The following is a 115343-nucleotide window of genomic DNA, read 5'->3' on the forward strand; positions in this document are numbered from 1 at the left end:
AACGTGCGGCTGGCCCGTCCCGATGCGGACGACGACGCCGTGCGCCGGGCGTTGCGGGACGCCGGCGCGTTGGAGTTCGTGGACGCGCTGCCCGAAGGTGCCGACACGGTCCTCGGGGAGGACGGGGCCGGTCTCTCCGCCGGTCAGCGGCAGCGGCTCGCGCTCGCGCGGGCTTTTGTCGCCGACCGGCCGGTGCTGTTGCTGGACGAGCCGACGGCCGCGCTGGACGGGGCGACGGAGGCTGACATCGTGGCGGCGGTACGGAGGCTGGCTGTGGGGCGCACGGTGCTGCTTGTGGTGCACCGGCCGGCTCTGCTGGAGGTTGCGGACCGGGTGGTGCGGCTGGAGGCCCCCAAAGGGCTTGGCCCCCTGGACCCCCGCCTTCGTCCGCCCACCACCCGACCCTGCTCACCGGAAAGTGGCCCGACAGGCGGTGCGGTGGGGAGCGGTGCGGCACTCGGCTCGGTGGGAAGCGGCTCGGCGGGCGGCTCCTCGGAGAGCGGGGCTGCCGTGCGGCGTCCGAGTGTGCTGGGGCGGGTGCGGGGCATGGCTGGGCCCCGGCGTGGGCGGCTTCTGCTGGCGCTGGTGCTGGGCAGCCTGGCGCTGGGGTGTGCTGTGGGGCTCATGGCCACCTCCGGGTGGCTCATCTCACGGGCCTCGCAACAGCCGCCAGTGCTGTACCTGATGCTGGCCGTGACGGCGACGCGGGCGTTCGGGATCGGGCGGGCCGTTTTCCGGTATGCCGAGCGGCTGGTGTCGCACGACGCCGTGCTGCGGATGCTGGCCGACACCCGGGTCGCCGTGTACCGGCGGCTGGAGCGGCTCGCGCCCGCCGGGCTGCGGACCACCCGCCGCGGGGACCTGCTCACCCGGCTGGTCGCCGACGTGGACGCACTCCAGGACTACTGGCTGCGCTGGCTGCTGCCCGCCGGAGTCGCCCTGGTCGTCTCCGCCGTCTCCGTCGGCTTCACGGCCTGGCTCCTGCCCGAGGCGGGGGCCGCGCTCGCGGCGGGCCTGCTGGCGGCCGGCGCCGGTGTACCGGTGCTCACCGCGAACGTGGCCCGACGGACCGAGCGGCGGCTCGCCCCCGCCCGCGGTGTGCTCGCGACCCGCGTGGCCGATCTGCTCACCGGCACCGCCGAGCTGACAGTCGCCGGTGCGCTGCCCGCCCGTACCGCAGCGGCACGGCAGGCCGACGGCACCCTCACCGGGATCGCCTCGCGTGCCGCCGCCGTCACCGCGCTCGGTGACGGTCTGACCGCGCTGATCTCCGGCCTGACCGTCACCGCAACCGCGCTGCTGGGCGCCCAGGCGGTGGTCGCGGGCCGGCTCGGCGGAGTGGCGATGGCCGTGGTGGTCCTGACCCCGCTGGCCGTTTTCGAGGCCGTACTCGGGCTGCCGCTCGCCGTACGCCAGCGGCAGCGGGTGCGCCGCAGCGCGGAGCGCGTGTACGAGGTCCTGGACTCCCCTGAGCCCGTACGCGAACCGGAGCGGCCCCGGCAGGCGCCTGCTGCGCCGTTCCCGGTCGTGCTCAAGGGGCTGACCGCACGGCACACCGGGCAGCACCGGGACGCGCTCGCCGGGATCGACCTCACCCTGGAGCAGGGCTGCCGGATCGCCGTGGTCGGGCCCTCCGGCTCCGGCAAGACGACCCTCGCCCAGGTCCTGCTGCGGTTCCTCGATCCGCAGAGGGGCTCGTACGTCCTCGGCGGCGTGGACGCGTACACCCTCGCCGGTGACGATGTACGGCGGCTCGTCGGTCTGTGCGCCCAGGACGCGCATCTGTTCGACAGCTCGGTGCGCGAGAACCTCCTGCTGGCCAGGAAGGACGCCGACGAGGCCGATCTGCGCCGGGCCCTGGCCCGGGCCCGGCTGCTGGACTGGGTGGACGGGCTGCCCGACGGCCTGGACACGCTCGTCGGCGAGCACGGGGCGCGGCTGTCGGGCGGCCAGCGGCAGCGGCTCGCGCTGGCCCGTGCGCTGCTCGCCGACTTCCCCGTCCTGGTCCTGGACGAGCCCGCTGAGCACCTGGACCTGCCGACCGCCGACGCGCTCACCGCCGATCTGCTGGCCGCCACCGAGGGCCGTACGACGGTTCTCATCACCCATCGGCTCGCGGGGCTCGACGCCGTGGACGAGGTGATCGTGCTCGACGAGGGCCGGGTGGTGCAGCGGGGGCCGTACGCGGAACTGGCCGCGGTGGACGGACCGCTGCGGACGATGGCACGGCGGGAGGCAGAGGCCGAGAAGACGGCGAAGGCCGAGGAGAGGGCGACGCCGGACGAGGTGGCGAAGGCCGAGGAGGTGGCGTCGGCGGCCGGTGCCGCGCGCTGAACGGGCGCGCCGCACCGGCTGGCCGGGTGTCAGGTACGTTCGGCGAGCATCCGCTCGATCACGACCGCCACGCCGTCCTCGTTGTTGGCGACGGTACGGCCCGACGCGGCGGCGATGACGTCCGGGTGCGCGTTGCCCATCGCGTAGGACTGCCCGGCCCAGGTCAGCATCTCGACGTCGTTGGGCATGTCGCCGAAGGCGACGACCTCCTCCTGCGAGATGCCGCGCTCGGCGCAGCACAGCGCGAGGGTGCTGGCCTTGGAGACGCCGGGGCCGCTGAGTTCCAGCAGGGCGCTGGGGCTGGAGCGGGTGACGTTGGCGCGGTCGCCGACGGCGACACGGGCCAGGGTGAGGAACGCGTCAGGGTCGAGATCGGGGTGGTAGGCGAGGATCTTGAGGACGGGCTGGTCGGCGCCCGGACCGTCGGCCGCGAGGAGTTCCTCGGCGGGCCGGAGGTTGTCGGGTGTCTCCATGTGCAGATGGGGATAGTCCGGTTCCTGATGGAAGCCGAAGGTCTGCTCGACCGCGAACACCGTGCCGGGCGCCGCCTCGCGCAGCAGCCGCGTGGCATGCAGCGCGTTCTCCCGGGCGAGTTCGCGCACCTTCACGAACCGGTGCGTGCCTGCGCCGCCGTGCAGGTCGACCACGGCGGCGCCGTTGCCGCAGATCGCCAGACCGTGGCCGTGGACGTGGTCGCTGACGACGTCCATCCAGCGGGCCGGGCGGCCGGTGACGAAGAAGACCTCGATGCCCGCCTCCTCGGCGGCGGCCAGCGCGGCGACCGTCCTCGGGGAGACCGACTTGTCGTCCCGCAGCAGAGTGCCGTCCAGATCAGTGGCGATCAGCCGTGGCGGCAGAGCCGCGGCCGGGGTCCAGGGCTGTCGAGTCGCTGAGGTCACCCGGTCATTCTCACGCATATGCCAGCACGTCCGTGCAGGACTTCGCACAGATGAGACACAGACGACAGGTGCGGCACGGGGCGGGTGACACACGGCTGGGGTTGCGGCGTGCGTCAGCCCAGCTGGGCGCGTGCCTCCGTGGCGATCCGCTCGAAGACCTTCTCGTCCGCGGCGAAGTCGGAGTCCGGAACGGGCCAGTGGATCACGATCTCGTTGAAGCCCAGATCCCGGTGGCGGCCGGCGAAGTCCACGAAGGCGTCGAGGGACTCGAGCGGTCGGCCGCGGTCCGGGGTGAAGCCGGTGAGCAGCACCTTGTCCAGTTCGGCCACGTCCCGTCCGGCTTCGGCACATGCCTCGGACAGCTTGCCGATCTGGGTGCGCAGGGCCGCCACGGACTGCTCCGGGGTGCCGTTCTCGTACAGCTTGGGGTCGCCGGTGGTCACCCACGCCTGGCCGTACCGCGCGGCGAGCTTGAGCCCGCGCGGGCCGGTGGCCGCCACAGCGAAGGGCAACCGGGGCCGCTGCACACAGCCCGGGATGTTCCGCGCCTCGTGCGCCGAGTAGAACCGGCCCTCGTGCGTCACCGCTTCCTCGGTGAGCAGCCGGTCCAGCAGCGGCACGAACTCGGCGAACCGGTCGGCGCGCTCACGCGGGGTCCATGGCTCCTGCCCCATCGCGGTGGCGTCGAAGCCGGTGCCGCCCGCGCCGATGCCGAGGGTGATCCGGCCGCCGGAGATGTCGTCGAGGGAGATCAGCTCCTTGGCGAGGGTCACCGGGTGCCGGAAGTTCGGCGAGGTGACCAGTGTGCCGAGGCGCAGCCGGCCGGTGCTGGCGGCGGCGGCGGTCAGCGTCGGTATGGCGCCGAACCACGGGCGGTCGCGGAAGCTCCGCCAGGACAGGTGGTCGTAGGTGTACGCGGCGTGGAAGCCGAGCTGCTCGGCTCGCACCCAGGCCGAACGGCTGCCCTCGCTCCAGCGGCGGTACGGCAGGATCACGGTGCTCAGACGCGGACTCATGCGTTCGAGAGTACGGGCCCCTGTGACCAAGGCCGGAAGTGGCCACCGCGGGCGGCTGTCCGGTCAAGAAGCGAATCGCAGGTAGCGGGGCGGCACCGCCTTGGTGAGCCACACCCCGTTCGCGCTGACGCGGAACACGTGGCCGTCCCGGTGCATGGCACCGGCGTCGACGGCGAGGACGACGGGGCGACCGCGCCTGGCACCGACCCGGGTGGCGGTGTCGCGGTCCGCAGAGAGGTGGACGTCGTGCCTGTTCATCGGTCTGAGGCCCTCGGCCCGGATGGCGTCCAGGTTGCGGGCGACGGTGCCGTGGTAGAGGTACGGCGGCGGGGTCGCCGGGGGAATCCCGAGGTCGACCTCGATGCTGTGGCCCTGGCTGGCTCGGATTCTCGTGCCCTCGACGGCGAAGCGCTGCTTGTCGTTGATGGCCACCACATGGTCGAGTTCCTCGCGCGTGAACGGGAAGCCGTGCGCGGCTGCCGCGGCGATCAACGTGTCGATCTCCACCCAGCCGCCCGGGTCCAGGGTGATCCCGAGGCGCTCCGGCTGGTGGCGGAGGTGTTTCGAGAGGTACTTCGACACCTTCACGGTGCGTCTTTCGTCCATGCCATCAGCGTGCGCGAGAGGCGCGGATTCCGCAGCTTTATTCTTCGAAGAATCGGTTTACGGCCAACTGTACTTGCGATCAAGGGAATTGGTGCAAGTGTGGGCAACTAGTACAGAACGAAAAACGGTTGCTCAAGTCCCAAAAGACTGAGTCTGCTTGAGGTCAAGCAATCCAAGCTCATTGTCTGGCACCACCGTTCTGCGGCATGGGTGATGAGCTCGGCAGCGCGATCTGGCCAATCAGTCGTTCCACGCCCCTGGATCGTCTCCGCGGGGCGTGTGACAGGGCGCGTCTCATCCCGGATTTTCGCGGTTCTGCGTGTTCGCCACCGGTGCAGGTGCCGCACTGCGAACACCTCGCTGGGAAAGGTAAGTTCTGCGTCCACGCGCTGCTGCCCGAGCGGTCGCATGCGTCGTACGAGCGAGCCTGCCGTCGTCGCGTTGGCGTCCGTGCGGAGGCCCGGTCCGTTCATACAGCAGGCGAAGACGTGCCAGGTGGTGAACTACAGCAAACGAGAGATTATTTGCTCGACCTGGTTCTTCAACTGCCCCACACCGACAGCAATCTGGACAGCAGAACGTCGGTAGCCCGTAAGTCGAAGACGGAAAACGTCCGTTGAGGAATCGGAGTGAGGCGCCCGGGCCGCTTCCTCGTCCGTCCAGGGTCTCCCCCCTCCGTGGCCAGCCCGAGGACCCCGCCCAGGTCGCGCCCTCTGTCGAAGGCTCCAGGAATTCCTTGTGCGAGGCCAAGTTGTGGCCGCGGGCGAGGAGATGGTCGATCTCACGCAGCCGGGTGGCGTGGACCTCCGAGGAGAGGTTGCCACGCCCCCCGGCGCTCCAGGCGCCCCGGGAGGGAAGCAGGCCGCGGTCCTGGTGGGCGCGGATGGTGCGCGCGGTCGCGTCGGCGCCGTGGGCGAGATCGCCGATGCGGTAGGTCCGTTCGACCGATCGGTCCGGACGGACGGGCGTCATGGAGGGTTCCTTGGGTGGTGAACAGGCCCGTTGCTCACGCGCTCATCTCAACACTGCTGCATCACAGCCTCGGTTCGACCTTCGCAAGCCGCCGCAGCGCCCCCGGCATGAACCGCGACAGCAGGTGCGCACCCCTCGCCTCCGGGGTCACCGGAACCACCGCCTTGTTCCGGACCACCGCGTCCAGGACGGCCTCCGCCACCTTCTCCGGCGGGTAGTTGCGCATTCCGTACAGACGGGCTGAGTTCTTCTGGCGGCGGCGCTCCTCGGCCGCGTCGACGCCGGCGAAGCGGGCCGTGGAGGTGATGTTCGTGTTGACGAATCCGGGGCAGATCGCGCTCACCCCGATGTCCTGGCCGGAGAGTTCGGCCCGCAGGCACTCGGACAGCATCAGCACGGCCGCCTTGGAGGTGCAGTAGGCGGGCAGGACGCGGGAGGGCTGGTAGGCCGCCGCGGAGGCGATGTTGACGATGTGGCCTCCCTGGCCGCGCTCGGCCATCTTCGCGCCGAAGAGCCGGCAGCCGTGGACGACACCCCACAGGTTCACGTCGAGGACCTTGCGCCAGTCGTCGGTCGTGGTGGCGAAGAAGGATCCCGACAGGCCGATGCCCGCGTTGTTGACCAGCACATCCAGCACGCCGTACTCGCGGTGGACCTTCTCGGCGAGCTTCTCCATGGCCTGCTCGTCGGCGACGTCGGCGGTCTCCGCCCAGGCCTCGGGGGCGCCCATCAGCTGGGCCAACTCGGCGGTGCGGGCGGCGCTCTGCGCGTCCCGGTCGACCGCTACCACGCGCGCGCCGGCCTCGGCGAACGCGAACGCCGTCGCCCGGCCGATACCGCTGCCCGCGCCGGTGATCAGCACCAACTGCCCGCCGAACCGCTGGACATGGCGGCCAGTGACCTTCGGCTCAGGTCGGCCTGCGTCGACGGAGGTGATGAACTCGTCGATCCAGGCAGTCAGTTGGTCAGGCCGGGTGCGCGGGACCCAGTGCTTGGCCGGAAGCGTGCGGCGGGTCAGCTGCGGCACCCACTGCCCCAGGTCGTCGTACAGGCGCTCCGAGAGGAACACGTCTCCCTGGGGCGTGATGAGCTGCACGGGCGCGTGCGCGTACGCGTCGGGACGCGGCCTGCGCAGCCGCGCCCGGACGTTGTCCCGGTACAGCCAGGCGCCGTGCGCCGCGTCGGAGGGCAGGGAAGCGGTCGGGTAGTCGTCGCCGGGGACCTTCTCCGCCCGCTGCAGGATCTTCGGCCAGCGCCTGCCGAGCGGGCCGCGCCAGGCCAGTTCCGGCAGGGCGGGGGTGTGCAGCAGGTAGACGTACCAGGACCTGGCGCCCTGGCCGAGGAGCTGGCCCACGCGACGGGGCGTGGGACGCTTCACGCGTGCGTTGATCCAGTGCCCGAAGTGGTCCAGACAGGGTCCCGAGACGGAGGTGAAGGAGGCGATACGGCCCTCGGTGCGGCCGACCGTGACGAACTCCCAGGACTGCACCGAGCCCCAGTCGTGCCCGACCAGGTGCACCGGCCGGTCCGGGCTGACCTCGTCCACGACGGCCATGAAGTCGTCGGTGAGCTTGGCCAGCGTGAAGCCGCCGCGCAGCGGCTGCGGTGCCGTGGAGCGGCCGTGGCCCCGGACGTCGTAGAGCACGACGTGGTAGCGGTCGGCCAGGCGGTTCGCCACCTCCGACCAGACCTCCTTGCTGTCCGGGTAGCCGTGCACCAGTACGACCGTCGGCTGCTCCGGGTCGCCCAGCTCGGCCACGCACAGCTCGACCCCGCCGGTCCTCACCCAGCGCTCGCGCGCATCCTTCAGTGTCACTTCGCCTCCGCCCAGCGCCGCACGTGCGGCAGATCGTCGTCCAGCCAGAACGCGCTCTCCTCGGGGTCCCGCGAGTCGGTGACCACCAGGATCTCCTCGAACTTCGCGCCCGTCCCCCGGAAGCCGAGGTGCGGTTCGACCGCCCACAGGCCCGGCCGCGGCGGGTGGTCCGAGAAACGGTACGGCGACCACAGCGGCGACCAGCCCTCGCGGTGGCCGTGCAGCGCATCGGCTGCCAGGCCCTTCAGGGACTGGGCACCGAACCCGAACAGGTGAGGCGAGAAGCGGCGCTGCCTCACCCGGTCCACTTTGTGGGCGATCACGCCGAACGGATACGCCCGGTGCCGGTTGGCGAAGCCCTGGCGGGCCATCAGGCGGTCCACGTCCTCGTAGATCTCGCGCAGTGAGCGCCGCTCGCGCACCTCGCGCAGGATCAGCTCGCGGTGCGCCTCCAGGTCGGCCATCAGCCGGTCCTGGACCGGGTTGCCGCCGAGCGAGCCCGAGTAGCCGATGTCCGCGGTGTATCCCTCGTAGACCGGGGCCATGTCCAGGATGAACGGCATCCCGGGCTCCAGTCTGCGGTCGGTGGGGAAGAACTGCAGCGGGATGCGGAAGTTCACGAACGCCGTGCGGTCCCCGAACCAGGCGAAGGGCAGGTGGAACCAGTCCTGCACCCCTCGCTCGCGCAGCCACTGCCGCTGCATCCGGGCCGCCTCGCGTTCGGTCACACCCGGTCCGAGGCGCGCGGCGACCGCCTCCGCGCACTCGTAGGCCAGGCGCTGTACGCGCCTGAATCCCCGCAGCTCCGCGGAGAGTTCACTGTTCACTGCCGTCGCCATGCCGCCCCGTCCCGTCGTGCCGCCGACTCCTTCGCCGACTGCGGTACGCGTCCGTAACTTGACAGAGGTGAATGTGGCAGTTGTTAGAGGTGGCGTCAATAGGCGAGCCCCGGGCTGTGGACAACCGCGGTCCAGGGCTGTGGACGACCCGTGGTCCACGGCGGTGGACGACACCCTGTCAGGGCAGACCCTTAAGGCCCCGTAATACCGGAGTCTGATGCCAACACGGCTCTGAGGTCTGATGACCGAAAGTGGCCCGGATCACTACCGTCGAACGCGTGACTGTGATCGCGACCGAAAGCCTGAGCAAGCGGTACCCCCGGGTGACCGCGCTCGACCGGCTGTCCGTGGACATCGGGCCCGGTGTGACCGGACTCGTCGGAGCCAACGGCGCCGGCAAGTCCACCCTGATCAAGATCCTGCTGGGTCTGTCCCCCGCCACGGAGGGCCGTGCCCGGGTGCTGAGCCTGGACGTCGCCACCGACGGCGCCGCCATCCGTGAACGCGTCGGGTACATGCCGGAGCACGACTGCCTGCCGCCTGACGTCTCGGCCACCGAGTTCGTCGTCCACATGGCGCGCATGTCCGGCCTCCCGCCCACCGCAGCCCGTGAGCGCACCGCGGACACCCTGCGTCATGTCGGCCTGTACGAGGAGCGCTACCGCCCCATCGGCGGCTACTCCACCGGCATGAAGCAGCGCGTGAAGCTCGCCCAGGCGTTGGTGCACGATCCGCAGCTGGTCTTCCTGGACGAGCCGACCAACGGCCTCGACCCGGTCGGACGCGACGAGATGCTCGGCCTGATCCGCCGCATCCACACCGACTTCGGCATCTCGGTCCTGGTCACCTCCCACCTGTTGGGCGAACTGGAACGCACCTGCGACCACGTCGTCGTCATCGACGGCGGCAAACTGCTGCGGTCCAGCTCCACCAGCGAGTTCACGCAGACCACGACCACCCTCGCGATCGAGGTCACCGACAGCGACACCCACCCCGACGGCACCCGCGCGGTCCGCGACGCACTGCACGCGCGCGGGGTCGACATCCAGGAGGAGGGCGGCGGGCTGCCCGGCGCCGGACACATCCTGCTGCTCGGCGCCACGGGCGAGGAGACGTACGACCTCGTCCGGGACGTGGTCGCCGACCTCGGCCTCGGACTGGTGCGCATGGAGCAGCGCCGGCACCACATCTCCGAGGTCTTCACCAGCGGCGACGAACACCGGAAGGAGGCCGTCGGCCATGGCGGTTGAGCATCCCCTGGCGACGCACAGTGGCGACCGTACCCGCATCCACGACATCGGCTACCGCGGCTACGACGGCCCCCGCCTCGGCCGCGCCTACGCCCGCCGCTCGCTGTACTCGCAGTCCCTGCGCGGCGCCTACGGCCTCGGCCGCTCGGTGAAGTCCAAGGTGCTGCCGATGCTGCTGTTCGCGGTGATGTGCGTGCCCGCCGCCATCATGGTGGCCGTCGCCGTCGCCACCAAGGCGCACGAACTGCCGGTGTCCTACACCCGCTACGCGATCGTCATGCAGGCCGTGATCAGCCTGTACGTCGCCTCTCAAGCCCCCCAGTCCGTCTCCCGCGACCTGCGCTTCAAGACCGTGCCGCTGTACTTCTCGCGGCCCATCGAGACCGCCGACTACGTACAGGCGAAGTTCGCGGCACTGGCCTCGGCGCTGTTCGTCCTCACCGGCGCTCCGCTGCTCGTCATGTATGCGGGCGCGCTGCTGTCCAAGATGGGCTTCGCCCACCAGACCAAGGAATTCGCCCAGGCACTGGTCTCCGTGGCCCTGCTCTCCCTGCTCTTCGCCGGCATCGGACTGGTCATCGCCGCCGTCACCCCGCGCCGCGGCTTCGGCATCGCCGCAGTGATCGCCGTGCTGACCATCAGCTCCGGCGCGGTCTCCACGCTCCAGGCCATCGCCGACACCCACGGCAACAGCAGTGCCGTCCCATGGTTCGGTCTGTTCTCGCCCATCACCCTGATCGGCGGCATCCAGTCCGCCTTCCTCGGCGCCGGATCCTCCTACCCGGGCGGGGTGGGCCCCTCCCATGCGCAGGGCGCCGTGTTCATCCTGGCCGCCCTGGCCGTGATCGCCGCGAGCTACGGCCTCCTGCTGCGCCGCTACAAGAAGGTGGGACTGTGACCACACCCACCCGTCTCCCACCATCACCGTTCTAAGGAATGGGCTGCGCCCATGAGCACCCTTTTCATCGACCATGTCTCCCGCTGGTTCGGCAACGTGGTCGCCGTCAACGACATCACCATGACCATCGGCCCCGGGGTCACCGGCCTGCTCGGTCCCAACGGCGCCGGCAAGTCCACGCTCATCGGCATGATGGGCGGTTTCCTCGCCCCCTCCACCGGCACGGTCACCCTCGACGGGCAGCCGGTGTGGCGCAACGAGGAGATCTACCGGCACATCGGCATCGTCCCCGAGCGGGAGGCGATGTACGACTTCCTCACCGGCCGCGAATTCGTCGTCGCCAACGCCGAGTTGCACGGCCTCGGTGCCAGGGCGGCCGGGCGGGCCCTCGCCACGGTCGAGATGGAGTACGCGCAGGACCGCAAGATCTCCACGTACTCCAAGGGCATGCGGCAGCGCGTGAAGATGGCCAGCGCGCTGGTCCACGACCCCTCGCTGCTGCTGCTCGACGAGCCGTTCAACGGCATGGACCCGCGCCAGCGCATGCAGCTCATGGAGCTGCTCAGACGGATGGGCGACGAGGGCCGCACGGTGTTGTTCTCCTCGCACATCCTCGAGGAGGTCGAGCAGCTCGCCCGGCACATCGAGGTCGTCGTCGCCGGCCGGCACGCGGCCAGCGGCGACTTCCGCAGGATCCGCCGCCTGATGACCGACCGCCCGCACCGCTACCTGGTGCGCTCCAGCGACGACCGGGCCCTCGCGGCGGCGCTGATCGCCGACCCGTCGACGTCCGGCATCGAGGTCGACCTCGCCGAGGGTGCGCTGCGCGTCCAGGCCGTCGACTTCGGCCGCTTCACCGCCCTGCTGCCGGCAGTCGCCCGGGACCACGGCATCCGTCTGTTCACGGTCTCGCCGTCCGACGAGTCGCTCGAGTCCGTCTTCTCGTACCTGGTCGCGGCGTAGGAGGCCGAAGATGTACGACCCCACCGTCGCCCGGCTCACCTACCGGGCCCTGCTCGGCCGCCGCCGGGCCCTCATCCTCGGCGCGCTGCCGCTGCTGCTGATCGTGATCTCCGTGGCCGTACGCGCCCTGGCCGGAGCCGACGACCAGACAGCGGCCGACCTGCTCGGCGGCCTGTCCCTCGCCACGATGGTGCCGATCATCGGCGTCATCGCGGGCACCGGCGCGATCGGCCCGGAGATCGACGACGGCTCCGTGGTGTACCTGCTGTCCAAGCCGATCAGACGGCCCGCGATCATCTTCACCAAGCTGATCGTGGCCGTCGCGGTGACCATGGTGTTCTCGGCGGTGCCGACCCTGATCGCAGGTATGGTCCTCAACGGCAACGGGCAGCAGGTCGCCGTCGCCTACACGGTCGCGGCGCTGGTCGCCTCCATCGCCTACGCGGCGCTGTTCCTGCTCATCGGCACGGTGTCGCGGCACGCGGTGGTCTTCGGGCTGGTCTACGCGCTCGTGTGGGAGGCGTTGTTCGGTTCCCTCGTCCCCGGCGCGCGCACGCTGAGCGTCCAGCAGTGGTCGCTGGCGGTCGCCCACAAGGTCACCGGCGGCGACCTGATCACCTCGGACGTCGGCCTCCCGACGGCCACCGTGCTGCTGGTGGCGGTCACCGCGCTGGCCACCTGGTACGCGGGCCGCAAGCTGCGGGCGCTGACGCTCGCGGGCGAGGAGTAGGCCCCGGCGGGCGGTAATTCGGTGGCGCCCGGGCGAGCTGCGGGGGAGAGTGGTCGTGCCCCTTCCGCCGGGAACGTCCCGGCGTGGTGAGCTGGGAGAGGAGTCGGGCGATGTCCATGCACGGCAGTACGTCCGGCTCCCGACAGGGCAGCCCGAGGCCGGCTCCGGAGTAGTCGCTACCCCTCCGTGGAGCCGTGGGAACTGCCCGGGGCGGCCGCGAGACGCCGCCGCTGTGGTCGAAGCCAGTGTGCAGGGCCGGGGTTGGTCATGTCGGCGCCCCTCGCTGCAGGCTGTGCCCGTCCGTTCCGCCTCGCGGAACGACTGACCACAGCGGTGGCCCGAGCGGTCGCCCTTGCCCGGCTCTCAGCCGAGCAACCGCTCCAGCACCACCGCGATGCCGTCCTCGTCGTTGGAGGCCGTCACCTCGTCGGCCACCGCCTTCAGTTCCTCGTGGGCGTTGGCCATCGCCACACCCCGCGACGCCCAGGCGAACATCGGGATGTCGTTCGGCATGTCGCCGAAGGCGATCGTGTCGGCCGCCTTCAGTCCCAGGCGGCGGGCCGCCAGGGACAGGCCCGTGGCCTTGGACAGGCCCAGGGGCAGCAGTTCGACGATGCCTGCTCCCGCGAGCGCGACGGTGACGAAACCGCCGGCCGCGTTGCGGGCGGCCTCGGCCAGTTCGTCGTCGTCCAGCGTCGGATGCTGGATGAAGATCTTGTTCAGCGGGGCGGTCCAGAGGTCGGACGCGTCCGTGAAGGGGATCGCCGGAAGGTCCACCGTGACCGTGTAGCCCGGCCCCACCAGCATGTCGCCGTCAAGGCCGTCACGGCCGGCCGCCAGGTACAGCGGGCCCACCTCGGCCTCTATCTTGGCGAGGGCCACGCCCGCCAGCTGCCGGTCCAGGGTCACGGAGGTGAGCAGACGGTGCGTCCCGGCGTCGTAGACCTGGGCGCCCTGGCCGCAGACGGCGAGGCCGGCGTAGCCGAGGTCGTCGAGGATGTGCCGGGTCCAGGGGGCCGAGCGGCCGGTGACGACGATGTGCGCCGCGCCCGCCTCGGTGGCCGCGGCGAGCGCCTCACGCGTGCGCTGCGCGACCGACTCGTCGGAACGCAGGAGCGTCCCGTCGAGGTCGGTCGCGATCAGCTGGTACGGGAACCTCCCAGAGGGAGAGGCGGGGCTCACTTCGCGACCGGCTCCAGGACCTCCCGGCCGCCCAGGTAGGGCCGCAGCACCTGGGGCACGCGGACCGAGCCGTCGGCCTGCTGGTGGTTCTCCAGGATCGCCACGATGGTGCGCGGTACGGCGCACAGCGTGCCGTTGAGCGTGGCCAGCGGGCGGACCTGCTTGCCGTCGCGGACGCGGATCGACAGCCGGCGGGACTGGAACTCGGTGCAGTCCGAGGTCGAGGTCAGCTCCCGGTACTTGCCCTGGGTCGGGATCCACGCCTCGCAGTCGTACTTACGGGAGGCCGAGGCCCCGAGGTCGGCGGAGGCGACGTCGATGACGCGGAACGGCAGCTCCAGCGAGGTCAGCCACTGCTTCTCCCACTCCAGCAGGCGCTTGTGCTCCTCCTGCGATTCCTCGGGAGTGACGTACGTGAACATCTCGACCTTGTCGAACTGGTGCACGCGGAAGATGCCCCGGGTGTCCTTGCCGTGCGAGCCTGCCTCGCGGCGGAAGCAGGGGGAGAAGCCCGCGTAGCGCAGCGGCAGCTTGTCCGCGTCGATGATCTCGTCCATGTGGTAGGCCGCCAGCGGCACCTCGGACGTGCCGACCAGGTACAGGTCGTCCTTGTCGAGGTGGTAGACGTCCTGGGCGGCCTGGCCGAGGAAGCCGGTGCCGGCCATGGACTGCGGGCGGACCAGCGCCGGGGTCAGCATCGGCGTGAAGCCGGCCGCGGTGGCCTGGGCGAGCGCCGCGTTCACCAGGGCCAGCTCCAGCAGGGCGCCGACGCCGGTGAGGAAGTAGAAGCGGGAGCCGGAGACCTTGGCGCCGCGCTCGACGTCGATCGCGCCGAGCAGCTGGCCCAGCTCCAGGTGGTCCTTGGGCTCGAAGCCCTCGGCGCCGAAGTCGCGGATCGTGCCGTGCGTCTCCAGCGTGACGAAGTCCTCCTCGCCGCCGACGGGCACGTCGGGGTGGACGAGGTTGCCGAGCCGGAGCACCAGCTCCTGGGTCTCGGCGTCGGCCGCGTCGCGCTCGGCTTCGGCGGCCTTGACGTCGGCCTTCAGCTGCTCGGCGCGCTTGAGCAGCTCGGCCTTCTCGTCGCCGGTGGCCTTGGGGATGAGCTTGCCGAGCGACTTCTGCTCGGCGCGCAGCTCGTCGAAGCGGACGCCGGACGACCTGCGCCGCTCGTCGGCAGACAGGAGGGAGTCGACGAGCGCGACGTCCTCTCCACGGGCGCGCTGGGAGGCGCGCACACGGTCGGGGTCCTCACGGAGCAGGCGAAGGTCAATCACGGGGCCAAGGCTACCGGTGCCGGGTTCCCGCTCACGAATCACTATTCCGGGGAGTCCTGATCCACGGCTTACGTTGCGCTATGCCGTAATTGCCGAGCGTGTCAAAGGCATGTGTCTCATTACCTGGGACGGAGCACGCCGGGAGTCGCCCGTTGACCGGATTCCCTTGCCGCGTGCGGGACTTGGCAGGTGCGGTTGTCCACAGGGATCCGCACGCCGGGAAGAGTTATCCACAGGCTGTGCGGAAAGTCTGTGGACTTCGGAATTGATCACTCCGGAAGGTGTGGCCGAGCCGAAGAATTCCCTGCGTGTACTGGCCTGACGCCTACTTTCGGGTGGAGAGGGGTCGCTCCAAAAGATGAACCAAAGGAAGCGAGTGGACGAAGGGTGATGTGCGGGATGGTGGCCACATCGAGGACTTCCGGGGCGATTTGTCGACCGGATCGCGGCACCGTGTCGACTTGTCCCCAGGTCGAGAAGCGGACCTGTGGATAACTTCTGTGGATAACGACTGCACAGGTCGGGCCTGCGTCAGAACCGGCCGTCCTGGCAGCGCGCCACCCAGTCCGCCGCCGTCACGAACTCCTCGTCCGACGTCCCCGGCAGCGTCGGCCGCTCCTCGCCCGGCTTGATGTCGGCACGTGGATAGGAACCGAGGAAGCGCACCTGGAGGCAGATCCGCTTGAGCCCCATCAGTGCCTCGGCCATCCGCCGGTCGGAGATGTGCCCTTCGGCGTCGATGCAGAAGCAGTAGTTGCCGATGCCGGCCCCGGTCGGCCGGGACTGCAGCAGCATGAGGTTGATGCCACGCGAGGCGAATTCGCCCAGCAGATCGCGCAGGCCGCCGGGGTGGTCGTCCCGCTGCCACAGCACGACCGAGGTCTTGTCGGCACCGGTCGGTGCGGCGGGCCGGGCCGGGCGGCCGACCAGCACGAACCGGGTCTGCGCGTTCTCCGCGTCGTGGATGCCGGTCTCCAGGGCCTTGAGGCCGTACCGGGCGGCGGCGAACTCGCCCGCGAAGGCAGCGTCGTACCGGCCCTCCTGGACGAGGCGGGCGGCGTCCGCATTGGAGGCGGCCGACTCCCAGGTGGCGTCGGGCAGGTTCTTCTTCAGCCAGTTGCGCACCTGTGGCTGGGCCGCCGGATGGGCGGAGACCGTCTTGATGTCGGACAGCCGGGTGTCCGGCCGGACCAGCAGCGCGAAGGTGATCGACAGCAGCACCTCGCGGTAGATCGTCAGCGGGGCGCCCGCGACCAGCTCGTCCAGGGTGGTGGTGATGCCGCCCTCGACGGAGTTCTCGATCGGTACGAAGGCGGCCTCGGCCTCGCCGGCGCGCACGGCGTCCAGCGCGGACTGGACCGACACGTACGGGATCAGCTCCCGGGTGGCCGCCTCCGGAAGCGTGCGCAGGGCGACTTCGGTGAAGGTGCCCTCGGGGCCGAGATACGCATAGCTCGCTGGCATAGCCTCACCCTAATGGCCGCAGGAAAGCGCGGCTCGCGCGTCTCACGAAAGCCACCCGAGTGGATGGTTTGGAACCACGAGAGGGTGATTTCCCGCCCGGAATCGGCCATAGCCATTCCGAGTCACCGAAGGCACCTGGAATCACGCTGAATCGCCCTGGACCACCGTGAATCACGCCTCCAACAACCGCTGCCCCACGTATTCGCCCTCGGCCGCTCCGCCAGGCACCGCAAACAGGCCGCTCGCCTCGTGCCGGACGAACGCCGACAGGGCGTCACCCCGGTCGAGCTTGCGCTGCACCGGCACGAAACCGCGCAGCGGGTCGGCCTGCCAGCAGACGAACAGCAGGCCGGCGTCCGGAGCACCGTCCGCGTCGAAGCCGTCGTGGTACGAGAACGGGCGCCGCAGCATGGCCGCGCCCCCGTTGCGGTCGGGCCTGCTGATCCGGGCGTGCGCGTTGAGCGGGACGACGTACTGCCCGCTCGCGTCGGTCTTCTCCAGATCCATCGCGGTGATCTCGTCACCCCCGGACAGGGGGGCCCCGTTGTCCTTGCGGCGCCCGATCACCGCCTCCTGTGCCGTGAGGGACAGCTTCTCCCAGTCGTCCAGGAGCATGCGGATCCGGCGTACGACGGCGTAGGAGCCGTTCGCCATCCACGCGGGCTCGCCCGAGGCGGGCACGAAGATGCGTCGGTCGAAGTCGGGGTCGGCCGGCTTCGGGTTGCGGGTGCCGTCGAGCTGGCCCATGAGATTGCGGGCCGTCATGGGCTGGGCGGTGGCACCCGGGGTGCGGTTGAAACCGTTCATCTGCCAGCGGACGCGGGCCGCGGCCCCCGCGTCCTTCTGGAGCGCGCGCAGGGCGTGGAAGGCGACCAGGGCGTCGTCGGCGCCGATCTGCACCCACAGGTCGCCGTCGCTGCGTGCCTTGTCGAGGTGGTCGGAGGAGAAGGCGGGCAGTGGGTCGAGGGCGCTCGGTCGCTGCTTCTCCAGGCCGGTCCTGCCGAAGAAGGAGTGCCCGAAGCCGAAGGTGACCGTCAGCGAGGACGGGCCCGCGTCCCGGGCCACCCCGGTGTCGCCGTGCGGGGCCGCCTCGCCCGACATCAGCCGCTCGGCCGTCGCCGACCAGCGGCGCAGCAGGGCCGCCGCCTCCTTGCGGCCCGCGCCCGCGGCCAGGTCGAAGGCGACGAGATGGCCGCACGCCTGAAGCCCCTCGGTGATGCCGGGCTGGTGTTTCCCGTGAAACATCGCCCGGCCGGAGCCCACCGAGGTGAGCGGGGTGGCCCGGTCGGGCGCGGCGGCGTAGCCGACGGCCCCGCCGGCCGCGCCGAGTACGAGGCCGGTGGCGCCCGCGGTGCCGAGCAGGGTCCGGCGTGAGAGACCCTCGGAAATGGTCTCCCTGGGGGCGGTCGTTCGGGGACGGGACTGGTCAGCCATGGTGTCGTTCAGCCGATCTGCGCGTGCTTGGAGACGGTCGCCTGGTCGATGTCGGAGGTCCGCACGGTGACGGCGATCTTCCAGTCGCCCGCCATGGGGATCTGCACTCCGGCCGCCGACCAGTGGGCGGTGGCGAGGTGGTCGGGGGTCACGGGAAGTGGCCCGATCTTCTTCGCCTCGAGGGTGAAGGAGACCTTCACCTCCGGGACGTCGAAGGCGCGGCCGTTGGGCCGCTCGACGTAGACGTGCAACAGGTTGCCGCCCACGCGTGCGGGGTCGAGGTCGACACGTACGACGCCCTTGCCGTCGGGGCCGCCGGTGTCGAAGGGCATGTCCAGGGTCAGCGCGCCGGAAGCGGACCTTGCGGCTGTGCCGGAAGGGGACGAGGCGGCGGCCTTGGCGTCCTGCTCGGTGCGGCCCGGCTCGGTCTGGGTCAGCAGGGTGGTGACGGCGAGCACGACGACCGCGACGCTCGCCTCGGCGAACACCGAGCGGCGCAGCCCGGAGCGGTGCGGATCGGCGTCCCGCAGCCGCTTGCGCCGGGCGGCGTCCATCGCGGCCCGCTGGCGGGCGAGCTGAGCTGCGCGCTGAGTGTCGGGGGTGTCAAGGGTGACGGTCGTGGCGGTGGTGTCGCTCGGACTGGTGCGGGGGCCGTCCGCGTCGTCGATGCCGGACCCGTCCGCGTCGTCGGTGGCCTCGCTGTGCCCTGTCGGCTCGCCGTCGCCGGTGGCCTCGCCGTCGCCGGTCGCCTCGCTGCCTCCTGTGGGCTCGCTGTCCCCGGCGGCTTCGCTGTCCAGGCCGTGTGTCCAGCGGCGCGACATGCGTGCGATGCCGAGCAGCAGCGCCACGAGCCCGATCTTGACCAGGAGCAGCTGCCCGTACCGGGTCTCGGTCAGCGCCGACCAGGAGCCGAGCTGGCGCCACGACTGGTAGGTGCCGGTGACGACCAGCGTGGCGACGGCGCCGAGGGCGAGGCGGGAGAAGCGGCGGGCGGCGGCGGCACCGACCGGGGTGTCGGCGGGCGCCCGGTACAGGGCGACCAGGAGTGCGGTGAGACCGCCCAGCCAGCCGGCGACGGCCAGCAGATGAACGATGTCGACGGGCATGGCGAGGCCCGGCTGGAGCCCGGTGGAGGCATGCTCGGCCATCGCCCAGCTCGCCGCCAGCCCGGCGGCGACGACCACCCCGCCGACCGCGAGGCCGAACGTCAGATCGCGCTTCTCCGCGCTTTCCTCCCGCCGGTTGTAGGCGCCGAACAGGACGGCGAGGAACAGCGCGGCCGTGGACAGCAGCAACAGCCGGGAGACCAGCGCGGCGCCGCTCTTGGTCTGCAGAACCTGGTCGAGCAGGCCGAGGTCGAAGACGTCGGCGAACTTCCCGGAGGTGGTGTACGAGCCACGCAGGAGCAGTAGCCACAGCGTGCCGGCGGTGAGCGCGAGCCATCCGCCGACGACCAGCCGTTGCAGGGGCCGCACGCCCGACCCGCGCGGCCAGCAGGCGAGTACGAAGGCGGCGCCGCCCACCAGCACGATGAAGCCGGCGTACGACACGTACCGCCCGAGTCCGTAGAGCACGCCGACGAAGCCGCCGCCCGCCGTCGGCCCGGCGCCGGAGACGACGGTGTGCGAGGGCGCCCCGATGGAGAAGGTGTAGGCGCCGGAGACGGGATGGCTGTCGGCCGACACGACCTGGTAGGTCACCGTGTAGGTGCCCTTGCTGAGGCCGCTCTTGAGGTGCACGGCGTACGTCGACCCGCTCACGGCGGCCGGCGGGCCCGTCTGGACCGGCTTGCCCCTGGGGTCGAGGACGCGCAGCGAGTCGTCGCTCAGCGCCACCTTCTCCGAGAAGGTGAGTGACACCTGGGCGGGCGCCTTGTCGACCACCACCCCCTGCGCGGGGGAGCTGCCGGTCAGCGCGGCGTGCGCGGAGGCCGGGCCGGCGCCTGCCAGCAGGGCGCCGGTCACGGCGAGGAGCAGCAGCACCAGGGTCCGCAGGCGGGGGGTGATGGTCCGCGTCAAGGTGGTCCCTTTCTCAGCGGCGTCAGTGGCCGGTCGACGGGTTGTACGTGGCGGACTTCACCGGCATCTCGACGGTGAGGGATCCCGACTTGGCGAACGTGAGCCTCACGGTGACCGTCGTACCCTGCTCCGGCTTCCGCTTCAGCCGCTCGAACATCAGGTGGTTGCCACCGCTGCGGAACACCAGTCGGCCGTGGGCGGGCACGGGGAAGGAGGACTTCTCCGTCATGGTCCCGCCGGCGGTGCTGTGCAGGGTGACCTCGCCGGCGACGTCGCTGGTGACCGAGGTCAGCTCGTCCTTCGCCCCGCCCTTGTTGACGATCGTCAGGAAACCGGCGGCCATGTCGGCGGTCACCGGTTGCGGCATGTAGGAGGAGCTGACCGACAGTTCGGCCCTGTCGGAGTCGGAGCCGGAGCCGGAGCAGCCGGCCAGGGCCAGGGCCCCAGCGAGCGCGGCTGCGGTCCGGACCGCACGCCTCACGGCTTGGCTCCTTCGACCAGCTTGGGCAGGTCCTTGGTGTAGTCGTCGACCGTGGCGTCCTCGCCGTAGAGGACGTAACCGGCGTCGGTCTTCGGCGAGAACGCGATGACCTGGGTGCCGTGCATCGAGACGAGCTTGCCGTTCTTGTCCTTCGTCGTCGGCTCGACGGCGATGCCGACGGTGCGGGCGCCGGCCTGGATGGCCTTGAAGTCGCCGGTGAGACCGATGAACCGCGGGTCGATGCCCTTGAGCCACTTGCCCAGCTCGGCGGGGGTGTCACGAGCCGGGTCGGTGGTGACGAACACGACCCTGAGCTCGTTCTGCTCGGCCTTGGGCAGCGCCTTCTTGGCTACGGCGATGTTGCTCATCGTCGCCGGGCAGACGTCGGGGCAGTGGGTGTAACCGAAGTAGATCAGGGTCGGGTGGCCCTTGGTCTCCTTGCGCAGGTCGTACCTCTTGCCGTGCGTGTCGGTGAGGATGAGGTCCGGCTTGTCGAACGGCTGGTCGAGGACGGTGGCGGCCTTGCCCGAGCCGGTCTCCTCGGAGACCGCGGCGACCGGCGTCTTGCCGTCGTCCTTGCTGCCGCAGGCGGAGAGGGTCAGGGCGGCGGCGGCGAGCAGCGTGGCCGCGGCGAACGTCTTCTTGCGCATGAACATGTCCCAGAGGTGAGGGTTCGGGCGTGTACCGGGGGTCGTGCGAAGCGTCGCACGTCCCCCGGTACGCGATCCGGAACGGTGGATCAGGAGGCGGTCCGGCGGCGGCCCGCGAGGACGCCGTAGGCCACGCCCGCGGCTCCGGCGACGATGCCGGCGACACCGAGCACGCGCGCGGTGGTGTCGCTGCCGTCGTGCGAGTCGGAGTTCTCGGCTGCGGCGGTGTTCCCTGCCGTGCCGGTGCTCTCGGCCTTGCCGGAGCCGTCGGAGTGTTCGGTGCCGTCGGCGGCCGACAGCTCCAGCACCGGTGCCGGCTTCTCGGGCTCGTCCTGGCCCTCCTGCGGCACCTCGATCCAGCGCACGACCTCCTTGTCGGAGTACGTCTGGATCGCCTTGAAGACGAGGCGGTCGGTGTTCTCCGGCAGCGCGCCGAGGGAGAGCGGGAAATTCTGGAAGTAGCCGGGCTCGATGCCCTTGCCGACCGCGGTCCAGGTGATCTTGGTGACGGCCTCGTCGATCTTCTTGCCGTGCATCGTGAGCGGCTTGTCGAGCTTGGCCTTGGTGACCTGGACGTTCCAGCCGGCCAGCGGCTCGGGCATGACCGAGGTCAGCGGGTGGTCCGCCGGGAAGTTCACCTCGAGCCTGGTGGTCGAGGCGTCGTCGCGCTCGTTGGGCACCTTGAAGTCGACCACCGCGTAACCGCCCTTCACCGCGGCGCCCTCGGGCTGCACGCCGACGTGCGCGAAGGCGGGCACGGAGAGGAAGAGGACGGACGCGCCGGCGACGGCAGCGGCGGCGGTGACACGAGAGGCGACACGAGAGGTGAAACGAGAAGCCTGCATGGCAGGGGCACTCCACTCTGAGTGAGGTCCGGAACGGGGATACGCGCACACGCGCGTGCCGCGCGACGGCGGCCCCCTCCGGTTGTCGTGGAGCGGTGGTCGCGTCGCGTCAGGCGGCGAGGAGGAAGACGGCGGCGGGCGGGCCGCGCCGGATCACCGTGTGCTGGAGTGCGGTGGTGTGCGGGGCGGGAGTCTCGTCGGTGGCGGTGCGGCGGCCACGCGGACCGTGCTCGGGCGCGGGCGGCAGCCCCGTGCACAGGGCGCGCACCAGCGCGAGCGCCGCGCGCAGCGACCGTACGAGCGCCCCTTCGGCAACTCCGTGCGCCGACAGCTCGATCAGCCGCAGCACGGCGAGATCGCCGCGGCGCAGCAGCCAGCCCGTGGCGACGGCCGCGAGGAGGTGGCCGAGCAGCATCGGAAGGGAGGGCAGCAGCGCGGCCGAGGCGCCGGCGGTGCCGGCCGCTTGGTGCACGGCTCCCATGGTTCCCGCGGCATCCGTCGCGGCGCCCGGCCGGGGGGAGGTGTGGAGGAGGTGGGCGTCGAGGAGGAGCCGGTAGGCGTGCCCGGGGGTCAGTGCCGAGGGGGTGGATCCGCACAGGAGCCGTGTGGCCCGTTCGACGAGCGCCGTGTCGTTCAACGGGGCGCTCAGCGACGCGTGCATCGAGCCCATCGAACCCATCGAGCCCGGGGACCCCATGGCGCCCGTCGGCAGGGCGCCGGAGCCCGTCGCCCCGTGCTGGCTCAGCCCGAACACGGTGTGCAGGACGGTCTGGCCGAGCGTGAGCAGCGCGGCGATGCCGGGCAGCGAGCGGGCCCGTCCCGCGAGCGGTGCCACGAGCAGCAGCGAACCGAGGAATCCCGCGCCGAGCGCCCACAGGGGCACACGCGCGCAGGAGGCCAGGACGTGCCCGGCCGCGGCCAGCACGACACAGACCGCGGCGAACACCGCGGCCCGCAGGATCCGGAGCGCGGCGCCGGGGCGCGCCGTGCGCGGGTGGGGGGCAGTCATGGCCCGCTCATCATCGCACTGGGCCCGTCCGCGCCGTACGGCAGGTCCACGCCTCATACACCGTTTTCTACCGGGGCGCATCGCCCGTATGGGCTGAGTCACGTCAAGGGGGTGCTTACGGGCAGGTACGGGCGGCAATACGTACCACGTACGGACGGCAGTTGGTGACGGTATGTCGAGCCGCGGCCAGGAGGCTGGAGCATGAGCATCTGGTGGTCACTCCATCTGCGGCGCGAGGCCGCGAGCGTGCCGCTCGCGCGGCGGCTGCTGATCGGCACCATGGAGACGGCGGGCGTCGATCCGGAGATCTCCTACGACTTGTCCGTCGCGCTCGGCGAGGCCTGCGCGAACGCGGTCGAGCACGGCGGGAGCGCGACGCCCGGCGGTTCCTCGGAGGCGTACCGGGTGACCGCCTACCTCGACGGTGACAAGTGCCGTATCGAGGTGACCGATTCCGGGCCAGGATTCGCTCCCGGCCTCGCCCGCATCCAGGACATCAGGCCGGCCCGCGCGGACGCCGAGCAGGGTCGCGGGCTGTGTCTGATCAGAGAACTCGCCGACCACGTGCACATCGGGGCCAGGCCGGGCCGGGGCGGGACGGTCGTGAGGTTCGACAAGATCCTCAAATGGAAGGAGGACCCGTCCCTGCTCACGGCGTGACGGCCCGTTGCGCAGGCCGGCCGGTCCGTGCGGCGGTCCGCCCGCAGATCGGCCGCGTTACAGTGCGCGCATGCTCTTCGAAGACGGCGGGCTCATGGGGAACGAGGAGATAGCGGCCGGTGTGACGTTGCGGCTCCTGTCCGCACAGGACGCGCAGGGACTCTGCCTCGCCTACCTCGTGAACCGGGCGCACCTCGAACCATGGGAGCCGGTCAGGCCCGCGTCCTTCTTCACCGTCGCGGGGCAGGCGGCGCGCATCGACGGGCTGATGCGGCAGTTCGCGGACGGTCTCGCGGTGCCATGGGTGCTCGAGGCGGCCGACGGGCGGATCGTCGGCAGGATCACCCTGACGGGTATCTCCCGGGGGCCTTTCTGCAGTTCGTATCTCGGCTACTGGGTGGCCGCCGACCAGCAGAACAAGGGGCTGGCCACCGCCGCCGTGAACACGGTCGCCCGGATCGCGCGGGACGCGCTCGACCTGCACCGGCTCGAGGCGTCCACGCTGCCGGAGAACACCGGATCGCAGCGTGTTCTGGAGAAGTGCGGATTCGTGCCGATCGGTCTGGCCGCGCAGTACCTGCACATCGACGGCGTATGGCGTGACTGCCGTCTCTTCCAGCGGATCCTGCACGACCACGACCCGCAGCTGTGAGCCTGCGCCGACGGTCCGTCCGTACCTGACGCGGTGTCCGTCTTCAGGCGTCGAGAACCTTCGCCAATGCCTCCAGCGCCTCGGGGTAGGACCGCTCCCTGGGCGTGCCGTAGCCGACGACCAGGCCCTGCGGGCGGTCCCTGCCGGGCGTGTGCCAGTACTTGCCGAGGGCGCCGAGCGCGAGTCCCTCCGCCTCGGCTCGGGCCAGTACCGCGGCCTCGTCGGGCACGTCGATCAGCGCGTGCAGCCCCGCCGCCACCCCGCGCACGGGCCTGCGGGCCCCGAGCCGCTCCAGCAGTTGGTCGCGGCGGCGCCGGTAGCGCAGCCGGCAGGCGCGCACGTGCCGGTCGTAGGCGTGGCTGTCGATCAGCTCGGCGAGCGCGAGCTGGCCGATGGTCTCGGTGTGGTGGTCGCTGTGCAGTTTGGCGTCGGCGACCGCGTCCGCCAGATGCGGCGGCAGCACCATCCAGCCGAGCCGCAGCGCGGGCCCGAGCGTCTTGGAGGCGGTGCCCAAGTAGACCACCTGCCCCGGCGCCATGCCCTGCACGGCACCCACCGGCTGCCGGTCGTAGCGGAACTCGCCGTCGTAGTCGTCCTCGACGAGGAGCCCGCCGCGCGTGCGTGCCCAGTCGGTGAGTGCCCGGCGCCGCTCGGGGTGCAGGGTGACACCGGTCGGGTACTGGTGGGCCGGGGTGACCACCACGGCGGCCACGTCGCCCAGCGCGTCGGGCCGGACCCCACGCGCGTCGACCGGCACCGGCAGCACGGTCCCGCCGTTGCGCCGCACCACCTCCCGGTGGAAGGGCAGCCCGGGGTCCTCCATGGCCAGGGTGGCGCCGTCCAGCACGCGCGTGAGGAGCGCGAGCCCCTGGACGTAGCCGGAGGTGATGACGATGCTCTCGGGCGGCGCGAGCACTCCGCGGGCCCGCCCCAGATAGCCGGACAGCGCGGTGCGCAGTTCGATCCGGCCGCGCGGATCGCCGTAGTCGTACGCCAGGGAGGGTGCCGTGGCGATGGCGCGGCGCAGGGCGCGCAGCCAGGCCGCCGCCGGAAAGGCGCCGACGTCCGGGCTGCCGGGGCGCAGGTCGAAACGCGGGGTACGTGTGCCTGCGTGCGTCTGCGGTGCCTCGGAGCTGGGGGAGGGCAGCGAGGCGACCCGGGTGCCCGAGCCCTGCCGGGCCACCAGGTATCCCTCGGCGACCAGTTGGTCGTACGCGGCCTTGGCCGTGCCGCGCGAGATGCCGAGTTCCGCGGCGAGCCGCCGGGTGGCCGGGAGCCGCGTCCCGGGGGCCAGCCGTCCGTCCCGTACGGCGTCCCGCAGCGCCTTCTCCAGGCCTGCGCGCCGCCCCGCCGACGCGTCGGGTTCCAGATGCAGGTCGACACCGATGCCGGACCAGAAGTCGTTCATGATCCCCCCACCATCATGATTCCCCACTGTCATGAACGCCCGCATGTGAAATGGCCGGGTACCCACCGGTACCCGGCCATTCCGTCCGGCGTCAGCCCTTCAGGGACGCCATCCATTCCTCGACCTCGTCCGAACGCCGGGGCAGCCCGGCACTCAGGTTCCGGTTGCCGTCCGCGGTGACGAGGATGTCGTCCTCGATACGGACGCCGATGCCGCGGTACTCCTCGGGGACCGTCAGGTCGTCGGCCTGGAAGTACAGGCCCGGCTCGACGGTGAGGACCATGCCGGGCTCCAGCGTGCCGTCCACGTACGTCTCGGTCCGGGCGGCGGCGCAGTCGTGGACGTCCATGCCGAGCATGTGGCCGGTGCCGTGCAGGGTCCAGCGGCGCTGCAGGCCGAGTTCCAGGACGCGCTCCACCGGGCCCTCGACCAGGCCCCACTCGACGATCTTCTCGGCGAGCACCCGCTGGGCGGCGTCGTGGAAGTCGCGGAACTTGGCGCCCGGCTTCACCGCCGCGATGCCGGCCTCCTGGGCCTCGTAGACGGCGTCGTAGATCTTCTTCTGGATCTCGCTGAACGTGCCGTTGACGGGCAGCGTGCGCGTGACGTCGGCGGTGTAGAGGGTGTGCGTCTCCACGCCCGCGTCCAGCAGGAGCAGGTCGCCGGAGCGGACCGGGCCGTCGTTGCGCACCCAGTGCAGCGTGCAGGCGTGCGGGCCGGCCGCGCAGATGGAGCCGTAGCCGACGTCGTTGCCCTCCACGCGCGCGCGGAGGAAGAACGTGCCCTCGATGTAGCGCTCGGAGGTCGCCTCGGCCTTGTCGAGGACCCTGACGACGTCCTCGAAGCCGCGGACCGTCGAGTCGACGGCCTTCTGCAGCTCGCCGATCTCGAACTCGTCCTTGACCAGCCGGGCCTCGGAGAGGAAGACGCGCAGTTCCTCGTCGCGCTCGGCGGTGACCTTGTCGGTCAGCGCGGCCTCGATGCCGGCGTCGTAGCCACGCACCACGCGCACCGGGCCGGTGGCCTCCTTCAGCTTCTCCGCCAGCTCGCGGACGTCGGCGGCCGGGATGCCGTAGAGCGCCTCGGACTCGGTGAGCGAGTGGCGGCGGCCGACCCACAGCTCGCCCTGGCCGGAGAGCCAGAACTCGCCGTTCTCGCGGTCGGAGCGGGGCAGCAGGTAGATCGTCGCCTCATGGCCGCCGGTGGTGGGCTCCAGCACCAGGACGCCGTCCTCGGTCTGGTTGCCGGTGAGGTAGGCGTACTCGACGGACGAGCGGAAGGGGTACTCGGTGTCGTTCGAGCGGGTCTTCAGGTTGCCCGCGGGCACGACCAGGCGCTCGCCCGGGAAGCGGGCGGAGAGCGCGGCGCGGCGGCGCGCGGTCTCGGCGGCCTGCTCGATCGGCTTCAGGTCACGCAGCTCGGTGTCGGCCCAGCCCGACTTCATGTTCTCGGCCAGCTCGTCGGAGACGCCCGGGTACAGGCCGTTCTTCCGCTGCTTGATGGGCTCCTCGGACTCGGTCTCCGGGCCCTCCGCGGTAGCGGAGTCGGGGACAGCCGGGTTGAGCTCGTCGGACACGTGATCCTCCTCGATACGCCATGTGATCTCCCCCGGGGCCCGCGACGCCCGTGCTTGTGGCCGAGCGGGGACCTCCATCATCGTACGGTCGTACTGGAGTGGGAGCGGGGGCGGATGACCTGTTATGCCCGGTCATTACAGCCTGGGCGGGGTACGCCCGCGCGCATCGGTCGCGTGGCCCGTCGCGCACCTGTCACGCCGGCCCGCCGCGCCCTCTTGTCGCATCTCTCGCGTGCGCCTGGCAGCCGGGCGGCGGCTGTCGCCGTCAGTCGAAGCGGACCGCCAGCAGGACCACGTCCTCCTCGCTGTCGGTGGTGTCCAGCCCGTCCGGCAGGAGGGTGCGCAGGACGTGGTCGGCGAGGGCTCCGGGGTCGCGGCGCACCGTGCGGGGCGTGTTCGCGGCTGCCGCGTGCAGCCGGGCGAAGGCCCGGTCCATGGAGTCACCGGTGCGGTGCAGCAGCCCGTCGGTGTAGAGCAGGACCGTCTCTCCCGCCTCGGCCTGGATCTCCACGTTGGGCGCCTCCCAGCAGGCGAGCATGCCGAGCGGTGCGGAGACGGACGTCTCGGCGAACTCGGTGCGCCGCTCGCCGATGAGCAGCGGCGGGCTGTGCCCTGCGCCGGCCAGCGTGACCTTGCGCAACGCCGGTTCGCAGTAGGCGAAGAGGGCGGTCGCCGAGCGGGCCGGCTCGGTCAGCCGGAGCAGCAGCTCCAGGTCGGACAGGACGGCGACCGGGTCTTCCCCCTCCATCACCGCGTAGGCCCTCAGAGAGGCGCGCAGCCGGCCCATGGCGGCGACCGCGCTCGGCCCGGAGCCGGTGACGGAGCCCACGGACAGGCCCAGGGCGGCATCCGGCAGCGGCAGTGCGTCGTACCAGTCGCCGCCGCCGCGCGGACCGGTGCGGTGCCGGGCGGCGAGCTGGACGCCGGCCACGCGCGGGAGCCGGGAGGGCAGCAGTTCCTCGGTGATGGTCGCCATGCACGCGCGCATGCGCTCCACTTCCACGAGCCGGGCGAGGTGCTCGGCGGCGTGGCGGATGTAGAGGCCGGCGAGGTGGCGTCGCCGTTCGTGGGGCTCGGCGGGTTCGTCGTAGAGCCAGACGGCGGCGCCCAGGGGGCCGGTGGAGCCGGCGGACAGGGGGAGGGCGTAGCTGGCGGCGTAACCGAGGCGGGTGGCCACCTCGCGGTGACGGGGGTCGAGGCCGTCCTCGGCGAGCAGGTCGGGGTGGAGGATCTCGGCGGACGCGACGGTGTCGTACGGCAGGCAGCCGTGCGGGACGGTCTCCAGGTGGCCGAGGTCGGCGCGGCCCAGGCCGAGGCCGAGGGTGGTGCGGGGGCCCTGCCCGTCGGCGGGTTCCAGGACGGCGAGACCGCGGCGGGCGCCGACGAGGGCGGCTCCGGCGCGCAGCAGCTCCTGGAGGGCGGGTTCCAGTGCGTCCGTGCGGGACAGGCGCTCGCTGAGTTCCTGGAGGGTCGTCAGGTCGGAGACCCAGCCGGCCAGCCGGTCCTGGAGGAGGGCGCCGGGGGCGGGGGCGTTCGGGGCCGGAACGGTGGAGGAGTGTGCGGTGGGGCAGGCGCCGGGGGCGGGGGGAGCGGCGGGCGCGACAGTGTGTGTGGGCGTGGGGACTGTGGGATCGATTCCAGCCACTTTCGGAGGGTGCGGGGCGTTCATGGCGTCCGGCTTTCAGACCGGTGCGTATTGCTCAGAAGCATCGCAAACCCCCATGTCATTCTGCGCCGCTAGCAGTGCCTCCACATGTACACGCACTCGTGAGGGGATGTCCAGCATTGTCCTGCGAGGATTCCTGGTGTCCGAAGGTCTCCCGCAGGTCTGTTCGGCGTTTCTTCCGAACCCCTTGCCTTACTGCCAAGTTGGCCTAAAACTTACTTAGGTATCGGTCCATTGCGATCGACTGGGCTTGCTCGACGGAGCGTCACAGCGGTCGTGATGGGTACGTACTCGGAGAAGGCCAGGGGTGGTTGGGGGCCACCCGGAACCTGGCGGCGGACCCGGGCGTCATAGCCACCGACGGCCGAGCCCCATCCTCCCGTGGCGGAGGCGGAGAGAAATACGCGCGACGGCAGAACGCCAGACTTCGCCACCCCACGCCGCAACCGTGCTTCTGATGGACGCACGATGGACGCGGACGCGGCCCATGCTCCACCCCTTGGGGTTCCCCTGTCGTGAGCGGGGGCGTGATGCGCCAACAGGTACGCACAGTGAAGTGATCGACACATGATGTGATGTGGTCCACGGTGTTGCCAGCGGTGCAACGGAAAGGAACGAGCGCTGATGCGCGAGATCCTCGGAAGGCGACGCAGGCTCCTGTCCAGGCGGAAAGACGGGAGGCCCGAGCTGATCAGCGCGGCCCTGACCTTCGCGACCCAATGGCAGTGGCCGGTACTTCCGGGCGTGGCCCCGGACCCACGCGGACGGGCCCGCTGCGGCTGCCCGGACCAGGAGTGCTCGGTGCCCGGTGCGCACCCGTTCGACCCGGGTCTGCTCGCCGCCACCACCGACGAGCGCATGGTGCGCTGGTGGTGGACCAACCGGCCGGGCGCGCCGGTCATCCTGGCCACGGGAGGCAAGGCGCCCTGTGCGGTCAGCCTGCCGGCACCCGCCGCGGCCCGCGCCCTCGACCTGCTCGACCGGCGGGGCATGCGCCTCGGCCCGGTGATCGCATCGCCGAGCCGCTGGGCGCTGCTCGTCCGGCCGTATTCCCTGGAGCAGTTGGGTGAACTGCTGTACGCCAAGGACACCGTGCCCGGCTCCCTGCGCTTCCACGGCGAGGGCGGTTATCTCGCTCTGCCCCCCTCCGAGACCGGCCAGGGCGCAGTCCGCTGGGAGCGCGCCCCGCTGCCCGGCTCGGCCTCGCCCTGGATGCCGGACGTGGAGGCGGTCGTGGACGCCGTGGTCGACGCCCTCACTCGTACGGGTGTGAGCGCGCCCGAGTTGTAGGCGTGCCGGGCGCGTGCGGGGCCGACGGGCCGCCCGGGCTCGTTATCTTCCGCCCATGCTGCGAAACGCCGGTGGTGGACACGGCACTCGACGGGCACCGCACGGTGGGTCCGATGCTCGCGGAGCCGGCGGGGAGGACGCCCGCGGACGCGGCGGGACCGGTGCTCGCCGACGCGGTGGGCCCGCCCCCCGGAGGCTGCGTCTGCTGGCCCTCGTGGGTGCCGTCGCGGCGGCTGTCGCCCTGCCGTTGGCCGTGGCGTCCGCCGGACAGGTGGGCGACGCGGGGCCGACGGCCGTAGGCCCGTTGCCGCGCGGCACCGATGCCGAGGCCCGCCCCGCCGCCGCCTCCGGCCGGCCCCCGCTGCTGCTCGGCGTGGGCCTGGCCACCTCCGTCCGCTGTGGTCCCGAACTCACCTCTCCGGGCGGGATGCAGGCGCAGACCTGCGTCATGACACACGGCGAGGAGACCTGGGCGCGCACCTACTACCGCAACGCCACCGGCGGTCCGGTGGACTCCGTGCTGAGCCTGATGGGCCCGGCCGGCCGTACCGTCCAGACACAGTGCGCCACGGGCGCCGACGACGAGCCCGCCACGTGCGAGACCCCCCGGGAGCACAGCCGGGGCGTGCTGGACGCCTACACGGCGGTCGCCGAGTTCGCCGCGCCCGCGGTGGACGGCCCGCTGCTGCTGCGCTCGGGCAGCAACGCGAGGAACTCCGAGGAATCTGACGGAAGTTCGCAGAAGAGCTCGCAGGACCGTTCGTAGGAGAGCCTGCGGGGGGGCGAGGCGGGAGTCCGGAGGGGGCCCCGGACAGGAGGATGCGCCAGGGGAGTTGACGCCTCGGGGCGCGCTGTACACCGCGCGCGGACATGGAAAGACCCGGTTGCTGGCGACGGGGGATGCACCAGCAACCGGGCTACTGGAACGGTAACAAGAGATCGGCGGTTCGCAAATTCGATCTCGGCTATTCGGGCACGGATTGCCCCCTTGAGAGGGGGAGTTGTGACATGAGTCACTTTCCCTGGCGGGGCTGCCTCACGGCTGGCCGACCGGCCGGCCGTGACGCGCGTGCGCCGGGTGTCAGCTGAGCGTGACCTGCCGGTTGGTCAGTCCGCCGCGCGCGCGGCGCTCGTCGGGCGTGAGTGGCTCGCGCACCGCGAGGGCGGCGGACAGACGCTCGGCGAACTCGGCGGCCGGCTTCTCGATGTCCTCGGCGGTGACTTCGCTCGGCAGGTCCCAGACCGGCACGGTGAGGCCGTGAGCACGGAAGGAGCCGACGAGCCGGGTGCCCTCGCCGAGGCTGGAGCGGCCCGCGGCGTGCAGTCGCGCGAGAGCGTCCAGAAGCTGCTCCTCCGGATGCGGCATGACCCAGCGCAGGTGGTTCTTCTCCGGGGTCCGGCACCAGTAGGCCGCGTCCACGCCGGTCAGTTTCACGGTCGGGATGGCGGCGGCGTTGGCCCGCTCCAGGGAGGCGGTCACCTCCGGGGTGGCGTTCTCCGCGTCCGGAACCCAGAACTCGAAGCCGCTGTGCACGACGGGCTCGAACGCACCCTCAAGGTCGAGGACATCCTGCAGCCTCGGAGCGTCGGCGGGGGCGCGACGGCCTTGCACCGGGGTGCCGGGCTCGGCCTCCAGGGCGCGCTGGAGGGTGTCGGCGAGGTCGCGGCTGATGTCGCCGGACGCCGTGTCGTTCTGGAGGCCCAGCATGATCGAGCCGTCGTCCCGGCGCAGCGCCGGCCAGGCCATCGGCAGCACGGTGGCGAGCGTGACCGAGGGGACGCCCTCGGGCAGGCCGTTCTTGAGGGTCAGCTCGACCGTGGCGGCCGGGACCAGCTCCCGCAGCGCCACCCAGTCGCACTCGCCCGGCAGCCCCTCGAACGGGCGGTGCACCAGCTCGGTCGCCGCGTGCGCGGCAGCCCGGCCGTGGCACGCCTTGTAGCGCCGGCCGCTGCCGCAGGGGCAGGGTTCACGGGCGCCGACAACCGGGATCTCTCCGTCCGTGATCTGCGGCTTGGCCTTCGTCTGGGGGCGCTTCTTGGCCATGGTTGGTCTCCCGGTTACGGATCGTCCTGTACGGCGGGAGCCTAGCCGTTCGAGCCATGGCCGACGGGAACCTGTGGACAACGGACATGTGGGTCCCGTAGGCGATCGAGGGGCCCGGCGGGTTTTCCGGCGCTGCCCGAAGGCTTCCGGCGGCGTCAGTCCAGGTCCTCGAACGCGTCCGCGAAGTCCAGTTCCGCCAGGCCCGCCACGGCGGAGGCCGTGACGCGCGTAGCGAAGTCACCGGAGCGGCACCCCGCGTCCGGATCATGAACGTCCGCGTGGACCACGACCCAGACCGTCACCTCACCCTGGGTGTCGTCGCGGACCCCCCAGTCGTCGGCGAGGGCGGTGATGATGTTCAGCCCCCGGCCGCCGTGTGCGGTCACCGACGGGGTGGCCGGAGCCGGGCGGGTCGGGCCACCGCCGTCCGTCACCTCGACGATGAGCCGCCCCCGCGGATCGACCCGCCACGCCGCGCGGACGTCGCCCTCCCCGGCCGTCCGGTCCCCCAGTGGCCGACCGTGTTTGCAGGCATTGCTCAACAGTTCGGAAAGAATCAGTACGGCGTCGTCGATGACCGATTCCGGCACACCACCGCTGCGCAGTTGCGCACGCATCCGGTGTCTCGCCTTCCCCACGCCCGCTGGGCCATGGGGTACGGCCATGCTCGACGACGTGGGCACCTCCTGTGCCACCACCAACGCCACCCCCGAGACCTCCTTTGCCCCACGCCACGGTGTGGATGCCCCATTGGCCTGTACCGGAAACCGGCCAATTCTCTTCCGGTGACGCATTCGCAACGATTGCTCACAGAGCGAACGCGCCGGTGCACTCCCGGTGACGGGAGGCTTGTCCTGTGGCTTGATTTCGTTGGTGTGGCCGAGAACGGAGGATCCAGGAGCCGCAGGCCCGGGTCAAGGGGTGCGGGCCTGTCATTACCTGACTCTTGGGGTCAGCGGCCGAGTTGGTGCAGCACCGCGCGGGGGCGGTTGGTGATGATGGCGTCGATGCCGAGTTCGACGCAGAGATCGACGTCCTCGGGCTCGTTCACGGTCCACACGTGGACAAGGTGACCGGCTCGTTTCAGCCGCTCGATGTAGGCGGGGTTGTTGCGCACGATGCGGATGGAGGGGCCTGCGATCCGCACGCCCGCGGGCAGGCGCCCGTCGCGCAGTCGTGGTGAGAGGAACTGCACCAGGTAGACCGTCGGCAGGGTCGGCGCGGCGGCCCGGATGCGGTGCAGGGAGCGGGCGGAGAAGCTCATGATCCGCACCGGCGACTCGGCGGCGCCGGCCGGTGCGTCCAGGCCGAACCGCTTCAGCAGCGTCAGCAGCCGCTCCTCGACCTGGCCCGCCCAGCGCGTGGGGTGCTTGGTCTCGATGGCCAGCTCCACCCGTCGGCCGGAGTCCGTGACCAGCTCCAGCAGCCGCTCCAGGGTGAGTACGGAGGTGTCACCGCGGTCCTCGGGCCGCTGTACCCAGTCGGGTTCCTCCCGGCCGCGCCAGGCCTCCCGGCTCTTCCAGGAGCCGAAGTCCAGGGTGGCGAGATCGGCCAGCTCCAGCGCGGAGACGGCCCCGCGGCCGTTGGAGGTGCGGTTCACCCGCCGGTCGTGGACACAGACCAGGTGGCCGTCGGCGGTCAGTCGTACATCGCACTCCAGGGCGTCCGCGCCGTCCTCGATCGCCTTCTTGTAGGCGGCCAGTGTGTGTTCGGGGGCGTCTTCGGAGGCTCCCCGGTGGGCGACGACCTGGATGGAGCGCTGTGGTGCGTGTGTCACGGCGTCATGGTGCCACCGCCGACGGGTACGCGGGGCGGCCTGGGCGCATCCGTGGAGTGAACGGCAGGGAGCACCCTGCTCGTTTACGCACCTTTTGCCTTGACTGTCCCATATAAAGGGTGGCCCGCGACGCACAGCCACGGCTTATGGTGCTCTGACGGCTCGTGGGAAAAGCTGACTGCATACGACAGCCGTGGATACGACAGCCTTGGATCGAGGAGAAGAGCTGTGAGCACCGAGAACGAGGGCAACGCGGTACCCCCGGCCCCGTCCGCACCTCCCGTGCCGGTGGCATCTCCCGCTGCTTCCCCGCAGGGCTCCGCGCCCGAGGGGAACGCACCGACGGCTCCACTCCCGCCGGTGCCTGCAGCGCAGGCCCAGGAAAACCCCGCCGAGGGCGCCCAGCCGCCCTCCCCCGCCCCTGCAGCCACCCCCGTCACCCCGGTCACCCCCGCCGCCCCCGCCGCCCCCGACGGCTCTTGGCCGTCCCCGCCGCCGGCCACTCCTGCGTACGGCGCCGGCGACGCGGGGGCCTACGGAGCTGCCGGTGCCGGTGCCGGTGCCGGTGCGGGTGGTGCCGGGGCCGGCTGGGGAGCGTCGTACCAGCAGCCCGCGTCCAAGCCCCGCAACGGGCGCGGCGGACTGGTCGCCGCGGTCCTGGTGGCGGCCCTGGTCGCGGGTGGCCTGGGCGGTGGCCTCGGCTACACGCTGGCCAAGGACAACGACAACAACGGCTCCACCACCGTCTCCGCCTCCGACAACGGAGTCGCGCAGGTCAGGCGCGCCCCCGGCACGATCGCCAACGTGGCCGCCAGGGCGCTGCCCAGCACCGTCACCATCGAGGCGGAGAGCAGCAGCGGCGAGGGCGGTACCGGCACGGGGTTCGTCTTCGACACCCAGGGCCACATCGTCACCAACAACCATGTGGTGGCCGACGCCGTGAACGGCGGCAAGCTCACGGCCACCTTCCCGGACGGCAAGAAGTACGACGCCGAGATCGTCGGTCACGCACAGGGCTACGACGTCGCCGTCATCAGGCTCAAGAACGCCCCCGGCGACCTGAAGCCGCTTGCCCTCGGCGACTCCGACAAGGTGGCCGTCGGCGACGAGACCATCGCCATCGGCGCGCCCTTCGGCCTGTCCAACACGGTCACGACCGGCATCATCAGCGCCAAGAACCGCCCGGTGGCCTCCAGCGACGGCAGCGCCAGCAGCAAGGCGTCCTACATGAGCGCCCTGCAGACCGACGCGTCCATCAACCCGGGCAACTCCGGCGGCCCGCTGCTGGACGCCTCCGGCGCGGTGATCGGCATCAACTCCGCGATCCAGTCGACCAACAGCGGCGGCTTCGGCTCCGGCCAGTCCGGCTCGATCGGCCTGGGCTTCGCCATCCCCATCAACCAGGCCAAGTACGTCGCCCAGCAGCTGATCAAGACCGGCAAGCCGGTGTACGCCAGGATCGGCGCGTCGGTGTCCCTGGAGGAGTCCACCGGCGGCGCGAAGATCACCGACCAGGGCGCGGGCGGCTCCGCCCCGGTCGAGGCGGGCGGCCCGGCCGACAAGGCGGGCCTCAAGCCGGGTGACGTCATCACCAAGCTGGACGGCATGGTGATCGACAGCGGCCCGACCCTGATCGGGGACATCTGGACCCACAAGCCGGGCGACAGGGTCACGATCACCTACAAGCGGTCGGGCCAGGAGCACACGGCGAACCTCGTCCTCGGCTCGCGCGTGGGAGACAACTGACCACAGGCACGCGCGCACGCGCACAGCCGCGGACCACGCCACCACGATCCGGCCCGAGGCCGGTACGCTGTACCCCGCCTGCCGATCACAGGCGGGCGCCGGGAGGTGTGCCCGAGCGGCCGAAGGGAACGGTCTTGAAAACCGTCGTGGCAGCGATGTCACCGTGGGTTCAAATCCCACCGCCTCCGCACAGGTGTTGTCCGTAAGAAGGGGTGTCTCTCACTGAGAGACACCCCTTCTTACGTGGAAGCCTCCCCCACGTCGTGTTGTGGGAAAATCATTTCTTCGCCCCGTGGGTATCCGGGGCAATGGGTGCATCATGTTTTCGTACAGGGTTATATGCATCCTGGATCCCTCCTCGATTAAATAATTATCCAGGCATCCGTCCACCCATTTGCCACGCATCCGCAGCAGGGGGGCGGCGTTAGTTGGGATATGAATAAGACAGCCGAGGAGGGGCGCTGCCGCCTCCTCGCGGATCAAGAGCGAGAGGGCGGAGCCGCCAGTCGGGTGACGCTGACGATGGGCGAGCTTCACGCTGTGGCCAACGTGACTGAGTCCCCTCTGTCAGAATTCCTGGATGCAATGAGCACACTAGAAGCCGATATCACTCGGCGATGGGTCACGTGCGAAGGTCGATACTCCTTCCTGGGAGTGGAATAGTCAGGCTATCTTCATGTATCGCGAGGGAATCCATCACCACCGAGTGCGTTCCACCGATGACCTGGAGATGCACTACGAGACAGGCAGGGGTCGTCACCGGGCCCCGACCGACGTTTTCTCGGCGCCCTTGCAGCCGCCGGATGCGGCCTGGGATCCGGCCGAGGAACTGGCCTGGATGCTCCAGGAAGCCATGGGGGAGCGGCGCTCGAGAACTCCTATGGCCCGCGACAGGGTGTCAGTCACCGCTCCGGCCCCCGGCCGGCCCATGCGGAAGTTCCAGGAGATCGCGCCGGAACCGCCGCCGTGGAAGAGAGTCTCCCGTCGGCACCGTAAGGTTCGTGAGCGCAAGCGCCTGAGCAGATTCCAAGCCGCCAGTCATCTGGTGGCCGCGCTGGCGGCAGTCATCGCCTCCGCGGTGAGTTTCTTCAGTGCAGTGGTTGTCTGCAATCCCCTGCGCGCCGTGGCTGCGGCCCGCGTACACGGCGACATCGTCGCGTGGTGGCCTCTGATGGTGTACGGGCCCTGGCTGGTCGCGTCGCTCTCCATCCTCAGGGCCGCCATGCACCAGCGCCGCGCCGTGCACTCGTGGTGCATCGTCCTGTTCTTTTCGACGATCACGATCTTCCTGTGTGTCGTTCAGGTGCAGAGGACCTTCCTCGACACCACGGCGGCCGCCTTGCCGGGACTCGCTTCTCTGGCCTGCTTCCAGCAAGCTGTCCGCCAGGTCACCCTGACCCGCGCGCCCCGTAGGTCGATGCCGCGGCACCGGCTGAGGCACCACCCACTGTGTGACGCTTCCGATGAAGGCCGCACCGTCGCGGTGTCGGCCAGGACCACTCACGTACAAGGCACGCATCAATATCGCGGCCAGGTTCGTTCCCAGACAGCCGTGCACGGCGCGAATACCAGGGCCTCAGCGCCATGACCTGCGGGGGCAGTGATGTCCGGCCTGCCGGGAGATGACGCCCGCGGCTGTGCCGCAGGTCCGGCGACGACCGGCCTTCGGAAAGGCACAGCCGGAGCCGTGCTCGCCCCCGGTGCACCGAAGCAGGCGAAGCGTCCGCCACGGCCGGGACGCCTGCCTGCCCCTCGTCTGACCGCCCATCGGAAGGGACTCGGATGGACCTGCACGACAGCAGCGTGACCGAGCAGGCCGTCCTGGCCGTCCTCACTGGTACCCCGCTCGCGGAGGCCGCCGACTGGGCGCACACCTTCCCCGGGCATCTCGCCGAGGCCGCCGCGCGCTATCGTGCGGCCGGCCGCATGGCCCTCGCAACACGTCCGGACCCCTCGGGGTGGCACCAGGTGAACATCGAGTTCGCCGACTATCCGACCGCCGAACTCACCTTCTTCACCTACCTCCTGCCGCCCTTGAGGGAGGCGACTGACACCGGGATGGTGGGTTCCTGGTGGTTCGTCCGCAAATACCCCTGCTGGCGCCTCCGCGTCACTCCCGGCCGGGAGGCCACGGACGAGGAACTGTCGGAGCACCTCGCCGGTGTCCTCAACAGCGCGGTGTCGTGGGGTGTGGTCAAGCGCTGGCGGTCAGTCCTGTACGAACCGAAGACGATGGCGTTCGGCGGCCCGGAGGGCATCGAGATCGCTCACGACTTGTTCCATATCGACAGCGTGGGCGCCCTCGACTATCTGCACCGGACGAGCACGGCTGCCGACGGGACACTCGACGCCATGACGACCTCGCTTCTCGTCATCAGCCACTTCCTCCGGGCCGCCGACCAGGGGTGGAGCGACCAGGGAGACGTATGGGCGCGCGTCGAGGAGAAACGGCCCCTGCCCGAGGACGTCACGGCGGACCGTGTCGCCGCCATGACCGGGACGCTCCATGAGCTTCTGACGATGGACACCGGTCTCGTCGACACGAACACCGGCCAACTCGCTGCGTACGCGGACTGGGCGGCCGGAATGCAGCGCGGCGGCCAAGCCATCGCGCTCGCCGCGAACGCAGGGCTCCTCGGCGTGGGCACACGCGGCATCCTGGCCCGGCACATCCTCTGTCAGTGGAACCGCATGGGCTTCACCCCGCGCCAACAGGGCATCTGGGCACGAGCGGCACGCGAGACGATCCTCGGGGCCTGACCACGCGCATGCCGCGCGCCGGGGCGTGCTGAATCCTGCGGCGCCCCCGCGCGGTCCCCTTCGGAAGGCAGGGTGGTGGTGACCCGGCCCTGATCCCCGGCGTGGCTCACGGGCGGTGTCCCGTCATGCGGGCCGCCGAGGCGATCGTCGCCCGGGCCTCGCGTTCCGTCAGGCCGGTGTCGAGGGCCGCCTCGGTCAGAGGGATGACCAGAGCCGGGCCGATGCCGTTCTCGTAGGCGCGGCAGGCCGCCCAGAACAGACGGGTGTTGCGCTGGCCCTCATGGGCGGTCAGGACGAAGTGGACCAGGCCCCGGCCGTGGTCGCAGGGCGGCGCCACCGGGTGCGGGGCGCGTGGGGGCGGAAGGAGCAGGCGCAGGAGGGCCGGCGGACACGGTGCCGGGGGCAGGTGCCCGGTGCCGGGGGCGGTGGTGTAGACGCCGTGGCCGGTGCGGGAGCCGGGGCCGACGAGGTAGCCGCCGGCGCCCCGGATGTCGATGCCGGGGGCGAGCCGGCCGGCCGAGTTGAGGACGACGACGTCCGGCGGGCCGGTCAGCCAGAGGTGGCGGCCACCGCTCGGGGTGAGGACGACGACTGTCTCCGGGATCGTGAACAGGTGGCGCAGGGCCAGTTCGCGCAGGGCCGCAAAGGAGTCGGTGGTCGCCTTCGTGTCGAGGTCGACGCCGATCAGGTGGTGCGGGGGCAGCCCGCAGGCGATGCCGTAGCCGGAGGCCCAGGGCGCGGCGGTGAAGAGTTCGCGGATGCGGACCGGGTCGGTCGAGGCGTCGTACACGCCGTGACCGAAGCGCCCGCACTCGCCGTGGCAGGGCGGTCGTGCCGGAGCGGGATCGTCGCGGTGGGGGGAGCGCAGGGCCGGGAGTTTCGTCCGGGACAGGGGGATGACGGCCAGTCCGCGTTCGGCGGCTGACAGGGCGTGCGCGAGGGCCGACGTCGTGGCCTGCCGGTCGGGGATGGCCATGCCTCTATGTTCGTACGTACGTTCGATGAAGGGAAGGGGGGCGGGGGTGATACGCCCGTACGGGGAGGCCGGCCGGAAGGCCGGGAGAACGGTTCGCCCCTTGCGGTGCTTGGCAAGGGGGGTCCGCTCCCTCCACCGTCGGAGTGTGGGGTGATCAAACAGGGCGTTGGGGGGTTTATCCGCTTGTCGTCACACTTGCGTGCGAATCAGGACTTCCTGGGGATTTGCCGGAGATCCGCTGGGCAGCTCTGGACTCGCGACGTCGTCCACGACAGCCCAGGCGGTCGGCCGAATGCCTGGGGAAAGCCGTAGTTCACGAACTCGCGGCCTCAGTGCCACCGAATGCTGGTTCTGGAGGAACAACATGGCAAGCATCCGTACCGCCCGCGTTCTCGCCGCTGTCTCCGCTCTCCCGCTCGCAGCCGCCCTCTTCACCGGCGTCGCGGTCGCGGACAACGGCGCCTTCGCGGGCGACGGATCGAACGCAGGCGTGGCCGGCGTCGTCGGCAGCGGGGTCGGCCACGACAACAAGGGCAACTCGTCCACCAGTCAACAGAACGCGGTCGGCTCCGGTGCCTCGAACCAGAACAACACGGCGCAGGTGAACGGCTCCGCGTGGACGGCCCTCCAGCAGGGCAACGACAACACCGCCGTCAACTTCACCCACCTGTGGGGGTGAGCCCCGGCTGAGGTCCCTCGTGGGGAGGGCCTCGGGGCGTGCTTCAAGGTCGCAACACGTCTGTGCGGCGGTGCTCTGGTGCCGCCGCACAGACGTGTGCGGACGTCGTGCTTTCCGGGGCCGACACCCACGGGGGCAGCTCGGGGAGGCGTACCTGCACGGCGTGAACGGGGTGGCGGAGACGGTGCGGCAGCTGCGGGGCGCGGCGGTGAACCAGACACCGGAGGCGGGCCGGACCCTGGTGGCAGCCGGAACCGGAGTGCCGCCGTCCGGCCTGGTCCGGACGGTGGAGGGCTGGACCCCTGCCCCAGGGAGAACCCGGAGGAGGCTCGGGCCCCGGTCCACCTTCAGGAGGTGCAGTCAGCCCCACCCCTACAACCTGAGGGGGACTCCGCTCCGGGACCTGCGGCCGATCCGCCGGTACCGAGCCGCTCCTAGCGTGGAGCCATGACCACACCCGTCTGCACCGGCGCCTCGGTTGCCGCCGCGCCCGCGCGGCAGACCCAGGCGTACTCGTCCTTCGCGTCGTACGTGCGGGCCCGCCAGCCGGTCCTGCTGCGTACCGCCCGCTCGCTGACCGCGAACCCGTGCGATGCCGAGGACCTGCTGCAGACCGCACTCGCGAAGACGTATGTGGCATGGGAGCGGATCGAGGACCACCGGGCGCTGGACGGTTATGTGCGCCGGGCGCTGCTGAACACGCGGACCTCGCAGTGGCGCAAGCGCCGGGTGGAGGAGTTCGTCTGCGACGAGCTGCCCGAGCCGGAGCCGGTGCCCGACGACGACCCGGCCGAGCGGCAGGCGCTGCACGATGCGATGTGGCGGGCGATCATGAAGCTCCCGGCGCGGCAGCGGGCGATGGTCGTCCTGCGGTACTACGAGGACCTCAGCGAGGCCCAGACCGCCGAGGTGCTCGGGGTCTCGGTGGGCACGGTGAAGTCGGCGGTGTCCCGGGCGCTCGGCAAACTCCGGGAGGACCCCGAGCTGGGACCGGCGTGCTGAGGCGGGCAAGAGGCTGATTCCGGCACCTCCGCGTCTGGCACCTCCGCGTCTGGCACCTCCGCGTCTGGCACCTCCGCGTCTGGCGCCTGCGGCGTCCGGGATCTGCGGCGTCCGGCACCTGCGGTGTCAGGATGGGCGGCGTCCGAGAGTGTCCGGCGTCCGGGATGTCCGGCGTCAGGGGTCCCCGGCGCCCGAGATGTCCCCCTCCGTCACCTGTGGCTGCCGGGCTCTCGGTATTCCGGTCGGTACGTGACGTGATGCATCGCCCGTACCTAGTGACATACCGAGCGGTATGCGACCAGAATCAGGCCATCCCCTTACCACCGAGTAGGCAGAGCCGCCCCGGGAGGACGCCGTGCTGAGCACCATGCAGGACGTACCGCTGACCGTCACCCGCATCCTCGAGCACGGAGTGACCGTGCACGGGCAGTCCCAGATCATCACCTGGACCGGTGACGCCGAGCCGCAGCGGCGCAGCTTCGCCGAGGCCGGGGCACGCGCGGTGCAGCTGGCGAACGCCCTGCGGGACGAGCTCGGCGTCCGCCCGGACGACCGGGTCGCGACGCTCATGTGGAACAACGCCGAGCACGTCGAGACGTACTTCGCGGTCCCGTCCATGGGCTCGATCCTGCACACCCTCAACCTGCGGCTGCCCGCCGATCAGCTGGCGTGGATCGTCAACCACGCCGCCGACCGCGTGATCATCGTCAACGGCTCGCTGATCCCCATGCTCGCGCCTCTGCTGCCCCAGCTGCCCACGGTCGAGCACATCGTGGTCGCCGGTCCCGGTGACCGCGCTCCCCTCGAAGGCGCCGCAGCGCGGGTGCACGAGTACGAGGAGCTGATCGCCGGCCGCCCCACCACCTACGACTGGCCGGAGCTGGACGAACGCCAGGCCGCCGCCATGTGTTACACCTCCGGCACCACCGGCGACCCCAAGGGCGTCGTGTACAGCCACCGCTCGATCTACCTGCACTCCATGCAGGTCAACATGACCCAGTCGATGGGTCTGACCGACCGCGACACCTCCCTCATCGTGGTCCCCCAGTTCCACGTCAACGCCTGGGGCCTGCCGCACGCGACCTTCATGACCGGCGTCAACATGCTGATGCCGGACCGGTTCCTGCAGCCCGCCCCGCTCGCCGAGATGATCGAGCGCGAGAAGCCGACCCACGCGGCGGCCGTTCCCACCATCTGGCAGGGCCTGCTCGGCGAACTCACCGCCCGCCCGCGCGATGTCTCCTCCCTCGGCCAGGTCACCATCGGCGGCTCGGCCTGCCCGCCCTCCCTGATGGCGGCCTTCGACAAGCTCGGCATGCGGGTCTGCCACGCCTGGGGCATGACGGAGACCTCCCCGCTCGGCACGGTCTCCCGCCCGCCGGCCCACGCGATCGGCACCGACGAGGAGTTCGCCTACCGCCTCACGCAGGGACGCTTCCCGGCCGGCGTCGAGGCGCGCCTGACCGGTCCGGGCGGCGAGCGCCTGCCCTGGGACGGCGAGTCGGCGGGCGAGCTGGAGGTGCGCGGCAACTGGATCGCGGGTGCCTACTACAACGGCCCCGACGCCGAACCGCTGCGCCCCGCCGACAAGTTCAGCGAGGACGGCTGGCTGAAGACGGGCGACGTGGGCACGATCTCGCCGGACGGCTTCCTCACCCTCACCGACCGCGCCAAGGACGTCATCAAGTCCGGCGGCGAGTGGATCTCCTCGGTCGAGCTGGAGAACGCGCTGATGTCCCACCCGGACGTCGCCGAGGCCGCCGTGGTCGCCGTACCGGACGAGAAGTGGGGCGAGCGTCCGCTGGCCACGGTCGTCCTCAAGGAGGGCACCGGCGCCGACTTCGAGACCCTGCGCGCCTTCCTCGCCGAGGAGGGCCGCATCGCCAAGTGGCAGCTCCCCGAGCGCTGGACGGTCATCGAGGCGGTCCCGAAGACGAGCGTGGGCAAGTTCGACAAGAAGGTGCTGCGCCGGCAGTACGCGGAAGGCGAGCTGGACGTCACCACGCTCTGACCCCCGCCCACAGCAGCACCGGGCGCCCGCCGCACATGGGTGGCGGGCGCCCGGCTCGCTTTCGTACGGGACTCATCGCCTTCGTACGGGCTCATCGCCGTACCCGGCGCCCCGCCCCGACGGCAGTGGTCGCCCAGCCCAGCAGCAGCCACACGCCCGCCACCGCGCAGACCCCGCCCCATCCCCAGTGGCCGTACGCCGGTCCGGCCAGGGCGGAGGCGATGGCGCCGCCCGCGAAGCTCGACACCATGTACGCGGTGTTGGCGGTCGCGGGGGTGTCGGTGGTGGTGAGGGCGAGGGTCTGGTTGGCGACGAGGGAGGCGACCAGGCCCGCGTGGAGCACGACCGCGCCCGCGAAGAGCGCGGCGAGCGCGTGCCCGCCGAGCCAGAACAGCGGGACGCAGACGGCGGCGAGCAGATAGGCGGAGCGGACCACCTTGCCGGCGCCGAGGCGGTCCACGAGCCCGCCCGCGAGCGGCGCCACCGCGCTCGCCGACAGTCCGAACAGTCCGAACAGTCCGGCAGTCGCGGTCGACAGCCCGTAGCGGGGGCCGGTCAGCAGCAGCGCGAGCGAGGTCCACAGGGCGCTCCACGCGCCGAACATCCCGGCCTGCCTCACGCAGGCCCGCCACAGGTCGGGCGAGCGGCGGACGAGCCCCGGCAGGGCGGTCAGCCCGGCGAACACCGGGCCGCGGCGGCGCGGGCGGTCCTCCCGGGGCAGGGCGTAGGCGGTGACCAGTCCCAGCCCCGCCGTCAGGACGGCGGCTCCGGCCAGCACCACCCGCCAGCCGTACGCCTGCCCGATCAGCCCGCCGAGGACGCGCGCCGCGACGATGCCGACGAACAGCCCGGAGATGACGGCGGCGACATGGCGGGCCCGCCGGTCGGCGGGAGCGCGGGCGGCGACCAGCGGGACCAGCAGCTGGGGCACGACGGTGGCGGCGGAGGCCACCAGGATGGCGGCGGCCAGCGCGGTGGTCCCGGTCGCCGCGGCGCCGGCTGCCAGCGCGGCGGCGGCGACCAGTGAGAGGACGCCGACCAGGCGCCGCCTGTCGAGGCTGTCGCCGAGCGGGGCGAAGAAGAGCAGGCCCGCCGCGTAGCCGAACTGAGCGACCGAGGCGACCCAGGCGACCCCGGAGGGGGTCGAGCCGAAGGCGTGGGCGATCAGCGGCAGCAGCGGGGCGGCGAGGTAGATGTTCGCGGCCGTCACGGCGGTGCACAGCGCGATCAGGGCGAGAGGGAGGCCGGGGCTCTGCTCCGCCCGGGTCCGGGCCTGTGTGCGCGGCGGATCCTCACGCGTGGCGGTGGCGGTGGCGGCGACGGTTGTCTGCGGCATGAACGGGATACCCCCTGGACCCTCTGCTTGCCAACTAACTGGTTGGTTGCCTGTCTGTCGACAGTCTGTGCCGAGCGCGGATCTGTGTCAACCAAATAGTTGGTTACTTGTCCTGTGCGGCCCTACCCTGTCCCCATGGCAGCAGTCAGGGACCCCGAGGCCACCAAGGCCCGCATCTTCGACGCGGCGGTCGCCGAGTTCGCCCGGCACGGCATCGCAGGCGCCCGCATCGACCGCATCGCCGCCGCGGCCAAGGCCAACAAGCAGCTGATCTACGCCTACTTCGGCAACAAGGCGGAGCTGTTCACCCAGGTCCTGGGCAGGTGCATGGTCGACCTGGCCGCCGCAGTGCCCATCGACCCCGACGACATCGAGGGGTGGATCGACCGCCTCCTCGACTACCACGCCGCCCACCCGGAGCTGCTGCGCCTGCTCTTCTGGGAGGGCATCGAGTACGGCACCGCCGAACTTCCTGACGAGGCGCAGCGCCAGGACCACTACGCCCGCAAGGTCGCCTCGATCGAGGACGGCCAGGACCGGGGTGTCATCACGGACGCGATTCCGCCCGGTGACCTGTTGTTCCTGCTCATCGCCATCGCCAACTGGATCGCCGTCGTACCGCAGATGGGACGCATCCTCACCGGCACCGAGGACACCGACCGCGCCCGCCTGCGGGCCTCGGTCAAGGAGGCGGCCCGCAGGCTGACGGCGAAGTGAGCCCCAGGTGAGCTAGTTGGTACCGATCCGCGCCAGCAGATCCACAATTCGCGACTGCACCTCGGCGCTGGTGGAGCGCTCGGCGAGGAACAGCACGGTCTCGCCCGAGGCCAGCCTGGGCAGGTCGGCCGGGTCGACAGCAGCGGTGTACACGACGAGCGGGGTGCGGTTGAGCTGCCCGTTCGCATGCAGCCAGTCCACGATCCCGGCCTGCTGCCGGTGGACCCGCATCAGATCCATCACCACGAGGTTCGGCCGGAACTGCCCTGCCAGCGTCACCGCGTCGGCATCGCTCGCGGCCCGTGCCACCTGCATCCCGCGCCGCTCCAGCGTCGCGGTCAGCGCCAGCGCGATTTCCGCGTGCTCCTCGATGAGCAGGACGCGCGGCGGATGCTGCTCGCTGTCACGCGGGGCCAGCGCCTTCAGGAGCACGGCGGGGTCAGCGCCGTACGCCGCCTCGCGCGTCGCCTGCCCGAGCCCGGCCGTGACCAGCACCGGCACCTCGGCGGCGACCGCCGCCTGGCGCAGCGACTGGAGCGCGGTCCGGGTGATCGGCCCGGTCAGCGGGTCGACGAACAGCGCGGCGGGGAACGCCGCGATCTGCGCGTCGACCTCCTCGCGCGAGTGCACGATGACGGGCCGGTAGCCGCGGTCGCTCAGCGCCTGCTGGGTCGTCACGTCCGGAGCGGGCCACACCAGCAGCCGACGCGGGTTGTCCAGCGGCTCCGGGGGCAGCTCGTCGTCCATCGGGCGCGGGCGCGGGGGGTCCGCGACCTCGACGGCCCCGCCGGGACCGTCCAGCGGCTCGGGCCCCTCGGCGGCGTTGGCGTCCGGGGCTCCGATGGCGTACGACCGTCCGGCACCCTCGGTGCCGGGGGCGAGCAGCGGCTGGCCGGCGAGGGACTGCCCGGCGAGCGGTTGCCCGGTTCCGGTCGGGCCCGGCAGCGAGGGCTGTGCGGGTTGCGTGGGTGGCTGCGCGGACGGCTGCTCGGCCGCCGGATGCGGACGGGCCTCCTGCTCCGGCTGCGGCTGTGCCTCCGCGCGGGCCGCCGGGTCGGGCGGCGTGCCCAGCTTGCGTCGGCGGCCGGAACCGCCCGGCGCGTGCGGGGCCGGAGTCGCCGTCGGCTGCTGCGCCTGCGCGGCCTGGCGCACGAACGGCACCCCCTGCCCCAGCGTCCGCACGCTGAAGGCCCGCCCCTGAGTCGAGTTCGGGTCGAAGGGCCGCCCCTGAGTCGAGTTCGGGTCGAACACGCCTGCCCCCGCGGCCTCGGCGGGCAGCGGCTGAGCACCCGGCGGCGTCTGAACGGCGGCGCGCGCCGGGGGGAGCGGGGTGCCGGGCGCCGGAGTGGCGGGTACGGGGGTGCCCGCGCCCGGGGTCGCATCGGCGCCGGGCCACTGTGCCGGGACGGTGGCCGCGGGAGTGCCGGCGGGCGGGGTCGGTGCACCCTGCGCCGCCTGGGCCTCCGCGGGCAGCGGCTGGGCAGCTGTCGGGGTGCCCGCCGCCGGGGTGGACTGTGCCACCGGGGCAGCCGTGGCGTGGATCTGCGGGACCTGCGGGACCTGCGGGACCTGCGGGGACTGTGGGCCTTGGGGCTGCGGCTGCTGGGCCTGGGCGGGCGTGGCGGGCGGAGGCACGGGTACGCCCTCGCCCAGGGTGCCCTGGGCGGGGACGACGACTGGGGGAACGGCGGCCGGGGGAACGACGGCCGGGGGAACGACGGCCGGGGGTACGGCGGCCTGGACGGGGATGCCCTGCCCGGCAGTTCCCTGCGCCGGGATGCCGGGCACCGGTGTCGCCTGACCGGCGGCGGCCGTAGCCGCGGCGGCAGGTGTCGCCGCCGTCGGTGCGGGAACGGCCGCCGGCAGACCCTGCGGAGCGACCGGCTGCGGTCCGACCGGCTGCGCGGGCTCCGCCGGCTGGGCCACCGCCCGGCGGCGCCGCCCGGTCGGGCCGCTCGTGGGGTGCGGCTGGGGCGGGGTGTGCTCCTCCGCCTGGTTGAGCGGTACGGCGTCGTGCCGCCCGTCGTCACCGGGCACGTGTTCGACGGCCACCGGCATCTGCGCGGGCACCTGCACCGCCTGACCGGGCACCTGCACCGCCTGACCGGGCAGTGCGCCCTGCGCCGGGCCGACCGGACCGGCCGCCTGCGGCAGCGCTTCCGCCGCCACGGCAGCCACGCCGGCCATGCCAGGCACATCAGTCACGTCTGTCGCCGCGTCAGCGGACTCCGGGGAGCGGTCGGCCTCGGCCGGCGGCAGGGCGAAGACCGTCCGCCCGACACCCGCCTCCTGGGCCGCGGCACGCTCCGCCGCGGCGGCCAGCGCACGACGGCGCCGCCCGGTGGGCCGGCCGTCCTCATCCGGCTCGGACTCCGCGCCCGTGGTCCCCGAGGCCGGCGCCGGTTCCCCACTGCCGCTGTCGCCGCGGCCGTCGCCGACGGCGGGCAGCGCGGGCGGCAGGGCGGCCTGCGGCGCGCCGGAGTCGCGCCGGGCACGCCGTCCCGTGGGCGCGGGCACACCCTGCGGCGGTACGGCACCGCCGAGCCCCGTACCGACCGCGGCGGTCCCCGCCGCATGCTCGGCGGCGGTCACCACGGCACCCTCGGCCGCGGCACCGTCTGCGCTGCCGTGTTCGTTCCCGGGGTTGTTGCTCTCGGCGGGCCGCCCGCGCCGTCGCCCGGTCCCGCCGGACGGGGTCTCCGTGGCCGCCTCGGCGTCGGTGCCCGGACCGGTCTCCTCGGCCGCCGCCCCGGCCCGCCTGCGGCGCCGCCCGGTCGGCGTGGGGGCTTCCGACCCGCTGCCGTCGGACTCGCCCGGAACATCGCTCTCCAGGAAGGCGTCCGTGGAGGCCCGCCGGGCCCGCCGACGTCCGCCACCGGTGCCCTGTTCGGCCGCGGTGGTGCCCATGGCCGGAGTCTCGGCATACCCGGTGCCGTCCTGGCTCTGGCCCTGGACGGCGACCGTACCGGTCCCGCCCCCGGGAACGGCCCCGGCCCCGCCGCCGAGCGGTACTTCGAGGACGTACGCGCTGCCGCTCATGCCCGGCACCTCGTGCGTCTGGAGCACCCCGCCGTGCGCGCGCACGATCCCGCGCACGATCGGCTCGTGCACCGGGTCTCCGCCGGCGTACGGGCCGCGCACCTCGATCCGCGCGACCTCGCCGCGCTGTGCCGCCGCGACCACGACGGTGTTGTCCAGGTAACCACCCGCGGAGACGGGCGAGTTGCCGGTCGCGTCGACGCCCGCCACGTCCGCCACGAGATGCGCGAGCGCGGTGGCGAGCCGCTGTGGGTCGACCTCGGCCTCGATGGGCGGTGCGTGCACGGCGAACTGCACCCGCCCCGGCCCGATGAGCTCGACAGCTCCCTCGACACCGGCGGCGACGACGGCGTCCAGCATCACCTTCGTACGGGTGATGTCCTCCGCGCCCGCGTCGAGACGCTGGTAGCCGAGGACGTTGTCGATGAGGGTGGTGATGCGGGAGTAGCCGGCGGAGAGGTGATGCAGCACCTGGTTGGCCTCGGGCCACAGCTGTCCGGCGTCGTCGGAGGCCAGGGCGGACAGTTCGCGCCGCAGCTCGTCGAGCGGCCCGCGCAGCGACTGCCCGAGCAGCGTGAGGAGCTGCTCGTGCCGTCCGGCGAGGGCGTCGTAGCGGTCCTTCTCCCGCTCGGCGAGCGAGGCGTACCGCTCCTCGTGGGCCGCCAGCTCCTCCCGGTGCGTCTCGTCCAGCTCCTCCACCTCGGTGACGTGCTGCTGACGCAGCGCGGTGAGGTCCGAGGCGTGCTCCTCGGAGAGCCGTTCCAGCTCGTCGGCGTGTGCCTTCTCCAGCGCGGCCTTCTCCTCGGCGAGCGAGTCGTACGGCCGCCGGTCGGTGAAGGTCATCACGGCACCGACGAGCTGGTCGCCGTCGCGGACGGGCGCGGTGGTGAGGTCGACGGAGACCTGCTCCCCGGCCTTCGACCACAGCACCTGCCCGCGCACCCGGTGCTTGCGTCCGGAACGCAGGGTGTCGGCGAGCGGGGACTCCGCGTACGGGAAGGGAGAGCCGTCGGCGCGGGAGTGCAGCACGAGGGTGTGCAGCTCCTTGCCGCCCAGCTCACCGGCCCGGTAGCCCAGTATCTGGGCGGCGGCCGGATTGACGAGCACGATCCGGCCGTCCGTGTCCGTCCCCACGACGCCCTCGGCCGCGGCCCGCAGGATCATCTCGGTCTGCCGCTGCGAGCGGGCCAGCTCGGCCTCGGTGTCGACGGTCCCGGACAGGTCCCGGACGACGATCATCAGCAGTTCGTCGCCGGTGTATCCGTAACCGTCGTAGGCCTGCTGACCGTTCTCCAGGTTCGCGCTGGTGACCTCGACCGGGAACTCGGTCCCGTCCGTGCGCCGGGCGACCATCCGCGCCGGCTTGGTCCGCCCGCGCGGGTCCATGTGATCGGGGCGCCGCATGGAGCCCGGGATCAGCCGCGAGTCGAACTGCGGCAGGAGATCGAGCAGGCCGCGCCCGACGAGTGCCGTTCCCGGCGCCTCGAAGGCCTCCAGCGCGATGGTGTTGGCGTTGACGACGGTTCCGTTCGCGTTGACCAGGACCAACGCGTCGGGCAGTGCGTCGAGTATGGCTGCGAGGCGAGCAGCGCCTCGGGATGGCCTGCTGCTCACGAGACGCTTCCTCCCTGTTACCGCATCTTGCCGACCGCTCGGGCCATCTTGCCAACCGGCCCGCGAGGTGTCACGCGAGGGAGTCTAAGGGCACGGGTTGCGCTTGCGACGCCGGATGAGAGGGAGGTCCCACGAGGAAGTGACGGCGAACGCGTGACCGCATTGCTTCAGCTCCCCGACGGCTCCCCGGGACCGCCGCGGGGCCTTTGCGCCCCCGACCGTTCCGTCGTGAACCTGCCTCGTCGGCAGGGGGCTGCGCAGGTGAACCGAAGGAGGGCAGGAGAGGAACCATCCTGTCCCACCGCCCGACCTCACACCCGTTGCTGCGGTCGTACGTCGCGTCGACCGGGCGTCCGGCCCAGGTTCCGGTGACATGAGCAGTGGCCGGTCCGCCGTGGAGCCTGGTGCAGGAGCTCATGGGCGCCACCGGGGCGAAGGGGTCCCGCCCCCAGCGCGTGTTCGCGTCGAGCACCCGGCAGGCCCCCGCCGCATCCGGATGCCGCCCGCCCTCCGGATGACAGAACACCTCGTACGTCCCGTCCCGCCCCACGCCCGCGTGCCGGACGACGACGGTGAGGTGATCAACGGGCTCCGCCCCGGCCGAGGCGGCGGGTACGGCCCCCAGGGCGCCGCCGGCCCAGAGCGAACCGGCGAGGGCGGCGACGGCGACTCGGTACGACGCCGCGACGGAAGACGACAGCACGGAAACCATGCCCTGCCCAACGCGCGCCCGCGCCGGACGTTCCGGCCGCCCCCCTTCCGAAGTCTCACCGCCGCCTCGCCGAGGAAGCCCTTTGCCCTGTGGCCTTCCTCCCTAGTACCGTGGGGGGCGATTGGTGACACCGCACTCGGCTGTGTCATCATCTGCACGCACCACTCGCGCGCTCGCGGGAGCGGTTGTGCTGGAGGCGTCGCCTAGTCCGGTCTATGGCGCCGCACTGCTAATGCGGTTTGGGCCTTAAAGCCCATCGAGGGTTCAAATCCCTCCGCCTCCGCTTCCGATCCGAAGCCCCGGTCCCCAGGACCGGGGCTTCGGTGTTTTCCCGCCCGCGGTGGCCGCGGCAGGCGGATCCCCAAGGGCTCCACTCCGCGTTTGCGCAGGTCACAAGGGGTGTGCGGATCGGATTTCACATGACGGCGGCAGTCATGTAATGTTCTTCCTGTCGCCGGGACGGGCCGAAAGGCCGGGAACGAAGACGAAACAAAAGAACAAGCACTCGTAGCTTAACGGATAGAGCATCTGACTACGGATCAGAAGGTTGCAGGTTCGAATCCTGCCGAGTGCACATGAGATGAGAGGCCCCGGAGAGATCCGGGGCCTCTTGCGTTTCCGGAGGCGTACAGCGAGCCCAGGTCGTGGGAACGCACCGGCGTGACGCCGCGCGCATCCTCGAGCACGCTGCGGCACGCCCGCCCCGAAGGGGCCTCCCGCCCGCAGGGCGTTGTCAGACCCAACGCCTTACCCTCACGAGTGATGGCACCCGTATGGACATGCTCCGGACTGCGCTGGACGCCGCACGGCCCCGTACTGGAGTGGGACGGCGGTCGGCGCAGTGCGCTGCATCAGGGCAAGCGGGTGGCCTTCGCCGTGTCGGAGGGGGCTGTGCGGCGGTGTGTGGGGGCGCGGCGGCACGGTTGTCCGATGCGGGCCGCCGTGCCGGGGCGGAGTACGGGGGCCCGGTGCGAGGAGTGTGCGCGGCTGGACCGGGCGCATTCCGTGGCCGCCGACACCGTCGCCGACGATCCACGGCCGTACCGCGTCTACCTGGCCTGGTTCGGGCCCGGCATGGTCAAGGTCGGGATCACCGCCGTCGAACGGGGTTCGGCCCGGCTGCTCGAGCAGGGTGCCGTCTGCTTCAGCTGGCTCGGCACCGGCCCGCTGATGGCCGCCCGGCGCACCGAGGAGCTGCTGCGGGCCGCCCTTCAGGTGCCGGACCGGATCTCCTACGCGGACAAGCGGGTGGTGCGGTCCCGTCTGCCGGGGAGCGAGGCCGAACGGGCCGAAGAGGTAAGAGCCTTGCACCAGCGTGCCGTCGAACTCGACCGGTGGCCCGAGTCGTTGCGGCGCATGCCGTGCCGGGTCGTCGATCACATGGGGGTGTTCGGTCTGGCCGATGCCCCGGGTGCCGTCGGCTGCGTCGCCGAACTCGTCGCGGGCGGGGCCGTGGACGGTGAGCTGGTCGCCGCCGCCGGGCCCGATCTGCACCTGGCCGTCGACGGGCGCAGGGTCGTCGTTCTCGACACACGGCTCATGACCGGATGGGAGCTGGTTCCCCTCGCCGTCGGTACCGGTCGATTCTCCGTGCCGGTACGGGAGTTCGTGCGCGAGCAGGAAGGGCTGTTCTGACCTTCCTGCGCGAAGGGCCGAGCGCCGAGCAGCGGGGGCCGGAGCGGTGGTACGGGCGGTACGCGATCCCAGCCGCCCGGCCGGAGAACAGCCATGGGTCCGTCCGTGAGTGACGTCCCGTAAGCGATGTCCCGTAAGTGCCGTTCCCTGAGTGACGTCCCATGGGTGTTTCTCAGAAAAATCACAGACTCGTGAAAGCCGGTTCTCAGAGGGCCTCGACATGGTGTCGACCATGACCACGACCTCGCCCCAGGGGCGCACCGAACTGCTGAGGCCGGACGGGAGCCCCGTCCGCGTGCTGGTGGTGGACGACGAGGCGTCGATCACCGAACTGCTGAGCATGGCTCTTCGCTACGAGGGCTGGCAGGTCAGGAGCGCGGGGCACGGGCAGGCTGCCGTACAGGCGGCCCGTGAGTTGCGGCCCGACGCCGTCGTCCTGGACATGATGCTGCCCGACATGGACGGGCTCACCGTGCTCGGACGGCTGCGGCGCGAGCTGCCCGACGTGCCCGTGCTCTTCCTGACCGCCAAGGACGCCGTCGAGGACCGTGTCGCCGGGCTCACCGCCGGCGGGGACGACTACGTCACCAAGCCGTTCAGCCTGGAGGAGGTCGTCGCGCGGCTGCGCGGGCTCATCCGGCGGGCCGGGGCCGCCGGCCGGCGGTCGGAGTCCGTGCTGGTCGTCGGGGACCTGACCCTCGACGAAGACAGCCATGAGGTGTCGCGGGGCGGGCAGTCCATTCACCTCACCGCCACCGAGTTCGAACTGCTCCGCTTCCTCATGCGCAACCCACGGCGCGTGCTCAGCAAGGCACAGATCCTGGACCGCGTGTGGTCGTACGACTTCGGCGGGCAGGCCAACGTCGTCGAGCTGTACATCTCCTACCTGCGGCGGAAGATCGACGCCGGGCGGGAGCCGATGATCCACACCCGGCGCGGAGCCGGTTACCTGATCAAGCCCGCCGCCGTATGAGCGGGCGACGACGGCCGCGTTCGCAGGCACGCCGGGCGGGACAGCCGTGCACCCTGCGGACCCGGCTCGTCGTCGCGTCCGTGGTGCTGATCGCCGTGGTGTGCGCGGTGATCGGTACGGTGACCACGCTCGCGCTGCGGACCCATCTGTACGACCAGCTGGACGACAAGGTCGGCGACATCGCCATGCGTGCGGTGGGCGGCCGGCTCCCGGGTCCCGATGGGAGGGAACCCGGCATCCGCACCCCGACCACGCCCGCCTCGCCGTCCACGAACGGCTCCCCGTACAGGACCGGGGTCACGCCGGGCGAACGGATCGAGCACCTCCTCGCCAACGGCCCTACGCAGCCCAACACCGTCGCGGCGTACGTGAGGAACGGCGCGATCGCCGGCGCCGGCAAGGCCGTGCAGCTGAAGGACAGCTACGGCGGGTTCCGCAGGATGGGCACGGTCGACCTCACCGCCGCGCAGCAGCAGGCCCTCGCCAGGGTGTCCAAGGACGGCAAGCCGCACACCGCGGGCCTGCCCGGACTCGGTGACTACCGCGTCCGGTACAAGTCGAGCCCCGACGGCAGCGACGCCTACTACGTCGCCCTGCCCACCAAGGACGTCGACGACAACATCGACACCCTCGTCGTCGTGGAGGTCTGTGTCACGGTGGCGGGCCTGCTCGCCGCCTCCCTCGCCGGTACCGTCATCGTCGGCGTGGCCACCCGCCCGCTGCGCCGGGTCGCCGCCACCGCCACGCGGGTCTCCGAACTGCCCCTGCACACCGGCGAGGTGCACCTCAGCGAGCGGGTCCCGGAGTCCGAGTGCGACCCGCACACCGAGGTCGGCCGGGTCGGTGCCGCGCTCAACCGCATGCTCGACCACGTCCACGGCGCCCTGCACGCCCGTCAGCAGAGCGAGATGCGGGTGCGGCAGTTCGTCGCGGACGCCAGTCACGAGCTGAGGACCCCGCTCGCGTCCATCCGTGGGTACGCCGAGCTGACCCGGCGCGGACGGGAACGGGTCGGGCCCGACACGCGGCACGCGCTCGGGCGGATCGAGTCCGAGGCGGGGCGGATGACTCTCCTCGTCGAGGACCTGCTGCTGCTCGCCCGGCTCGACGCCGGCCGGCCCCTGCAGTTCGAACAGACCGACCTGGTCCCGCTCGTCGTCGACACCGTCAGCGACGCCCGCGCGGCCGGCACGGACCACAACTGGCGGCTCGAACTGCCCGACGAGCCGGCCCTCGTCCCGGCGGACGCGGCCCGCCTGCAGCAGGTGCTGGTCAACCTGCTCGGCAACGCCCGCAACCACACCCCGCCCGGTACGACCGTCACCGCGCGCGTGCGGCGGCACGGGCCCTGGACGTGCGTCGACGTCGAGGACGACGGGCAGGGGATCGCGCCGGAGCTGCTGCCGCACGTCTTCGAGCGGTTCGCGCGCGGGGACTCCGCCCGGTCGAGGGCCACCGGCTCCACCGGGCTCGGCCTCGCCATCGTGCAGGCCGTCGCCGCCGCGCACGGCGGTGCCGTGAGCGTGGACAGCGTGCCGGGGCGGACCGTGTTCACCGTGCGGCTGCCCGCGGTCGCCCCGGTCCGGCAGCCCGCGCTCGACTCACAGGCACAGCACAGCACCACCACATGGGCACAACAGGGGGCCTGACCAGAGTCGGTGCCATGCGAACCGACTGTTCTTCCGGCACCCTGCCGGCACGGGAGCACCTCCCGGCCACAGACGCCGGTACGCCTGTCCTGGACGTAGTGATCCCCGTCCACAACGAGGAGAAGGACCTCCCCCCGTGCGTGCGCAGACTGCACGAGCACCTCACGCGCACCTTCCCGTACGCGTTCCGCATCACGATCGCGGACAACGCGTCCACGGACACCACCCCGCTGGTGGCGGCGCGGCTGGCGGCCGAGCTGCCCGAGGTCACCGGCTTCCGGCTGGAGCAGAAGGGCCGGGGGCGCGCTCTCAGGACGGTGTGGTCCGCGTCGAACGCCCCGGTCCTGGCCTACATGGACGTCGATCTGTCCACCGACCTCAACGCCCTGCTGCCCCTGGTGGCGCCGCTGATCTCGGGCCACTCGGACCTCGCCATCGGCTCCCGTCTCGCCCGCACCTCCCGGGTCGTACGAGGCCCCAAGCGGGAGTTCGTCAGCCGGGCCTACAACCTGATCCTGCGCGGCTCGCTCCAGGCCCGCTTCTCGGACGCGCAGTGCGGCTTCAAGGCGATCCGCCGTGAGGTGGCCCAGGTGCTGCTGCCGCTGGTGGAGGACACCGGCTGGTTCTTCGACACCGAGATGCTGGTGCTCGCCGAGCGGGCGGGGCTCAGGATCCACGAGGTGCCGGTCGACTGGGTGGACGACCCCGACTCCACCGTGCACATCCTGCGGACGGCGACCGACGACCTCAAGGGCGTGTGGCGGATCGGCAAGGCCCTGGCCACGGGTTCGCTGCCGCTGGACCGGCTCACCCGTCCGTTCGGTGACGACCCGCGCGACCGGGAGATCAGGGACGTACCCAGGGGGCTGGCCCGCCAGCTCGTCGGGTTCTGCGTGGTCGGCGGTCTGTCCACCGTGTTCTATCTGGCGCTCTACAGCGGCTTCCGGTCCGTCTCCGGCTCGCAGGCCGCCAACGCGCTCGCGCTGCTCGTCTCGGCCGTCGCCAACACCGCCGCCAACCGCCGCCTCACCTTCGGGGTGCGCGGCCGGGCCGGGACCGTCCGGCACCAGGCGCAGGGTCTGGTCGTCTTCGCCATCGGACTCGCCCTGACCAGTGGCTCCCTGGCCGCCCTGGACGCGGCCACCGACCACGCCGCGCACTCCACCGAACTGACGGTGCTCGTCGCCGCCAACCTCGCGGCGACCGTGCTGCGCTTCCTGCTCCTGCGCGCCTGGGTCTTCCCGGACCGGGGCGGTGACGGCGGCGACGGCGGCGACGGCGGGGAGGGTGGGGAGGGTGGCGGTGGCGGTGGTTCGAGGACCGTCGCCACGCATACGCCGTCCGCGCCCGCCTACGACTGGAGGGACGCCACCCTGCGGCTGCAGCCGGCGCGCCCCCACGACACCGACCCGGGGGATGCCCGATGACCGCCCACCACGACCAGCCGACCACCGAGCCGGGGGGTGGTCCCTCCGCCTGGGGCCCGCCCGCCACGGCCACCCCGCCGCGGGCCCCGGAGGCCTCACAGGCCCCCAAGGCCTCATGGACGACGGTGACTTCATCGACCCCGAACGCATCACCGACCCCGGACGCCCAGCGTCCCCCGGACGCCGGTGAGTCCAGGCAGCGGCTGCCGCGCAGGCTGTGGCGCGGCCGTCCGGAGGATCCTCGCTGGGTGCGTCCGGCCCTCCTCGGCCTGCTGGCGGCCACCCTCCTCCTCTACCTGTACGACCTGAGCGCCTCCGGCTACGCCAACTCCTTCTACTCGGCGGCCGTGCAGGCGGGCAGCAAGTCCTGGAAGGCGTTCTTCTTCGGCTCGCTGGACGCGGGGAACGCCATCACGGTCGACAAGCCCTCGGCGTTCCTGTGGCCGATGGAGCTGTCGGTACGGATCTTCGGGCTCAGCTCCTGGGCCGTCCTCGTGCCCGAGGTGCTGATGGGCGTGGGCGCGGTGGCGGTCGTGTACGCAGCCGTCCGGCGCCGGTTCGGCCCCGGCGCCGGACTGGTCGCGGGCGCGGTGCTCGCGCTCACACCCGTCGCGGCGCTGATGTTCCGGTTCAACAACCCGGACGCGCTGCTGGCCCTGCTGATGTCGCTGGCCTGCTACTTCGTCGTACGGGCCGTGGAGGACGGGCGCACGAGGTGGCTGGTGTGGGCCGGTGCCGCGATCGGGTTCGCCTTCCTCGCCAAGACCCTCCAGGCCTTCCTGATCCTGCCGCCGCTCGCGCTCGTCTACGCCGTGTGCGCTCCGGTGCGGCCGGCGAAGCGGCTGGCGCAGCTGGGCCTGGCGACCGTCGCGCTCGTCGTGGCGGGCGGCTGGTGGGTGGCCGTCGTCGAGCTGTGGCCGGCCGGCTCCCGCCCGTACGTCGGCGGTTCGCAGCACAACAGCTTCCTGGAGCTGACCTTCGGCTACAACGGCCTCGGCCGGCTCAACGGCGACGAGACCGGCAGCGTCGGTGGCGGCGGTGGCGGCAATGGCGCCGGCCGGTGGGGTGCCACGGGCTGGGACCGGATGTTCAACTCCGAGATCGGCGGCCAGGTCTCGTGGCTGCTCCCGGCCGCGCTGATCCTGCTGGTGGCCGGCCTGTGGGCGACGCGCAGGGCAGGCCGTACGTCCGTCACGCGCGCCTCGTTCCTGGTGTGGGGCGGTTCGCTGCTGGTCACCATGGTGGTCTTCAGCTACATGGCGGGCATCTTCCACCAGTACTACACCGTCGCCCTCGCCCCCTACCTCGCGGCCGTGACCGGTATGGGCGCCGGGCTGCTGTGGGAGAAGCGGAAGGAGACCTGGGCCTGTCTCGCCCTCACCGCCTCCGTGGTGACCGCGGCGGTCTGGGGGTACGTCCTGCTCAACCGCACGCCCGGTCATCTGCCGTGGCTGAGGTGGCTGGTCCTGGTCGGCGGCCTGACGGCGGCGCTCGGGCTGGTCTTCGCGGGCCGCCTCCCGCGTCGGCTCGCCCTCGGCGCGGCGGCGGCGGGCCTGATCGCCGCGCTGGCAGGCCCGACGGCCTACACCCTGAGCACGGTGAACTCCGCGCACATGGGCTCCATTCCGACGGCGGGCCCGGCGGGCGCGAGCATGAGGGGCTTCGGCGGCGGTCGCCCCGGCGCGGGGCCGGGTGGTCCGGGCGGTCCCGGCGGCAACGGCGGCGGTATGCGCGGCGGCTTCGGCGGCGGGATGCCAGGCCAGGGGCAGGGGCAGGGGCAGCGGCAGGGCCAGGGCTTGCCGGGTGGTGGCATGCCGGGCCGGAACGGCAACGGCTTCCCCGGTGGTCCCGTGCCGGGTGAGGCCGGCCGGGTGGGCATGGGCGGCGGCGGTGGCGCCGGCGGCCTGCTGAACGGCGCCGACGTCAGCTCCGCGGCGAAGAAGCTGCTGGAGAAGGACGCAGGGGCCTACACCTGGGTGGCCGCGGGCATCGGCTCCCAGAACGCCGCCAGCTACCAACTGGCCACCGGAGAACCGGTGATGGCGATCGGCGGCTTCAACGGCACCGACCCGTCGCCGACGCCGGCCCAGTTCAAGAAGTACGTGGCGCAAGGAAGGATCCACTACTTCATCGCGGGCGGCGGCATGGGCGGTGGCAACGGCGCGTCGTCCCGGATCACCTCATGGGTCGAGAGCAACTTCAAGAAGGTGACGGTCGGTTCGGCCACCTTCTACGACCTGACGCAGAGCACGTCGAGCACGTCCAGGAGCTGACCTGGAGCACCCGACAGGAAACGGCTGCCGCTCTAGCATCGTGAGAAGTGGCCGGTGTCCAGGAAGGTGTGCCGATGGTGCGGAGGGCTGCGCGGGGCAGTGTCTGGCTGGGAGGCAAGACACGGCGCGGCGGGCGCAGTGCGCAGCCCTCCGGGCTCGACCGGGAGCGGATCACCTCGGCGTCGGTGCGGCTGCTGGACGCCGAGGGCCTGACGAAGTTCTCCATGCGGCGGCTGGCGGGCGAGCTGAACGTCACCGCGATGTCCCTGTACTGGTACGTCGACACCAAGGACGACCTGCTGGAACTCGCCCTCGACGCCGCCTTCGGAGAACTGCGGCTGCCCGACCCGGGGGACGACGCGGCGGACTGGCGGGACCAGCTGCGCGCGCTGGCCGCCGACTACCGGGCGCTGCTGGTCCGCCATCCCTGGCTGTCCCCGCTCGCCGGGCGCCACCTCAACATCGGCCCGAACGCGCTCGCCTTCTCCCGTGTGGTCCAGCGGGTGGTCCGCCGCGCCGGGCTGCCCGCACACGGGGTGACCGGGGCGATCTCGGCGGTCTTCCAGTTCGTGTACGGCCACGGCACCATCGAGGGCCACCTCTTCGCGCGCATCGCGGACTCGGGGCTGACCGCGGACGAGTACCACGAGCAGGTCATGAGCATGGTGGCCCAGGACCCGGACACCGCCGAGGCCGTCCAGGAGTCGGAGGACATCGTGGCGGCCCGGGGCGGGAACACGGTCGCCGAGATGATGGACCGGGACTTCGCCTTCGCCCTGGACCTGCTGGTGGCCGGCATCGAGGCGATGGTCACGCGCGGCTGACCCCGCCGTGCAGGCTGTCCTCGGCCTACTCCTCGCCGGAGAAGAGCCGCGCCGGAAAACCGCCGGTCGCCACCGGCCCCCACCGCTGCGGGGTCACCCGGATGACGGACTTCCCCTGCTTGACCATCGCCTGCCGGTACTCGTCCCAGTCGGGGTGCTCCCCGGCGATGTTCCGGTAGTACTCGACCAGCGGCTCCACGGACTCCGGGCTGTCGACGACCTCGGCCGTGCCGTCGATCTGCACCCAGGGGCCGTTCCACTCGTCGCTCAGCACGACCACGCTCACGTGCGGGTCCCGCTTGGCGTTGCGGGTCTTGGCGCGCTCGGGGTAGGTGGAGACGACGATCCGGCCGGAGTCGTCGACCCCGCAGGTCAGCGGGGAGGCCTGCGGGCCGCCGTCGGAGCGGCGGGTGATGAGGAGGGCCCGGTGGCGGGGCCGTACGAAGTCCAGCAGCTCGTCCAGCGATACCCGGGTGTTGGTCGCGATGTTCGGTGCCATGGGCGCAGCCTAGGGGCAGCGGGTGCCCCGGTGGCTGACCCTGTCGGTCCTACGCCCGGGGCAGCGTGTCGCCCTGGACGGCCTGGATGTCCAGCTCGACCTTGAGGGTGGTGCCGATGGCGGCGATGCCGGCCTGGACGACCTGGTTGTAGGTGATCGCGAAGTCCTCGCGGTGCAGTTCGGCCGTCGCTCGGAAGGCGGCGCGGGTGCCGCCCCACGGGTCGGTGCCGGTGCCCAGGTAGGCGAGGTCCAGGTCGACCGGGCGGACGACGCCGCGCAGGCACAGCTCGCCGTGCACCGTCCAGCGGTCCGAGCCGGTCCCGGTGAGACCTGTGGAGCGGTAGGTGATCTCCGGGTGGTTCCCGGCGTCGAGGAAGTCCGCGGACCTCAAGTGCGTGTCGCGCATGCCGTTGCCGGTGTCGATGGACGCGGCCCTGATCACCGCCTCCACGCGGGACCTGGTGACGTCGTCCGGTGCGATCTCGATCGTGCCGCCGAACGTGGTGAACCGGCCGCGGACGCTGGAGATCCCGAGGTGCTGGGCGACCGCGGCCACCGAGGAGTGCGCCGGGTCTAGGGTCCACGGGCCGGGCGGCGGCAGCTCGGTGCCGCCCTGCCGGGCCAGCGTCACCGTGCCGACCTCGGCGCGTCCGCTCGCGGTGACGATCGCGCCGGCCGCGGCGGGCGCGTACCCGACGGCCGTGACGATCACCGTGTACGCCCCCGGCGCCAGCTCGGTGGTGTCACGTACGGCTCCCTCGGTGTCCGCCGGGGCCCGCAGCACCTGCGTACCGGTCGTGTCGGTCACCGTGACGACCGCGTGGGGCACGGCCCATCCGTCCCGGGTGCGGATCCTCGCGGTCAGTCCCATCCCGCATCTCCCTTGAAGGCGTGTGAATCAGTCGGATCGGTCGTGGGGAACCGGTCGCGCAGAACTGGGGAACCGGCCCGCGACGGGTGCGCCTCCGCTCGGGACGCACCCATCGCGGGCCGGGGCCGACTACTCGCCAAGGTGGGCGAGTTCGATGTCGTGGCCGTCGGTTCCGGGGCCGGAGAGGGTCAGCGCGGTGGCCACCGGCGGGTAGCCCGTCGCGATGACGGTGTACTCGCCGCTGTCCAGGTCGGTGAAGGCGTATGCCCCGTCCGGCCCGGTGGTGGCCGTGCCGGCCACGTTGCCCGCCGCGTCGACCAGAGTCACGCGGGCGTCGGCCAGCGGGCCGTGCGGGGCACGGACGACACCCTGGAGGCGGGCGCCGGCGTCCAGTTCGACCTCGAGCCGGGTGACCCCGGTGGCGCCGACCTCGACCGGCAGCGCACGCGGCCGGAAGCCGCTCGCGTTGACCGCGACGGTCACCGCGCCCGGCACCAGGTCGGTGAGGGCGAACTCGCCCTGTCCGCCGGTGGATGCGGTGGCCAGCAGGTCGCCGCGTACATCGGCGACGATCACCATCGCGTCCTCGACCGGCAGCGCGCTCCCGGCCGCCCGGACCACACCGGTCAACCCGCTGGTGCCGCTGAGCAGGAGGTCGTAGGCCAGCGCCTCCTCGCCCACGACGATCGTGGCGGCCTGCGGCTGGTAGCCGTCGGCGGAGGCGATCAGCACGTACGAGCCCGCGCCCGGCGCGTCCACCGCATAGGACCCGTCGTCCTGGGCGACCGCACGGCCCAGCTGGCGGCCGGAGAGGGAGATCAGCGTGACCGCGGCCTGCGGGACCGGGGCGCTCTCGGCGCCGCGTACGAAACCGTGCACCGGGGTGCCGCCGGGGGTCCCGAGCTCGGCCGCCGTGGCGACGGCGGTCAGCTGCCGGGCCGCGGTCGCGGTGGCCGGCGCCTCGGCGGGGCCGTCCGGCCGGACGACGGGCACGGCCCAGCCGGGCACCTTCTCGGGTGCGGGTTCCCGCACGACGTCGTCCATGGTGGTCTCGGCGTCAACGGTGGCCGCGGCGTGGGCGACGGCGTCGCCATCGGCCCGGGCCCGGTCCTGTGCGGTCTGGGCCAGCGCGCCGGACGTCCGCAGCGGGACCTCCTTGATGAACAGCACCACGATCAGCGAGATCAGGGCGAAGGGCGCCGCGTAGAGGAAGACGTCCGCGATGCCGTGGCCGTAGGCGCCCTCCAGCCAGTGGCGCACCGGGGCGGGCAGCTTGTCCATGTCCGGCAGCCCGCCGCCGCCCGTGGCCCTGGCTGCGGCCATCCGCGCCTTCGGACTCAGGTCGGTGATGCTGTCCTTGGCGTAGTGGGTGATCCGGGTGGACATCACCGAGCCGAGGACGCCGACGCCGACCGCACCGCCGAGCGAGCGGAAGAAGCTCACCGTGGAGGAGGCGGCGCCCAGGTCCTTCGGGGCGACCTGGTTCTGGGTGGACAGGACGAGGTTCTGCATCATCGTGCCGACGCCGATGCCCAGCAGCGCCATGTAGATCGACAGTTCCCAGTACGGGGTGTCGTAGCGCATCAGGCCGAGCAGGGCCAGGCCGGCCGTGAGGGAGACACCGCCGGCGACCAGCCAGCCCTTCCAGCGGCCGGTGGCGGTGATGAACCGGCCGGAGATCATGGAGGCGACGAACAGGCCGCTGATCATCGGGATGGTCATGACGCCGGACATCGTCGGGGACTTGTCCCGCGCCAGTTGGAAGTACTGCGAGAAGAAGACGGTGCCCGAGTACATGCCGACACCGACGAACAGTGAGGCCAGCGAGGCCAGCGAGATCGTGCGGTTGCGGAACAGGCGCAGCGGGATGATCGGCTCGGCGGCCCTGGTCTCGGTGAACACGAACAGCAGTGCCAGCACGATCGTGCCGCTCACCATCGTGTACGTCTGCCACGACAGCCAGTCGTACTTGTCGTCGGCGAAGGTGACCCAGATCAGCAGCAACGAGGCGGCGGCCGTGATGAAGAAGGCGCCCGTCCAGTCGACCTTGACCCGGCGCCTGGCGACCGGCAGGTGCAGCGTCTTCTGCAGCACGACCAGGGCGATCAGCGCGAAGGGGATGCCGACGAACAGGCAGTAGCGCCAGCCGAGCCAGTCGGTGTCGGTGATGACGCCGCCGAGCAGCGGGCCGCCGACGGTGGCCACGGCGAAGGTGGCGCCGGTGTAGCCGGAGTAGCGGCCGCGCTCTCGCGGGGAGATCATCGCGGCCATGACGACCTGCACCAGGGCGGACAGACCACCGGCGCCCAGGCCCTGGATGACACGGGCGCCGATCAGCATCGCCGGGTTCTGCGCCAGACCGGCGACGACCGAGCCGATGACGTAGATGACCAGGGATATCTGGACGAGCGCCTTCTTGCTGACCAGGTCGGCGAGCTTGCCCCACAGCGGCACGGAGGCCGTCATGGCGAGCAGCGCCGCGGTGACGACCCAGGTGTAGGCGGACTGGCCGCCGCCGAGGTCCTTGATGATCGTCGGCAGTGCGTTGGTGACGATCGTCGAGGAGAGGATGGCGGCGAACAGGCCCAGAAGCAGGCCGGACAGCGCCTCCATGATCTGCCGGTGGGTCATGGGGGCGTGCTCCGCGGAGCCTCCCCCGTGCTTGGCGTGAGCCCGCACACCGGCTGGTGTGGTTGTTGCCATGGGCTTCCTTCTCTTACGTGCTCGCGGGTGTACGGGTGGTTTCTCGAAGTACGGGGTCGTGGAACCCGGCCGGTGCGGAGCGGCAGTCGCCGAAGCTCGCGCGCAGGCGGGTCATCAGCCGGATGAGCTGGCCGACCTCGTCGTCGCTCCAGTCGGCGAGTCGCTCGGCGAGCAGGTGGCTGCTCCGCCGGGACAGCTCGTCGAGCTGCGCCAGTCCCCCCGGTGTCAGGCGCAGGATCCGTGAGCGCTTGTCGGCGGGGTCCGGGGACCGCTCGATCCAGCCGCGGGCGGCGGCATGGGCGACATGCCGGCTGGTGACCGACATGTCCACGGCCAGCAGCTCGGCCAGCCTGCCCATGCGCATGTCGCCGTGGCGGTCGAGGAGGGTCAGTACGGCGGCCGAGCCGGCCGGGCAGTCGGCCGGCAGGATCCGGCCCAGGTCCCGTTTCACGGCTCCGATGGCGCTGAGCTGACGTGCCAGCTCCCAGAACTGCGCCTGCTCGGCCATCCCACACCTCCTGAAGTCGTTGCTCTAGGCAACCTTACGGATGATTGGTTGCCGCAGGCAAATAAATGGTCGGTCCGTGGGCGCAAAAAGTTGGCAAAGGCAAGTAATTCGGCCCCGCACTTGGGCCGCTCACCCGGATTCGCTAGTGTCTCGGGCCATGGCTAACACCCAGGGCCCCCAGGGCAACTACGACCCCGCAGGCAGCACGCAGATGTTCCGCGCGTTCGTGGACGAGGCCCCGCAGGGCCGGCAGCAGGCGGCGGCTTCCTCCGGTCCCCGCGTCGGCCTGATCATCGGCATCGTCGTCGCCGTGGCCGTCGTTGCCGCGGTGGCCTGGCTGGCGCTGAAGTAAAACCGCGCACCGGACACGCGAGCCCGGCCGGATGCCGGCCGGGGCCACGCCTGCCGGCCGCGCGCACGCGCGCTGCGGCTCGCCGGAAGGCAGGGTGTCGGTGCCGTCCGTCTCCACTCCGTCGGCGGCATCACCGTCCCGCTCGTGGCGGCTGCCGGAATCATCCTCGCCGGGAGGCCGGGGGCGGCGGCCACGGGCACCGCGCGTCCTGGGCCGGTCGGGCCTCCGGGGCCGCGCCCGTACGCATGCCGGGTCCGGCGAAGTCGGCGGTGCCGCTCGCTCCGCGACGGTCCTCGACTCGGCGGACGGCCATGTCCCGCGTCTCGACGTGCATGCCCAGGGGTATCCGCCGGGCGTCCACACACCGTCCACGCCAGGGACGTGCGCGCACTCGGTCCGATGGACACCGGCAGGTCCGCGGTCGCCTCGACCGTTCCTCAGCCGGTGCCGAGCGCCCCGAGGGCGGGCGTCGCGAAGGTCACCGTGCCCGAATGCACCGACGGACCACCGGTGTTGACGAAGGGCACGGTCACCTCCTCGCACCACCACCGGTCCGTCATACGTGTGACGTCGCCCCGGATGAGGTAGGCAGCCGTAACGGAACCGGCGACAGCGCGCGTTGGCAGCGGCATCGGTGAACCAGGCTCAGGCGGCGCGGATGTGGCCTCGCCTCCGGTGGTGCTCGACGGGGTGCCGGCCGGAGGCGGACGCCGTGGGGGGAGCGGAAGCGCCGGAAGGGGGGCGCGACCGACACCGTCGCGCTGAAGAAGTGTTCATGTGTGCGGAGTTGCGGTTGCTCCGCGATGCAGGCGTCGTCCGGTCAGCGGTGCCATCCGCACCGGCCCGTCGGTCCCCCCGCGCCCCTGCTGGGCTCGGTACGCCTCCTGCGGCCACGTAGCCGCCGCCCGGACCGCCGCACGCGCCCAGGGCCCCGCCCGGACGGACGACGGCCGCCGACGCTGCCAAGACGGCGCCTCGGCGGCCACGCGTCCATGTCGTCGCACGAAGCGCCGGCCCCATGGTCGCTGACGCTCGGCCACGGGATACCTGACGTACGCGGACTCCGAGGAGTCTCAGTCGGAGATCAGGCCCTCGCGCAGTTGGGCCAGGGTCCGGGTGAGCAGCCGGGAGACGTGCATCTGGGAGATGCCGACCTCCTCGCCGATCTGGGACTGCGTCATGTTGGCGAAAAAGCGCAGCATGATGATCCGGCGCTCCCGGGGCGGGAGCTTGGCCAGCAGCGGTTTGAGGGACTCGCGGTACTCCACGCCCTCCAGTGCCGTGTCCTCGTAGCCGAGGCGGTCGGCAAGGGAGCCCTCCCCGCCGTCGTCCTCGGGGGCCGGCGAGTCCAGCGAGGAGGCCGTGTAGGCGTTGCCCACCGCGAGGCCGTCGACCACGTCCTCTTCGGAGACGCCGAGCACGGCGGCCAGTTCCGTCACCGTCGGGGAGCGGTCGAGCTTCTGGGACAGCTCGTCGCTGGCCTTGGTGAGGGCCAGGCGCAGCTCCTGCAGCCTCCGCGGCACCCGGACCGACCAGGAGGTGTCGCGGAAGAAGCGCTTGATCTCGCCGACCACCGTCGGCATCGCGAACGTCGGGAACTCCACGCCCCGTTCGCAGTCGAAGCGATCGATCGCCTTGATCAGGCCGATGGTGCCGACCTGGACGATGTCCTCCATCGGCTCGTTGCGGGAGCGGAAGCGCGCCGCCGCGTAGCGGACCAGCGGGAGGTTCAGTTCGATCAGGGTGTCCCGGACGTAGGCGCGCTCCGGGCTGTTCTCGTCGAGCGCGGCGAGCCGCAGGAACAGGGAACGGGACAGGGTGCGGGTGTCGATGTCCGCCGGGTCCGGCACGGCGGGGGTGGCCTCGGCGGCCGGGGCGGCCGGGGCCGGCACGGCGTCGAGTACCGGTACGCCATCAAGGCTGTCGAGCACGTCGAGAGCGTCGAGTTCCTTGGGTGCTGCCTCGCTCTTCGTGGGCGTGAGCACCTTGGAGCTGCCCTGTTCTGCGGACATGCCACCCCCTTTGGGTCGCGGGACGGTCGCGGCGGCGCTGCTTTCGAGCAACGCAGCCTTCACCTGAATACCGGAGCCGGAGCCACGGCAAACGCGCTTCCCGCAGAATGTCACATGTCGGCAACACGCTGTAGTGACATGTCGACATGCAAGACGGGAATCAGCCCTGCAGGGAAGGGGTCTGACGCCGTTTCTGTACATAACTGTCGGGAACCGCCCTGGTGAGTGATTCGCTCGGACCGGTGATCTATCGCTCCTGTATGCGGTTATGCGTCGATCCGGTTCGCCGACCGCAGCCGCTGGAAGCTGCGCGCGAGCAGTCGTGAGACGTGCATCTGGGAAACTCCGAGTTCCGCGCTGATCTGGGACTGCGTCAGGTTGCTGTAATAGCGCAGGAGGAGGATCCGCTGCTCCCGCTCGGGGAGCTGGACCAGGAGGTGGCGGACCAGGTCGCGGTGTTCCACGCCGTCCAGGGCCGGGTCCTCGTAGCCGATGCGGTCCAGCAGGCCGGGCAGCCCGTCGCCCTCCTGTGCGGCCTCCAGCGACGTCGCGTGGTACGAGCGCCCCGCCTCGATGCAGGACAGCACCTCCTCCTCGCTGATCCTGAGCCGCTCGGCGATCTCGGCGGTGGAGGGCGAGCGCCCGAAGGCGGTGGTCAGGTCCTCGGTCGCGCTGTTGACCTGCACCCACAGCTCGTGCAGGCGGCGCGGTACGTGGACCGTGCGGACGTTGTCCCGGAAGTACCGCTTGATCTCGCCGACCACCGTCGGCATCGCGAAGGTGGGGAACTGCACTCCCCGGTCGGGATCGAAGCGGTCGATGGCGTTGATCAGGCCGATGGTGCCGACCTGGATCACGTCCTCCATGGGTTCGTTGCGGGAGCGGAAGCGGGCGGCGGCGTAGCGCACGAGCGGGAGGTTGGCCTCGATGAGTGCTCCGCGCACCCGGTCGTGCTCCGGCGTGCCGGGACTGAGCTGCTTCAGCTCGGTGAAGAGCACCTGGGTCAGTGCGCGGGTGTCGGCGCCACGGCGTTTCTCGGGGGCCTGAGAGGCAGGGGGAGCCGTGGGAGGCGCGGGAGCGGAGGCGGGAGCGGAGGCGGGGGCGGAGGTGGGCGTGGAGGCGGAGGTGGGCGCCTCCTGCTGGGGCGGCGCAGTACTGGCCGACACGGTCAACGCCACCTCTTCATCGGTCAATCATCCGTCAAAAGCGGTCATAGCATCACAAGACATGTGCACTGTGTGCAAGCACCGCATAACGCCGTGTTGTCCTCAAACTCTGCCAGTTGAGGCTCAAGACGCACGAAAGCCCCCCGTCGTTCCGGCGGAGGGCTGATGTGGCGAATGGTCTCGCGAGGACCCCTCAGAAGGGGTAGTCGGCGATCACCCATGTGGCGAACTCCCGCCACTGGGCGGCGGCGGCCTGGTGGGCCGGGTGCTCCAGGTACCGCAGGAGCGCGTCCGCGTCCTCGACCGCCGAGTTGATCGCGAAGTCGTAGGCGATCGGCCGGTCGGTGATGTTCCAGGCGCACTCCCAGAAGCGCAGCTCCTCGATCTGGCCGCCGAGGGCCCGGAAGGCCTCCGCGCCCGCCTGGACCCGGGGATCGTCGCGCTCGATGCCCTCGTTGAGTTTGAAGAGGACCAGGTGGCGGATCATGGGCTGTCTCAGCTCTTTCCTCCGTTGGCGGCCCAGGTCATGAAGTCGCCGATGGCCTTGGCCGCGTTGGATATGCCCTCGAAGCCTATCTGGACGTAGTCGGCGGCCTTGGCCGGGTCTGTGATGATCACGTACAGCGCGAAGACCACGAGCGCGTACACAGTGATCTTCTTCGCGTTCACCGCCATCCCGCCTCCCCTGTCCCTGTGCCTCTGTCTGAGTGCCTCTGCCGGGCCGGGCCCCCGTGGCCCCCGTTGTCGGCCGCGAGTTTAACCTTCACATCTGATTTGAGGACCAACGGCCCGCCGTTCGAGGGGCTTTGCGCCGCCGGTGAGGCCGCGGATCCGGTCCGCATGCGAAAGGGCCCCGTCTGTCGACGGGGCCCTTTTCGAGCGGTAGCGGAGGGATTTGAACCCTCGGTGACTTGCGCCACACTCGCTTTCGAGGCGAGCTCCTTCGGCCGCTCGGACACGCTACCGAGGGAGACCTTACAGCACGGTGGGCCAAGGTTTGAAATCGGTATTCACCGATCCCGGAAAAACTCCGTGAGGAGCTGGGCGCACTCCGCCGCGAGCACGCCCTCGATGACCTCCGGCCGGTGGTTGAGCCGCCGGTCCCGCACCACGTCCCACAGCGAGCCGGCCGCGCCCGCCTTCTCGTCCCGGGCGCCGTAGACGACGCGGTCCACCCGGGACTGGACGAGGGCGCCGGCGCACATCGTGCAGGGCTCCAGGGTGACCACCAGCGTGCACCCGGTCAGCCGCCACTCGCCGAGCTCCGCCGCTGCCCGCCGGATGGCGACGACCTCCGCGTGCGCCGTGGGATCGCCGGTGGCCTCGCGCTCGTTGTGGCCGGTCGCGAGCACCGTCGTACCGTCCGGGGACAGCACGACGGCACCGACGGGGACGTCGCCGCCCAGGGCGGCCCGCTCGGCCTCGGCCAGGGCGAGCCGCATCGCCGCCCGCCAGGGGTCACGCACCGGGTCCGGGACGCCCGTCGGCTCCGGGGCGCGCCCCGGAGCCTGTGGTGCGGTTCCCGGGGCCTGTGGCGGCGTTCCCGGATCCCGCGGCGTGGCCGCCGGGTCCTGTGGTGCGGTCAGCGGACGGTCTCCAGGACCTCTGACGCGCCCAGGGCCTCGGCGATCGTGCCCAGCGCGTCCTCGGCGTCCAGCGCGCGCAGCTCCTTCTCACCGATGCCCAGGTCGTCGAGGATCTCGCTGTCGCCGACCGGGCTGTGCGGGACCGCGTCGGCGGCGGCGCCCGACTCCTCGTCCCCGTCCTCGTCCTCGCCGTCCTCCGTGCCGTCGAGGTCCAGCAAGTCCAGGTCGGGGCCGGCGTCGGCGCCGGGCTCACGGCCCAGCAGCTCGTCGGTGAGCAGCAGCTCGCCGTACGCGCTGCGGGCGGCTGCGGCGGCGTCCGAGACGTAGATGCGAGGGTCGTCCTCGCCGTCCACGCGGACGACACCGAACCAGGCGTCCTCCTGCTCGATCAGGACGAGCACCGTGTCCTCGTCGGGAGAGGCTTCCCGGGCCAGGTCGGCCAGATCCGACAGGGTCTCCACATCGTCGAGCTCTGTGTCGCTCGCTTCCCACCCGTCTTCGGTGCGCGCGAGCAGTGCGGCGAAGTACACCGTGACTCTCCCACTGGTCATAGGCGTGCCGGTTGGGGGTCCCCCCGGCGGAGGTTCTGGGCGGAGAGAGCTGGGCTCCGAGCCCCACCCACTCGGAATCGTGGCAGAAACAAGGCGTTCAGGGGACGTCTTCGGCCCCCTGTGTCTGGCTGTTTTGATCGAGCATCCGGTTGTGAAGCGAAAAGCACTCACCAGCGCACTCGTTGCCGCCACCTGCGGATCGTACGCGGCTTTTCCAGCCGTCCGCGCACGCCCACCTCGGAAACGTCGGCGCGATCGTTGATCTTCCTTGGCGGCAGACCTTTCCGGGAACTTTCTTACCGGGCCCGGTCTACCAGCGGAAGGTTCGCATCCGCATGGCGTGCCGCAGCCGGGCGGCCTTGACACGCCGGGGCTGAACCCGGTCGCGCAGCGCGCGGGCCTCGGCGAGGTCGCGCAGGAACCGGGCGCGGCGGCGCCGCCGTTCGGCGTCCGTCTCGGGTGTCGCCGGGTCCGTCTCGGATATCGCGGACCCGACCGGGTTCCTGTTGTCCCCGGACGCGTCCTCATCAGGCAGGTCAGGCAGGTCAGGCACGTCACACCACCCCAGTTGGTTCCACTTCCCACTTTCCCTCGGACGGCCGGTTCGACGCCAGGCCCGGAGGGATCTGGAGCGCGGGTACGGTTAGGGGCATGCGTCTCCACGTCGTCGACCACCCCTTGGTCGCCCACAAGCTCACCACGCTGCGCGACCAGCGCACCGACTCCGCGACCTTCCGCCGGCTCGCCGACGAACTGGTCACCCTGCTCGCCTACGAGGCCACGCGGGACGTGCGCACCGAGGCGGTCGACATCCAGACGCCCGTCGCGCGGACCACCGGCGTCAAGCTGGCCCGCCCGCGCCCGCTGGTGGTGCCGATCCTGCGGGCCGGTCTCGGCATGCTGGACGGCATGGTCCGGCTGCTGCCGACCGCCGAGGTCGGCTTCCTGGGCATGATCCGCAACGAGGAGACGCTCCAGTCCTCCACGTACGCCTCGCGCATGCCGGAGGACCTGTCGGGCCGCCAGGTGTACGTCCTGGACCCGATGCTGGCGACGGGCGGCACGCTGGTCGCGGCCATCCAGGAGCTGATCAAGCGCGGTGCCGACGACGTGACCGCCGTGGTGCTGCTCGCCGCCCCGGAGGGCGTCGAGATCATGGAACGCGAGCTGGCGGGCACGCCGGTGACGGTCGTCACGGCGGCGGTGGACGACCACCTCAACGAGCAGGGCTACATCGTCCCGGGCCTGGGAGACGCGGGCGACAGGCTGTACGGCGCCGCCGAATAGCTGAACAGCTGAATCAGGAGTCGGGGGAGACGCCCTACGGGAGGGTGCGGGGAACCGCGCGACCAGCCACCGGACGGCCGCGGTCGGCCGGTGCCGGGCAGCCCCGCTCCTCGGCCGCGAAACTCAGCAGTTCTTCTTCGGAGAAGCCGAAGGTGAAGCCGCGGGCGCGGTCAGCGCGGCCAGCGCGTGGTCGGCGGTCGCCTGGCTCGTCAGGCCCTTGAACGCGTCGCCGAGGATCAGGTCGAGGACCGCGCCCTTGCGGCCCGCGTCGGTGCGGCGCTCGGCGTCGGCGAGCTGGGTGGCGAGCACCGGCAGTGAGGTGTTCGTCGCGGTGGACGGGCCGAGCAGTACGCCGGTGCCCTTGACCTTCTTGTCGAACTCCTTGCTCGCGTTGCCCACGTCACCGATCCTGAAGCCGCGCTTCTTCAGCTGGTCCGCGGTCTCCTTGGCGAGCCCGGTGCGCTCGGTGGCGTTGTAGACGTTCACGGTGATCTGGCCCGGTCCGGGCAGGACCCTCGCATGGGTGGCGGCGGCCTTGTCCGTCCGGCAGCCGTCCTTGGCGCGGGCCGCCGAGGTCTTCTTGCCGCCGTCGGTGAAGACGTCGATGAGCTGCAGTGTGCCCCACCCGAGCAGACCGAGCGCGGCGACGGACGCCACGGCGGCGAGCGTGAGCCTGCCGCGCCGCCGCGGAGGGCTCATCCGGGGGTACTTGTCTCCCGTGATCCGGTACTTGCCGCCCATGCCGGGGGGAGTCAGCATGCTCATGGGCGCAGCGTAGTGTGCCCGAGCAGCGATGCCTATTAGATGATCAGTCGACGCCGCTCAGTGGAACCCGAAAGGGTCAACGGCCGTGTGTCCGGCCGCGGTCAGTCGAGTTCGAGCACGCGTGCGTGCAGCACCTGGCGCTGCTGGAGAGCGGCGCGGACGGCGCGGTGCAGGCCGTCCTCCAGGTACAGGTCGCCCTGCCACTTCACGACGTGGGCGAAGAGGTCGCCGTAGAACGTCGAGTCCTCCGCCAGCAGGGTCTCCAGGTCGAGCTGCTGCTTGGTGGTCACGAGCTGATCGAGGCGGACCGGGCGCGGCGCGACGTCCGCCCACTGCCGGGTGCTTTCCCGGCCGTGGTCGGGGTACGGCCGGCCGTTTCCGATGCGCTTGAAGATCACACGGAAAGCCTACCGGTCAAGAGCTTCCGGGCGCAGCCATGGCGCCGGAGTGCAACGCCGGAAACATTCCGCGAACATGGGCATACCGGCCGGTACCGGTGCGGGGGGCGGGTGCGGGGGGCCGGAAAGAGGTGTCGGGAAGGCGCCGGCGGAACAGGGGGGCGCAGACGCCGCCGTGGAGCGAGCACGGTGCGCCGCCCGGAGCCGGCCCGGTTATGCACAGGCTGTGGACGGCGATTCGGCGTACGGGAGGCCGGGCGCGACGCTCGTACACCGCTCACACCGTGTGGGGGACCTGCCGGGCCCGGCCGCGGATGCTGAACGCGGTGACGGTCTCGATGATCCCGACCGCGACCAGCCAGATGCCGCCGACGAGGGTCAGCACGGCGACCGACGCGAAGGGTGAGTCGATGAGCACGACGCCGCCGATGACCGTGACGATCCCGAGGAAGATGTGCCAGCCACGGGCGGGCATCCGGGGGTCGGAGGCGGCGGCCAGGGCCTGGGTGATCCCGCGGATCAGCCAGCCGATGCCGATCCACAGGGCGAGCAGCAGGATCGACTGGAAGGGCCCGCGGAAGCAGAACAGGCCCAGCAGGATCGACAGCGCGCCGCTGATGAAGGCCAGCACCCGCAGCGAGGTCGCCTTGTGCGTGCCGAACGCGGCGATCAGCTGGAAGACGCCGCTGATGACCAGGTAGAGGCCGAACAGGACGCCGGCGGCGAGCAGGGAGGCACTCGGCCAGACCAGCACCAGGACGCCCAGGACCAGCGAGGCGATGCCGGTGCCCAGGACGACCTTCCAGGTGGCCTGGGACAGGGCGTGCAGAGGGCCTTCGAAGGGCGGCTCGGGCTCGTGGGCGTGTGGTGTCTGCCGGGTGTGCACCCCACGGTCGTCGTACTCACGGCCCCAGTCGGGACCGCTGCTCGGTGGTTCAGCCATGGTCCATGCTGAGAACGGCCCGCCGTGCCCCGCCACCCGGGTGGTCCAGCAGGCTTAAACCGGGCCTGCCGCCGAGCCGTCCTCGGGCTCACTTCCCAGGCGCCTTCGCCGACTTGGCCGCCGCCTTCATCTCCTGCTTGTGCGCCCGCACCTTGGCCAGCGACTCGGGCCCGGTGATGTCGGCGACGGAACGGAAGGAGCCCGGCTCGCCGTAGGCCCCGGCGGCCTCCCGCCAGCCCTCGGGGCTGACCCCGAGCTGCTTGCCGAGCAGCGCGAGGAAGATCTGCGCCTTCTGCCTGCCGAAGCCGGGCAGGTCCTCCAGGCGCCTCAGCAGCTCGGCCCCGCTGTCCACCCCCCGCCAGACCGCCTCGGCGTCGCCGTCGTAGTGCTCGACCAGGTACTGGCACAGCTGCTGGACGCGCTTGGCCATCGACCCGGGGTAGCGGTGCACGGCGGGCTTCTCGGAGAGCTTCGCGCTGAAGGCCTCCGGGTCCATGACGGCGATCTCATGGGCGTCCAGGTCGTCGGCTCCCATGCGTCGCGCGATGGTCGCCGGGCCCTTGAACGCCCACTCCATGGGGATCTGCTGGTCCAGCAGCATCCCGGTCAGCGCGGCGAGCGGACTGCGCCCGAGGAGCGCGTCGGCCTGGGGATCCTGGGCGAGGTGCAGAGTGACGTCCATAGGCCGATCATCCGTCCCCCGCCCCGGTTCCGCTCGCCCCCGGCCGTACCGGGCTCTGCCCGGCCGTACCGGGCTCTGCCCGGCCGTACCGGGAGCCGTCCCGCTACGACGCCATAGTCCTGCGTGTCCAGCCTGGTCTCCGGCTCCCAGCTCGCGCAGTCCCGGCCGGACAGCCACCTGGTCACCTCCCGGGCGACCCGCCGTGCCGCCGACGCGGTCCGTACTCCCCCTGGCCGTGCGTCAGGATCACCCCCCACCACGGGGCGGGCCGGGCCGGACGGCGCCCTGGCCGCCAGGTCGACCGTCGGCACCGTGCCCGGAGCGTCCCTCGCCAGCACATGGTGGAAGCCGTCGAGAGCCGGGCTTGCGGCGTCGACGACCGAGATGCCCACGGCGATGCGCTCGCAGCGCGGGAAACGCAGGTGCAGCTCCTCGATCTGCGGCCCGTGCAAGGGGCCGCAGACGAAGGGGCCGCAGATCGAAGACCAGATGCGAGTGAGCAGCCGGGCGTACCTGCGCCGGCGACGGCCCCTCCGGCCGGAACCCGGGGCTCCAGGCGACGTCGTGGTCCACTCCGGCCCGCTCCAGTACGTCCTCCACCCGTGCCGGCGCGAGCAGGTCCCCGGCGGTCGCCTCGCCTTCCAGAAAGCTGAACCAGCCCGTCAGCAGAATCCGCCGTCGCCGCTGCACAGCGAACGGGTGCCCTGCCGAACCCGCGGCAATCAGCGCCTTGGAGCCCGTGCACCGGGGGCCCTGACGAAGGGACCGGCGGTCGCGTCGGAGCGCGCATGAGCCGGTCCCGGGTGGTATCCCCTAGTCGCCGCCGAAGACTTCCTTCTGCACGTCGTTGGGGCCGTCGAACCGGCGCGCCTTGGCGTGCGAGAGCTTGTCCACGATCTTGTCGTCCGCGCCGTTGTTCCTGGCGACGGAGACGAGATCGTCACGGCTGGCTGGGTAGTCGGCGCCCTTCAGGGCCTTCTGCAGCTCGATCGGGCTCGTGTCGGCCATGGCAGCCTCCTGTCTGTGCGGGCGCAGTCGGCCCGCGTGTGCAGTCGCCGAGTACCCCGGGGAAGAAGCACGTGCGCGCCGCACACCTGCGTGTCATCGATGCCCGGCCGCCCCGCTCGTGATCCGGGTGCGGCGCGCCCCCTGTGTGGTGGGAGCCGTGACGGGTACGCGGAAGCCTCCGAAGGCTGTGTGGTTTCCCGAGAACGACGCGACAACCTTGGAGCCCGCATGGAACCGCACCGAGCCGCCCCCGGGCCCGGCAGGGACGCCGTGGCCCTGGTCACCGGATCCGACTCCGGTATCGGGCGTGCCACCGCTGTTCGGCTGGCGGAGGCCGGCATGGACGTCGGCATCACCTGGCACCGCGATCACGACGGGGCGCAGCGGACGGCGGACGAGGTACGCGCGGCCGGCCGCCGTGCCGTGGTCGAGCACCTGGACCTCACCCGGCTGCCGGAGGCCGCCGCGGTCGTCGACCTGGTGACCGAGCGGTTCGGCAGGATCGACGTACTGGTCAACAATGCCGGGACCGGCACCATGACCCCGTTCCTGGAGCTGGACCTGGACACCGTGCGCCAGGTCATCGACGTCGATCTGATGGGGCCGTTCCTGTGCGGTCAGCGTGCTGCTCGTCACATGATCGCCCAGGGGGGCGGGGGACGGATCATCAACGTGACGAGTGTCCACGAGCACCAGCCCCGCGTGGGTGCCGCGCCGTACTGCGCGGCCAAGGGCGGGCTCGGGCTGCTCACCCAGGTCATGGCGCTGGAACTGGCCGAGCACGGGATCAACGTCAACGCCGTCGCTCCGGGTGAGATCGCCACCCCGATGACCGGCCAGGAGGACATCGACGTCACCACCCAACGGCGGCCCGGCGTGCCGTTGGGCCGTCCGGGCGATGCCCGGGAGGTCGCGGAAGTGATCGCCTTCCTCGCGGGCCCGGGCGCCTCCTACGTCACGGGTGCTTCCTGGGCGGTGGACGGCGGGATGCTGAGGATGGGACCGCAGGCCGCCGGCCACCTCCGTGACGATGGCTGGCGGAGGCCTTGACCCCAACGACGGCTGTCGACCAGCTCCAGCAGGCGCCAGGAGGGCAAGGTCTCGTCGAGTTCATCGTTGATCGCCGCCCGGTGCTGCGCGCGCTGGACGCGTCGGCCGAAGTCCTTCCGGGCAGGTCGGAACCCGACGGAGGCTGATCTTGGCTCGGATACGCTCCTGCTGACTTGTCGAACAGTCCGGCGAATCCGCGCCAGCGGATACGCCCTGCCTGGGGGGCATTCCCATGACGTCGCAGTCCCGCACGGTGCTCGGCATCGCGCTCACTTCCGTCCTCGCCCTGACGGCCGGGGCCCCGGCCGCCGCGCACACCACGGCCGCGGCCACGGGTACCACCGCCCCGGTCACCGTCGAGACGCGTGCGCCGGGCGCGTGGGGCACCCGCACCCTGCATGCCGCGAACCCCGACCCCGCCTCCGCCTCGGGCGGGCTGAACGCCCTGGTGTCGGCCGCGGACGGCACCCTTGTCTCCCTCACCGGCGACTCACTCTCCCGTTCCACCCGGATCCGGCCCGCCGGCAGCACCGGCTGGCTCACCCCGCAGACCTGGCCGGACGCCGGCGGGTACAACACACAGCTGGTCTCGCTCGGCGATGGCTCGGTGCGCCTGGTCTGGCGGGCAAAGCGCGCCGACGACCACGACAACTACTGGCTGAAGACGGCCACTCTCGCGCCCGGCGCGACCGCCTTCTCCGAGCCCGAGTACGTCGCCGCGGTCCCCGAGAAGGGCTACACCCACCTGGCGGCGGCCCCCGATGGCCGGCTGGTCGCCGTGTGGTCGGTCTCCGGCGTCGTGAAGGCCGCGGAGAAGGCCGGCCCGCAGGCCGCGTGGACCGCTCCGGTCGACCTCGACGAGCAGCCGCCGTCCGGCAGCCGCGACATCGCCAACATGGACCTGGCGGTCGCCAAGGACGGCACCGCCCTGCTGGTGTGGCAGTGGCAGGAGAGCAAGGCCGTCGTCGCCCTGGAGAAGGCCCTCGGCGCGCCCGCCTGGACCGCGGTCCAGGACTTCCCGGTCCCGAGCACCGACCTGGCGCGCCCGAAGGTGTTCGCGCATCCGCAGGGCGGCTTCGACGTGTTCTACGACGACCTTGCCCAGCTCATGTACACGCACCGGCCCGCCGGCACCACGCAGTGGAGCGCGCCGCAGTCCGCCGCCAACTACGGCAGCACCTACGGCATGTCGGCCCCCGCCTATCTGCCGAACGGCGATCTCTTCGTCGCCGGCGGGCCCGGCTACTCGACCGGCTCCTGGTACGCGGTCCGCTCGGCGGCCACCGGCCGCTGGCTGCCGTACGGGCAGCCGTTCTCCACGGCAAAGAAGGTGCGCGCGGTCGACGCGGTCGCCACCTCGGGCGGCACGGTCACCGTGACCTGGCGGGAGGGGTACTCGTACCAGGAGTACACGATGGCCGCCGTCTTCAAGGGCGGCACCTGGTCCGTCCCGCGGCGGCTGAGCGCGACGAGCGCCCAGTTCGCCGGTGCGCCGCAGGTGGCCGCCGACGCGCTCGGCCGTCCCGTCGTGCTGTGGGACGAGTACAAGCTGACCGAGTCGAACAGCTTCGCCCTCGACGGGGTCTACGGTGCCACCACCACCGGCCGTGCCCTGCCCAAGTGGCGTGACTACACGGACGACGGCAAGGCCGACCTGTTCGGCCAGGGCAGCACCGGGCTGAAGGTGTACGCGGGCGACGCGACCAAGCTGTCCGCGGGGCAGCGCGCGACCGGCTGGCCGACGGGCACGCTCGTGCTGCCCTTCGGCGACCTCGACGGCGACCGCTGCAACGACGTGTTCGTCCGCTCCCCGAAGGGCGAGGCCCGGGTCTACACGACGATGTGCGGCGGGCTGCCCGACCAGCAGTCGTTCTCCGTGAAGGTCTCCTCGGACTGGAGCGGGTACAACACGGTCGTCTCGCCCGGCGATGTGACGGGCGACGGCCGGGCCGACCTGCTGACCCGGTCCGCCTCGACCGGGAACCTGTACGTGTACGCGAACAACGGCGCGGGCGGGTTCAAGGCCCGCACGCTCGCCGGGTCCGGCTTCGGCGGCTACAAGAGGCTGATCGCCGCCGGGGACCTCAACGGCGACGGCAAGAACGACCTGCTGGCCCTTGACGGCTCGAACGAGTTGTGGCGGTTCAACGGGACCGGCGTCGGCACGTTCACGTCCCGCTCGCTGGTCTTCAAGGACTGGGGCACGTCCTACAAGGACGTGGTCGGCGGGCTCGACCTGTCCGGCGACGGCCGGGCCGACCTGATCTCGCTCGACAAGGACGGCCACGCCTGGCTGAACCGGGGCAACGGCAGCGGCGGCTTCTACGGCCGGGTGCAGGCCGGCACGGCGACGAACTGGTCGGACATCCGCATCTCCTGACGACGCGGAGCCGGGGCCCCCGGGACCACGCGGTCCCGGGGGCCCGTTCAGCTGACTCGAATCACCCTTCGCCGGCCGATGCTGTCGGCGAGGACGAGGGGACCGGGGTGCGCGCCGACCAGAAATCGGAGTGAACGTAAGGGAGTCCCTTGGATTCCGGTGAGTTCGGATCAAGGGGCTTTCTGGGCGCCTCGGTGACCTTCGACTCGGCGACGCACGGGGAGGTCACGTGGAATCCGGCCTGGCCCTTGTACCCGAACTCCAGGCTGACCTGGAAGCCGTCGGGCGCGGTTGCGAAGATCGCGGGCATGTCGGTGCTGTTCCGCACCGAAATGATCTCGTAACCCTCCTTCTTCCAGTAGCGCTGCACGACACCGAGAAAGCTGCCGCGCCGCTCGACCGAGATGATCGTCATTACGTACCGTCGACGGCTCACCGACCCGGTACCGGTACCGTCGTTCTTGAAGTCGGTGCAGCTGGAGTCGCTCGACGGCCCCCGCATGACCTCGACCGACGGGTTGATCGCCTTGAGGGTCGCATCGATGATCCCCTCTGCGTGGTCGGCCGCTTCCTGCATGTTCATGTTCGTCTCCTTCGTCCCCTTCGTCCCCTTCGTCGCGTCCGCTTTCCCGCCCTCACTTCGACTGCCACTGATGAGGCCACAACCGGAAACGATGAGAGTTGACGCCAGGAGGGCCGCAGCACGGGTCTTCATCAGTATTTGTCCCAGGTCACGAGGTCACGAGGTCAGGACGGTCCGCGACGATGGCCGCGATGTTGGCAGCGGACACAGGGTCCTTGTCCCTCGCCGGGTTGAAGTAGTTGGAATGTGCTGGGGTCGTCCCGTGCCCGCCGATCACCGGCATCGGGCCGTCCGACACCCTGAAGTGTCTGGCACCGAACGCCTCGGTGCGCACCGGCCGGACCGCCCGCCGAAGAAGCCGACGGTGCCCGCTACGGCCTCCTTCATGGGTGGCAGGTGGCTGACGGGGGCGTTCGCAGCCGCACCAGTACGACGGGCCTCTGCCTCGGAGCCGTGATCGCGGTTGCCGCCGTCGCCCGCAGGCGTCGGCCAACCACAGCCCCACTCCGCATTCGGCCCACGAACACGTGATCAGGAGCACAGTAGCGACGCCGCCTCGTGCGCCCCATCCGTATCGGCCACCAGCCCGTCTGAGTACCGGTACTCAGACGGCACCCGGTCCTTGACCTGATGGGGGGGCGCCGTTCGGAGGAACCGGAGGCACGTACGGCCGGGACATGGACCCTGGGGCCGTTCGCAGGCGGTGACCATGCCATTGCCCGGAGCGGACATGTCCACATGAGGGCTGCACTCGGACCACGAGGCACGCCGGAGGTCCTTGCCTCCTCAACGGGCGGTAGCCGCGAACTGCCACCAGAAGCGCGACCACGGAACGGCGAAGGCTCCGACCGTGATCCGGTCGGAGCCTTCGTCTGCCCTGCTGGGCGGCTGCGGAGGATACGAGATTCGGACTCGTGAGGGGTTGCCCTCAACACGCTTTCCAAATGTTCGTACGAGGGTCCGGGAGTGATCAGGAGCGTTCTGACCCGCGGCGGAGTGTGGTCAGCGACAGATGGCGGACGGCGATGGACGGGGGTGAGTGCAACCAGAACTGGCAGCCCAGGACGGACTCGCTGGCCGTCACAGCTAGCCCGTCACGCAGGGGCAGGGTGTTGACGGCTGGATTCCAGCTGCTTCGGTCAGTCCTCGTCGGGAACCGTCCCGCGCACCGCGCCCCGACACGTCACCCTCACCTTCACCGAGTCGGTCGGCCTGCTGACCGACTCCTTCCGGATCTACGCCATCGGCAACCGCCGCATCCTCCGTCACCACGATTCCCTTCGACACCGGCGCCCCCGGCGGCCACGGCAAGGTACAGAGCACCCTGGACCCCGGGCGTGTCGGCACCAACTCCGTCGAGGTGGTGATCTACGGCCTCGACGGCGGCCTCTCCGCCGGCCCCGAAGTCCGCGTCACCCTCACCCTCCCCACCCGGCGCGGGGGCCCTGGACGCCAGGGTCACCGACCGCGGCGGCTACTGGTCCACCCCTTCCTTCACCCTCTCCCTCCCCGGCACCTGGACGCTGAAGGCCACCATCCGGATCTCGGAACTGGACCAGGTGACGGTGTCCGCGCCGGTGCGGGTGACGCGGCAGGAAGGTCAAGTTATCCCCCGGTTCAGGTAAAGGGAGTTGCTACATTGGCAAGTGCGCGGGACGAGCGGCAGGTCGACCGGAGGACGGGGGTCCCAATCACCGGCGTCGTGACGGCCGTACCGGATGCGCACGGCAACCCGAAGATCTCCGTCGACTACCAGGCGAACGTCTGGGACCGCTACAACTGGGACGAGGGCAAGGGCGTCAACGTGGGCCCGATGAAGATCCCCGACGGCCAGATGGCCAAGCTCCACCGGGTGGGACTCGCCCAGGAGTACGACATGGCGGGGAGCAGTAGCACGCACCACTACGATCTCGGCTCCTCGCAGCCCAACCAGTCTCCGCTGCCGGGCCCCGACGAAAGCAGGGACGGACGCACGGACCCGGGCCGGGAGCAACAGCAGGGCCGTACGACGCACAGGTCACCCGGGAGGGCAGCCGTCCGATGAACGACGCCCACGACAACACAGGCGGCCACCGCCGGACGCGCGCCGCCGGGGCGGCCCTCGGCACGCTGGTCCTCCTGGGCGCCCTGACGGCGACAGGCTGCTCCGCACCCGACTCCGGTACCGGCCCGGCCGGTGACCGCGCCGTCGGGCAGACCGTGGACGACAGGTGGGTCGAGGGCGTCACGCCGGGGTGGATGAGCGGGCACATGGGCGTCGACATCCCGGCCGCGGCTCAGGACGCGCGGGCTGGCTATCAGGTGACCTCCCGCTTCGACACCGGTGTGCTCACCTTCACACTGACCAGGTCCCAGGCACGGGCCTTCCTGGCCGCCTATCCGCCGGCCGGCGAGCTGCTGGAGCCCACGGCCGCCGTGACCGACGTGCGGACCCACGACTTCAGACACCTGGGCGTGCCGGAACCGGAGTCGTTCAAGAAGGGGATGCGCTACGGCTCCGTCTGCCCCGGCGCCGACCCCGAGCCCACCGCGAGCCCGGACCCGCTCGCCGACCCGTACGGCACCTCGGACACCGGCTGCGTCAGCCTCTACGCCCACGACTACGCCCCGGACCGCACCCGCATCTACCTCCGCGACCACTACGGGCCGGGCATCAGCCCCCTCCCGACAACCCCACCCACTTCCTCCCCGACCCGCTGACCGCTCCCACCGGTCGCGGGTTCGGGAAGGGCCTGCTTGGACAGACATACGCCGAAGGGCCGGACCGCTGCTGCGGTCCGGCCCTTCGGGCTGGCGGAGGATACGAGATTCGAACTCGTGAGGGGTTGCCCCCAACACGCTTTCCAAGCGTGCGCCCTAGGCCTCTAGGCGAATCCTCCGCCGGAAACATTACATGACCGAGGGCAGTGCTCGCGAACTCGTTTCTGCAGGCCGACATCGGGTACTCTGTGCACAGCCCCTCACGCGGCGCTATCTGACTGAACTCCCCCAGGGCCGGAAGGCAGCAAGGGTAGGTCGGCTCTGGCGGGTGCGTGGGGGGCGCTTGCGTTCTCCGGGTAAGCGGAGCCGGTTGCCCAGGGGTGGCCTTGGGCGGGGTTGGTTGTCAGTGGGCGCCTATAACCTCGTATGCGTGTCGTCTCTCGCGTTGTACCGCCGCTACCGCCCGGAGACCTTCGCGGAGGTCATCGGGCAGGAGCATGTCACTGACCCGCTGCAGCAGGCGCTGCGGAACAACCGGGTCAATCACGCGTACCTGTTCAGCGGGCCGCGCGGATGCGGCAAGACGACCAGCGCGCGGATCCTGGCCAGGTGCCTGAACTGTGAGCAAGGTCCCACACCCACGCCCTGCGGGGAGTGCCAGTCCTGCCAGGACCTCGCCAGGAACGGACCGGGTTCGATCGACGTCATCGAGATCGACGCCGCCTCGCACGGTGGCGTGGACGACGCCCGTGAGCTGCGCGAGAAGGCTTTCTTCGGTCCCGCTTCCAGCCGGTACAAGATCTACATCATCGACGAGGCCCACATGGTCACGTCGGCCGGTTTCAACGCGCTCCTCAAGGTCGTCGAGGAGCCGCCCGAGCATCTGAAGTTCATCTTCGCCACCACCGAGCCCGAGAAGGTCATCGGGACCATCCGGTCGCGTACGCATCACTATCCGTTCCGGCTCGTCCCGCCGGGGACGCTGCGGGACTACCTCGCCGACGTGTGCGGGCGGGAGAACATCCCCGTCGAGGAGGGGGTGCTCCCGCTCGTCGTGCGCGCCGGTGCCGGGTCCGTGCGTGACTCCATGTCCGTCATGGACCAGCTCCTCGCCGGTGCGGCGGAGGATGGTGTGACGTACGCCATGGCCACCTCCCTCCTCGGCTACACCGACGGGTCCCTGCTCGACTCCGTCGTCGAGGCCTTCGCCACCGGTGACGGTGCCGCCGCCTTCGAGGTCGTGGACCGCGTCATCGAGGGCGGCAACGACCCGCGGCGGTTCGTCGCCGATCTGCTGGAGCGGCTGCGCGACCTGGTGATCCTCGCCGCTGTCCCGGACGCCGTGGAAAAGGGGCTTATCGACGCCCCCGCCGACGTCCTGGAGCGCATGCAGGCCCAGGCCGACACGTTCGGGCCCGCCGAGCTCAGCCGCGCCGCCGACCTGGTCAACGAGGGTCTCACCGAGATGCGCGGCGCCACCTCGCCCCGCCTCCAGCTGGAACTCATCTGCGCCCGCGTGCTGCTCCCCGCGGCCTACGGCGACGAGCGCTCCGTCATGGCCCGCCTCGACCGCCTGGAACGCGGCGTCAACTTCTCGGCCGGCGCCGGAGCGCCCGTCGCCGGGTACGTCCCGGGGCCTGAAGCCCATGGCGGGGCTCTGGCTGCGGGCCTGGGCGCGGGCGCTGCGGCCGGCGGCGGCCCCGCGGCAGCCCGCGCGGCCGTACGGGCTTCTACCGGCGGACCGGGCGCCGGTGGCGCTCCGGACGCCGGTCTGCCGGGCGCCGGTGGCGTCCCGGGGGGCGGACAGGGGGCGGGTCCGATCCCCGCTGCTCCGTCCGCGCCCGGCCCGGCCGCACCCGAGCCCTCGCCGGTCCAGGCCCCGGCGCCCGCCTCCGTGCCCCCGGCACCTCCCACAACCCCTTCCCCGTCCGGTGCCCCGGCCCCCGGCGCCTGGCCCACCGCCACCCCGGCCGGCAGCGGCCGGCGCCCCGGCGGCTGGCCCACGGCCGCCACAGCCGGCCAAGGGCAAGGGCAAGGGCAAGGGCCGGGTCGGGCGGGCTCCGGCCAGGCACAGCAGCGCGCCGCGGCCCCCGCATCGGCCGCCCCTCCGGTCCAGCCGCCCGCTCCGGCTCCCGCAGCCGTCCCCGCCGGCGGGCTCGACCCCCGCATGCTCTGGAAGGACATCCTGGAGGCCGTCAAGAACCGCCGCCGCTTCACCTGGATCCTGCTCAGCCAGAACGCCCAGGTGGCCGGCTTCGACGGCACCACCCTCCAGCTCGGGTTCGTCAACGCCGGAGCCCGCGACAACTTCGCGAGCAGCGGCAGCGAGGACGTGCTGCGACAGGCCCTGGCCGAGCAGTTCAACGTGCAGTGGAAGATCGAGGCGATCGTCGACCCGTCGGGCGGTGGCTCCGTGCCCCCGTCGTCCGGTGGCTCGCCGGGCTACGGCGGCGCCCCCGCCGGCGGTGGCTACGGCGCCCCGGCCCCTCGCCCCGCAGCGCCCCAGCCCGCGCCCGCCGCACCGCAGCACGCCGCCCCGGCGCCGGTCGCGTCAGCCCCGCAGGCCGCCGCCCCGGCGCCCGAGCCGCCCCCTGTCGCTCCCGAGGACGACATCCCCGAGGACGACGACCCCGACCTGGACGAGTCGGCCCTCTCCGGCCACGAACTGATCGTGCGGGAACTGGGTGCGACGGTGGTGGAGGAGTTCTCCAACGAGTAGCCGCCGGGAACGGCCGTCACCGACAGCCGGCACCCCCTTGGAGGAAAGTCCAACAAACCCGGCGCCGAACCTTCGGCAGCCTTGCCAGTAGGCTGAACCCCGTGAAGGTCCTCGTCATCGGCAGCGGCGCCCGCGAACACGCCCTGTGCCGCTCCCTGTCCCTCGACCCCGACGTCACCGCGCTGTACTGCGCCCCCGGCAACGCCGGCATCGCCGAGGTCGCCGAGCTGCACCAGGTCGACGCGCTCGACGGCGCTGCGGTGGCCGCGCTGGCCGTCGACCTCGGTGCCGACCTGGTCGTGGTCGGTCCGGAGGCCCCGCTGGTCGCCGGCGTGGCCGACGCCGTACGCGAGGCCGGCATCCCGGTGTTCGGCCCTTCCCGCGAGGCGGCCCAGCTGGAGGGCTCGAAGGCCTTCGCCAAGGACGTCATGGCGGCGGCCGGGGTGCCGACCGCGCGGTCGTACGTCTGCACCACCCCGGAGGAGGTCGCCGAGGCCCTCGACGCGTTCGGTGCCCCCTACGTCGTCAAGGACGACGGACTCGCCGCCGGCAAGGGCGTGGTCGTCACCTCCGAGCTGGAGGCCGCCAAGGCCCACGCGGCCGGCTGCGAGCGCGTCGTCATCGAGGAGTTCCTCGACGGCCCCGAGGTGTCCCTCTTCGCCATCACCGACGGCCGGACCGTCGTCCCCCTCCAGCCCGCCCAGGACTTCAAGCGGGCCCTGGACGGTGACGAGGGCCCGAACACGGGCGGCATGGGCGCGTACTCGCCGCTGCCGTGGGCCGACCCCAAGCTGGTCGAAGAGGTGCTGGAGACGGTGCTGCAGCCGACCGTGGACGAGCTGCGCCGCAGGGGCACGCCGTTCTCCGGTCTGCTCTACGCCGGTCTCGCGATCACCTCGCGCGGTGTCCGGGTCATCGAGTTCAACGCCCGCTTCGGTGACCCCGAGACCCAGGTCGTGCTGGCCCGCCTGAAGACCCCGCTGGCCGGCATCCTGCTCGCCGCCGCGAACGGCACCCTCGGCGACCTGGAGCCGCTGCGCTGGAGCGAGGACGCGGCCGTCACCGTGGTCATCGCCTCGCACAACTACCCCGGTACCCCACGCACCGGCGACCCGATCACCGGCCTGGACGAGGTCGCGGCGGAGGACGCCCCGCACGCGTACGTGCTGCACGCCGGGACCAAGCGGGACGGCGACGCCGTCGTCAGCGCGGGCGGGCGTGTGCTGTCCGTCACGGCGACCGGCGAGCACCTGGCCCAGGCCCGCGAGCGGGCGTACCGGGCGGTGGCCCGCATCCACCTCGACGGCTCCCAGCACCGCACGGACATCGCGGCGAAGGCGGCCGAGGCGTAAACCCACCGGTCACGCACGCCCCGCCCCAGGCCCCGGACACACATCCGGGGCCTGGCGCATTCTCAGCGCGATCCGGGGCCTGATCTTCGCTGTCTGTCACCCACCTCTGACCAAAGCCATTCCATCGGGTGAGCAATCAGCCATACAGCTGACGGGGGCCCGGGCCCCAACTAGGGTGCCGCGCAAGCGTTCCGGCACTTGGCCCACCGGCATTGCGATGTCAGTAACGGGTGCCACAGTGGGGGAGTGAGCAACGCCAGGACGGCAGCGGATCGGCAGGGAGGGGGTGAGGGCCGCTCGTGACCGGAATCGGAAGGGAGACGGGCGCGCAGGCCGCGCGTTCCCGGGCCCTGGCCGTGCTGCGCGTCAGGGGCCGGGCGCTGGGCGTGGCCCTGCTGCCCGCGGCAGCCGCGGTGATCCTGCTGACCGGCGGCTCCACCGGCCATATGGTCGGCCCGGGCTGGGACGCCGCCCGCTGGGCGGTGGGCGTGCTCGCCGTGCTCGTGCTGCTGGCCGCCGCCGGTATCGCCCTGGTCGTGGCCCGTGCCCGCCCGGCCGTGAGCCCCACGGTCCCGGTCTCTGAGCGGTCCGCCCCGGACCTGTACCGGATGGTGCGTGACCTCGCCGACCGCCTGGACGTCCCGGCCCCCTCCGCCATAGCGCTCACCCCGGACTGCGACAGCTGGCTGGAGGACCGCACCCACCCGGCCCACGCCCCGCCCCCGCGCCCGGTCCGCGACGAGATAGCGGGTCCTGGGCACCGCTTCCACGGCCGCGCGGCCACCGCCCCCGTCCTCGTCATCGGCTCCCCGTTCCTGTGGTGGATGCGGGTCGGTGAGCTGCGCGCGGTCCTCGCGCCGGTCGTCGCCGGTACGGGTCCGTCCGCGCACCCGGACATAGCCGCCGCCCGCCGTTTCGTACGCGGGCTGGACGCGGCCGTGGCCGTCGCCGCGCTTCCCGGCCGCCGTCCGCCCGTCCGCTGGGTGTGCGCAGGCGTCGGCGGGGTGGCCCGGCTGCTGCTGCGCGGCTGCCGGGAACACGCGGCGCAGATGGAGCGCGGGGTCGCGGCGGCGGCGGCCGAGCGCGCCCAGACGGTGGACTACGGCCTGCGGATCGTGGCCCAGGAGCAAGTCGGTCTGGCGTACGCCGGCTGGGACCGGCTGCTGACCAGGGTGGCGCTGCCCGCCTGGCGCATGGGCCGCTGGCCGGCCCGGCTGGACGCCGGTGTGGTGGCGGCGCTGACCGAGCTCTCCCGGCGCGACCGCCTCGCCGAGGGCTTCGCCTCCCGCCTCGGCGAGCGGCCCGCCTGCGACCTGCTGGAGGAGCCCGGCACGGTGGACGAGGCCGTCTCCCTGCTCGCCGCGCGCCTTTTCCACGGCCGGCCCGCCGAGCCCCGCCGGGACTGGGCGCCGGTGGACTGGCAGGCGTACCCGGAGGAGGTCGTGGACCGCACCTGGCGCGCCGACGCCGCCCGTCTGCACCGCGTCCTGGACTCCCTCGGTGTCCGCCCCTCCCTCGATCCCACGGCCCCCGACCCGGGCGGCCCCACCCTGGCCCGCGTAATGGACCACCTCACGGAACCCGCCGTCACCCGACAACGCCCCGAGGATGAGACACCCGGCGCGGAGACCGGCGAGGCCGCCGAGGCCGACAAAACAGCCGACAAAACAGACGAGACCGTCGAGGCGCAGGAGACATACGAGACCGGCGAGACCGGCGAGACCGGCGAGGACCACGACCACGAGGGCACGGGCTCCGGCACCGAGCGCAGCGCTGCCCTCGCCGCCGGGCTGAGTGCCGAGCTGGCGCGGGAGGAGGCCGCCGCGCCGAGCGCTGCGACCGCCCCCGGGCACGGGCCCGACAGCTCCCTGTGGGACGGCGGTGCCCTCCCGCTGTTCCCGCTGCAGACCCCGCGCACCGCCCGCGAACTCCTCGCCGACCACCTGACGGCGATGGTCTGCTGCGCGGCCGTCGACACCGCCGGCGCGACGCCTGGCCTGGACTGGCTCGACGGGCCGGCGCTGCTGCTGGACGGCAAGCGGGCCGCCGACCTGATGCCCAGGGTGCTCAGCCTGATCGAGGAGGGAGACCCTGGCCCGCTGCGCGACTGGCTGACCGCGTCCGGGATACGCGCGGAGAAGCCGGTGCGGCTCCTCTGACCAGGCGGTCCGCCCACCTGTCGCGCCCTGAGCCGGAGGGCCGTCTTCCATTTCTGGTCAATTTGCAACGAACGGTGACCGGACCCGTGCGTTATGTGATGTGCTGGGACCGACCACGCATCTGGCAAAGGCTTGCGACATACGACAGTGCGCACCAGCCAGCACCCAACAGCACCCGAGCAGAGCTATGAGCGCACGGGGGCACGAGGGAGGGGGCGTCCATGGCCTCGGACCACATCCGCCGCTGGGATTCCGGAGCGCTCGCTCACGCCGTCACGGACCCCTTCGGCCAGGGCCCGGTGCCCTGGCTGCGCGGCAGTGAGACCTACTTCGACGACACCGGTCACGTCGTGCCCTGGTACGTCGACCCGAACCCGCAGCGGTTCACCCGTGACCGCCCGCGCGTGCCCGGCCCCCGCTCGGCCGACGACGTGCACTGCCAGATCAAGGGGTTCACCGCGACCGGCGGCGTCCGGCCCGGTGAAGCGATCGACTTCCACGTCACGGTCGACCCACCGCAGGAGTTCGGCGTCGACGTCTACCGGATCGGCCACTACGGCGGCGACGGCGCAGCCAAGATCACCACCAGCCCCCGGCTCTCGGGCATCGTCCAGCCCCCGCCGCTGACCGCCGACCGCACCGTCTCCTGCCACCACTGGTGGCTCTCCTGGCGCCTCCAGGTGCCCACCTACTGGAACGTCGGCGCCTATGTGGCCGTGCTCACCACCGCCGACGGCTACCGCTCCCACGTGCCGTTCACGGTCCGCGACGACCACCCCGCCGACCTGCTCCTGCTGCTGCCCGACATCACCTGGCAGGCGTACAACCTGTACCCGGAGGACGGCCGCACCGGCGCGAGCCTCTACCACGCCTGGGACGAGCGGGGACGGCTGCTCGGCGAGGCCGACGCCGCGACGACCGTCTCCTTCGACCGTCCCTACGCGGGCGCGGGCCTGCCCCTGCATGTGGGCCACGCCTACGATTTCATCCGCTGGGCCGAGCGCTACGGCTACGACCTCGCCTACGCCGACGCCCGTGATCTGCACGCCGGCCGCGTCGATCCCACTCGCTACCGGGGTCTCGTCTTCCCCGGTCACGACGAGTACTGGTCCACGGCGATGCGCCGCACGGTCGAGGAGGCCCGCGACCACGGCACCTCGCTGGTCTTCCTGTCCGCCAACACGATGTACTGGCACGTGGAGTTGGGGCCATCGCCGTCGGGCGCCCAGGACCGGCTGCTGACCTGCCGCAAGCGCAAGGGCCCCGGCAGGCCGGTGCTGTGGCGCGAGATCGACCGGCCCGAGCAGCGGCTGATCGGTATCCAGTACGCGGGCCGGGTTCCCGAACCGCACCCGCTGATCGTCCGCAACGGGGACCACTGGCTGTGGGAGGCGACCGGCGCGCACGAGGGCGACGCGATCGAGGGTCTGGTCGCCGGCGAGGCCGACCGGTACTTCCCGCGTACCCCGCTGCCCGAGCACGACGAACGCATCCTGCTCGCCCACTCCCCCTACACCGACACCGCGGGGGCCGTGCGGCACCAGGAGACCTCCCTCTACCGCGCGCCCTCCGGTGCCTGGGTGTTCGCCTCCGGCACCTTCGCCTGGTCCCCGGCCCTGGACCGCCCCGGCCACCAGGACACCCGAATCCAGCGGGCAACGGCGAACCTCCTGGACCGCATCTGCAAACGCGACTGACCCACCCCTACACCACCGGCCCCAGCACCCCCGGCGTTCGGGCTCCCGAGGCCCTCGTCTCGGACGTGCGGCCTGGTGTTCCGGCCTCTGGGCGTACAGGCCGGCGTCCCCGGCCGCTCTACCCCGGCCTTGGCTCTTCTGGTTCCCCCGGGTTCTCCGGGTCCTCGGCCCGGCGGCCTGGTCCCCGGCTTCGGTCCCGGGCTTGGTTCTTGTGGTTCCCCCGCGTCCCGGGTTCTCCCGGTTCCCGGCCTCGGGTCGCTGGGCCGCAGGACCCGAGTCTTCGGGCCCGGGCCGCTCGGTCCTTCCGCCCCGGCCCCGGGTTTCCGGGCCTCGCCTCTCCCGGGGCGCCCGCCGCCCGCCGCCCGCCGCCCGGGTGCCCGCGGCCCTCCTAGGTCCCGGTCCCCGGCCTCATGGCTCTGGTCCCCGCTCCTGGCCACGACCGTCGGGCCTCCTGCCCCCCGGGCCCCCGCCTCCCGGCCTAACCCCGTCCCGCCCGCCCGCCCCGCCCGCCCGCCGACCTCGCCCGTCCCCCCTGTCCCGCCCCACCCCGCTCCCGGGTCCGCCCTCGGCCCCCCGAAACCCCGGACGCGTCACCGGCCCCCTGGCCGAAACTCATCGCCCGCATAAGGGAGAATCGAGGCACTTGGACAGAACCACGGGGAGGAACCGTGTCCGGATTCGTAGAAAAGCCCGAGCCGATCGAGGTTCCGGGCCTGGTGCACCTGCACACCGGAAAGGTGCGCGAGCTGTACCAGAACGAGGCGGGCGACCTCGTGATGGTCGCCAGCGACCGTATGTCCGCCTATGACTGGGTGCTGCCCACCGAGATCCCCGACAAGGGCCGGGTGCTGACCCAGCTCTCCCTGTGGTGGTTCGACCAGCTGCGCGACCTGGTCCCCAACCACGTGATCAGCGCCGAGGTGCCCGAGGGTGCCCCCGCCGACTGGCAGGGCCGCACGCTGATCTGCAAGTCCCTGAAGATGGTTCCGGTGGAGTGCGTGGCCCGTGGCTACCTCACCGGCTCCGGTCTGGTCGAGTACAACGAGTCCCGCACCGTCTGCGGCCTCGCCCTGCCCGAGGGCCTGGTCGACGGCTCCGAACTCCCCGCCCCGATCTTCACCCCGGCCACCAAGGCCGAGGTCGGTGAACACGACGAGAACGTCTCCTACGAAGAGGTCGCCCGCCAGGTCGGTCCGGAGACCGCCGCCCAGCTGCGCCAGGCCACGCTCGCCGTGTACTCCCGTGCCCGGGACATCGCCCGGGACCGGGGCATCATCCTGGCCGACACCAAATTCGAGTTCGGCTTCGACGGCGACAGGCTCGTCATCGCCGACGAGGTCCTCACCCCGGACTCCTCCCGCTTCTGGCCGTCCGACCAGTGGCAGCCGGGGCGCGCGCAGCCCTCGTACGACAAGCAGTTCGTGCGTGACTGGCTGACCTCGGCCGAGTCGGGCTGGGACCGCAAGAGCGAGCAGCCCCCGCCGTCGCTGCCGGAGCACGTCGTGGTGGCGACCCGGCAGAAGTACGTGGAGGCGTACGAGCGCCTGACGGGCACGAGCTGGTAAGAGCCGCAGAAAACGAAGAACCCCCCCGGCGCCGGCCGGGGGGGTTTTCTCTGGAGCGGACGACGAGGCTCGAACTCGCGACCTCAACCTTGGCAAGGTTGCGCTCTACCAACTGAGCTACGTCCGCACTGCGCTGTTGCGCGAGAGCAACTATACCCAACCTGGGACCCCGGTGAGACACACGGCCCGCCAGCTATCGGGGATGTGGCGACGCTCACACCACCGCAGCACCACAGGTCACTTGAGCAACACGAAAAGACCCCGGCCCAATGGACCGGGGTCTTTTTCCCGAGCGGACGACGAGGCTCGAACTCGCGACCTCAACCTTGGCAAGGTTGCGCTCTACCAACTGAGCTACGTCCGCACTGCTCCCGACCGGCTCCCACCGATCGGTGCGAGCACCAGCCTACCTGATCCACAAGAGTGGTCGTGACAACCGGTGCCAGAGCGGGTGACAGGAATCGCACACTGCGCCTTCCCCCTGGAAGGGGGATGTTCTGCTACTGAACTACACCCGCATGTACTCCGTGGGATCTGGCCTTCCGGCCTCGCCCCTCGGCGTGTCCCAGACACTAGCTGATCAGCAGGGGGGTAACGCAAGTCGGCTGTCCGGCCGGAGCGGGGAGGGGCGGGTGTGGGCGGCGCGCCCGGCCAAACGGGCGGCCCCCAGGGCTCGCTGACGGGCCCTGAGGGGTGCCCCTTCGCGGGCCCGCGGGCTCACTGGGCGGCGCTGAACGCCTCGTAGACCTTCTTCGGGATGCGGCCCCGGGCCGGAACGTCCATCTTGTTCGCCTGGGCCCAGGCGCGGACGGCTGCCGGGTCGGGAGCGACCTCGGTCTGCTTGTACGCCTTGCCGGAGCGGGAACGCTTGCGGCCGGCCTCCACGTAGGGCGCGAGCGCCTTACGCAGTTTCTTGGCGTTGGATTCGTTCAGGTCGATCTCGTACGACTTCCCGTCGAGTCCGAAGGCGATCGTTTCCGCCGCTTCCGAGCCGTCGATGTCGTCAAAGAGAGTGACCACGACCTTTTGCGCCACGAATATCGGTCCCTTCGTGCGGCACGTCGATACAGCTCACCGGCGATGACGTGCCGAGTATCGGCTATTGCCAATTCATTTGTACAGTGCCTGGCAATACAAAGTGAAGCCCTGCTAAATCCGCCGCGTGTCCCAGTGCATTACGTGTGGCGGCGGGGGCGGGGGGAACTTTTCCAGAACTTTTCACGGCCGCAGCCGTCCGTCACCCGATCGTGATGCCCATCACGTAGTTTCCTACAACTCTACTCGCGTAGAAATTTTGTGCGGGTACCCTGAAGGGACCTGCTCAGCACCACACACCGGGAGTGCCAGTGGCACGCGTCGTAGTCGACGTCATGCTCAAGCCGGAGATCCTCGACCCCCAGGGCCAGGCGGTCCAGCGTGCGCTGCCGCGCCTGGGATTCGACGGGATCTCGGACGTACGTCAGGGAAAGCGTTTCGAACTGGAAGTTGAAGGGCCGGTCGACGACGCCGCGCTCGCCCGCATCCATGATCTCGCGGAATCCTTCCTCGCCAACACCGTGATCGAGGACTTCACCGTCCGGGTGGAAGAGGTCGCGGAAGTCGCGGAGGCGGCCAAGTGACCGCTCGTATTGGCGTCGTCACTTTCCCGGGGAGCCTGGACGACCAGGACACCCGGCGCGCGATCCGCCTCGCGGGTGCCGAACCGGTCGCCCTCTGGCACAAGGACAAGGACCTCAAGCAGGTCGACGCCGTGGTGCTGCCCGGCGGTTTCTCCTACGGCGACTATCTGCGGGCCGGGGCCATCTCCCGGTTCTCGCCGGTGATGGAGACCGTGATCGAGCAGGCCAAGGACGGCCTGCCGGTCCTCGGCATCTGCAACGGCTTCCAGGTCCTCACCGAGGCCCACCTCCTCCCGGGCGGGATGCTCGGCAACGACCACCTCCACTTCATCTGCCGCGACCAGAAGCTGCGGGTGGAGAACGCGGAGACCGCCTGGACCAGCGACTACACGGCCGGCCAGGAGATCCACATCCCGCTGAAGAACATGGACGGGCGGTACGTCGCCGACTCGTACACGCTCGACAAGCTGGAGGCCGAGGGTCGGGTCGTCTTCCGGTACCTGGACTTCAACCCGAACGGCTCGCTGCGGGACATCGCCGGCATCACCAACGAGGCCGGGAACGTCGTCGGCCTCATGCCGCACCCCGAGCACGCCGTCGAGCCGCTGATCGGTACGGGTCGTACCGACGGCCTCCCGTTCTTCACCTCGATCCTCAAGAAGCTGGTCAACGCATGAGCAAGACGCCTCTGGACACGGTCGAGCACGCCGCCGCGACCCCCGAGGTCGAGCTGCCCTGGGCCGAGCTGGGCCTGAAGAAGGACGAGTACGACCGGGTCGTCGAGATCCTCGGCCGCCGCCCGACCGGTGCCGAACTCGCCATGTACTCGGTCATGTGGTCCGAGCACTGCTCGTACAAGTCCTCCAAGGTCCACCTCCGCCAGTTCGGCGAGAAGGCCCCGCAGAGCGACGCGCTGCTCGTCGGCATCGGCGAGAACGCGGGCGTGGTGGACGTCGGCCAGGGTTACGCGGTCACCTTCAAGGTCGAGTCGCACAACCACCCGTCGTACGTCGAGCCCTACCAGGGCGCGGCCACCGGTGTCGGCGGCATCGTCCGCGACATCATCGCGATGGGCGCCCGCCCGGTCGCCGTGGTCGACCCGCTGCGCTTCGGCGCGGCCGACCACCCCGACACCAAGCGCGTCCTGCCGGGCGTGGTCGCCGGCATCGGCGGCTACGGCAACTGCCTGGGCCTGCCCAACATCGGCGGCGAGGTCGTCTTCGACTCCTGCTACCAGGGCAACCCCCTGGTCAACGCCGGTGCCATCGGCGTGATGCGGCACGAGGACATCCACCTGGCCAAGGCCTCCGGCGCCGGCAACAAGGTCGTCCTGTACGGCGCCCGGACCGGCGGCGACGGCATCGGCGGCGCGTCGATCCTGGCTTCCGAGACCTTCGACGACGCCAAGCCCTCCAAGCGTCCGGCCGTCCAGGTCGGCGACCCCTTCCAGGAGAAGCTCCTCATCGAGTGCACCCTGGAGGCGTTCCGGGAGAAGCTGGTCGTCGGCATCCAGGACCTGGGCGCGGCCGGACTGTCCTGCGCCACCAGCGAGCTGGCCTCCAACGGCTCCGGCGGCATGCGCGTCACCCTGGACGACGTCCCGCTGCGCGACTCCACGCTCTCGCCCGAGGAGATCCTCATGAGCGAGTCGCAGGAGCGCATGTGCGCGGTCGTGGAGCCGGAGAAGGTCGAGCGCTTCCTGGAGATCTGCGAGAAGTGGGACGTCATCGCCACGGTCATCGGTGAGGTGACGGACGGCGACCGGCTGGAGATCTTCTGGCACGGCGAGAAGATCGTGGACGTCAACCCGCGCACGGTCGCGCACGAGGGCCCGGTCTACGAGCGCCCGTACGCCCGCCCGGACTGGCAGGACGCCCTCCAGGCCGACGACGCGGGCAGGCTTCCTCGTCCCGCCGACGCGCGCGAGCTGAAGGAGCAGGTCCTGAAGCTGGTCGGCTCGCCGAACCAGGCGTCCAAGAAGTGGATCACGCAGCAGTACGACCACTTCGTGCAGGGCAACACCGTCCTCGCCCAGCCGGAGGACTCCGGCATGATCCGCGTGGACGAGAAGACCGGCCTCGGCGTCGCCATCGCCACGGACGGAAACGGCCGCTACGCCAAGCTGGACCCGTACGCGGGCGCGCAGCTGGCGCTCGCGGAGGCGTACCGCAACGTGGCGACGACGGGTGCGAAGCCGCTCGCGGTGTCGGACTGCCTGAACTTCGGCTCGCCCGAGGACCCGGCGGTCATGTGGCAGTTCGCGGAAGCCGTCCGCGGCCTGGCGGACGCCTGCCAGCAGCTCGGCACCCCGGTGACGGGCGGCAACGTCTCGCTCTACAACCAGACGGGCGAGGCGGCCATCCACCCGACCCCGGTGGTCGCGGTGCTCGGCGTCATCGACGACGTGGCCCGCCGCACGCCGGTCGCCTTCCAGGAGGACGGCCAGCTGATCTACCTCCTCGGCGACACGCGTGAGGAGTTCGGCGGCTCGGCCTGGTCCCAGGTCGTCCACGACCACCTCGGCGGTCTGCCGCCGAAGGTCGACCTGGAGCGCGAGCGCCTGCTGGCCGAGATCCTGATCTCCGCCTCCCGCGACGGGATGATCGACTCCGCGCACGACCTGTCCGACGGCGGTCTGATCCAGGCGGTCGTGGAGTCCGCGCTGCTCGGTGGCAAGGGCGCGCGTCTGGTCGTCCCGGACGGCCTGGACGCCTTCACCTTCCTCTTCTCCGAGTCGGCCGGCCGCGCGATCGTCGCGGTGCCGCGCTCGGAGGAGGTCCGCTTCAACGACATGTGCGGTGCGCGGGGCCTGCCGGCCACCCGCATCGGTGTCGTGGACGGCGACGCGGTGGAGATCCAGGGCGAGTTCGCGCTCTCCCTGACGGAGCTGCGCGAGGCGCACGAGAACACGATTCCGGCGCTGCTGGCGTAACCCGTCGTACGTCACCGTCGTACGACGGTGAAGGCCCCGCCCGTTCAAGTCGACGGGCGGGGCCTTCCCGCACTCGCACCACGGAGGGCTTCGCACCGAAGCCCTCACAGGGCGGCCGGTGCCGCCTCCCCGGGCTGGGCCGGGCTGTCCTGGGCCGGGCGGGGCTTCGGCAGCAGCAGCGCCAGCAGCAGGCACAGGCCCATCAGTCCGGCCGCGCACAGGAACACCGTGTCCATCGCGGACACGTACGCCCTCACACCGGCCGCGCGGTCCGCTCCGCGCAGGGCGGCGAGGGAGCCGGCATCGCCGGGGCCGTCGTAGAGGCGGTTCAGCAGGGCACCGAAGAGGGCGGCGCCCAGGGCCGTGCCGAGGGTCTGGAAGAAGCGGATCGAGGTCGTGGCGACACCGAGCTGGTGGCGCGGGGCCGCCTGTTGCACCAGCTGGATCAGCTGGCCCAGGAGCTGGCCGAAGCCGAGGCCGACGAGCAGCAGGGCCGCGCGCAGCTGCCACAGTGAGGTGTCGGCGGCGGTGGCGGCCAGCAGCAGGAACGCGGTTGTACCCACCACGGAACCGCTGATCAGGAAGGTCCGCTCGGACCAGCCCCGTTCGGCGAGCCGCCCGCCGGCGAGGCCGACTGCCATGATGCCCGTCGCCATAGGGATCAGATACAGCCCGGCGGAGGAGCTGGTGATGCCGCGGACGAGCTGGAGGTAGACCAGCACGTAGTAGATCGCGCCGGTCATGGCCGCGCCCAGCAGGCCCTGGACGGCGAAGCCCAGGCGCAGTTCGGGGATCCGGAAGAGTGCGGGCGGCAGGATCGGTTCGGCGGCGGTGAACTGGCGGCGCAGGAAGAGCCCGAGCGTGCCTGCGGAGGCCAGAGCCACGCCGATGACCTGCGGGGACGTCCAGGCGTACTGCCTGCCGCCCCACTCGGTGACCAGCAGCGCAGTGGTGGAGAACGCGGCGGCGAGCGCGGCGCCGGCGAAGTCGATCGCGCGGCTGGTGGTCTGGCGGGGGAGCTTCAGCACGACCACGGCGGTGGCGAGCGCGGCGACGCCGAGCGGCAGATTGACGTAGAACGCCCAGCGCCAGCTCGCGTGGTCGGCGAGGAAGCCGCCGAGCCAGGGGCCCACGGCGATGCCACCGCCCGCGACGATCCCGCCGGTGCCGGCGCCCTTGTCCGGCCTCTCGCCGGGCCCCTTCAGCTGGGCGAGGACGACCATCGTCACGCTCATCAACCCGCCCGCGCCGAGACCCTGGACGGCCCGGGAGGCGATCAGCCAGCCCATGGAGGGGGCCGCGCCGCACAGCGCCGAGCCGGTCAGGAAGGCACCCAGGGCGCCGAGGAAGACCGGTTTGGCGCCGAGGACGTCGCACAGTCTGCCGTAGAGCGGGAGCATCGCGGCCGAGGCCAGCGAGAAGGCGCTCACCAGCCAAGGGATTGTGCCGATGCCGTGATCGGGGTCGAGGTCCCGGACGATCGGGACGGTGACGGCGGACACGATCTGGGTGTCCAGGACGGCCAGGACGATCGTGATCAGGCAGACGATGAGGCCGATCTTGCGCTGCGTGTCGGTCATGAACCGCACCATGCCCCAATAAATGTACTGAGTCAATGTTTTATCTGAGGCGAGATTTCGTCCTGGCCTAAAATTCGTCTTGGTAAGGTGTCGGCATGGCTGAGGCGATGGGGCTGCGCGAGCGCAAGAAGCAGCAGACCGCGATGCGGATCTACCGGACCGCCATCGCACTGTTCGCGGAGAAGGGGTTCGACGCGGTCTCGGTGCAGGAGATCGCCGACGCCGCCGAGGTCTCCAAGATGACCGTCTTCAACTACTTCGGCACGAAGGAAGACCTGGTCTTTCGCCCCATGGAGGAACACTTCTCCGACGCCGCCCGTGCCGTGCGCGAGCGGGCGCCGGGCGAGTCCGCGGTGGAGGCCGTCCGCAGGCAGTTCCTGGAGATGATCGAGTCTCGCGACCCCTCGGTCGGCCTGCACGCCGAGCCGTTCGCCCGCCGGATCCGCCAGGTCATCATGGCCACGCCTGTCCTGAAGGAGCGCGCATATGTCGCGTCCGAACGCGGCGCCCGGGAGCTGGCCGACGTGCTCACCGCGGAGACGGGTGACCCCACCCTGGCCCTGATAGCCGCTGCCACGCTCAACGTCACGCGCACCGCGCTCGTGGAGGAGCACCACCGCCGCATCGACGCCGGCGAGAGCGTCGACCAGGTGGCCGCTGACGCTGCCGAACGCGCCCGGCACGCCTTCGGCTTGGTGGAAAAAGGCCTGAAGGGCTACGCCGTGAAGGCATAGGCTCGGCGTCATGCCACCGGCCAGGAAGCGCACCCGCAGCTACGACCCCGCCAAGACCCGGGCGGCTGTCCTGGCCCAGCTCGGCCACGTACGGCAGGCCGTCCGTGGCCTGAGCCCCGAGCAGCTCGTGCTGCCCACCCGGCTCGGCGAGTGGACCGTACGCGAACTGGTCGTCCACATCGGGATGGCGCTCACCGCGATCCACCGCGCCCTGGACGAGCCGGCCCCGTCGAAGCAGGACGTCGCACTCGTCGAGTGGCCCTTCGGCACCGCCGTCAACGCCACGGCCATCGACGGCTTCACCCGGAAACTCACCGCGGACCACCCCGACCTCGACGCCTACCTCGCCGACGTCGACGAGAGCCTGCGCGCGCTGCTCGACACACACCCGGGGACCCGGCTCCTCGCCACCAGCGTCGGCGCGATGCCCCTGGACGACTACGTGGTCACCCGGACCGTAGAACTCGTCGTCCACACCGACGACCTGAACGCCGCCGTGCCCGGCCTGGAGGTGCCGTACGACCGCCAGGCCCTGGCCGCGGCCACCCGGCTGCTCGCCGACGCCCTCGCCGTGAAGGCGCCCGGCGGTTCCACCGAGGTGCGGGTGCCGCCGTACGCCGTCGTGCAGTGCGTCGAGGGGCCCCGGCACACCCGCGGCACCCCGCCCAACGTCGTGGAGACCGACCCGCTGACCTGGGTCCGGCTCGCCACCGGACGGATGACCTGGGGGGACGCGCTGGAGGGGGCGAAGGTCGGCGCGAGCGGGGAGCGGGCGGACATCGGAGGGCTGCTGCCGCTGATGACGTGACGGAACCGACGTCCACCGCAGGACGTCGAATCCGTATGAATCGGTACAAGCAGCGCACAGTCCTGACGGCGGTGGCCGCTCTCCTCCCCCTCGTGGTGGCCTGCGGCGGCAGAACGGCGGACAGTGGTGCCGTGGCCGCTCCCGAACCGGTGACCGGAGTCGAATGGCGGGTCGACAGCGTCACCGCCGGTGGCACCGTCCACCACACCCCTGCCGCCGCCTCCCCCCGCCTGCGCATCGACGCCGACGGCAAGGCGGCCGGCAACCTGGGCTGCAACCTGTTCAGCGCCCGCGCCACCGTGCACGGCGACCGGATCACGTTCGGGGACGTCCGTACGACCAAGATGGCCTGCGATCGCGCCCGTACGGCCTTCGAGCAGACCCTCGCCCGCACGCTCACCGCCGGCCCGCTCACCGCGCGGGTCGACGACGGGAAGCTGACGCTCACGGACGGCGACGGCGATGCCGTCCACCTCAGCCGCGGCGCGCCCGAATGATGTGCGACACCTCACTCATGCATGCGGCGAAGAGGCCCGCCGACCCGCCCCACAGCGCGTCCCGCACCCGGCCAGTCCACCGGTAAACCACTTCTGACCTGCAAGAACGCGGAAACCGCCAAGCTGATCGACAACCCCCGCTCTGTTACGGGCGCGTATCCCCAATTCGGACCAGTGGTCGATCTCGCCTACACTCGGTGGCGTGCCACGTGGTGACGGTCGACTCAATCACGATCTACTCCCCGGTGAGAAGGGCCCCCAGGACGCGTGTGGCGTCTTCGGTGTCTGGGCTCCGGGTGAAGAGGTCGCAAAGCTCACGTACTTCGGGCTCTACGCCCTCCAGCACCGGGGTCAGGAATCCGCGGGAATCGCGGTCAGCAATGGCTCCCAGATCCTCGTCTTCAAGGACATGGGGCTGGTGTCCCAGGTCTTCGACGAGACCTCTCTCGGTTCGCTCCAAGGTCATATCGCGGTCGGTCACGCCCGCTACTCGACCACCGGCGCCTCCGTGTGGGAGAACGCCCAGCCGACGTTCCGTGCCACCGCGCACGGCTCGATCGCGCTCGGCCACAACGGCAACCTGGTGAACACGGCGCAGCTCGCCGAGATGGTCGCCGAGCTGCCGAAGGACACCCATGGCCGCTCCACCCGGGTCGCGGCCACCAACGACACCGACCTGCTGACGGCCCTGCTGGCCGCCCAGGTCGACGAGGACGGCAAGCCGCTGACCATCGAGGAGGCCGCGCACGCGGTCCTGCCGCGGGTCCGGGGCGCCTTCTCGCTCGTCTTCATGGACGAGCACACCCTCTACGCCGCCCGTGACCCGCAGGGCATCCGCCCGCTGGTCCTCGGCCGCCTGGAGCGCGGCTGGGTGGTCGCCTCCGAGACCGCCGCGCTGGACATCTGCGGCGCCAGCTTCGTCCGGGAGATCGAGCCGGGCGAGTTCGTCGCCGTCGACGAGAACGGCCTGCGCACCTCGCGATTCGCGGAAGCGAAGCCCAAGGGCTGTGTCTTCGAGTACGTGTACCTGGCCCGCCCGGACACCGAGATCGCCGGCCGGAACGTGTACCTCTCCCGGGTCGAGATGGGCCGCCGTCTCGCCAAGGAGGCCCCCGCCGAGGCCGACCTGGTCATAGCGACGCCGGAGTCCGGCACCCCGGCCGCCATCGGCTACGCCGAGGCGAGCGGGATCCCGTTCGGCGCGGGTCTGGTCAAGAACGCCTACGTCGGCCGCACCTTCATCCAGCCCTCGCAGACGATCCGCCAGCTCGGTATCCGCCTGAAGCTGAACCCGCTGAAGGAAGTCATCAAGGGCAAGCGCCTGGTCGTCGTGGACGACTCGATCGTGCGCGGCAACACCCAGCGGGCCCTGGTGCGCATGCTGCGCGAGGCCGGTGCCGCCGAGGTCCACATCCGGATCTCCTCGCCGCCCGTGAAGTGGCCCTGCTTCTTCGGTATCGACTTCGCCACCCGCGCGGAGCTGATCGCCAACGGCATGACCATCGAGGAGATCGGCACCAGCCTCGGCGCGGACTCCCTGGCCTACATCTCCATCGACGGCATGATCGAGGCGACCACCATCGCCAAGCCGAACCTGTGCCGCGCCTGCTTCGACGGCGAGTACCCGATGGAGCTGCCGGACCCTGAGCTGCTCGGCAAGCAGCTGCTGGAGACCGAGCTGGCCGCCGGGCCGGCCGCCACGGCCGCGGCCGACGCGATTCGTCGCCCGTAAGCCCCGTAGAAACCAACCCGAAAGATCCCAGGCAATGTCTGAGAGCCGTTCCACCGGTGCTTCCTACGCGGCTGCCGGAGTCGACATCGAGGCGGGCGACCGCGCCGTAGAGCTGATGAAGGAGTGGGTGAAGAAGACCCAGCGCCCCGAGGTCCTGGGCGGCCTCGGCGGCTTCGCCGGGCTCTTCGACGCCTCCGCCCTCAAGCGCTACGAGCGTCCCCTTCTCGCCTCCGCCACGGACGGCGTCGGTACGAAGGTCGACATCGCACGCCAGATGGGTGTCTACGACACCATCGGCCACGACCTGGTCGCCATGGTCATGGACGACATCGTGGTGTGCGGTGCCGAGCCGCTGTTCATGACCGACTACATCTGTGTCGGCAAGGTGTACCCGGAGCGGGTCGCCGCCATCGTCAAGGGCATCGCGGAAGGCTGTGTGCTGGCCGGCTGCGCCCTGGTGGGCGGCGAGACGGCCGAACACCCCGGACTGCTGGGCGCGGACGACTTCGACGTCGCCGGCGCCGGTACGGGCGTCGTGGAGGCCGATCGGCTGCTGGGCGCGGATCGCATCCGTAAGGGTGACACCGTGATCGCCATGGCGTCCTCCGGGCTTCACTCGAACGGGTACTCCCTGGTCCGCCATGTCCTGCTGAACACGGCGGGCCTGTCCCTGGACGCGGAGATCGCCGACCTCGGCCGCACCCTCGGCGAGGAGCTGCTGGAGCCGACGAAGATCTACTCGCTGGACTGCCTGGCGCTGACCCGCACCACCGAGGTGCACGCGTTCAGCCACATCACCGGCGGTGGGCTGGCCGCGAACCTGGCCCGGGTGATCCCCGACGGGCTGCACGCCACCGTCGACCGCTCCACCTGGACCCCGGGCGCGATCTTCGACCTGGTCGGCCGGACCGGCAGCGTCGAGCGCCTGGAGCTGGAGAAGACCCTCAACATGGGCGTCGGCATGATGGCGATCGTCCCCGAGGAGTCCGCCGACGCGGCCCTGACCACGCTGGCCGACCGCGGGGTCGAGGCGTGGGTCGCGGGCGAGATCACGGACCGTGGCGACCAGGAGACCGGCGCCGAGCTGGTGGGCGACTACGCCGCCTGAGCCCGCGGGGTCGGCTGGACCTGCGGACAGCACAGAAGCCGGTCGGTGGCTGTGCCACCGACCGGACTGGTGCTCAAAGCAAGGTCAAGCGCCGCGACGGTGCTGCGAGGGACCCTCGTCCTCGTCCTCGTCGTCGTCGTCCTCATAGAGGTCGGCGTAGCGCGAGTACAGATCGTCGTCGTCATGCTCATCGGCGTCCTCGAAGCGGTCGCCGTTCGGCGACTGGTTCGACGTCGATGCGCCCAGCTCCTCGGCCAGGCGTGACAAGTCCGTCCCGCCGCTGTTGTACTTCAGCTGGCGGGCGACCTTCGTCTGCTTGGCCTTGGCCCGGCCGCGCCCCATGGCTCGACCCCCTCAACGACGGGGCTCGATGGCCCCTGGTTGACACGCGTTCATGATTCCCGACGGTCTCTCTGTGAGAGCCCGCCTGTAGGGCTTCCACGGTACCTGAGCCCGCGCCCATACGGTACGTCGCCCGCAGCACGCGCGTGTGCACAGGACCATCAAGGCGCCCTGTCCTTGCTGGTCAGTGGCGATTTTAACCACTTATCCGGGCCCGACCCGCCGGTGGAAGTGAGAGTTCTCTCTAAGTTCCCGCCGGCGGGTACCGTTCATGTGTGCGAATCAGCGCGCCGCGCGGGCCTCCGCCATGCGCTGCTCGGCGATCCGGTCGGCCGCGGCGGCCGGCGGAATCCCGTCTTCCTTCGCGCGTGCGAAGATCGCCAGCGTGGTGTCGAAGATCTTCGCGGCCTTCGCCTTGCACCGCTCGAAGTCGAACCCGTGCAGCTCGTCGGCCACCTGGATGACACCGCCGGCGTTCACCACGTAGTCGGGCGCGTAGAGGATCCCGCGGTCGGCGAGGTCCTTCTCCACGCCCGGGTGGGCGAGCTGGTTGTTGGCCGCGCCGCACACCACTCGCGCGGTGAGCACCGGCACGGTGTCGTCGTTCAGGGCACCGCCCAGGGCGCAGGGAGCGTAGATGTCGAGCCCCTCGACGCGGATCAGGGCGTCGGTGTCGGCGACGGCCGTGACCCCCTCCGGGTGCTCGTCGAGGATCCGCTGGACGGCGTCCGCCCGCACGTCCGTGATGACGACCTCGGCGCCCTCGTCCAGCAGGTGCCGGACCAGGTGGTGGCCGACCTTGCCGACGCCGGCGATGCCGACCTTGCGTCCGCGCAGCGAGGGGTCGCCCCACAGGTGCTGGGCGGAGGCGCGCATGCCCTGGTAGACGCCGAAGGAGGTGAGGACGGAGGAGTCGCCCGCGCCGCCGTTCTCGGGGGAGCGGCCGGTGGTCCAGCGGCACTCGCGGGCCACGACGTCCATGTCGGCGACGTAGGTGCCGACGTCGCACGCGGTGACGTAGCGCCCGCCGAGCGAGGCGACCATGCGGCCGTAGGCGAGGAGCAGCTCCTCGGTCTTGTCGCGCTCCGGGTCACCGATGATCACGGCCTTGCCGCCGCCGTGGTCCAGGCCGGCCATGGCGTTCTTGTACGACATGCCGCGCGAGAGGTTGAGGGCGTCCGCGACGGCCTCCGCCTCGGTCGCGTAGGGGTAGAAGCGCGTGCCGCCGAGGGCGGGGCCCAGAGCGGTGGAGTGGATGGCGATCACGGCCTTGAGGCCGGTGGCGCGGTCCTGGCAGAGCACGACCTGCTCATGGCCACCCTGGTCCGAGTGGAAGAGGGTGTGCAGGACGCCGGCGGATGCGCCAGTTACGTCGGTCACTGTGGTGACTCCTGTGTAAGTAGCGGCGGGTGGGGAGTGGCTCCCGTATGGGTGGCGGGGGCCGTGGGATGAGCGTAGAGCCTGCGGTCACCCGCCATCTGCCCAGTGTTCAGGATCACCCTCGCGTGCCGCTCGCGCGCACACCGACGTGGCACGATTTGCAGTGGTTTCGAGACCGGTGTGACGGGGAGGGAGCAGGCGTGCCCAAGGTGTCCTCGGTGATCGTCCCTTATGCCGCGTACCTGCGTGTCTACGAGCCGCTGGCAGCCTTCCCGGAGCCGGAGCGGACCCACTGGGCGCGCTACGCCCGCCGCCCCGACCGCCCCTCCTACCAGGACGAACTGCGCCGCTCCCTCGCCGACTTGCTGCCCACTCCGCCGATCGCGGTACCGGTGCACGAGAGCAGTGACGCCTTCGTGCTGGAGACCGACGGGGTGGTCTGCGTGTGCCCCTGGCGGACCCGGCTGCGCGGCTGGCAGGCGCTCAGCGGCCTCGCCGGGGAACTGCCGCAGCCGCTGCTGGACGCGGTACTGCCGCCGGTGGTGCGCGACCAGGCCGCCCGGGACTACGAGCGCTGGCTCGACCGCAACCCCGACGCCCGGCCCTGGATCCGCACCGCGACCTGGCAGGTGCCGCTGAACTGGTTCGTGCTGGTCGCCGACGAGGAGCGCCGCTACGACAAGGGGACCGGCGAGGTGCCGCCGATGCTGCGGTACCGCACGCCGATGGTGCAGGCCCGGCGGCGGGTGGCGCGGGCGCTGCGCGCGCTGAAGGACGCCATCGGGGAGGGGCCGCTGATCGACGGCCTGGTGGACGTCGGCCGCTGGCTGGAGGAGTTCCACCCGCGCGCGCTGGTGGAGCTGGACTACGGCGGCCTGGTGCACGTGGTGCCGGCCGGTGAGCTGGAGGACGACCACTCGGCGGCGGACGTGGCCCATGGCATCGAGGCGCTGCGCCAGGGCGACGGGACGGCCGCTGGGGAGGCGTACGCGCGGCTGGTGGAGCGGTGGCGGGCGGTGCGGGACCTGCGTTCCGCGAATTGAGTGCAGAAGAGTCGCTGCGAGTGACGTACATCACGGTCGAAATGGCCTCGAACGACGTACCGTCTACGACACTTGACCACCTGACGGGACGTAGGTCCCGATCCGGGCTTTTGTCCCAAGGGTGATGGACGGCACGTACGCGGCTCTTGCGCCTCTTGCCGACCCTCATGCCAAAATAGGACAAGGAGCCCGGGGAGGGCTCTGTCCGTCCTATTGTGCTCAACTATGGGCGGAATCTCAGCATTGCACGCTTTGGGGGGTCCGGTGCCTCCTGATCGCCACTGTGACTGATCGTCACAGTGGCGTGACTGTCCGCTATGGCATGGTCCATCGGCTTCCGTCGCTGATGAACACCTGGGAGGGCAATTCCATCGGTTTGGCCGACGGGGCTGGACAGATGGTGTAGTTGTAGTGCCGAGGACAAGCCGTTCGTCCTATAACCGACTCGACTCGCGTCCGCCATTTCGGGCAACGCGGGTCAAGGTGCAGAATTTAGAGGAAAGAACCGAGAAGGTTCGGTTCTCCCGAGGAGGCCGCTCATGACCGCTCGCACCCCTGATGCCGAGCCGCTGCTGACCCCCGCTGAGGTCGCCACCATGTTCCGCGTCGACCCGAAGACGGTCACGCGGTGGGCGAAGGCCGGCAAGCTCACGTCCATCCGTACGCTCGGTGGGCACCGCCGCTACCGCGAGGCCGAGGTGCGCGCACTGCTCGCGGGCATCCCGCAGCAGCGCAGCGAGGCCTGAACAACCGAATAACCGGGCAAAACGGACGGCCCCCCATCCGTCCGAGGCGCCCGAAACCCTAGCTCCACACGACGCGGGACCTGCCCCAACAGGACCCACGCCCGAGCCGATCAGAACTTTCCATGGCGGCGACACGGGGTGCGTCGTCGATCGCGCTGGACTCCGCCGGGTCCAGCGCGATCTTTTTATGCGCGCGTTCGCGCCCGGCTCGCGTGCCCGTTCGCACGTGCGGTTCCTGTGCGAGCGATTGTGTGCGGGGTTCTGGCCGGTGACCTGAGTGGCAGGTGTGACGCATGTGACGAGCCGTTTGTGAGTGCAGTGCAATTGCACATATTAAATTGACCGGTTGTAGGGCGTGGGTAAGAGAGACAGTTTCAAAAACTCTTCCAGTGACACCCGTCACATCTTCCGCGCCTTGCTGCCTCCCGCTCGCCTGCGCTAGCGGAACCACGCATTCCAGCGTGCCACATGCGCAAGGGAGTTGGAGCCATCGCTGGCGTCGGGGCGCTGTTGGTCAGGCGTGTCGGGGGCCTTCGTCCACGCCGGCCTCCTGCTCCGCGTGTTCCGGCTCCAGGTGTTCCGGCTCCAGGTGTCCCGGCTCCAGGTGTCCCGGTGTGCTCGGGGCGGAATCCATCGCCAGGCGCAGCAGCTGACGGCATATCGGGCAACAGCGGGTGAGGTGCCGGTAGGACGAGGCGGCCGACAGATGGGCCCTCAGAAGCGCCCGTGTCTCGTGCCTGACGGATGCCGCCATACGCCACCTCCGGGCCGCACATGGGAACGGGAGCCTGGTTTCTAGGTACCGAGGGAACGTGCCACCGTCAACCCCGGGAACGGCCCGCGGTGGGCGTCAGCAGGCTCGTGCCCCCGGTCCTCGGCCGGGCGGCTTCCCGGACGGCAACAGCAGAAGGGCCCCCGCTCGGGGGGCCCTTCTCTCAATGCGGTCCTGACGGGATTTGAACCCGCGGCCTCCACCTTGACAGGGTGGCGAGCACTCCAAACTGCTCCACAGGACCAGGTTTCGCGGCGCTTGGCTTGCTGCGTTGCGCTGCGAGAAGAGACTGTACAGGAGGTGAGCCCGATGGTCGAACTCACCCGCTGTACACGGATAGTCACGGGACGGCGGCGTCGATCGCCTTGACGATCCGCTTGTCGGAGACGGGGTACGCCGTGCCCAGCGCGTGGGCGAAATAGCTGACCCGGAGCTCCTCGATCATCCAGCGGATGTCCAGCACCTGCTGCGGCACCGGCCGGCCCTGCGGAAGCTGCTCCAGGAGCCAGGCGTACTCGTCCTGCATCTCGTGGACCTTCTCCATGCGGGTGGTGTCCCGCTGGACCCCGGTCGGCATCTGCTGCAGGCGCCGGTCGGCGGCAACCAGATAGCGCATCAGGTCGGGGAGCCGCCGTATGCCCGCCCACGTCACAAAACCGGGCTTCACAAGGGCGTCCAGCTGCTTGCGGACGTCCGTGAGGTTCGCCAGCAGCGCGGGGCTGCCAGCGGCCTTCAGACGGCGTTCACAGGCCTGCCAGGCCGTGAGCACCTGCTGCACCTGGGCGACCGTGCGGACGGTCGTGTCCACGATCTCCGCGCGCACCCTGTCGTACAGCTTCCGATACGACTCCTCGTCCCACACCGGCCCGCCGAAGTCAGCGATCAGCTTGTCCGCCGCCGCCGTCGCGCAGTCGTCGAACAGCGCCTGGATCGAGCCGTGCGGGTTCGCGGACAGGGCGAGCTTCTGGGCGTTCGTCAGCTTCTCCGACGCGAACTTCGCCGGATTCACCGGGATGTTGCGCAGGATCAGCCGACGCGTGCCCTTCCACATCGCCTCCGCCTGCTCGGCCTCCGTGTCGAAGAGGCGGACGGAGACCGTGTCGCCGTCGTCCACCAGCGCCGGGTAGGCCTTCACCGGCTGCCCGGCCCGGCGCGTCTCGAAGACCCGGGTGAGGGTTCCGATCGTCCAGTCGGTCAGGCCCGCGCGCTCCAGCGACTCGCCGCCCTCGCGGGAGGCGGTCTCCGCCGCGGCCTGGGACAGGGCCTTGCGGGCCTTCGGCTTCAGGCGCAGCTGCAGCGCCTGCAGATCCTTGTCCTCGGCGAGCTTACGGCGGCGTTCGTCGACGATCCGGAAGGTGATCCGGAGGTGGTCGGGGACCTTCGCCCAGTCGAAGTCGTCCGCCTCGAAGGGCACGCCGACCATGCGCTTCAGTTCCCGCGCCATCGTCACCGTCAACGGCTCCTGAAGGGGCACCGCCTTCTCCAGGAACGCCTTCGCGTAGTTCGGCGCGGGCACGTAGTGGCGGCGGATCGGCTTCGGCAGGGAGCGGATCAGCTCGGTGACGAGCTCCTGCCTGAGACCCGGGATCTGCCAGTCGAAGCCCTCGTCGGTGACCTGGTTGAGGACCTGGAGCGGGACGTGGACCGTCACACCGTCCGCGTCCGCGCCCGGCTCGAACTGGTACGTCACCCGGAACTTCAGCTGTCCCTGCCGCCAGCTGTCCGGATAGTCCGCCTTGGTGACCGCCTCCGCCGACTCCCGGATGAGCATCTCCCGCTCGAAGTCCAGGAAGTCGGGCTGCTCCTGCCGCTTCCGCTTCCACCAGGAGTCGAAGTGGGCACCGGAGACGACGTGTTCGGGTACCCGCTGGTCGTAGAAGTCGAAGAGGGTCTCGTCGTCCACGACGATGTCCCGGCGGCGGGCGCGGTGCTCCAGCTCCTCGACCTCGCTGAGGAGTTTGCGGTTGTCCGCGAAGAACTTGTGGTGTGTGCGCCAGTCGCCCTCGACCAGCGCGTTGCGGATGAACAGCTCGCGCGAGACCTGGGGGTCGATCCGGCCGTAGTTCACCTTGCGCTGGGCGATGATCGGGACGCCGTACAGCGTCACCTTCTCGTACGCCATCACGGCCGCCTGGTCCTTCTCCCAGTGCGGTTCGCTGTACGTGCGCTTGAGCAGGTGGCCGGCCAGCGGCTCGACCCACTCGGGCTCGATCTTCGCGTTGACCCGCGCCCACAGGCGGCTCGTCTCCACCAGCTCCGCCGACATCAGGAACCGGGGCTGCTTCCTGAACAGCGCCGAGCCCGGGAAGATCGCGAACTTGGCGTTGCGGGCACCCAGGTACTCGTTCTTGTTGCCGTCCTTCACGTCCTTCATCCTGATGTGGGAGAGCAGGCCGGCGAGGAGGGAGACATGGACGCGGTCGGCGGGGGCGTCGTCCTCGTTGACGTGCATGCCCATCTGCTTGGCGACCGTACGCAGCTGGGTGTAGATGTCCTGCCACTCGCGGATGCGCAGGAAGTTCAGGTACTCCTGCTTGCACATCCGGCGGAAGGAGCTGGAACCGCGTTCCTTCTGCTGCTCGCGCAGGTACCGCCACAGGTTCAGGTAGGCGAGGAAGTCGCTGGTCTCGTCCTTGAAGCGGGCGTGCTGCTGGTCGGCCTGGGCCTGTTTGTCGGCCGGGCGCTCGCGCGGGTCCTGGATGGACAGCGCGGCGGCGATGACCATGACCTCGCGGACACAGCCGTTGCGGCCGGCCTCCAGGACCATGCGGGCCAGGCGGGGGTCGACGGGCAGCTGCGCCAGCTTGCGGCCGGTGTCGGTCAGGCGCTTGCGCGGGTCCTTCTGCGCGGGGTCCAGTGCGCCCAGCTCCTGGAGCAGCTGCACGCCGTCGCGGATGTTGCGGTGGTCCGGCGGGTCGATGAAGGGGAACTTCTCGATCTCGCCCAGGCCGGCCGCGGTCATCTGCAGGATGACGGAGGCCAGGTTCGTCCGCAGGATCTCCGCGTCCGTGAACTCCGGTCGGGCGAGGAAGTCGTCCTCGGAGTAGAGCCGGATGCAGATGCCGTCGCTGGTCCGTCCGCAGCGGCCCTTGCGCTGGTTGGCGCTGGCCTGCGAGATCGGCTCGATGGGGAGCCGCTGGACCTTGGTGCGGTGGCTGTAGCGGCTGATCCGGGCGAAGCCCGGGTCGATGACGTACTTGATGCCGGGGACGGTGAGGGACGTCTCGGCGACGTTGGTCGCCAGAACGATCCTGCGCCCGGTGTGCGGCTGGAACACCCGGTGCTGCTCGGCGTGCGAGAGCCGGGCGTACAGGGGCAGGATCTCCGTGAACCTGTACTTCTTCTTCTCCAGGGCGTCGGCCGTGTCCCGGATCTCCCGCTCACCGGAGAGGAAGACGAGGATGTCGCCCTTCCCCTCGGCCATCAGCTCCTCGACGGCGTCGGTGATGGCGGTGATCTGATCCCGGTCGGCGTCCGCGGCATCCTCGGCGTACTCCTCCAGGAGGGGCCGGTAGCGCACCTCGACCGGATACGTCCGTCCGCTGACCTCGATGATCGGGGCGTCGCCGAAGTGCCGGGAGAACCGCTCGGGGTCGATGGTCGCGGAGGTGATGACGACCTTGAGGTCGGGCCTGCGCGGCAGCAGCTGGGCCAGGTAGCCGAGCAGGAAGTCGATGTTGAGGGACCGCTCGTGGGCCTCGTCGATGATGATCGTGTCGTAGGCGCGCAGCTCGCCGTCGGTCTGGATCTCGGCGAGCAGGATGCCGTCCGTCATCAGCTTGATGAAGGTGGCGTCCGGGTCGACCTGGTCGGTGAAGCGCACCTTCCAGCCGACGGCCTCGCCGAGGGGTGTGTGCAGCTCCTCCGCCACGCGCTCGGCGACGGTACGGGCGGCGATCCGCCGGGGCTGGGTGTGCCCGATCATGCCGCGTACCCCGCGGCCCAGCTCCAGGCAGATCTTCGGGATCTGCGTGGTCTTTCCGGACCCGGTCTCACCGGCGACGATGACGACCTGGTGATCGCGGATGGCCTCGGCGATCAGGTCCTTCTTCTGGCTGACGGGCAGCTGCTCGGGGTAGGTGACGGCGGGCACGCCGGTGCGCCGCCCGGCCATGCGGGTCTCGGCCTTGCCGATCTCGCCCTCGATCTCGGCGAGGACGGTGGCACGGGCCTCCGGCTTGCGGATCTTGCGCGCACCTTCGAGCCGCCTGCCGAGCCGATGCGCGTCGCGCAGCGACAGCTCGGTCAGACGGGGGGCAAGGGTGGCGAGGGCGGGGGCTGGATGCGTAGACATACGCGGTCCAGGATCTCACCTCACCGAAATCACTGGCGAACGATTTGCTCCCGACGCGGTGCGGCTCGCTCCGACGGCCCTGCGGCGGGGCTCACGGCGTGCTGCGCTGAGCGGGCGGTGTCTGGGCCGGCGGTGTCTGAGACCGCGGTGTCTGGGCAGGCGGCGTGCCGTGCTGCGGCTGCCGCGCCGGTCCGTGCCCCATGGCGATCGACTTCGCGGTGTTGGAGACGGCCTTGATGCCCAGGTAGGCAGTGGTCATGCTGCTCACGGCGGTGAAGGCGGCGGTCAGTACACCGACGATCACCGACTTGTCCCCGTCGAGCTGCCACACGCCGAAGATCGCGACCCCGGCGATGGCGAGATTGCTGATGACGACCGCCAGTAACCCGTACCGGGCCCGGTCCTTCTCCACATCGGTGTCCTGAACGCCTCTGACCTCGTCCCCGCTCATCGTCCCTGCCCCCTGACCAACACGCTGGATCAGCCAGAACGTAGCGCTGGGCGGCCTCGGTGCCAAGCGATCCACAGACCAGGAAGGGCATGTGGTGAGGGGCATACGAAGAAGGCCCCGTTCGGATGAACGGGGCCTTCTGGCTGTGGCTGGGGCCGGGGTCGAACCGGCGACCTTCCGCTTTTCAGGCGGACGCTCGTACCAACTGAGCTACCCAGCCACGAGGTTTCACGTGAAACCTCAGCGGTCCTGACGGGATTTGAACCCGCGGCCTCCACCTTGACAGGGTGGCGAGCACTCCAAACTGCTCCACAGGACCAAGCTTTCGTACGACAGTGTCGCACAGGGTGGTGCGTGCCCCCAACGGGATTCGAACCCGTGCTACCGCCTTGAAAGGGCGGCGTCCTAGGCCGCTAGACGATGAGGGCTATCGGCCCGCCTGGGCGCTTCTCAGCGCGTCGGGGACGTGAGAAGCATATGGGATGGCGGGGAGTATCGCCAAAACGGTTTACGGCAAGCGGGGGGACGCCCGGCCGGACGGGGCGGACGGAGGTGCCGGAGCCGGGGTGGACGGGGCTGCCGGGCCCGGGGTCGCGCCGGGCTGGTTCTCGTCCGGCAGGTGGCGGCTGACCTCGGCCGTCGTCAGGCCGAGGCCGCCCAGCCTGATCTCGTCCCAGGCCTGGAGCCGCCGGTTGTCCCGGTCGAAGTAGAGGACCGACGCCTCGATCGGGGCCGGGTACCTGTGCTCCACCGCACGCAGCCCGCTGCCGCCCGTCGAACCCTCCATCCGCAGCCGGGTGCCGTACGGCAGCGTCTCGGTGCCCTCGTGGTGCAGATGGCCGCACAGGACCAGCGCCACCGTGCCGTCCGTCTCGCGCGCCGCCGACGGTTCGTGGGCGATCGCCACGTCCACCGGGGTCCCTGCCGCCCGCTGGTCCCGCAGGGCGCTGGCCAGCCGGTCGCCCGCCAGCGCCTCGGCGGCGTTCCCGCCGGGGGTCACCGAACGGTCCGGGGTGAACTGCGGGTCGCCCATGCCCGCGAAACGCAGGCCGGCGATCGTCTCAGCCCGGCCGTCGTCCAGGACGTGCACGTTCTTCATGTGCGCCAGATAACGCTGGGTGGCCGTGGAGTCGTGGTTGCCCCGGACCCAGACGTACGGCACACCCAGGTCCGCGACGGGGTCCAGGAAGCCGTTCTCCGCCGCCGTGCCGTGATCCATCGTGTCGCCGGAGTCGACGATCACGTTCACCTGGTACTGCTCCACGAGCGAGGCGATGATCTTCCAGCTCGCCGGGTTGAGGTGGATGTCCGACACGTGCAGCACCCGGATGGTGCTCGGGTCCGGCTGGTAGGCCGGGAGCGTGGACGTGACGTCGTACAGCTTCGTCACGTTCGTCACCAGGCGGGCCAACTCCTGTTGGTAGACGTCGAATTCCGTGACGATGCTGCGGGCGTTGCCGATCAGGGACGGCGCCGACGACAGCAGCCCGGAGAACTTCGGCTCCAGGACCGACTTCGGGTTCCAGGTGACGTACGCCTGCGCGCCCGAGGCGGCGAGGAGCGCGAGGGCCAGTCCGCCGGCCGCGAGGGCCCGGCGGGGGCGGCGGTAGACGGCGAGACCGAGGGTCGTCGCGCCGGAGACCACGGCCACACCCGAGCGTACGGCCAGGTCGAGCGTGCCGTGCTCGACGTCCCGGGCGACCTCGTCCTGGAGGCCGGAGAGCCGTTCGGGGTGGTCCACCAGGGCCTGGGAGCGCAGCGGGTCGAGCTGGTCGACGTCGACATCCAGGCGGAGCGGCGCGACATGGCTGTCCAGGGTCAGCGCGCCCAGCGGGGATACGTTGATCTTCGTGCCGCCGGTGAGCGAGGGGCGTAGCGCCATCCTGGTGTTCATCGGGCCGACCGACGCCTGGACGCTCCCGGCGATCAGCAGGCCCAGCCAGGCGCCGACGAGGACCACCGCGGTGAGCCCCAGCGCGCTCGGCCAGGGGCGGGGGCGGGCGACGGGCGCCAGTTCCGGCAGCCCGTCCACGGGGCGCCGGCCGGGCCGGGCCCGGCCCAGGGGCCGGCTCCGGTTCAGCAGAGCGCTCAGAGCGGCGAGACGGGCGCGGGCCATTGGTCCCGTATGCCCAAGTCCCTCGGTGGATATGCGGCATCGGTACCGGACAATGACCGTGTGCTGGAGATGACACGCGAGGAGTTCGAGGAACTGGTCGCCGAGGCGCTCGACCGGATTCCGCCGGAGCTGACACGGCTGATGGACAACGTCGCGGTGTTCGTCGAGGACGAGCCGCCCGCCGACGACCCCGAGCTGCTCGGGCTCTACGAGGGAACCCCGCTCACCGAGCGTGGCGAGTGGTACGCGGGCGTCCTGCCGGACCGGATCACCGTCTACCGGGGGCCGACCCTGCGGATGTGCGGGAGCCGCGAGGACGTCGTCGCCGAGACCGAGGTCACCGTGGTGCATGAGATCGCCCATCATTTCGGCATCGACGACGCCCGGCTGCATGGGCTCGGCTACGGATGACGCGGGCGCTCACCCCGGGGGGTGGCGGGGTGAGGCGGACGGGGCGCGTGTCTTCTTGCGGGCGGCGGGAGTTGGAGAGGTTGACGCCTTTCGTTGCCCACCGGAGGTGGCCGCCGTGCGCCCCTTGTACGTACCCGCCCGTCTTGCCGTCACGGCGCTGGCCGTCGCCGCTGCCGCCGGCTGTGTGAACGTGGGCGACGACGCCGGCCGGGCCGGGCCCTCGCACTCGGCGGGGCGGCACGGCGAGTCGGCGCCTGACGGCGGCCCGGTCGGCGGCGGGGGCGGCCCCGGGGGCGGCGGCGCGGCGGATGGCGGCAAGCGCGAGCACGGCGGGAAGGCGAAGCCCGAGGAGCCGGCCTCCGGCTCGGCGAGCCCGTCCGAGGTGGTCGGCACGCCGACGGCCTCCGGAGGGCCGGGCAAGACGGGCACCCCGGGGAAGACCACGAAACCGGGGGGTCCGGCCCCGACCCCGCCCGACCCCACGCCCCCGCCCACCTCTGCCCCGCCGTCGCCCGAGCCGCCCACCCCGCCGCCGCCCAGCTCGGTGCCGCCGTCGGCCGAGCCGTCGTCCTCGGCCCATGAGGCGCCGGGACCCCAGCTGGTCCAGCGGGAGCCGGCGCCCGCGGCGGGCGTGCCGGCGTGACGGGCGCGGCCTCAGCGGCATGGGCGGTGGCCCTTGACCTGCGGGCTCGGGGCTCGGTTTGCCTTGAGGGGTGGTGGGTGCGTATGGTGGTAGATCGTTTGATCCCATTTGCCCGGCGCCACCAACAGAGCGCGCCGTGTGGCGCGTACTCTCCCTTGCCGTGGCGGACCGCATCGAGGCGGTCGTGAGCGAATCACGGAGTTGACGGGCGCGTGCCGACGAGACTCCGGAAGGTTTCGCATTCGCATGTCCGTGTCCAGCACTGATCAGATCGTCATGTCCGAAAACGACGACATTCTCGTCGTCGACATGACGGCGACCGAGGTCACCGAGGCCGCATCGGCCTCCGAGACCGCTGACACCACCCCCCAGACCACCTTCGCCGACCTCGGCCTGCCCGAGGGTGTCGTGCGCAAGCTCGCGCAGAACGGCGTCACCACCCCCTTCCCGATCCAGGCCGCGACCATCCCGGACGCCCTGGCCGGCAAGGACATCCTCGGCCGTGGCCGCACCGGCTCCGGCAAGACCCTCTCCTTCGGTCTGCCGACCCTGGCCCAGCTGGCCGGCGGCCACACCGCCAAGAAGCGGCCCCGCGCGATCATCCTCACCCCGACCCGCGAGCTGGCCATGCAGGTCGCCGACGCCCTGCAGCCCTACGGCGACGTCCTCGGCCTGAAGATGAAGGTCGTCTGCGGCGGTACGTCGATGGGCAACCAGATCTACGCCCTCGAGCGCGGCGTCGACATCCTCGTCGCCACCCCGGGCCGCCTGCGCGACATCATCAACCGTGGCGCCTGCTCCCTGGAGGACGTGCGCATCGCCGTCCTCGACGAGGCCGACCAGATGTCCGACCTGGGCTTCCTGCCGGAGGTCACCGAGCTGCTGGACCAGGTCCCGGCGGGCGGCCAGCGGATGCTCTTCTCCGCCACGATGGAGAACGAGATCCAGACCCTCGTCGACCGCTACCTGAACAGCCCCGTCTCGCACGAGGTGGACGCGGCCCAGGGCGCGGTGACGACCATGTCCCACCACATCCTCATCGTGAAGCCCAAGGACAAGGCGCCGGTCACCGCCGCGATCGCCTCCCGCAAGGGCCGCACGATCATCTTCGTCCGCACCCAGCTGGGCGCCGACCGTGTCGCCGAGCAGCTGCGCGACGCCGGCGTGAAGGCCGACGCGCTGCACGGCGGCATGACCCAGGGCGCCCGCACCCGGACGCTGGCCGACTTCAAGGACGGTTACGTCAACGTCCTCGTCGCCACGGACGTCGCCGCCCGCGGTATCCACGTCGACGGCATCGACCTCGTCCTCAACGTCGACCCGGCCGGCGACCACAAGGACTACCTGCACCGCGCCGGCCGCACGGCCCGCGCCGGCCGCACCGGTACGGTCGTCTCCCTCTCCCTGCCGCACCAGCGGCGCCAGATCTTCCGCCTGATGGAGGACGCCGGCGTCGACGCGGCCCGCCACATC

The 115343-nt window shown here is 71.3% G+C and carries 95 protein-coding genes, 12 tRNA genes, 1 other RNA gene and 3 pseudogenes (2 of these 111 only partly in view); 51 read left to right on the top strand and 60 right to left on the bottom strand.

Annotated elements, in window-relative coordinates:
* Nucleotides 1–2334, top strand: partial view of a thiol reductant ABC exporter subunit CydD gene (gene cydD / locus K7G59_RS10960; RefSeq protein ID WP_225832797.1) — the 3' portion only. Its footprint begins 1275 nt before the window's first position; 2334 of the gene's 3609 nt are visible here — the last part of the coding sequence; its start codon lies beyond the left edge, outside the window; it ends in the stop codon at nt 2332–2334.
* Between the two features lie 29 nt (nt 2335–2363).
* Here cydD and K7G59_RS10965 read toward each other — a convergent pair whose 3' ends face one another.
* The 6 genes from K7G59_RS10965 to K7G59_RS10990 form a co-directional block, all read right to left on the bottom strand.
* Nucleotides 2364–3251: a Cof-type HAD-IIB family hydrolase gene (locus tag K7G59_RS10965; protein ID WP_225832800.1), complete on the bottom strand. Its 888-nt coding sequence runs from the start codon at nt 3249–3251 to the stop codon at nt 2364–2366.
* Between the two features lie 95 nt (nt 3252–3346).
* Nucleotides 3347–4249, bottom strand: coding sequence for an LLM class flavin-dependent oxidoreductase (locus tag K7G59_RS10970; protein WP_225832802.1), 903 nt, complete (start codon nt 4247–4249; stop codon nt 3347–3349).
* A 63-nt stretch (nt 4250–4312) separates the two neighbouring features.
* Nucleotides 4313–4855 (bottom strand): RNA 2'-phosphotransferase, encoded by a 543-nt coding sequence (locus K7G59_RS10975; RefSeq protein ID WP_225832805.1) that lies wholly within the window; start codon nt 4853–4855, stop codon nt 4313–4315.
* A 294-nt stretch (nt 4856–5149) separates the two neighbouring features.
* The gene (locus K7G59_RS34995; protein ID WP_308295015.1) at nt 5150–5827 is read right to left on the bottom strand and encodes a MerR family transcriptional regulator; all 678 of its coding nucleotides are present in this window, start codon (nt 5825–5827) and stop codon (nt 5150–5152) included.
* Between the two features lie 61 nt (nt 5828–5888).
* Complete coding sequence (locus K7G59_RS10985) at nt 5889–7643, bottom strand: SDR family oxidoreductase (protein WP_225832807.1); 1755 nt, start codon at nt 7641–7643, stop codon at nt 5889–5891.
* Nucleotides 7640–8482, bottom strand: a complete 843-nt coding sequence (locus tag K7G59_RS10990; protein WP_225832810.1) for a M24 family metallopeptidase — start codon at nt 8480–8482, stop codon at nt 7640–7642. The genes K7G59_RS10985 and K7G59_RS10990 overlap by 4 nt, the downstream gene beginning before the upstream one ends.
* Before the next feature lie 284 nt (nt 8483–8766).
* Here K7G59_RS10990 and K7G59_RS10995 point away from each other — a divergent pair, with 284 nt between their 5' ends.
* The 4 genes from K7G59_RS10995 to K7G59_RS11010 are packed head-to-tail and all read left to right on the top strand — an operon-like array spanning nt 8767 to nt 12323.
* A complete protein-coding gene (locus K7G59_RS10995; RefSeq protein WP_225833113.1) occupies nt 8767–9732 on the top strand; it encodes an ABC transporter ATP-binding protein in 966 nt (321 codons plus the stop codon).
* Nucleotides 9722–10630 (top strand): ABC transporter permease, encoded by a 909-nt coding sequence (locus K7G59_RS11000; protein WP_225832813.1) that lies wholly within the window; start codon nt 9722–9724, stop codon nt 10628–10630. The genes K7G59_RS10995 and K7G59_RS11000 overlap by 11 nt, the downstream gene beginning before the upstream one ends.
* A gap of 51 nt (nt 10631–10681) precedes the next feature.
* Entirely contained in the window at nt 10682–11593 is a 912-nt protein-coding gene (locus K7G59_RS11005; protein WP_225832815.1) for an ABC transporter ATP-binding protein, read from the top strand.
* A 10-nt stretch (nt 11594–11603) separates the two neighbouring features.
* On the top strand, nt 11604–12323 hold the full coding sequence (locus K7G59_RS11010) for an ABC transporter permease subunit (RefSeq protein WP_225832817.1): 720 nt from the start codon (nt 11604–11606) through the stop codon (nt 12321–12323).
* 363 nt (nt 12324–12686) lie between these two features.
* On the opposite strand, the gene K7G59_RS11015 is transcribed toward K7G59_RS11010, so the two are convergent.
* From K7G59_RS11015 to K7G59_RS11055, 9 genes are all read right to left on the bottom strand, one after another.
* Entirely contained in the window at nt 12687–13505 is an 819-nt protein-coding gene (locus K7G59_RS11015; RefSeq protein WP_225832820.1) for a Cof-type HAD-IIB family hydrolase, read from the bottom strand.
* Nucleotides 13502–14779 carry a serine--tRNA ligase gene (gene serS / locus K7G59_RS11020; RefSeq protein WP_225832822.1) on the bottom strand — a complete coding sequence of 426 codons (1278 nt, stop codon included), beginning with the start codon at nt 14777–14779 and terminating at the stop codon, nt 13502–13504. The genes K7G59_RS11015 and serS overlap by 4 nt, the downstream gene beginning before the upstream one ends.
* 531 nt (nt 14780–15310) lie before the next feature.
* Nucleotides 15311–16243: a prephenate dehydratase gene (gene pheA / locus K7G59_RS11025; RefSeq protein ID WP_225832824.1), complete on the bottom strand. Its 933-nt coding sequence runs from the start codon at nt 16241–16243 to the stop codon at nt 15311–15313.
* Between the two features lie 171 nt (nt 16244–16414).
* A complete protein-coding gene (gene efeB / locus K7G59_RS11030; RefSeq protein WP_225832826.1) occupies nt 16415–17677 on the bottom strand; it encodes an iron uptake transporter deferrochelatase/peroxidase subunit in 1263 nt (420 codons plus the stop codon).
* Nucleotides 17678–17685: 8 nt separating this feature from the next.
* Nucleotides 17686–19695, bottom strand: a complete 2010-nt coding sequence (locus K7G59_RS11035) for a copper resistance CopC/CopD family protein (RefSeq protein ID WP_225832828.1) — start codon at nt 19693–19695, stop codon at nt 17686–17688.
* A 22-nt stretch (nt 19696–19717) separates the two neighbouring features.
* Nucleotides 19718–20176, bottom strand: a complete 459-nt coding sequence (locus K7G59_RS11040) for a copper chaperone PCu(A)C (protein WP_225832831.1) — start codon at nt 20174–20176, stop codon at nt 19718–19720.
* Nucleotides 20173–20826 (bottom strand): SCO family protein, encoded by a 654-nt coding sequence (locus K7G59_RS11045; RefSeq protein WP_225832833.1) that lies wholly within the window; start codon nt 20824–20826, stop codon nt 20173–20175. The genes K7G59_RS11040 and K7G59_RS11045 overlap by 4 nt, the downstream gene beginning before the upstream one ends.
* Before the next feature lie 89 nt (nt 20827–20915).
* Nucleotides 20916–21671: a YcnI family protein gene (locus K7G59_RS11050; protein WP_225832835.1), complete on the bottom strand. Its 756-nt coding sequence runs from the start codon at nt 21669–21671 to the stop codon at nt 20916–20918.
* 109 nt (nt 21672–21780) lie between these two features.
* A complete protein-coding gene (locus tag K7G59_RS11055; protein WP_225832837.1) occupies nt 21781–22680 on the bottom strand; it encodes a hypothetical protein in 900 nt (299 codons plus the stop codon).
* Between the two features lie 201 nt (nt 22681–22881).
* Here K7G59_RS11055 and K7G59_RS11060 point away from each other — a divergent pair, with 201 nt between their 5' ends.
* Entirely contained in the window at nt 22882–23340 is a 459-nt protein-coding gene (locus tag K7G59_RS11060; protein WP_225832839.1) for an ATP-binding protein, read from the top strand.
* Nucleotides 23341–23410: 70 nt separating this feature from the next.
* Nucleotides 23411–23992 (top strand): GNAT family N-acetyltransferase, encoded by a 582-nt coding sequence (locus K7G59_RS11065; RefSeq protein ID WP_225832841.1) that lies wholly within the window; start codon nt 23411–23413, stop codon nt 23990–23992.
* 43 nt (nt 23993–24035) lie between these two features.
* Here the strand turns inward: K7G59_RS11065 and K7G59_RS11070 are convergent, their stop codons facing one another.
* The 3 genes from K7G59_RS11070 to K7G59_RS11080 form a co-directional block, all read right to left on the bottom strand.
* Entirely contained in the window at nt 24036–25400 is a 1365-nt protein-coding gene (locus tag K7G59_RS11070; protein ID WP_225832844.1) for a PLP-dependent aminotransferase family protein, read from the bottom strand.
* 91 nt (nt 25401–25491) lie between these two features.
* Nucleotides 25492–26976, bottom strand: coding sequence for an aminopeptidase P family protein (locus tag K7G59_RS11075; RefSeq protein WP_225832847.1), 1485 nt, complete (start codon nt 26974–26976; stop codon nt 25492–25494).
* Nucleotides 26977–27241: 265 nt separating this feature from the next.
* Entirely contained in the window at nt 27242–28645 is a 1404-nt protein-coding gene (locus K7G59_RS11080) for a PP2C family protein-serine/threonine phosphatase (protein ID WP_225832850.1), read from the bottom strand.
* A gap of 621 nt (nt 28646–29266) precedes the next feature.
* Between K7G59_RS11080 and K7G59_RS11085 the strand changes: the two genes are divergently transcribed.
* Nucleotides 29267–29932 carry a bifunctional DNA primase/polymerase gene (locus K7G59_RS11085; protein ID WP_225832853.1) on the top strand — a complete coding sequence of 222 codons (666 nt, stop codon included), beginning with the start codon at nt 29267–29269 and terminating at the stop codon, nt 29930–29932.
* A 214-nt stretch (nt 29933–30146) separates the two neighbouring features.
* Nucleotides 30147–30698, top strand: a complete 552-nt coding sequence (locus tag K7G59_RS11090) for a hypothetical protein (protein ID WP_225832856.1) — start codon at nt 30147–30149, stop codon at nt 30696–30698.
* A 315-nt stretch (nt 30699–31013) separates the two neighbouring features.
* Here the strand turns inward: K7G59_RS11090 and K7G59_RS11095 are convergent, their stop codons facing one another.
* The 3 genes from K7G59_RS11095 to K7G59_RS11105 form a co-directional block, all read right to left on the bottom strand.
* Entirely contained in the window at nt 31014–31976 is a 963-nt protein-coding gene (locus K7G59_RS11095) for a DUF5926 family protein (protein ID WP_225832859.1), read from the bottom strand.
* Nucleotides 31977–32131: 155 nt separating this feature from the next.
* A complete protein-coding gene (locus K7G59_RS11100) occupies nt 32132–32770 on the bottom strand; it encodes an ATP-binding protein (RefSeq protein ID WP_225832863.1) in 639 nt (212 codons plus the stop codon).
* Nucleotides 32771–32928: 158 nt separating this feature from the next.
* Complete coding sequence (locus K7G59_RS11105; protein WP_225832866.1) at nt 32929–33753, bottom strand: glycerophosphodiester phosphodiesterase; 825 nt, start codon at nt 33751–33753, stop codon at nt 32929–32931.
* Between the two features lie 228 nt (nt 33754–33981).
* Here K7G59_RS11105 and K7G59_RS11110 point away from each other — a divergent pair, with 228 nt between their 5' ends.
* The 4 genes from K7G59_RS11110 (at nt 33982) to K7G59_RS11125 (ending at nt 38259) form a co-directional block, all read left to right on the top strand.
* The gene (locus K7G59_RS11110) at nt 33982–35499 is read left to right on the top strand and encodes a S1C family serine protease (RefSeq protein WP_225832869.1); all 1518 of its coding nucleotides are present in this window, start codon (nt 33982–33984) and stop codon (nt 35497–35499) included.
* Between the two features lie 101 nt (nt 35500–35600).
* Nucleotides 35601–35687: transfer RNA gene (locus tag K7G59_RS11115), tRNA-Ser, on the top strand.
* Nucleotides 35688–36175: 488 nt separating this feature from the next.
* Nucleotides 36176–37087, top strand: coding sequence for a DUF2637 domain-containing protein (locus K7G59_RS11120; RefSeq protein ID WP_225832873.1), 912 nt, complete (start codon nt 36176–36178; stop codon nt 37085–37087).
* A gap of 194 nt (nt 37088–37281) precedes the next feature.
* Nucleotides 37282–38259, top strand: coding sequence for a thiopeptide-type bacteriocin biosynthesis protein (locus tag K7G59_RS11125; RefSeq protein ID WP_225832876.1), 978 nt, complete (start codon nt 37282–37284; stop codon nt 38257–38259).
* A 106-nt stretch (nt 38260–38365) separates the two neighbouring features.
* Here the strand turns inward: K7G59_RS11125 and K7G59_RS11130 are convergent, their stop codons facing one another.
* Entirely contained in the window at nt 38366–39235 is an 870-nt protein-coding gene (locus tag K7G59_RS11130) for a bifunctional DNA primase/polymerase (protein ID WP_225832879.1), read from the bottom strand.
* 364 nt (nt 39236–39599) lie between these two features.
* Here K7G59_RS11130 and K7G59_RS11135 point away from each other — a divergent pair, with 364 nt between their 5' ends.
* The 4 genes and pseudogenes from K7G59_RS11135 (at nt 39600) to K7G59_RS11150 (ending at nt 42927) form a co-directional block, all read left to right on the top strand.
* Nucleotides 39600–39914, top strand: a complete 315-nt coding sequence (locus K7G59_RS11135; protein ID WP_225832883.1) for a hypothetical protein — start codon at nt 39600–39602, stop codon at nt 39912–39914.
* A gap of 133 nt (nt 39915–40047) precedes the next feature.
* Nucleotides 40048–40209: pseudogene (locus K7G59_RS11140) on the top strand (lipid-transfer protein); the annotation flags it as partial.
* A gap of 152 nt (nt 40210–40361) precedes the next feature.
* Nucleotides 40362–40916 (top strand): SigE family RNA polymerase sigma factor, encoded by a 555-nt coding sequence (locus K7G59_RS11145; protein ID WP_225832886.1) that lies wholly within the window; start codon nt 40362–40364, stop codon nt 40914–40916.
* A 355-nt stretch (nt 40917–41271) separates the two neighbouring features.
* Nucleotides 41272–42927 (top strand): long-chain fatty acid--CoA ligase, encoded by a 1656-nt coding sequence (locus K7G59_RS11150; RefSeq protein ID WP_225832889.1) that lies wholly within the window; start codon nt 41272–41274, stop codon nt 42925–42927.
* 91 nt (nt 42928–43018) lie between these two features.
* On the opposite strand, the gene K7G59_RS11155 is transcribed toward K7G59_RS11150, so the two are convergent.
* Nucleotides 43019–44263, bottom strand: a complete 1245-nt coding sequence (locus K7G59_RS11155) for an MFS transporter (protein ID WP_225832892.1) — start codon at nt 44261–44263, stop codon at nt 43019–43021.
* 135 nt (nt 44264–44398) lie between these two features.
* On the opposite strand from K7G59_RS11155, the gene K7G59_RS11160 reads away from it, so the two are divergent.
* On the top strand, nt 44399–44980 hold the full coding sequence (locus K7G59_RS11160; RefSeq protein ID WP_225832894.1) for a TetR family transcriptional regulator: 582 nt from the start codon (nt 44399–44401) through the stop codon (nt 44978–44980).
* 12 nt (nt 44981–44992) lie between these two features.
* Here the strand turns inward: K7G59_RS11160 and K7G59_RS11165 are convergent, their stop codons facing one another.
* Complete coding sequence (locus K7G59_RS11165; protein ID WP_225832898.1) at nt 44993–49633, bottom strand: PAS domain-containing protein; 4641 nt, start codon at nt 49631–49633, stop codon at nt 44993–44995.
* Between the two features lie 256 nt (nt 49634–49889).
* Nucleotides 49890–50345 (bottom strand): annotated as a pseudogene (locus tag K7G59_RS11170) (SSI family serine proteinase inhibitor); the annotation flags it as partial.
* Nucleotides 50346–50537: 192 nt separating this feature from the next.
* On the opposite strand from K7G59_RS11170, the gene K7G59_RS11175 reads away from it, so the two are divergent.
* The 8 genes from K7G59_RS11175 to K7G59_RS11210 all read left to right on the top strand — a co-directional run bounded on the left by K7G59_RS11175 (nt 50538) and on the right by K7G59_RS11210 (nt 59126).
* Nucleotides 50538–50628, top strand: a tRNA-Ser gene (locus K7G59_RS11175).
* Nucleotides 50629–50846: 218 nt separating this feature from the next.
* Nucleotides 50847–50919, top strand: a tRNA-Arg gene (locus tag K7G59_RS11180).
* Nucleotides 50920–51107: 188 nt separating this feature from the next.
* The gene (locus K7G59_RS11185) at nt 51108–51980 is read left to right on the top strand and encodes a DUF2797 domain-containing protein (protein ID WP_225832901.1); all 873 of its coding nucleotides are present in this window, start codon (nt 51108–51110) and stop codon (nt 51978–51980) included.
* Nucleotides 51981–52212: 232 nt separating this feature from the next.
* Nucleotides 52213–52953 carry a response regulator transcription factor gene (locus tag K7G59_RS11190; RefSeq protein WP_225832904.1) on the top strand — a complete coding sequence of 247 codons (741 nt, stop codon included), beginning with the start codon at nt 52213–52215 and terminating at the stop codon, nt 52951–52953.
* Complete coding sequence (locus K7G59_RS11195) at nt 52950–54602, top strand: HAMP domain-containing sensor histidine kinase (protein WP_225832906.1); 1653 nt, start codon at nt 52950–52952, stop codon at nt 54600–54602. Before K7G59_RS11190 ends, K7G59_RS11195 begins: the two co-directional genes overlap by 4 nt.
* A 14-nt stretch (nt 54603–54616) precedes the next feature.
* Entirely contained in the window at nt 54617–56029 is a 1413-nt protein-coding gene (locus K7G59_RS11200) for a bifunctional glycosyltransferase family 2/GtrA family protein (protein WP_225832909.1), read from the top strand.
* Nucleotides 56026–58302, top strand: coding sequence for a glycosyltransferase family 39 protein (locus K7G59_RS11205; protein ID WP_225832912.1), 2277 nt, complete (start codon nt 56026–56028; stop codon nt 58300–58302). Before K7G59_RS11200 ends, K7G59_RS11205 begins: the two co-directional genes overlap by 4 nt.
* Nucleotides 58303–58376: 74 nt before the next feature.
* The gene (locus K7G59_RS11210; protein ID WP_225832915.1) at nt 58377–59126 is read left to right on the top strand and encodes a TetR/AcrR family transcriptional regulator; all 750 of its coding nucleotides are present in this window, start codon (nt 58377–58379) and stop codon (nt 59124–59126) included.
* 25 nt (nt 59127–59151) lie between these two features.
* Here K7G59_RS11210 and K7G59_RS11215 read toward each other — a convergent pair whose 3' ends face one another.
* From K7G59_RS11215 to K7G59_RS11230, 4 genes are all read right to left on the bottom strand, one after another.
* Entirely contained in the window at nt 59152–59625 is a 474-nt protein-coding gene (locus K7G59_RS11215; RefSeq protein ID WP_225832918.1) for a PPOX class F420-dependent oxidoreductase, read from the bottom strand.
* A gap of 49 nt (nt 59626–59674) precedes the next feature.
* A complete protein-coding gene (locus K7G59_RS11220) occupies nt 59675–60496 on the bottom strand; it encodes a YceI family protein (protein ID WP_225832921.1) in 822 nt (273 codons plus the stop codon).
* A gap of 129 nt (nt 60497–60625) precedes the next feature.
* Nucleotides 60626–63199 carry an MFS transporter gene (locus tag K7G59_RS11225; RefSeq protein WP_225832924.1) on the bottom strand — a complete coding sequence of 858 codons (2574 nt, stop codon included), beginning with the start codon at nt 63197–63199 and terminating at the stop codon, nt 60626–60628.
* A gap of 13 nt (nt 63200–63212) precedes the next feature.
* The gene (locus K7G59_RS11230; protein ID WP_225832927.1) at nt 63213–63707 is read right to left on the bottom strand and encodes a MarR family winged helix-turn-helix transcriptional regulator; all 495 of its coding nucleotides are present in this window, start codon (nt 63705–63707) and stop codon (nt 63213–63215) included.
* Between the two features lie 157 nt (nt 63708–63864).
* Between K7G59_RS11230 and K7G59_RS11235 the strand changes: the two genes are divergently transcribed.
* The gene (locus K7G59_RS11235) at nt 63865–64059 is read left to right on the top strand and encodes a hypothetical protein (protein WP_225832930.1); all 195 of its coding nucleotides are present in this window, start codon (nt 63865–63867) and stop codon (nt 64057–64059) included.
* A gap of 1073 nt (nt 64060–65132) precedes the next feature.
* Here the strand turns inward: K7G59_RS11235 and K7G59_RS11240 are convergent.
* The 8 genes from K7G59_RS11240 to K7G59_RS11275 all read right to left on the bottom strand — a co-directional run bounded on the left by K7G59_RS11240 (nt 65133) and on the right by K7G59_RS11275 (nt 69918).
* Nucleotides 65133–66071: an RNA polymerase sigma factor SigF gene (locus tag K7G59_RS11240; RefSeq protein ID WP_225832933.1), complete on the bottom strand. Its 939-nt coding sequence runs from the start codon at nt 66069–66071 to the stop codon at nt 65133–65135.
* Between the two features lie 266 nt (nt 66072–66337).
* Nucleotides 66338–67237, bottom strand: a complete 900-nt coding sequence (locus tag K7G59_RS11245; RefSeq protein ID WP_225832936.1) for an RNA polymerase sigma factor SigF — start codon at nt 67235–67237, stop codon at nt 66338–66340.
* A 193-nt stretch (nt 67238–67430) separates the two neighbouring features.
* A complete protein-coding gene (locus tag K7G59_RS11250) occupies nt 67431–67724 on the bottom strand; it encodes a Dabb family protein (protein ID WP_225832938.1) in 294 nt (97 codons plus the stop codon).
* A gap of 8 nt (nt 67725–67732) precedes the next feature.
* Nucleotides 67733–67912: a hypothetical protein gene (locus K7G59_RS11255; RefSeq protein ID WP_225832940.1), complete on the bottom strand. Its 180-nt coding sequence runs from the start codon at nt 67910–67912 to the stop codon at nt 67733–67735.
* Nucleotides 67913–68117: 205 nt separating this feature from the next.
* Nucleotides 68118–68202 (bottom strand) — tRNA-Ser (locus tag K7G59_RS11260).
* A 45-nt stretch (nt 68203–68247) separates the two neighbouring features.
* Nucleotides 68248–68679, bottom strand: a complete 432-nt coding sequence (tadA, locus tag K7G59_RS11265; protein WP_225833115.1) for a tRNA adenosine(34) deaminase TadA — start codon at nt 68677–68679, stop codon at nt 68248–68250.
* Between the two features lie 140 nt (nt 68680–68819).
* Nucleotides 68820–69353: a hypothetical protein gene (locus K7G59_RS11270; protein WP_225833118.1), complete on the bottom strand. Its 534-nt coding sequence runs from the start codon at nt 69351–69353 to the stop codon at nt 68820–68822.
* A gap of 331 nt (nt 69354–69684) precedes the next feature.
* Complete coding sequence (locus K7G59_RS11275; protein ID WP_263976194.1) at nt 69685–69918, bottom strand: hypothetical protein; 234 nt, start codon at nt 69916–69918, stop codon at nt 69685–69687.
* Between the two features lie 107 nt (nt 69919–70025).
* Between K7G59_RS11275 and upp the strand changes: the two genes are divergently transcribed.
* Nucleotides 70026–70661, top strand: coding sequence for a uracil phosphoribosyltransferase (gene upp / locus K7G59_RS11280; protein ID WP_225832942.1), 636 nt, complete (start codon nt 70026–70028; stop codon nt 70659–70661).
* Between the two features lie 123 nt (nt 70662–70784).
* Here upp and K7G59_RS11285 read toward each other — a convergent pair whose 3' ends face one another.
* From K7G59_RS11285 to K7G59_RS11310, 6 genes and pseudogenes are all read right to left on the bottom strand, one after another.
* A complete protein-coding gene (locus K7G59_RS11285; protein WP_225832944.1) occupies nt 70785–71426 on the bottom strand; it encodes a LytR C-terminal domain-containing protein in 642 nt (213 codons plus the stop codon).
* Between the two features lie 101 nt (nt 71427–71527).
* On the bottom strand, nt 71528–71824 hold the full coding sequence (locus tag K7G59_RS11290) for a type II toxin-antitoxin system VapB family antitoxin (RefSeq protein WP_004943146.1): 297 nt from the start codon (nt 71822–71824) through the stop codon (nt 71528–71530).
* Nucleotides 71825–72101: 277 nt separating this feature from the next.
* Nucleotides 72102–72767, bottom strand: coding sequence for an HdeD family acid-resistance protein (locus tag K7G59_RS11295; protein WP_225832946.1), 666 nt, complete (start codon nt 72765–72767; stop codon nt 72102–72104).
* Between the two features lie 88 nt (nt 72768–72855).
* Nucleotides 72856–73449, bottom strand: a complete 594-nt coding sequence (locus K7G59_RS11300; protein ID WP_225832948.1) for an HhH-GPD-type base excision DNA repair protein — start codon at nt 73447–73449, stop codon at nt 72856–72858.
* 101 nt (nt 73450–73550) lie between these two features.
* Nucleotides 73551–74115: pseudogene (locus tag K7G59_RS11305) on the bottom strand (polysaccharide pyruvyl transferase family protein); the annotation flags it as partial.
* 147 nt (nt 74116–74262) lie between these two features.
* Complete coding sequence (locus K7G59_RS11310; protein WP_225832950.1) at nt 74263–74457, bottom strand: DUF2795 domain-containing protein; 195 nt, start codon at nt 74455–74457, stop codon at nt 74263–74265.
* A gap of 228 nt (nt 74458–74685) precedes the next feature.
* Here K7G59_RS11310 and K7G59_RS11315 point away from each other — a divergent pair, with 228 nt between their 5' ends.
* Both K7G59_RS11315 and K7G59_RS11320 read left to right on the top strand, forming a co-directional pair.
* Nucleotides 74686–75507: an SDR family oxidoreductase gene (locus K7G59_RS11315; protein ID WP_225832953.1), complete on the top strand. Its 822-nt coding sequence runs from the start codon at nt 74686–74688 to the stop codon at nt 75505–75507.
* 232 nt (nt 75508–75739) lie between these two features.
* On the top strand, nt 75740–77887 hold the full coding sequence (locus K7G59_RS11320; RefSeq protein WP_225832956.1) for a VCBS repeat-containing protein: 2148 nt from the start codon (nt 75740–75742) through the stop codon (nt 77885–77887).
* Nucleotides 77888–77948: 61 nt separating this feature from the next.
* Here the strand turns inward: K7G59_RS11320 and K7G59_RS11325 are convergent, their stop codons facing one another.
* Entirely contained in the window at nt 77949–78602 is a 654-nt protein-coding gene (locus K7G59_RS11325) for a hypothetical protein (RefSeq protein WP_225832958.1), read from the bottom strand.
* A gap of 1570 nt (nt 78603–80172) precedes the next feature.
* Here K7G59_RS11325 and K7G59_RS11330 point away from each other — a divergent pair.
* Nucleotides 80173–80514: a hypothetical protein gene (locus K7G59_RS11330; protein ID WP_225832962.1), complete on the top strand. Its 342-nt coding sequence runs from the start codon at nt 80173–80175 to the stop codon at nt 80512–80514.
* A complete protein-coding gene (locus K7G59_RS11335; protein ID WP_225832965.1) occupies nt 80511–81170 on the top strand; it encodes a hypothetical protein in 660 nt (219 codons plus the stop codon). Before K7G59_RS11330 ends, K7G59_RS11335 begins: the two co-directional genes overlap by 4 nt.
* A gap of 91 nt (nt 81171–81261) precedes the next feature.
* Here K7G59_RS11335 and K7G59_RS11340 read toward each other — a convergent pair.
* Nucleotides 81262–81349: transfer RNA gene (locus tag K7G59_RS11340), tRNA-Ser, on the bottom strand.
* Between the two features lie 72 nt (nt 81350–81421).
* Between K7G59_RS11340 and ffs the strand changes: the two genes are divergently transcribed.
* From ffs to K7G59_RS11370, 6 genes are all read left to right on the top strand, one after another.
* Nucleotides 81422–81520, top strand: an RNA gene (ffs, locus tag K7G59_RS11345) — signal recognition particle sRNA small type.
* 80 nt (nt 81521–81600) lie between these two features.
* Nucleotides 81601–83889 (top strand): DNA polymerase III subunit gamma and tau, encoded by a 2289-nt coding sequence (locus K7G59_RS11350; RefSeq protein ID WP_225832968.1) that lies wholly within the window; start codon nt 81601–81603, stop codon nt 83887–83889.
* Nucleotides 83890–83990: 101 nt separating this feature from the next.
* The gene (gene purD, locus K7G59_RS11355; protein WP_225832969.1) at nt 83991–85241 is read left to right on the top strand and encodes a phosphoribosylamine--glycine ligase; all 1251 of its coding nucleotides are present in this window, start codon (nt 83991–83993) and stop codon (nt 85239–85241) included.
* Nucleotides 85242–85540: 299 nt separating this feature from the next.
* Complete coding sequence (locus K7G59_RS11360; protein WP_225832972.1) at nt 85541–87400, top strand: hypothetical protein; 1860 nt, start codon at nt 85541–85543, stop codon at nt 87398–87400.
* Between the two features lie 221 nt (nt 87401–87621).
* On the top strand, nt 87622–89097 hold the full coding sequence (locus K7G59_RS11365; protein ID WP_225832975.1) for a N,N-dimethylformamidase beta subunit family domain-containing protein: 1476 nt from the start codon (nt 87622–87624) through the stop codon (nt 89095–89097).
* Between the two features lie 668 nt (nt 89098–89765).
* On the top strand, nt 89766–90662 hold the full coding sequence (locus K7G59_RS11370) for a phosphoribosylaminoimidazolesuccinocarboxamide synthase (RefSeq protein ID WP_225832978.1): 897 nt from the start codon (nt 89766–89768) through the stop codon (nt 90660–90662).
* Nucleotides 90663–90713: 51 nt separating this feature from the next.
* Here K7G59_RS11370 and K7G59_RS11375 read toward each other — a convergent pair.
* The 4 genes from K7G59_RS11375 to K7G59_RS11390 form a co-directional block, all read right to left on the bottom strand.
* Nucleotides 90714–90789, bottom strand: a tRNA-Gly gene (locus K7G59_RS11375).
* A gap of 164 nt (nt 90790–90953) precedes the next feature.
* A tRNA-Gly gene (locus K7G59_RS11380) sits at nt 90954–91026 on the bottom strand.
* Nucleotides 91027–91108: 82 nt separating this feature from the next.
* Nucleotides 91109–91180 (bottom strand) — tRNA-Gly (locus K7G59_RS11385).
* A 199-nt stretch (nt 91181–91379) separates the two neighbouring features.
* Nucleotides 91380–91697, bottom strand: a complete 318-nt coding sequence (locus tag K7G59_RS11390; protein ID WP_030656924.1) for an Lsr2 family protein — start codon at nt 91695–91697, stop codon at nt 91380–91382.
* A gap of 311 nt (nt 91698–92008) precedes the next feature.
* On the opposite strand from K7G59_RS11390, the gene purS reads away from it, so the two are divergent.
* The 3 genes from purS to purL are packed head-to-tail and all read left to right on the top strand — an operon-like array spanning nt 92009 to nt 95213.
* Nucleotides 92009–92281, top strand: coding sequence for a phosphoribosylformylglycinamidine synthase subunit PurS (purS, locus tag K7G59_RS11395; protein WP_225832982.1), 273 nt, complete (start codon nt 92009–92011; stop codon nt 92279–92281).
* Nucleotides 92278–92958, top strand: coding sequence for a phosphoribosylformylglycinamidine synthase subunit PurQ (gene purQ, locus K7G59_RS11400; RefSeq protein WP_225832985.1), 681 nt, complete (start codon nt 92278–92280; stop codon nt 92956–92958). The genes purS and purQ overlap by 4 nt, the downstream gene beginning before the upstream one ends.
* Complete coding sequence (purL, locus tag K7G59_RS11405) at nt 92955–95213, top strand: phosphoribosylformylglycinamidine synthase subunit PurL (protein WP_225832989.1); 2259 nt, start codon at nt 92955–92957, stop codon at nt 95211–95213. The genes purQ and purL overlap by 4 nt, the downstream gene beginning before the upstream one ends.
* Nucleotides 95214–95317: 104 nt before the next feature.
* Here the strand turns inward: purL and K7G59_RS11410 are convergent, their stop codons facing one another.
* Nucleotides 95318–96793 carry an MFS transporter gene (locus K7G59_RS11410; RefSeq protein WP_225832992.1) on the bottom strand — a complete coding sequence of 492 codons (1476 nt, stop codon included), beginning with the start codon at nt 96791–96793 and terminating at the stop codon, nt 95318–95320.
* A 95-nt stretch (nt 96794–96888) separates the two neighbouring features.
* On the opposite strand from K7G59_RS11410, the gene K7G59_RS11415 reads away from it, so the two are divergent.
* From K7G59_RS11415 to purM, 5 genes are all read left to right on the top strand, one after another.
* Nucleotides 96889–97527, top strand: coding sequence for a TetR/AcrR family transcriptional regulator (locus K7G59_RS11415; RefSeq protein WP_225832994.1), 639 nt, complete (start codon nt 96889–96891; stop codon nt 97525–97527).
* Nucleotides 97528–97537: 10 nt separating this feature from the next.
* Nucleotides 97538–98335 carry a maleylpyruvate isomerase family mycothiol-dependent enzyme gene (locus tag K7G59_RS11420; RefSeq protein ID WP_225832997.1) on the top strand — a complete coding sequence of 266 codons (798 nt, stop codon included), beginning with the start codon at nt 97538–97540 and terminating at the stop codon, nt 98333–98335.
* Between the two features lie 35 nt (nt 98336–98370).
* Entirely contained in the window at nt 98371–98832 is a 462-nt protein-coding gene (locus K7G59_RS11425) for an META domain-containing protein (protein ID WP_225832999.1), read from the top strand.
* 202 nt (nt 98833–99034) lie between these two features.
* The gene (purF, locus tag K7G59_RS11430) at nt 99035–100564 is read left to right on the top strand and encodes an amidophosphoribosyltransferase (RefSeq protein ID WP_225833001.1); all 1530 of its coding nucleotides are present in this window, start codon (nt 99035–99037) and stop codon (nt 100562–100564) included.
* 34 nt (nt 100565–100598) lie between these two features.
* Nucleotides 100599–101672, top strand: a complete 1074-nt coding sequence (purM, locus tag K7G59_RS11435) for a phosphoribosylformylglycinamidine cyclo-ligase (RefSeq protein WP_225833003.1) — start codon at nt 100599–100601, stop codon at nt 101670–101672.
* 84 nt (nt 101673–101756) lie between these two features.
* On the opposite strand, the gene K7G59_RS11440 is transcribed toward purM, so the two are convergent.
* Together K7G59_RS11440 and K7G59_RS11445 are read right to left on the bottom strand one after the other, a co-directional pair.
* Nucleotides 101757–102014: a DUF3073 domain-containing protein gene (locus tag K7G59_RS11440; protein WP_225833005.1), complete on the bottom strand. Its 258-nt coding sequence runs from the start codon at nt 102012–102014 to the stop codon at nt 101757–101759.
* Between the two features lie 282 nt (nt 102015–102296).
* Nucleotides 102297–103394, bottom strand: a complete 1098-nt coding sequence (locus K7G59_RS11445; RefSeq protein WP_225833007.1) for a Glu/Leu/Phe/Val dehydrogenase dimerization domain-containing protein — start codon at nt 103392–103394, stop codon at nt 102297–102299.
* A 200-nt stretch (nt 103395–103594) separates the two neighbouring features.
* Here K7G59_RS11445 and K7G59_RS11450 point away from each other — a divergent pair, with 200 nt between their 5' ends.
* Together K7G59_RS11450 and bldC are read left to right on the top strand one after the other, a co-directional pair.
* Nucleotides 103595–104437 carry a hypothetical protein gene (locus tag K7G59_RS11450; protein ID WP_225833009.1) on the top strand — a complete coding sequence of 281 codons (843 nt, stop codon included), beginning with the start codon at nt 103595–103597 and terminating at the stop codon, nt 104435–104437.
* Nucleotides 104438–104976: 539 nt separating this feature from the next.
* The gene (gene bldC / locus K7G59_RS11455; protein ID WP_003949541.1) at nt 104977–105183 is read left to right on the top strand and encodes a developmental transcriptional regulator BldC; all 207 of its coding nucleotides are present in this window, start codon (nt 104977–104979) and stop codon (nt 105181–105183) included.
* Between the two features lie 514 nt (nt 105184–105697).
* On the opposite strand, the gene K7G59_RS11460 is transcribed toward bldC, so the two are convergent.
* The 8 genes from K7G59_RS11460 to K7G59_RS11495 form a co-directional block, all read right to left on the bottom strand.
* On the bottom strand, nt 105698–105937 hold the full coding sequence (locus K7G59_RS11460) for a DUF6274 family protein (protein WP_225833011.1): 240 nt from the start codon (nt 105935–105937) through the stop codon (nt 105698–105700).
* Between the two features lie 187 nt (nt 105938–106124).
* Nucleotides 106125–106199: transfer RNA gene (locus K7G59_RS11465), tRNA-Asp, on the bottom strand.
* Nucleotides 106200–106295: 96 nt separating this feature from the next.
* Nucleotides 106296–110249, bottom strand: coding sequence for an ATP-dependent RNA helicase HrpA (hrpA, locus tag K7G59_RS11470; protein ID WP_225833014.1), 3954 nt, complete (start codon nt 110247–110249; stop codon nt 106296–106298).
* Between the two features lie 91 nt (nt 110250–110340).
* Nucleotides 110341–110700: a hypothetical protein gene (locus tag K7G59_RS11475; protein WP_225833016.1), complete on the bottom strand. Its 360-nt coding sequence runs from the start codon at nt 110698–110700 to the stop codon at nt 110341–110343.
* A gap of 146 nt (nt 110701–110846) precedes the next feature.
* Nucleotides 110847–110920, bottom strand: a tRNA-Phe gene (locus tag K7G59_RS11480).
* 24 nt (nt 110921–110944) lie between these two features.
* Nucleotides 110945–111019: transfer RNA gene (locus K7G59_RS11485), tRNA-Asp, on the bottom strand.
* A gap of 36 nt (nt 111020–111055) precedes the next feature.
* Nucleotides 111056–111128: transfer RNA gene (locus tag K7G59_RS11490), tRNA-Glu, on the bottom strand.
* Nucleotides 111129–111208: 80 nt separating this feature from the next.
* Nucleotides 111209–112816, bottom strand: a complete 1608-nt coding sequence (locus K7G59_RS11495) for a metallophosphoesterase (protein WP_225833020.1) — start codon at nt 112814–112816, stop codon at nt 111209–111211.
* A gap of 60 nt (nt 112817–112876) precedes the next feature.
* Between K7G59_RS11495 and K7G59_RS11500 the strand changes: the two genes are divergently transcribed.
* The 3 genes from K7G59_RS11500 to K7G59_RS11510 form a co-directional block, all read left to right on the top strand.
* Nucleotides 112877–113227 carry a metallopeptidase family protein gene (locus tag K7G59_RS11500; RefSeq protein WP_225833021.1) on the top strand — a complete coding sequence of 117 codons (351 nt, stop codon included), beginning with the start codon at nt 112877–112879 and terminating at the stop codon, nt 113225–113227.
* Nucleotides 113228–113342: 115 nt separating this feature from the next.
* On the top strand, nt 113343–113870 hold the full coding sequence (locus tag K7G59_RS11505) for a hypothetical protein (RefSeq protein ID WP_225833023.1): 528 nt from the start codon (nt 113343–113345) through the stop codon (nt 113868–113870).
* A 246-nt stretch (nt 113871–114116) separates the two neighbouring features.
* A protein-coding gene (locus tag K7G59_RS11510) for a DEAD/DEAH box helicase (RefSeq protein WP_225833025.1) crosses the window boundary here: on the top strand, nt 114117–115343 show its 5' portion. Its footprint extends 1005 nt past the window's final position; the window shows 1227 of its 2232 coding nt (coding positions 1–1227); its start codon is at nt 114117–114119; its stop codon lies off the right edge, out of view.

This window comes from Streptomyces sp. NK08204, from assembly GCF_020400585.1.
Classification (GTDB): domain Bacteria; phylum Actinomycetota; class Actinomycetes; order Streptomycetales; family Streptomycetaceae; genus Streptomyces.

Bases quoted from the DNA above. Each gene is read 5' to 3' on its own strand.
- K7G59_RS11080 (WP_225832850.1), bottom strand. From the start codon at position 28,645: ATGAACGCCCCGCACCCTCCGAAAGTGGCTGGAATCGATCCCACAGTC.
- K7G59_RS11225 (WP_225832924.1), bottom strand. From the start codon at position 63,199: ATGGCAACAACCACACCAGCCGGTGTGCGGGCTCACGCCAAGCACGGG.
- purM (WP_225833003.1), top strand. From the start codon at position 100,599: ATGTCTGAGAGCCGTTCCACCGGTGCTTCCTACGCGGCTGCCGGAGTC.
- K7G59_RS11335 (WP_225832965.1), top strand. From the start codon at position 80,511: ATGAACGACGCCCACGACAACACAGGCGGCCACCGCCGGACGCGCGCC.
- K7G59_RS11255 (WP_225832940.1), bottom strand. From the start codon at position 67,912: ATGGCGGTGAACGCGAAGAAGATCACTGTGTACGCGCTCGTGGTCTTC.
- K7G59_RS10975 (WP_225832805.1), bottom strand. From the start codon at position 4,855: ATGGACGAAAGACGCACCGTGAAGGTGTCGAAGTACCTCTCGAAACAC.
- K7G59_RS11130 (WP_225832879.1), bottom strand. From the start codon at position 39,235: ATGGCCATCCCCGACCGGCAGGCCACGACGTCGGCCCTCGCGCACGCC.
- K7G59_RS10965 (WP_225832800.1), bottom strand. From the start codon at position 3,251: ATGCGTGAGAATGACCGGGTGACCTCAGCGACTCGACAGCCCTGGACC.
- K7G59_RS11135 (WP_225832883.1), top strand. From the start codon at position 39,600: ATGGCAAGCATCCGTACCGCCCGCGTTCTCGCCGCTGTCTCCGCTCTC.
- K7G59_RS11215 (WP_225832918.1), bottom strand. From the start codon at position 59,625: ATGGCACCGAACATCGCGACCAACACCCGGGTATCGCTGGACGAGCTG.
- K7G59_RS11295 (WP_225832946.1), bottom strand. From the start codon at position 72,767: ATGGCTGAACCACCGAGCAGCGGTCCCGACTGGGGCCGTGAGTACGAC.
- K7G59_RS11070 (WP_225832844.1), bottom strand. From the start codon at position 25,400: ATGAACGACTTCTGGTCCGGCATCGGTGTCGACCTGCATCTGGAACCC.
- K7G59_RS11050 (WP_225832835.1), bottom strand. From the start codon at position 21,671: ATGCAGGCTTCTCGTTTCACCTCTCGTGTCGCCTCTCGTGTCACCGCC.
- K7G59_RS10990 (WP_225832810.1), bottom strand. From the start codon at position 8,482: ATGGCGACGGCAGTGAACAGTGAACTCTCCGCGGAGCTGCGGGGATTC.
- K7G59_RS11320 (WP_225832956.1), top strand. From the start codon at position 75,740: ATGACGTCGCAGTCCCGCACGGTGCTCGGCATCGCGCTCACTTCCGTC.
- K7G59_RS11495 (WP_225833020.1), bottom strand. From the start codon at position 112,816: ATGGCCCGCGCCCGTCTCGCCGCTCTGAGCGCTCTGCTGAACCGGAGC.
- K7G59_RS11475 (WP_225833016.1), bottom strand. From the start codon at position 110,700: ATGAGCGGGGACGAGGTCAGAGGCGTTCAGGACACCGATGTGGAGAAG.
- efeB (WP_225832826.1), bottom strand. From the start codon at position 17,677: ATGGCTGACCAGTCCCGTCCCCGAACGACCGCCCCCAGGGAGACCATT.
- pheA (WP_225832824.1), bottom strand. From the start codon at position 16,243: ATGCCAGCGAGCTATGCGTATCTCGGCCCCGAGGGCACCTTCACCGAA.
- K7G59_RS11055 (WP_225832837.1), bottom strand. From the start codon at position 22,680: ATGACTGCCCCCCACCCGCGCACGGCGCGCCCCGGCGCCGCGCTCCGG.
- K7G59_RS11230 (WP_225832927.1), bottom strand. From the start codon at position 63,707: ATGGCCGAGCAGGCGCAGTTCTGGGAGCTGGCACGTCAGCTCAGCGCC.
- K7G59_RS10970 (WP_225832802.1), bottom strand. From the start codon at position 4,249: ATGAGTCCGCGTCTGAGCACCGTGATCCTGCCGTACCGCCGCTGGAGC.
- K7G59_RS11300 (WP_225832948.1), bottom strand. From the start codon at position 73,449: ATGGACGTCACTCTGCACCTCGCCCAGGATCCCCAGGCCGACGCGCTC.
- K7G59_RS11365 (WP_225832975.1), top strand. From the start codon at position 87,622: ATGGCCTCGGACCACATCCGCCGCTGGGATTCCGGAGCGCTCGCTCAC.
- K7G59_RS11220 (WP_225832921.1), bottom strand. From the start codon at position 60,496: ATGGGACTGACCGCGAGGATCCGCACCCGGGACGGATGGGCCGTGCCC.
- K7G59_RS11095 (WP_225832859.1), bottom strand. From the start codon at position 31,976: ATGGCCAAGAAGCGCCCCCAGACGAAGGCCAAGCCGCAGATCACGGAC.
- K7G59_RS11060 (WP_225832839.1), top strand. From the start codon at position 22,882: ATGAGCATCTGGTGGTCACTCCATCTGCGGCGCGAGGCCGCGAGCGTG.
- K7G59_RS11145 (WP_225832886.1), top strand. From the start codon at position 40,362: ATGACCACACCCGTCTGCACCGGCGCCTCGGTTGCCGCCGCGCCCGCG.
- tadA (WP_225833115.1), bottom strand. From the start codon at position 68,679: ATGCGGCTCGCCCTGGCCGAGGCCGAGCGGGCCGCCCTGGGCGGCGAC.
- K7G59_RS11410 (WP_225832992.1), bottom strand. From the start codon at position 96,793: ATGACCGACACGCAGCGCAAGATCGGCCTCATCGTCTGCCTGATCACG.
- K7G59_RS11100 (WP_225832863.1), bottom strand. From the start codon at position 32,770: ATGCGTCACCGGAAGAGAATTGGCCGGTTTCCGGTACAGGCCAATGGG.
- K7G59_RS11010 (WP_225832817.1), top strand. From the start codon at position 11,604: ATGTACGACCCCACCGTCGCCCGGCTCACCTACCGGGCCCTGCTCGGC.
- K7G59_RS11000 (WP_225832813.1), top strand. From the start codon at position 9,722: ATGGCGGTTGAGCATCCCCTGGCGACGCACAGTGGCGACCGTACCCGC.
- K7G59_RS11205 (WP_225832912.1), top strand. From the start codon at position 56,026: ATGACCGCCCACCACGACCAGCCGACCACCGAGCCGGGGGGTGGTCCC.
- K7G59_RS11185 (WP_225832901.1), top strand. From the start codon at position 51,108: ATGGCACCCGTATGGACATGCTCCGGACTGCGCTGGACGCCGCACGGC.
- K7G59_RS11210 (WP_225832915.1), top strand. From the start codon at position 58,377: ATGGTGCGGAGGGCTGCGCGGGGCAGTGTCTGGCTGGGAGGCAAGACA.
- K7G59_RS11120 (WP_225832873.1), top strand. From the start codon at position 36,176: ATGTATCGCGAGGGAATCCATCACCACCGAGTGCGTTCCACCGATGAC.
- K7G59_RS11415 (WP_225832994.1), top strand. From the start codon at position 96,889: ATGGCTGAGGCGATGGGGCTGCGCGAGCGCAAGAAGCAGCAGACCGCG.
- K7G59_RS11235 (WP_225832930.1), top strand. From the start codon at position 63,865: ATGGCTAACACCCAGGGCCCCCAGGGCAACTACGACCCCGCAGGCAGC.
- hrpA (WP_225833014.1), bottom strand. From the start codon at position 110,249: ATGTCTACGCATCCAGCCCCCGCCCTCGCCACCCTTGCCCCCCGTCTG.
- K7G59_RS11240 (WP_225832933.1), bottom strand. From the start codon at position 66,071: ATGTCCGCAGAACAGGGCAGCTCCAAGGTGCTCACGCCCACGAAGAGC.
- K7G59_RS11190 (WP_225832904.1), top strand. From the start codon at position 52,213: ATGACCACGACCTCGCCCCAGGGGCGCACCGAACTGCTGAGGCCGGAC.
- purL (WP_225832989.1), top strand. From the start codon at position 92,955: ATGAGCAAGACGCCTCTGGACACGGTCGAGCACGCCGCCGCGACCCCC.
- K7G59_RS11155 (WP_225832892.1), bottom strand. From the start codon at position 44,263: ATGCCGCAGACAACCGTCGCCGCCACCGCCACCGCCACGCGTGAGGAT.
- K7G59_RS11460 (WP_225833011.1), bottom strand. From the start codon at position 105,937: ATGGCGGCATCCGTCAGGCACGAGACACGGGCGCTTCTGAGGGCCCAT.
- K7G59_RS11125 (WP_225832876.1), top strand. From the start codon at position 37,282: ATGGACCTGCACGACAGCAGCGTGACCGAGCAGGCCGTCCTGGCCGTC.
- K7G59_RS11160 (WP_225832894.1), top strand. From the start codon at position 44,399: ATGGCAGCAGTCAGGGACCCCGAGGCCACCAAGGCCCGCATCTTCGAC.
- K7G59_RS11285 (WP_225832944.1), bottom strand. From the start codon at position 71,426: ATGAGCATGCTGACTCCCCCCGGCATGGGCGGCAAGTACCGGATCACG.
- K7G59_RS11195 (WP_225832906.1), top strand. From the start codon at position 52,950: ATGAGCGGGCGACGACGGCCGCGTTCGCAGGCACGCCGGGCGGGACAG.
- K7G59_RS11005 (WP_225832815.1), top strand. From the start codon at position 10,682: ATGAGCACCCTTTTCATCGACCATGTCTCCCGCTGGTTCGGCAACGTG.
- bldC (WP_003949541.1), top strand. From the start codon at position 104,977: ATGACCGCTCGCACCCCTGATGCCGAGCCGCTGCTGACCCCCGCTGAG.
- K7G59_RS11420 (WP_225832997.1), top strand. From the start codon at position 97,538: ATGCCACCGGCCAGGAAGCGCACCCGCAGCTACGACCCCGCCAAGACC.
- K7G59_RS11250 (WP_225832938.1), bottom strand. From the start codon at position 67,724: ATGATCCGCCACCTGGTCCTCTTCAAACTCAACGAGGGCATCGAGCGC.
- K7G59_RS11440 (WP_225833005.1), bottom strand. From the start codon at position 102,014: ATGGGGCGCGGCCGGGCCAAGGCCAAGCAGACGAAGGTCGCCCGCCAG.
- K7G59_RS11325 (WP_225832958.1), bottom strand. From the start codon at position 78,602: ATGAAGACCCGTGCTGCGGCCCTCCTGGCGTCAACTCTCATCGTTTCC.
- K7G59_RS11045 (WP_225832833.1), bottom strand. From the start codon at position 20,826: ATGCGCAAGAAGACGTTCGCCGCGGCCACGCTGCTCGCCGCCGCCGCC.
- K7G59_RS11315 (WP_225832953.1), top strand. From the start codon at position 74,686: ATGGAACCGCACCGAGCCGCCCCCGGGCCCGGCAGGGACGCCGTGGCC.
- K7G59_RS11200 (WP_225832909.1), top strand. From the start codon at position 54,617: ATGCGAACCGACTGTTCTTCCGGCACCCTGCCGGCACGGGAGCACCTC.
- K7G59_RS11085 (WP_225832853.1), top strand. From the start codon at position 29,267: ATGCGCGAGATCCTCGGAAGGCGACGCAGGCTCCTGTCCAGGCGGAAA.
- K7G59_RS11065 (WP_225832841.1), top strand. From the start codon at position 23,411: ATGCTCTTCGAAGACGGCGGGCTCATGGGGAACGAGGAGATAGCGGCC.
- K7G59_RS11425 (WP_225832999.1), top strand. From the start codon at position 98,371: ATGAATCGGTACAAGCAGCGCACAGTCCTGACGGCGGTGGCCGCTCTC.
- upp (WP_225832942.1), top strand. From the start codon at position 70,026: ATGCGTCTCCACGTCGTCGACCACCCCTTGGTCGCCCACAAGCTCACC.
- K7G59_RS11310 (WP_225832950.1), bottom strand. From the start codon at position 74,457: ATGGCCGACACGAGCCCGATCGAGCTGCAGAAGGCCCTGAAGGGCGCC.
- K7G59_RS34995 (WP_308295015.1), bottom strand. From the start codon at position 5,827: ATGACGCCCGTCCGTCCGGACCGATCGGTCGAACGGACCTACCGCATC.